Source organism: Streptomyces sp. NPDC052079 (assembly GCF_040680275.1).
GTDB lineage: Bacteria > Actinomycetota > Actinomycetes > Streptomycetales > Streptomycetaceae > Streptomyces.
Genome location: NZ_JBFAWL010000005.1, coordinates 115344 through 225208, shown reverse-complemented (window position 1 = coordinate 225208; position 109865 = coordinate 115344). Strand labels below are relative to the sequence as shown.

At 71.9% G+C, this 109865-nt stretch carries 113 protein-coding genes and 4 pseudogenes (1 of these 117 only partly in view); 61 read left to right on the top strand and 56 right to left on the bottom strand.

Annotated features, from left to right (window positions below; genetic code table 11):
- The 7 genes from AB0L56_RS11905 to AB0L56_RS11875 form a co-directional block, all read right to left on the bottom strand.
- A protein-coding gene (locus tag AB0L56_RS11905) for an EamA family transporter (protein ID WP_365421885.1) crosses the window boundary here: on the bottom strand, positions 1-23 show its start. 778 nt of this gene lie to the left of the window's left edge; only the first 23 of its 801 coding nucleotides appear in the window; the start codon lies at positions 21-23; its stop codon lies off the left edge, out of view.
- Between the two features lie 70 nt (positions 24-93).
- Positions 94-279: a hypothetical protein gene (locus tag AB0L56_RS11900; RefSeq protein WP_189556421.1), complete on the bottom strand. Its 186-nt coding sequence runs from the start codon at positions 277-279 to the stop codon at positions 94-96.
- Between the two features lie 120 nt (positions 280-399).
- Positions 400-1095 carry a L,D-transpeptidase family protein gene (locus tag AB0L56_RS11895; protein ID WP_365421882.1) on the bottom strand — a complete coding sequence of 232 codons (696 nt, stop codon included), beginning with the start codon at positions 1093-1095 and terminating at the stop codon, positions 400-402.
- A gap of 115 nt (positions 1096-1210) precedes the next feature.
- Positions 1211-2008: an SDR family oxidoreductase gene (locus tag AB0L56_RS11890; protein ID WP_365421879.1), complete on the bottom strand. Its 798-nt coding sequence runs from the start codon at positions 2006-2008 to the stop codon at positions 1211-1213.
- A gap of 57 nt (positions 2009-2065) precedes the next feature.
- Complete coding sequence (locus tag AB0L56_RS11885; protein ID WP_365421877.1) at positions 2066-2986, bottom strand: SDR family oxidoreductase; 921 nt, start codon at positions 2984-2986, stop codon at positions 2066-2068.
- Positions 2987-3087: 101 nt separating this feature from the next.
- On the bottom strand, positions 3088-3717 hold the full coding sequence (locus AB0L56_RS11880) for an MBL fold metallo-hydrolase (protein ID WP_365421874.1): 630 nt from the start codon (positions 3715-3717) through the stop codon (positions 3088-3090).
- Complete coding sequence (locus AB0L56_RS11875) at positions 3717-4805, bottom strand: S-(hydroxymethyl)mycothiol dehydrogenase (protein ID WP_361025287.1); 1089 nt, start codon at positions 4803-4805, stop codon at positions 3717-3719. The genes AB0L56_RS11880 and AB0L56_RS11875 overlap by 1 nt, the downstream gene beginning before the upstream one ends.
- 135 nt (positions 4806-4940) lie before the next feature.
- On the opposite strand from AB0L56_RS11875, the gene AB0L56_RS11870 reads away from it, so the two are divergent.
- The gene (locus tag AB0L56_RS11870) at positions 4941-6695 is read left to right on the top strand and encodes an ABC transporter ATP-binding protein (protein ID WP_365421870.1); all 1755 of its coding nucleotides are present in this window, start codon (positions 4941-4943) and stop codon (positions 6693-6695) included.
- Between the two features lie 168 nt (positions 6696-6863).
- Positions 6864-7229: a nuclear transport factor 2 family protein gene (locus AB0L56_RS11865; RefSeq protein WP_361025281.1), complete on the top strand. Its 366-nt coding sequence runs from the start codon at positions 6864-6866 to the stop codon at positions 7227-7229.
- A 46-nt stretch (positions 7230-7275) separates the two neighbouring features.
- Here the strand turns inward: AB0L56_RS11865 and AB0L56_RS11860 are convergent, their stop codons facing one another.
- Positions 7276-7938: a TetR/AcrR family transcriptional regulator gene (locus AB0L56_RS11860; RefSeq protein WP_365421867.1), complete on the bottom strand. Its 663-nt coding sequence runs from the start codon at positions 7936-7938 to the stop codon at positions 7276-7278.
- A gap of 185 nt (positions 7939-8123) precedes the next feature.
- Between AB0L56_RS11860 and AB0L56_RS11855 the strand changes: the two genes are divergently transcribed.
- On the top strand, positions 8124-9383 hold the full coding sequence (locus tag AB0L56_RS11855; protein ID WP_365421864.1) for a YncE family protein: 1260 nt from the start codon (positions 8124-8126) through the stop codon (positions 9381-9383).
- A gap of 159 nt (positions 9384-9542) precedes the next feature.
- Here AB0L56_RS11855 and AB0L56_RS11850 read toward each other — a convergent pair whose 3' ends face one another.
- The 5 genes and pseudogenes from AB0L56_RS11850 to AB0L56_RS11830 all read right to left on the bottom strand — a co-directional run bounded on the left by AB0L56_RS11850 (position 9543) and on the right by AB0L56_RS11830 (position 14957).
- Positions 9543-10043 carry a metallophosphoesterase gene (locus AB0L56_RS11850; RefSeq protein ID WP_365421861.1) on the bottom strand — a complete coding sequence of 167 codons (501 nt, stop codon included), beginning with the start codon at positions 10041-10043 and terminating at the stop codon, positions 9543-9545.
- 61 nt (positions 10044-10104) lie between these two features.
- Positions 10105-10284, bottom strand: coding sequence for a hypothetical protein (locus AB0L56_RS11845; protein ID WP_361025270.1), 180 nt, complete (start codon positions 10282-10284; stop codon positions 10105-10107).
- A 144-nt stretch (positions 10285-10428) separates the two neighbouring features.
- Positions 10429-10650: pseudogene (locus AB0L56_RS11840) on the bottom strand (CBS domain-containing protein); the annotation flags it as partial.
- The gene (locus AB0L56_RS11835) at positions 10650-13094 is read right to left on the bottom strand and encodes a SpoIIE family protein phosphatase (protein ID WP_365421858.1); all 2445 of its coding nucleotides are present in this window, start codon (positions 13092-13094) and stop codon (positions 10650-10652) included. The pseudogene AB0L56_RS11840 and the gene AB0L56_RS11835, both read right to left, overlap by 1 nt.
- Before the next feature lie 561 nt (positions 13095-13655).
- On the bottom strand, positions 13656-14957 hold the full coding sequence (locus AB0L56_RS11830; protein WP_365421855.1) for a S1 family peptidase: 1302 nt from the start codon (positions 14955-14957) through the stop codon (positions 13656-13658).
- Between the two features lie 568 nt (positions 14958-15525).
- On the opposite strand from AB0L56_RS11830, the gene AB0L56_RS11825 reads away from it, so the two are divergent.
- From AB0L56_RS11825 to AB0L56_RS11800, 6 genes are all read left to right on the top strand, one after another.
- Positions 15526-15741, top strand: a complete 216-nt coding sequence (locus AB0L56_RS11825; protein ID WP_361025261.1) for a type A2 lantipeptide — start codon at positions 15526-15528, stop codon at positions 15739-15741.
- A 111-nt stretch (positions 15742-15852) separates the two neighbouring features.
- Complete coding sequence (locus tag AB0L56_RS11820) at positions 15853-16659, top strand: HlyD family efflux transporter periplasmic adaptor subunit (protein WP_365421852.1); 807 nt, start codon at positions 15853-15855, stop codon at positions 16657-16659.
- Positions 16656-18878 (top strand): NHLP family bacteriocin export ABC transporter peptidase/permease/ATPase subunit, encoded by a 2223-nt coding sequence (locus tag AB0L56_RS11815; protein ID WP_365421849.1) that lies wholly within the window; start codon positions 16656-16658, stop codon positions 18876-18878. Before AB0L56_RS11820 ends, AB0L56_RS11815 begins: the two co-directional genes overlap by 4 nt.
- Position 18879: 1 nt before the next feature.
- On the top strand, positions 18880-21705 hold the full coding sequence (locus AB0L56_RS11810; RefSeq protein WP_361025252.1) for an NHLP bacteriocin export ABC transporter permease/ATPase subunit: 2826 nt from the start codon (positions 18880-18882) through the stop codon (positions 21703-21705).
- Positions 21706-22059: 354 nt separating this feature from the next.
- Positions 22060-23070, top strand: coding sequence for a Ppx/GppA family phosphatase (locus AB0L56_RS11805; protein WP_365421846.1), 1011 nt, complete (start codon positions 22060-22062; stop codon positions 23068-23070).
- A 28-nt stretch (positions 23071-23098) separates the two neighbouring features.
- On the top strand, positions 23099-23332 hold the full coding sequence (locus AB0L56_RS11800) for a hypothetical protein (RefSeq protein WP_365421844.1): 234 nt from the start codon (positions 23099-23101) through the stop codon (positions 23330-23332).
- Positions 23333-23346: 14 nt separating this feature from the next.
- Here the strand turns inward: AB0L56_RS11800 and AB0L56_RS11795 are convergent, their stop codons facing one another.
- Positions 23347-23955: a flavodoxin family protein gene (locus AB0L56_RS11795; protein ID WP_365421841.1), complete on the bottom strand. Its 609-nt coding sequence runs from the start codon at positions 23953-23955 to the stop codon at positions 23347-23349.
- 79 nt (positions 23956-24034) lie between these two features.
- On the opposite strand from AB0L56_RS11795, the gene AB0L56_RS11790 reads away from it, so the two are divergent.
- Genes AB0L56_RS11790 through AB0L56_RS11780 form a run of 3 tightly spaced genes read left to right on the top strand, consistent with a single transcriptional unit; the run spans position 24035 to position 25902 of the window.
- Positions 24035-25048 (top strand): iron-containing redox enzyme family protein, encoded by a 1014-nt coding sequence (locus AB0L56_RS11790; protein WP_365421838.1) that lies wholly within the window; start codon positions 24035-24037, stop codon positions 25046-25048.
- Positions 25038-25724 carry a HemK2/MTQ2 family protein methyltransferase gene (locus tag AB0L56_RS11785; protein WP_365421835.1) on the top strand — a complete coding sequence of 229 codons (687 nt, stop codon included), beginning with the start codon at positions 25038-25040 and terminating at the stop codon, positions 25722-25724. Before AB0L56_RS11790 ends, AB0L56_RS11785 begins: the two co-directional genes overlap by 11 nt.
- Complete coding sequence (locus AB0L56_RS11780) at positions 25705-25902, top strand: CDGSH iron-sulfur domain-containing protein (protein ID WP_361025234.1); 198 nt, start codon at positions 25705-25707, stop codon at positions 25900-25902. Before AB0L56_RS11785 ends, AB0L56_RS11780 begins: the two co-directional genes overlap by 20 nt.
- Positions 25903-26339: 437 nt before the next feature.
- Here AB0L56_RS11780 and AB0L56_RS11775 read toward each other — a convergent pair whose 3' ends face one another.
- A complete protein-coding gene (locus AB0L56_RS11775; protein ID WP_361025231.1) occupies positions 26340-26774 on the bottom strand; it encodes a subtilase-type protease inhibitor in 435 nt (144 codons plus the stop codon).
- 323 nt (positions 26775-27097) lie between these two features.
- Here AB0L56_RS11775 and AB0L56_RS11770 point away from each other — a divergent pair, with 323 nt between their 5' ends.
- Entirely contained in the window at positions 27098-27655 is a 558-nt protein-coding gene (locus AB0L56_RS11770) for a hypothetical protein (protein WP_361025228.1), read from the top strand.
- Between the two features lie 96 nt (positions 27656-27751).
- The gene (locus tag AB0L56_RS11765; protein ID WP_361025225.1) at positions 27752-28912 is read left to right on the top strand and encodes a lactate 2-monooxygenase; all 1161 of its coding nucleotides are present in this window, start codon (positions 27752-27754) and stop codon (positions 28910-28912) included.
- A 99-nt stretch (positions 28913-29011) separates the two neighbouring features.
- On the opposite strand, the gene AB0L56_RS11760 is transcribed toward AB0L56_RS11765, so the two are convergent.
- The 4 genes and pseudogenes from AB0L56_RS11760 to AB0L56_RS11745 form a co-directional block, all read right to left on the bottom strand.
- A complete protein-coding gene (locus AB0L56_RS11760) occupies positions 29012-30652 on the bottom strand; it encodes an RICIN domain-containing protein (RefSeq protein WP_365421830.1) in 1641 nt (546 codons plus the stop codon).
- Between the two features lie 382 nt (positions 30653-31034).
- Positions 31035-31412, bottom strand: a complete 378-nt coding sequence (locus AB0L56_RS11755) for a toxin Doc (RefSeq protein ID WP_365421827.1) — start codon at positions 31410-31412, stop codon at positions 31035-31037.
- Between the two features lie 3 nt (positions 31413-31415).
- Entirely contained in the window at positions 31416-31661 is a 246-nt protein-coding gene (locus tag AB0L56_RS11750; RefSeq protein ID WP_361025217.1) for a hypothetical protein, read from the bottom strand.
- A 119-nt stretch (positions 31662-31780) separates the two neighbouring features.
- Positions 31781-32040: pseudogene (locus AB0L56_RS11745) on the bottom strand (glycoside hydrolase family 9 protein); the annotation flags it as partial.
- A 236-nt stretch (positions 32041-32276) separates the two neighbouring features.
- Between AB0L56_RS11745 and AB0L56_RS11740 the strand changes: the two are divergent.
- Together AB0L56_RS11740 and AB0L56_RS11735 are read left to right on the top strand one after the other, a co-directional pair.
- A complete protein-coding gene (locus AB0L56_RS11740; RefSeq protein WP_361025817.1) occupies positions 32277-34655 on the top strand; it encodes a SpoIIE family protein phosphatase in 2379 nt (792 codons plus the stop codon).
- Positions 34656-34668: 13 nt separating this feature from the next.
- A complete protein-coding gene (locus AB0L56_RS11735; protein WP_365421824.1) occupies positions 34669-35295 on the top strand; it encodes a DUF4232 domain-containing protein in 627 nt (208 codons plus the stop codon).
- Between the two features lie 25 nt (positions 35296-35320).
- On the opposite strand, the gene AB0L56_RS11730 is transcribed toward AB0L56_RS11735, so the two are convergent.
- The gene (locus AB0L56_RS11730; protein ID WP_365421821.1) at positions 35321-36289 is read right to left on the bottom strand and encodes an aldo/keto reductase; all 969 of its coding nucleotides are present in this window, start codon (positions 36287-36289) and stop codon (positions 35321-35323) included.
- A 109-nt stretch (positions 36290-36398) separates the two neighbouring features.
- On the bottom strand, positions 36399-36923 hold the full coding sequence (locus AB0L56_RS11725; RefSeq protein WP_365421818.1) for a flavoprotein: 525 nt from the start codon (positions 36921-36923) through the stop codon (positions 36399-36401).
- A 170-nt stretch (positions 36924-37093) separates the two neighbouring features.
- Here AB0L56_RS11725 and AB0L56_RS11720 point away from each other — a divergent pair, with 170 nt between their 5' ends.
- Together AB0L56_RS11720 and AB0L56_RS11715 are read left to right on the top strand one after the other, a co-directional pair.
- Complete coding sequence (locus AB0L56_RS11720; RefSeq protein ID WP_365422097.1) at positions 37094-37726, top strand: LysE family transporter; 633 nt, start codon at positions 37094-37096, stop codon at positions 37724-37726.
- 93 nt (positions 37727-37819) lie between these two features.
- The gene (locus AB0L56_RS11715; RefSeq protein WP_365421816.1) at positions 37820-38269 is read left to right on the top strand and encodes a nitroreductase family deazaflavin-dependent oxidoreductase; all 450 of its coding nucleotides are present in this window, start codon (positions 37820-37822) and stop codon (positions 38267-38269) included.
- Between the two features lie 81 nt (positions 38270-38350).
- Here the strand turns inward: AB0L56_RS11715 and AB0L56_RS11710 are convergent, their stop codons facing one another.
- Positions 38351-39280, bottom strand: a complete 930-nt coding sequence (locus AB0L56_RS11710; protein WP_365422094.1) for a cation diffusion facilitator family transporter — start codon at positions 39278-39280, stop codon at positions 38351-38353.
- Between the two features lie 136 nt (positions 39281-39416).
- Here AB0L56_RS11710 and AB0L56_RS11705 point away from each other — a divergent pair, with 136 nt between their 5' ends.
- The gene (locus tag AB0L56_RS11705) at positions 39417-40442 is read left to right on the top strand and encodes a glutathione S-transferase C-terminal domain-containing protein (RefSeq protein WP_365421813.1); all 1026 of its coding nucleotides are present in this window, start codon (positions 39417-39419) and stop codon (positions 40440-40442) included.
- 97 nt (positions 40443-40539) lie between these two features.
- Complete coding sequence (locus AB0L56_RS11700; protein WP_361025808.1) at positions 40540-40815, top strand: DUF4235 domain-containing protein; 276 nt, start codon at positions 40540-40542, stop codon at positions 40813-40815.
- Positions 40816-40822: 7 nt separating this feature from the next.
- Here the strand turns inward: AB0L56_RS11700 and AB0L56_RS11695 are convergent, their stop codons facing one another.
- Positions 40823-41224: a VOC family protein gene (locus AB0L56_RS11695; protein WP_365421810.1), complete on the bottom strand. Its 402-nt coding sequence runs from the start codon at positions 41222-41224 to the stop codon at positions 40823-40825.
- A gap of 262 nt (positions 41225-41486) precedes the next feature.
- Here AB0L56_RS11695 and AB0L56_RS11690 point away from each other — a divergent pair, with 262 nt between their 5' ends.
- The 3 genes from AB0L56_RS11690 (at position 41487) to AB0L56_RS11680 (ending at position 43215) form a co-directional block, all read left to right on the top strand.
- The gene (locus AB0L56_RS11690; protein WP_365421807.1) at positions 41487-41867 is read left to right on the top strand and encodes an anti-sigma factor antagonist; all 381 of its coding nucleotides are present in this window, start codon (positions 41487-41489) and stop codon (positions 41865-41867) included.
- A 147-nt stretch (positions 41868-42014) separates the two neighbouring features.
- On the top strand, positions 42015-42677 hold the full coding sequence (locus AB0L56_RS11685) for a DUF4230 domain-containing protein (RefSeq protein ID WP_365421804.1): 663 nt from the start codon (positions 42015-42017) through the stop codon (positions 42675-42677).
- Between the two features lie 61 nt (positions 42678-42738).
- The gene (locus AB0L56_RS11680) at positions 42739-43215 is read left to right on the top strand and encodes a VanZ family protein (RefSeq protein ID WP_365421801.1); all 477 of its coding nucleotides are present in this window, start codon (positions 42739-42741) and stop codon (positions 43213-43215) included.
- Positions 43216-43329: 114 nt separating this feature from the next.
- On the opposite strand, the gene AB0L56_RS11675 is transcribed toward AB0L56_RS11680, so the two are convergent.
- Entirely contained in the window at positions 43330-44127 is a 798-nt protein-coding gene (locus tag AB0L56_RS11675) for a hypothetical protein (protein WP_365421798.1), read from the bottom strand.
- A complete protein-coding gene (locus AB0L56_RS11670; RefSeq protein WP_365421795.1) occupies positions 44120-44914 on the bottom strand; it encodes a GntR family transcriptional regulator in 795 nt (264 codons plus the stop codon). Before AB0L56_RS11670 ends, AB0L56_RS11675 begins: the two co-directional genes overlap by 8 nt.
- Positions 44915-45015: 101 nt before the next feature.
- On the opposite strand from AB0L56_RS11670, the gene AB0L56_RS11665 reads away from it, so the two are divergent.
- The 4 genes from AB0L56_RS11665 to AB0L56_RS11650 all read left to right on the top strand — a co-directional run bounded on the left by AB0L56_RS11665 (position 45016) and on the right by AB0L56_RS11650 (position 49051).
- Positions 45016-46053: an ABC transporter ATP-binding protein gene (locus AB0L56_RS11665; protein WP_365421792.1), complete on the top strand. Its 1038-nt coding sequence runs from the start codon at positions 45016-45018 to the stop codon at positions 46051-46053.
- Positions 46054-46114: 61 nt separating this feature from the next.
- On the top strand, positions 46115-47308 hold the full coding sequence (locus tag AB0L56_RS11660) for an ABC transporter substrate-binding protein (RefSeq protein WP_365421789.1): 1194 nt from the start codon (positions 46115-46117) through the stop codon (positions 47306-47308).
- Positions 47309-47315: 7 nt separating this feature from the next.
- Positions 47316-48200 carry an ABC transporter permease gene (locus AB0L56_RS11655; protein WP_361025177.1) on the top strand — a complete coding sequence of 295 codons (885 nt, stop codon included), beginning with the start codon at positions 47316-47318 and terminating at the stop codon, positions 48198-48200.
- 35 nt (positions 48201-48235) lie between these two features.
- Positions 48236-49051 carry an ABC transporter permease gene (locus tag AB0L56_RS11650; RefSeq protein WP_361025174.1) on the top strand — a complete coding sequence of 272 codons (816 nt, stop codon included), beginning with the start codon at positions 48236-48238 and terminating at the stop codon, positions 49049-49051.
- Between the two features lie 580 nt (positions 49052-49631).
- On the opposite strand, the gene AB0L56_RS11645 is transcribed toward AB0L56_RS11650, so the two are convergent.
- Together AB0L56_RS11645 and AB0L56_RS11640 are read right to left on the bottom strand one after the other, a co-directional pair.
- Positions 49632-49907 (bottom strand): hypothetical protein, encoded by a 276-nt coding sequence (locus tag AB0L56_RS11645; RefSeq protein ID WP_365421785.1) that lies wholly within the window; start codon positions 49905-49907, stop codon positions 49632-49634.
- A 54-nt stretch (positions 49908-49961) separates the two neighbouring features.
- On the bottom strand, positions 49962-50771 hold the full coding sequence (locus AB0L56_RS11640) for an SDR family oxidoreductase (protein ID WP_361025169.1): 810 nt from the start codon (positions 50769-50771) through the stop codon (positions 49962-49964).
- A 123-nt stretch (positions 50772-50894) separates the two neighbouring features.
- Here AB0L56_RS11640 and AB0L56_RS11635 point away from each other — a divergent pair, with 123 nt between their 5' ends.
- The 5 genes from AB0L56_RS11635 to AB0L56_RS11615 all read left to right on the top strand — a co-directional run bounded on the left by AB0L56_RS11635 (position 50895) and on the right by AB0L56_RS11615 (position 55631).
- Positions 50895-51944: a PHP domain-containing protein gene (locus AB0L56_RS11635; RefSeq protein WP_365421782.1), complete on the top strand. Its 1050-nt coding sequence runs from the start codon at positions 50895-50897 to the stop codon at positions 51942-51944.
- 42 nt (positions 51945-51986) lie between these two features.
- Positions 51987-52643 (top strand): HAD family hydrolase, encoded by a 657-nt coding sequence (locus AB0L56_RS11630; protein ID WP_361025163.1) that lies wholly within the window; start codon positions 51987-51989, stop codon positions 52641-52643.
- A 46-nt stretch (positions 52644-52689) separates the two neighbouring features.
- Positions 52690-53904, top strand: a complete 1215-nt coding sequence (locus tag AB0L56_RS11625) for an aromatic acid exporter family protein (RefSeq protein ID WP_365421779.1) — start codon at positions 52690-52692, stop codon at positions 53902-53904.
- Between the two features lie 336 nt (positions 53905-54240).
- Positions 54241-55272 (top strand): SDR family oxidoreductase, encoded by a 1032-nt coding sequence (locus tag AB0L56_RS11620; protein WP_365421776.1) that lies wholly within the window; start codon positions 54241-54243, stop codon positions 55270-55272.
- A 68-nt stretch (positions 55273-55340) separates the two neighbouring features.
- Entirely contained in the window at positions 55341-55631 is a 291-nt protein-coding gene (locus AB0L56_RS11615; protein WP_365421774.1) for a hypothetical protein, read from the top strand.
- Positions 55632-55930: 299 nt separating this feature from the next.
- Here AB0L56_RS11615 and AB0L56_RS11610 read toward each other — a convergent pair.
- Positions 55931-56614, bottom strand: a pseudogene (locus AB0L56_RS11610) (ROK family transcriptional regulator); the annotation flags it as partial.
- Between the two features lie 186 nt (positions 56615-56800).
- Here AB0L56_RS11610 and AB0L56_RS11605 point away from each other — a divergent pair.
- On the top strand, positions 56801-57289 hold the full coding sequence (locus AB0L56_RS11605; protein ID WP_365421771.1) for an FBP domain-containing protein: 489 nt from the start codon (positions 56801-56803) through the stop codon (positions 57287-57289).
- An 81-nt stretch (positions 57290-57370) separates the two neighbouring features.
- Complete coding sequence (locus AB0L56_RS11600; RefSeq protein ID WP_365421768.1) at positions 57371-58624, top strand: aromatic acid exporter family protein; 1254 nt, start codon at positions 57371-57373, stop codon at positions 58622-58624.
- A gap of 27 nt (positions 58625-58651) precedes the next feature.
- Here the strand turns inward: AB0L56_RS11600 and AB0L56_RS11595 are convergent, their stop codons facing one another.
- Entirely contained in the window at positions 58652-59377 is a 726-nt protein-coding gene (locus AB0L56_RS11595) for a DUF2470 domain-containing protein (RefSeq protein WP_361025145.1), read from the bottom strand.
- A gap of 92 nt (positions 59378-59469) precedes the next feature.
- On the bottom strand, positions 59470-60090 hold the full coding sequence (locus AB0L56_RS11590; RefSeq protein ID WP_365421764.1) for a TetR/AcrR family transcriptional regulator: 621 nt from the start codon (positions 60088-60090) through the stop codon (positions 59470-59472).
- Between the two features lie 126 nt (positions 60091-60216).
- On the opposite strand from AB0L56_RS11590, the gene AB0L56_RS11585 reads away from it, so the two are divergent.
- Positions 60217-61665 carry a cytochrome P450 gene (locus tag AB0L56_RS11585; RefSeq protein ID WP_365421761.1) on the top strand — a complete coding sequence of 483 codons (1449 nt, stop codon included), beginning with the start codon at positions 60217-60219 and terminating at the stop codon, positions 61663-61665.
- 255 nt (positions 61666-61920) lie between these two features.
- Here AB0L56_RS11585 and AB0L56_RS11580 read toward each other — a convergent pair whose 3' ends face one another.
- Together AB0L56_RS11580 and AB0L56_RS11575 are read right to left on the bottom strand one after the other, a co-directional pair.
- Positions 61921-62664, bottom strand: coding sequence for a PIG-L deacetylase family protein (locus AB0L56_RS11580; protein WP_365421758.1), 744 nt, complete (start codon positions 62662-62664; stop codon positions 61921-61923).
- A 44-nt stretch (positions 62665-62708) separates the two neighbouring features.
- Positions 62709-64010 carry an alpha/beta fold hydrolase gene (locus tag AB0L56_RS11575; protein ID WP_365421755.1) on the bottom strand — a complete coding sequence of 434 codons (1302 nt, stop codon included), beginning with the start codon at positions 64008-64010 and terminating at the stop codon, positions 62709-62711.
- Between the two features lie 215 nt (positions 64011-64225).
- On the opposite strand from AB0L56_RS11575, the pseudogene AB0L56_RS11570 reads away from it, so the two are divergent.
- The 5 genes and pseudogenes from AB0L56_RS11570 to AB0L56_RS11550 all read left to right on the top strand — a co-directional run.
- Positions 64226-64972 (top strand): annotated as a pseudogene (locus AB0L56_RS11570) ((Fe-S)-binding protein); the annotation flags it as partial.
- 4 nt (positions 64973-64976) lie between these two features.
- The gene (locus AB0L56_RS11565) at positions 64977-66455 is read left to right on the top strand and encodes a LutB/LldF family L-lactate oxidation iron-sulfur protein (protein WP_365421752.1); all 1479 of its coding nucleotides are present in this window, start codon (positions 64977-64979) and stop codon (positions 66453-66455) included.
- Positions 66452-67093, top strand: a complete 642-nt coding sequence (locus AB0L56_RS11560; RefSeq protein ID WP_365421749.1) for an LUD domain-containing protein — start codon at positions 66452-66454, stop codon at positions 67091-67093. Before AB0L56_RS11565 ends, AB0L56_RS11560 begins: the two co-directional genes overlap by 4 nt.
- 113 nt (positions 67094-67206) lie before the next feature.
- Positions 67207-68064: a MoxR family ATPase gene (locus AB0L56_RS11555; protein WP_365421747.1), complete on the top strand. Its 858-nt coding sequence runs from the start codon at positions 67207-67209 to the stop codon at positions 68062-68064.
- Positions 68061-69425 (top strand): VWA domain-containing protein, encoded by a 1365-nt coding sequence (locus tag AB0L56_RS11550; protein ID WP_365421744.1) that lies wholly within the window; start codon positions 68061-68063, stop codon positions 69423-69425. Before AB0L56_RS11555 ends, AB0L56_RS11550 begins: the two co-directional genes overlap by 4 nt.
- Before the next feature lie 28 nt (positions 69426-69453).
- Here AB0L56_RS11550 and AB0L56_RS11545 read toward each other — a convergent pair whose 3' ends face one another.
- Positions 69454-70293, bottom strand: coding sequence for a patatin-like phospholipase family protein (locus AB0L56_RS11545; protein ID WP_361025114.1), 840 nt, complete (start codon positions 70291-70293; stop codon positions 69454-69456).
- Between the two features lie 172 nt (positions 70294-70465).
- Here AB0L56_RS11545 and AB0L56_RS11540 point away from each other — a divergent pair, with 172 nt between their 5' ends.
- Positions 70466-71839 (top strand): hypothetical protein, encoded by a 1374-nt coding sequence (locus AB0L56_RS11540; protein ID WP_365421740.1) that lies wholly within the window; start codon positions 70466-70468, stop codon positions 71837-71839.
- A gap of 19 nt (positions 71840-71858) precedes the next feature.
- Here the strand turns inward: AB0L56_RS11540 and AB0L56_RS11535 are convergent, their stop codons facing one another.
- The 3 genes from AB0L56_RS11535 to AB0L56_RS11525 all read right to left on the bottom strand — a co-directional run bounded on the left by AB0L56_RS11535 (position 71859) and on the right by AB0L56_RS11525 (position 74030).
- On the bottom strand, positions 71859-72218 hold the full coding sequence (locus tag AB0L56_RS11535) for a cupin domain-containing protein (protein ID WP_365421738.1): 360 nt from the start codon (positions 72216-72218) through the stop codon (positions 71859-71861).
- Positions 72219-72366: 148 nt separating this feature from the next.
- A complete protein-coding gene (locus AB0L56_RS11530; RefSeq protein WP_365421735.1) occupies positions 72367-73344 on the bottom strand; it encodes a pyridoxal-phosphate dependent enzyme in 978 nt (325 codons plus the stop codon).
- A complete protein-coding gene (locus tag AB0L56_RS11525; RefSeq protein ID WP_365421733.1) occupies positions 73341-74030 on the bottom strand; it encodes a PAS domain-containing protein in 690 nt (229 codons plus the stop codon). The genes AB0L56_RS11530 and AB0L56_RS11525 overlap by 4 nt, the downstream gene beginning before the upstream one ends.
- A 105-nt stretch (positions 74031-74135) precedes the next feature.
- On the opposite strand from AB0L56_RS11525, the gene AB0L56_RS11520 reads away from it, so the two are divergent.
- The 3 genes from AB0L56_RS11520 to AB0L56_RS11510 all read left to right on the top strand — a co-directional run bounded on the left by AB0L56_RS11520 (position 74136) and on the right by AB0L56_RS11510 (position 75491).
- A complete protein-coding gene (locus tag AB0L56_RS11520) occupies positions 74136-74258 on the top strand; it encodes a hypothetical protein (protein ID WP_365421730.1) in 123 nt (40 codons plus the stop codon).
- A gap of 171 nt (positions 74259-74429) precedes the next feature.
- Positions 74430-74765, top strand: a complete 336-nt coding sequence (locus AB0L56_RS11515) for a tetratricopeptide repeat protein (protein WP_365421727.1) — start codon at positions 74430-74432, stop codon at positions 74763-74765.
- 81 nt (positions 74766-74846) lie between these two features.
- Positions 74847-75491 carry a peptide deformylase gene (locus AB0L56_RS11510; RefSeq protein ID WP_365421724.1) on the top strand — a complete coding sequence of 215 codons (645 nt, stop codon included), beginning with the start codon at positions 74847-74849 and terminating at the stop codon, positions 75489-75491.
- 20 nt (positions 75492-75511) lie between these two features.
- Here AB0L56_RS11510 and AB0L56_RS11505 read toward each other — a convergent pair whose 3' ends face one another.
- Positions 75512-76957 (bottom strand): NAD(P)/FAD-dependent oxidoreductase, encoded by a 1446-nt coding sequence (locus tag AB0L56_RS11505; protein WP_365421721.1) that lies wholly within the window; start codon positions 76955-76957, stop codon positions 75512-75514.
- A gap of 118 nt (positions 76958-77075) precedes the next feature.
- Between AB0L56_RS11505 and trxA the strand changes: the two genes are divergently transcribed.
- Positions 77076-77501: a thioredoxin gene (gene trxA, locus AB0L56_RS11500; protein ID WP_365421718.1), complete on the top strand. Its 426-nt coding sequence runs from the start codon at positions 77076-77078 to the stop codon at positions 77499-77501.
- Positions 77502-77553: 52 nt separating this feature from the next.
- Here trxA and AB0L56_RS11495 read toward each other — a convergent pair whose 3' ends face one another.
- Both AB0L56_RS11495 and AB0L56_RS11490 read right to left on the bottom strand, forming a co-directional pair.
- Entirely contained in the window at positions 77554-78591 is a 1038-nt protein-coding gene (locus tag AB0L56_RS11495; protein WP_361025087.1) for a LacI family DNA-binding transcriptional regulator, read from the bottom strand.
- A 59-nt stretch (positions 78592-78650) separates the two neighbouring features.
- Positions 78651-79313 (bottom strand): helix-turn-helix domain-containing protein, encoded by a 663-nt coding sequence (locus AB0L56_RS11490; protein ID WP_365421715.1) that lies wholly within the window; start codon positions 79311-79313, stop codon positions 78651-78653.
- Positions 79314-79438: 125 nt separating this feature from the next.
- Between AB0L56_RS11490 and AB0L56_RS11485 the strand changes: the two genes are divergently transcribed.
- Complete coding sequence (locus tag AB0L56_RS11485; RefSeq protein WP_361025081.1) at positions 79439-80002, top strand: NADPH-dependent FMN reductase; 564 nt, start codon at positions 79439-79441, stop codon at positions 80000-80002.
- A 321-nt stretch (positions 80003-80323) separates the two neighbouring features.
- Here the strand turns inward: AB0L56_RS11485 and AB0L56_RS11480 are convergent, their stop codons facing one another.
- Positions 80324-81229, bottom strand: a complete 906-nt coding sequence (locus AB0L56_RS11480) for a LysR family transcriptional regulator (protein ID WP_365421711.1) — start codon at positions 81227-81229, stop codon at positions 80324-80326.
- Positions 81230-81362: 133 nt separating this feature from the next.
- Here AB0L56_RS11480 and AB0L56_RS11475 point away from each other — a divergent pair, with 133 nt between their 5' ends.
- Together AB0L56_RS11475 and AB0L56_RS11470 are read left to right on the top strand one after the other, a co-directional pair.
- Positions 81363-81602, top strand: coding sequence for a hypothetical protein (locus tag AB0L56_RS11475; protein WP_365421708.1), 240 nt, complete (start codon positions 81363-81365; stop codon positions 81600-81602).
- Positions 81603-81680: 78 nt separating this feature from the next.
- On the top strand, positions 81681-82871 hold the full coding sequence (locus AB0L56_RS11470) for a CaiB/BaiF CoA-transferase family protein (protein WP_365421705.1): 1191 nt from the start codon (positions 81681-81683) through the stop codon (positions 82869-82871).
- Between the two features lie 41 nt (positions 82872-82912).
- Here AB0L56_RS11470 and AB0L56_RS11465 read toward each other — a convergent pair whose 3' ends face one another.
- Positions 82913-83560 (bottom strand): phosphoribosyltransferase family protein, encoded by a 648-nt coding sequence (locus AB0L56_RS11465; protein ID WP_361025069.1) that lies wholly within the window; start codon positions 83558-83560, stop codon positions 82913-82915.
- A gap of 125 nt (positions 83561-83685) precedes the next feature.
- On the opposite strand from AB0L56_RS11465, the gene AB0L56_RS11460 reads away from it, so the two are divergent.
- Positions 83686-84141, top strand: coding sequence for an archease (locus tag AB0L56_RS11460; protein ID WP_365421701.1), 456 nt, complete (start codon positions 83686-83688; stop codon positions 84139-84141).
- A 64-nt stretch (positions 84142-84205) separates the two neighbouring features.
- Positions 84206-84658 carry a YbhB/YbcL family Raf kinase inhibitor-like protein gene (locus AB0L56_RS11455; protein WP_361025063.1) on the top strand — a complete coding sequence of 151 codons (453 nt, stop codon included), beginning with the start codon at positions 84206-84208 and terminating at the stop codon, positions 84656-84658.
- Positions 84659-84670: 12 nt separating this feature from the next.
- Here the strand turns inward: AB0L56_RS11455 and AB0L56_RS11450 are convergent, their stop codons facing one another.
- Positions 84671-85096 carry a CBS domain-containing protein gene (locus AB0L56_RS11450; RefSeq protein ID WP_361025060.1) on the bottom strand — a complete coding sequence of 142 codons (426 nt, stop codon included), beginning with the start codon at positions 85094-85096 and terminating at the stop codon, positions 84671-84673.
- 155 nt (positions 85097-85251) lie between these two features.
- Between AB0L56_RS11450 and AB0L56_RS11445 the strand changes: the two genes are divergently transcribed.
- Positions 85252-86514 carry an MFS transporter gene (locus AB0L56_RS11445; protein ID WP_365421697.1) on the top strand — a complete coding sequence of 421 codons (1263 nt, stop codon included), beginning with the start codon at positions 85252-85254 and terminating at the stop codon, positions 86512-86514.
- Between the two features lie 150 nt (positions 86515-86664).
- Here the strand turns inward: AB0L56_RS11445 and AB0L56_RS11440 are convergent, their stop codons facing one another.
- From AB0L56_RS11440 to AB0L56_RS11430, 3 genes are all read right to left on the bottom strand, one after another.
- Positions 86665-87093: a VOC family protein gene (locus AB0L56_RS11440; protein ID WP_365421694.1), complete on the bottom strand. Its 429-nt coding sequence runs from the start codon at positions 87091-87093 to the stop codon at positions 86665-86667.
- A 255-nt stretch (positions 87094-87348) separates the two neighbouring features.
- Positions 87349-88173: an aminoglycoside adenylyltransferase domain-containing protein gene (locus AB0L56_RS11435; protein ID WP_365421691.1), complete on the bottom strand. Its 825-nt coding sequence runs from the start codon at positions 88171-88173 to the stop codon at positions 87349-87351.
- Entirely contained in the window at positions 88164-88700 is a 537-nt protein-coding gene (locus tag AB0L56_RS11430) for an isochorismatase family cysteine hydrolase (RefSeq protein WP_365421688.1), read from the bottom strand. Before AB0L56_RS11430 ends, AB0L56_RS11435 begins: the two co-directional genes overlap by 10 nt.
- Before the next feature lie 117 nt (positions 88701-88817).
- Between AB0L56_RS11430 and AB0L56_RS11425 the strand changes: the two genes are divergently transcribed.
- Complete coding sequence (locus tag AB0L56_RS11425) at positions 88818-89234, top strand: pyridoxamine 5'-phosphate oxidase family protein (protein ID WP_361025045.1); 417 nt, start codon at positions 88818-88820, stop codon at positions 89232-89234.
- A 57-nt stretch (positions 89235-89291) separates the two neighbouring features.
- Positions 89292-89762, top strand: coding sequence for a type II toxin-antitoxin system PemK/MazF family toxin (locus AB0L56_RS11420; RefSeq protein ID WP_361025042.1), 471 nt, complete (start codon positions 89292-89294; stop codon positions 89760-89762).
- Here the strand turns inward: AB0L56_RS11420 and AB0L56_RS11415 are convergent.
- Positions 89716-90591 (bottom strand): TIGR02452 family protein, encoded by an 876-nt coding sequence (locus AB0L56_RS11415; protein WP_365422090.1) that lies wholly within the window; start codon positions 90589-90591, stop codon positions 89716-89718. The genes AB0L56_RS11420 and AB0L56_RS11415 overlap by 47 nt on opposite strands.
- Before the next feature lie 300 nt (positions 90592-90891).
- Here AB0L56_RS11415 and egtA point away from each other — a divergent pair, with 300 nt between their 5' ends.
- The 4 genes from egtA to egtD are packed head-to-tail and all read left to right on the top strand — an operon-like array spanning position 90892 to position 95289.
- On the top strand, positions 90892-92214 hold the full coding sequence (egtA, locus tag AB0L56_RS11410) for an ergothioneine biosynthesis glutamate--cysteine ligase EgtA (RefSeq protein ID WP_365421685.1): 1323 nt from the start codon (positions 90892-90894) through the stop codon (positions 92212-92214).
- A complete protein-coding gene (gene egtB / locus AB0L56_RS11405; RefSeq protein ID WP_365421682.1) occupies positions 92211-93527 on the top strand; it encodes an ergothioneine biosynthesis protein EgtB in 1317 nt (438 codons plus the stop codon). Before egtA ends, egtB begins: the two co-directional genes overlap by 4 nt.
- Positions 93527-94330 carry an ergothioneine biosynthesis protein EgtC gene (egtC, locus tag AB0L56_RS11400; protein WP_365421679.1) on the top strand — a complete coding sequence of 268 codons (804 nt, stop codon included), beginning with the start codon at positions 93527-93529 and terminating at the stop codon, positions 94328-94330. The genes egtB and egtC overlap by 1 nt, the downstream gene beginning before the upstream one ends.
- Entirely contained in the window at positions 94327-95289 is a 963-nt protein-coding gene (gene egtD, locus AB0L56_RS11395) for an L-histidine N(alpha)-methyltransferase (RefSeq protein WP_365421676.1), read from the top strand. Before egtC ends, egtD begins: the two co-directional genes overlap by 4 nt.
- Before the next feature lie 25 nt (positions 95290-95314).
- On the opposite strand, the gene AB0L56_RS11390 is transcribed toward egtD, so the two are convergent.
- Complete coding sequence (locus AB0L56_RS11390) at positions 95315-96568, bottom strand: extracellular solute-binding protein (protein WP_365421673.1); 1254 nt, start codon at positions 96566-96568, stop codon at positions 95315-95317.
- A 228-nt stretch (positions 96569-96796) separates the two neighbouring features.
- Between AB0L56_RS11390 and AB0L56_RS11385 the strand changes: the two genes are divergently transcribed.
- Positions 96797-97012 (top strand): dodecin, encoded by a 216-nt coding sequence (locus AB0L56_RS11385; RefSeq protein WP_361028551.1) that lies wholly within the window; start codon positions 96797-96799, stop codon positions 97010-97012.
- 10 nt (positions 97013-97022) lie between these two features.
- On the opposite strand, the gene AB0L56_RS11380 is transcribed toward AB0L56_RS11385, so the two are convergent.
- The 5 genes from AB0L56_RS11380 to AB0L56_RS11360 form a co-directional block, all read right to left on the bottom strand.
- Positions 97023-97514, bottom strand: a complete 492-nt coding sequence (locus tag AB0L56_RS11380) for an HAD family acid phosphatase (RefSeq protein WP_365421669.1) — start codon at positions 97512-97514, stop codon at positions 97023-97025.
- Positions 97515-97549: 35 nt separating this feature from the next.
- The gene (locus AB0L56_RS11375; protein WP_365421667.1) at positions 97550-98542 is read right to left on the bottom strand and encodes a PRC and DUF2382 domain-containing protein; all 993 of its coding nucleotides are present in this window, start codon (positions 98540-98542) and stop codon (positions 97550-97552) included.
- Between the two features lie 131 nt (positions 98543-98673).
- On the bottom strand, positions 98674-99423 hold the full coding sequence (locus tag AB0L56_RS11370; protein WP_365421664.1) for a succinate dehydrogenase/fumarate reductase iron-sulfur subunit: 750 nt from the start codon (positions 99421-99423) through the stop codon (positions 98674-98676).
- A complete protein-coding gene (locus tag AB0L56_RS11365) occupies positions 99420-101369 on the bottom strand; it encodes a fumarate reductase/succinate dehydrogenase flavoprotein subunit (RefSeq protein ID WP_365421661.1) in 1950 nt (649 codons plus the stop codon). Before AB0L56_RS11365 ends, AB0L56_RS11370 begins: the two co-directional genes overlap by 4 nt.
- Before the next feature lie 2 nt (positions 101370-101371).
- Positions 101372-102043 carry a succinate dehydrogenase gene (locus AB0L56_RS11360; protein WP_365422087.1) on the bottom strand — a complete coding sequence of 224 codons (672 nt, stop codon included), beginning with the start codon at positions 102041-102043 and terminating at the stop codon, positions 101372-101374.
- A gap of 120 nt (positions 102044-102163) precedes the next feature.
- Here AB0L56_RS11360 and AB0L56_RS11355 point away from each other — a divergent pair, with 120 nt between their 5' ends.
- Positions 102164-103048 carry a LysR substrate-binding domain-containing protein gene (locus AB0L56_RS11355; RefSeq protein ID WP_361028536.1) on the top strand — a complete coding sequence of 295 codons (885 nt, stop codon included), beginning with the start codon at positions 102164-102166 and terminating at the stop codon, positions 103046-103048.
- Between the two features lie 395 nt (positions 103049-103443).
- Here the strand turns inward: AB0L56_RS11355 and AB0L56_RS11350 are convergent, their stop codons facing one another.
- The 3 genes from AB0L56_RS11350 to AB0L56_RS11340 form a co-directional block, all read right to left on the bottom strand.
- Positions 103444-105585 (bottom strand): EAL domain-containing protein, encoded by a 2142-nt coding sequence (locus AB0L56_RS11350; RefSeq protein WP_365421658.1) that lies wholly within the window; start codon positions 105583-105585, stop codon positions 103444-103446.
- Positions 105582-106394 carry an SAM-dependent methyltransferase gene (locus AB0L56_RS11345; protein WP_361028530.1) on the bottom strand — a complete coding sequence of 271 codons (813 nt, stop codon included), beginning with the start codon at positions 106392-106394 and terminating at the stop codon, positions 105582-105584. Before AB0L56_RS11345 ends, AB0L56_RS11350 begins: the two co-directional genes overlap by 4 nt.
- A 273-nt stretch (positions 106395-106667) precedes the next feature.
- Complete coding sequence (locus tag AB0L56_RS11340) at positions 106668-107603, bottom strand: SCO0930 family lipoprotein (RefSeq protein ID WP_361028527.1); 936 nt, start codon at positions 107601-107603, stop codon at positions 106668-106670.
- A gap of 651 nt (positions 107604-108254) precedes the next feature.
- On the opposite strand from AB0L56_RS11340, the gene AB0L56_RS11335 reads away from it, so the two are divergent.
- A complete protein-coding gene (locus tag AB0L56_RS11335; protein ID WP_365421653.1) occupies positions 108255-108392 on the top strand; it encodes a hypothetical protein in 138 nt (45 codons plus the stop codon).
- A 40-nt stretch (positions 108393-108432) separates the two neighbouring features.
- A complete protein-coding gene (locus tag AB0L56_RS11330; protein WP_365421650.1) occupies positions 108433-109197 on the top strand; it encodes a hypothetical protein in 765 nt (254 codons plus the stop codon).
- An 82-nt stretch (positions 109198-109279) separates the two neighbouring features.
- Here the strand turns inward: AB0L56_RS11330 and AB0L56_RS11325 are convergent, their stop codons facing one another.
- A complete protein-coding gene (locus AB0L56_RS11325) occupies positions 109280-109777 on the bottom strand; it encodes a hypothetical protein (protein WP_361028519.1) in 498 nt (165 codons plus the stop codon).
- Between the last annotated feature and the right edge of the window lie 88 nt (positions 109778-109865).

Genomic DNA, 109865 nt, shown 5'->3' with positions numbered 1-109865 from the left:
GTCAGTGCGAGAAGGGCACCCATTCACTGACGGGTGCCCTGCGGACGGGGTTACGATGCCGAGGCCGCCCCCGGGACGGGCCGCAGGGGCCGGTCAGGCCGCCCTGGCCGGCTGCGGAAGGGCCGAGGCCCACTCCCGGACCAGGCGCTGGTACTGCTCGCGCTGTTCGACGCTGAGTGTCCCGCCCGACCGGAGCCACAGGGCCCGGATCTCCTCGTTGACCTCGGCAGCCGATCGCTCGGAGGAGGGTTCAACAGTGGTGGACATGCCGTGAAGCATACGGCTCCCGACGTGAAGACGCTGTGAGTATTCGCACGCGCATCGGACATTTCCGACAGTGTTGCTGATCACGTCCATCTGCCGTGGAACGTGGGTGAGTTCACCTCTCGGCGCGCGGTATCAGGTGCCCGGCTTGCGGCCGTACACGTAGACGTCGTCGCCCTTCTTCAGCAGCGACCAGTACTTCTTGGCGACCGTCTTGGTCATGTTGACGCAGCCGTGGGAGCCGGGCGGGTTCCACATGCTGACGCCGGCCGAGTGGAAGGCCTGGCCGCCGTCGAAGAACTGGCTGTAGGGCATGGGCACGTCGTAGATGGTCGAGACGTGGTCGATGTTGCGCCAGTAGATCTTCTTCAGGCCGGTGCGGGTCTCGTACCCGTTGCGTCCGGTGCGGACCGGGACGGGCCCGTAGACCAGCTTCTTGCCGTCCTGGATCCAGCTGAGCTGGAGCGTCAGGTTCACACAGGCGATCCGGCCCTTGTTCGTGGGGCATTTGCCGGACTTGTTCGGGTTCTTCCCGACCGCCTTCTGCTTGTTCATCAGGTCCATCACCCCCCAGGTGATGGGTCCGGCGTACCCGATGTTCGGCTTGATGCCGTGCTTGGTCTGGAAGGAGCGGATGGCCTTGCAGTCGGCGGAGGACTGCTTGCCGTCGACCGGACGGCCGAGGAACTTCTCCACCTTCTTCTGGTACGGGCCCGCCGAGGTGGTGCAGCTCGCGGCCTGCGCGGGCGCCGCACCGAGCGCGAGTGTGAGCGGAGCCACCAGCGAGGTGACTCCGAGGACGACGGCACTCCGTCTGTGAATGTCCCCCATGGTCCGTTCTGCCTTTCCGCGGAAGTTTGCGGCCTGCGCACTTAGCCAGGTAGACGTTCCAGGGGGAGGTTCGGTTGTACGGCCCGCCCGGGTTCCCTGCGGAGCGGCGCGGCGGCTACGGGGAGACCTCGTCCAGCGCATGCCGGAAGCCTGAGTTGACCGCCGTGATCCCGCCGTCGACCACGAGGGTGGTCCCGGTGATCCATGACGCGTCCCGGGAGGCGAGGAAGGCGATGGCGGCCGCGATGTCCTCGGGTTCGCCGACCCGCCCCAGGGGGTAGAGGCGCCGGAGCGCTTCGAGTTCCTTGTCCTGGCCGGCCCAGGCGCGGGTGCGGACCGTTCCCGGTGCGACGAGGTTGACCCGCACCCCGCGCGGCCCGGCGTGTCCGGCGAGGGTGCGGGTGAGGGAGAGCAGGGCCGCCTTGGCCGCGCTGTAGGCGTGGTTGCCGAAGTCCTGGAGGCCGTTGACGGAGCCGACGCTCACGATGGCGCCCCGGCCGGAGGCGGCGAGGTGCGGGAGTGCGGCGCGGCTGCAGCGGTAAGCGCCGGTGAGGGTGACATCGAGGTCCGCCGCCCACTCCTCGTCCGGCTCGTCCTCGAAGCGGGCGGCGTCGGGGGTGCAGTGGGCGGCATTGTTGACCAGGACGTCGAGTGAGCCGAAGGCGCTCACGGCGTGCGCCACGGCACGCTCGACCGACGCCCGGTCGGTGACGTCGCAGGCGAAGGCCTCGGCGCCGGGCCCCCGTTCCCGCAGCGCCGCTGCCGTCGTCTCCGCGGCGTCCCGGTCCGCGTCGGCCACCAGGACCCGCGCGCCCTCCTCGGCGAATCGCAGGGCGGCGGCCGCGCCGATGCCGCGTGCCGCCCCGGTGATCATGACTCCGTACCCCTCGAAACGCCGTGTGTCACTCGTCATGGGGGTGACGGTAGCCGCCGGGACGTGCGCGGCGGCAGGGGTCGGAGCGGTCAGCGGTCAGCGGTAGCCGGTCACGTCCGCCGGTTTGCCCGCGTCCTGGACTTCGACGAGGTAGCGCCAGGCGTCGGGGCGGCTGCCGTCGAGGTCGGTGAAGCCGTACTCCTGGGCGAGGCCGCCGCTGGAGAGGGAGGTGCCGTTGAAGCGGGCCACGTCCGGGTCGGCGGCGAGTGCGGCGACGGCCCGGCCGATGTAGCGCGTTGTCTCGGAGATGGCGAAGTGGGGGACGTTCTCGAGGGCGTCGCGCCAGTTGTCCTCCCGCACCCCGAAGTGGTCCAGCATGATCTCCGAGCGCAGCCAGCCCGGGGTGAGGGCGACCGCCGTGGCGCCGCGCGGGCCGAGTTCATGGCCGAGGGCGAAGGCCATGCGCAGGACGGAGGACTTGGCGAGGTCGTAGAAGAAGGAGACGCGGTAGGTGTCGCGGTTGTAGTCGGCGGTGCCGTCGGTGACCTCGACGACCAGCCCGCCCGGGTGGCGCAGCAGCAGCGGCAGGGCGTGGTGACTGGTGATGGCGTGGGTCTCGACGGCGAGACGGAGCAGGCGCAGGCCCTTGTCCAGGTCGTGCCCCCAGACGGGCGCGTCCCACGCGAAGAGGTTCTCGCCGCCCCAGATGTCGTTGACGAGGACGTCCAGCCGGCCCTGTTCGTCGGCGATGCGGTCCACGAGCGTACGGACCTGTGCGGGGTCCAAGTGGTCGGTCGGCACCGCGATGCCCCGACCGCCCGCCTCGGTGACCAGGTCGGCGGTGTCCTCGATGGTCTCGGGGCGGTCGTACTCGGAGCGGCGGGCGCGGGTGGAGCGGCCGGTGACGTAGACGGTCGCGCCCGCCGCCCCCAGCTCGACGGCGATGCCGCGTCCGGCTCCCCGGGTGGCCCCGGCCACCAGCGCGACCCTGCCCTGCAACTGCTCCGACTCCGACATGTACGGCCTCCCGTCACCGGTCTGTTCGCTGTCCCTTCGAGGGTGACGGGTAAGCCGGACATCTTCTGTCGCCTTTTCGCGCCGGTCACCCGGCCGGCCGCTCAGTGGCCGCGTGCGATCCATTCCTCCAGGTGCGGGGCCTCCGCGCCGATGGTGGTCGGGTCGCCGTGGCCGGTGAGGACCTTGGTCTCGGGCGGGAGGGTCAGCAGCCGGTTCCGGATCGAGTCGATGATCGTCGGGAAGTGGGAGTAGGAGCGGCCGGTGGCGCCGGGACCGCCCTGGAAGAGGGTGTCGCCGGTGAACACGGTGGCCAGCCCGGGGTCGTAGAGGCAGACGGCGCCCGGCGCGTGCCCCGGGGTGTGCAGCACGGTGAGGTCGGCGCCGACGGCCTCGATCACCTGGCCGTCGATGAGCCAGGAGTCGGGGTCGCGGTCGGGGTGGGTCTGCTTCCACAGCGGCAGGTCGTCGGGGTGCAGCCAGATGGTGGCGCCGGTGCGGTCGGCGAGGGCGGGTGCGGCGTCGATGTGGTCGTTGTGGGCGTGGGTGCACACGATGGCCGTCAGCCGGCGGTCCCCCACCGCCTCGGCGATGGCGTCGGCGTCGTGGGCGGCGTCGATGACGATCGCCTCGTGGTCGTCGCCGACGATCCACACATTGTTGTCGACGTCCCAGGTGCCGCCGTCGAGGCTGAACTGTCCGGAGGTGACGAGACGTTCGATACGGGCGGTCATCACAGCACCACCACCGAACGCAGCACGTCGCCGCGGTGCATGCGGTCGAAGGCCTTCTCCACCTCGTCGAGCCCGATGGTCTCGGTGACGAACGCGGCCAGGTCCAGCCGGCCCTGGAGATGCAGGTCGATGAGCATCGGGAAGTCCCGGGAGGGCAGACAGTCGCCGTACCAGGAGGACTTGAGGGAGCCGCCGCGGCCGAAGACGTCGAGGAGCGGCAGTTCGATCTTCATCTCCGGTGTGGGCACCCCGACCAGGACCACCGTGCCGGCCAGGTCACGTGCGTAGAAGGCCTGTTTGTACGTCTCGGGGCGGCCGACGGCGTCGATGACGACGTCGGCTCCGAAGCCGCCGGTGAGTTCGCGGATCGCCTCCACCGGGTCGGTCTCGCGCGAATTGACCGTGTGGGTGGCGCCCATGGAGCGTGCGGTCTCCAGCTTGCGGGCGTCGATGTCCACGCCGATGATCTTCGCCGCGCCGGCCAGCCGGGAGCCGGCGATCGCCGCGTCCCCGACGCCGCCGCAGCCGATGACGGCGACCGAGTCGCCGCGGCCGACGTTGCCGGTGTTGATCGCGGCGCCGATGCCGGCCATCACTCCGCAGCCGAGCAGTCCGGCGACCTCCGGGGACACCGCGGGGTCGACCTTGGTGCACTGTCCGGCGGCCACCAGGGTCTTCTCGGCGAAGGCTCCGATACCCAGGGCCGGGGAGAGCTCCTGGCCGGTGGCGGCGAGGGTCATCTTCTGCTGCGCGTTGTGCGTGTCGAAGCAGTACCAGGGGCGGCCGCGCCGACAGGCGCGGCACTTCCCGCACACCGCACGCCAGTTGAGGATCACGAAGTCGCCGGGTTCGACGTCGGTGACACCGTCGCCGACCGACTCGACGACGCCCGCGGCCTCGTGGCCGAGCAGGAAGGGGAAGTCGTCGCTGATGCCGCCCTGCTTGTAGTGGAGGTCGGTGTGGCAGACCCCGCAGGCCTGGACCCGCACGACCGCCTCGCCGGGTCCAGGGTCGGGTACGACGATCGTCTCGATCCGCACCGGCTCGTCCTTGCCGGGTGCGATCACGCCGCGTACTTCCTGGGCCATGGTGCTGACTCCTTCGTCGGCCGGGTGTCCGTCCCCTTGACCCTACGCGGGAACGATCGCCGATGCCGACCGCGGTGCGGCGGGTCCACGCCCCCGACGTAGCCTGAACCTCCATACGACACCCAGGGGGGCCATGTGAGCGTCGTAACCGAGGAACCCGACCCGCCGGCCTGGCGGCTGCTGCTCGGGTATGTGCGGCCGCACCGGTGGGCGCTGCTGGGCGGTGCCCTGCTCTCGCTGCTGACCGGCGCGACGGGGCTGATGCTGCCGCTGGTGGCCCGGGACCTGATCGACGACCTCTCCGACGACCGCGCCATCACCGGCGCGCTGCTGCTGATGTCGGCCCTGGTCGTCGCCAACGCGGTGCTGGGGGCGCTGGGTTCGTATGTGCTGCGGCGCACCGCGGAGTCGGTGGTGCTGGGAGCGCGGCGCTCATTGTCGTCGTATCTGCTGCGGCTGCGGATCACGGCCGTGGACCGCAGTGAGCCGGGCGATCTCATGGCCCGCATCACCTCCGACACCACGCTGCTGCGCGAGGTCACCACCGATTCGCTGGTCGGTCTCGGCACCGGCGGTCTGACCCTCGCCGCGACCGTGGTGCTGATGGGTTTGGTGGACGCGGTGCTGCTGGCCGTCACGCTGGGCGTGATCGCGGTCGCCGGGACGGTGCTGGGCGTGATCGTGCCGCGCATCAACCGGGCCGCCCGGCGGGCGCAGGTCGCGGTCGGCGTGATGGGTGCCTCGCTGGAGCGGGTGTTGGGCGCGCTGCGCACGGTGAAGGCGTCGGGTGCCGAGCCGCGGGAGGAGCGCACGCTGCACGAGGCCGCGCAGGAGTCGTGGCGGCAGAGTGTGCGGGCCGCCAAGTGGTCCGCCGCGGCGGGGAACACGGCCGGGCTGGCGATGCAGATCGCGTTCATCACGGTGCTGGCGGTGGGCGGCGCGCGGGTGGCGACGGGCGCGATCGACATCGGGACGCTGGTGGCGTTCCTGCTGTTCGTGTTCTATCTGATGGCGCCGATCCAGGAGGTCGTCGGCGCGATCACGCAGTACCAGACGGGCAGCGCCGCCCTGGCCCGGATCCAGGAGGCGCTGCGGCTGCCCGCCGAACCGGCGGCCGGCCCCGTGGAGCTGCCCGGCCCCGGGACGCGGCCCGCCGCGCTCGCCTTCGAGGACGTCCGCTTCCGTTACGCCGACGACCTGCCGTACGTCCATCACGGGGTGACGTTCACGGTGCCCGCGCAGGGCATGACCGCGTTCGTCGGCCCCTCCGGCGCGGGAAAGACCACGGTGTTCTCCCTCATCGAGCGGTTCTACGAGCCCGACTCGGGTGTGATCACGCTCGACGGCCGTGATCTGGCCGACTGGGAGCCGGCGCGGCTGCGGGCCGCGATCGGCTATGTGGAACAGGACGCGCCGGTCCTGTCCGGCTCCCTGCGGGACAACCTGCTGCTCGGGAACCCCGAGGCGGACGACGGCACGGTGACGCGGGTGCTGAAGACGACCCGGCTCGACGGTCTGGTGTCCCGGCTGCCGGACGGTCTCGACACCCTCGTCGGGCATCGCGGCACCAAGCTGTCCGGCGGCGAGCGCCAGCGGGTCGCCATCGCCCGGGCGCTGCTGCGCCGGCCCCGGCTGCTGCTGCTCGACGAGGCCACCTCGCAGCTCGACGCGGTGAACGAGGCGGCGCTGCGCGACACCGTCGCCGATGTGGCGCGCACGACGACGGTGCTGGTGGTCGCGCACCGGCTGTCCACGGTGACGATGGCCGACCGGATCGTGGTGATGGACGCGGGCCGGGTCCGCGCCGTCGGCACGCACCGGGAGCTGGTGACCGGCGATCCGCTGTACGCGGAGCTGGCGGCGACGCAGTTCCTGGCGACGGGTGAGTGACCGCGGCGGGGGCCGTCGTGCGGCTTGCCGTGGCGGGGGCCGTATGGCTTGCCGCGGCGGGGGCCGTCGTATGGCTTGCCGCGGCCCTCGGGCCGGAGGACGCTCGTAGGAGAGGCCGTCTCGGCCCGCCGGAGGTCCGGGCTGCGGCCTCGGAGGAGGTGGGTCATCATGACAACCGCGGCACAACCCGTCTTCGGCACCGACACACTGCGCCGGGGCATCGAGGCGGACACCTCGGAGGCACTGGTGTCGCTCTACGCGGACGACGCGGAACTGCGCATCGTGGACCGCAACACCCAGCCCAGCAACCCCAGCGTCCTGCACGGCCGGGACGAGATCGCCGCCATGCTCGACGACGTCTACAGCCGCGACATGACGCACTCGCTGGAGGCGTGCGTCGTCCAGGGCGACCATGCCGCCTACTGCGAGAGCTGCCGGTACCCGGACGGAGTGCGGGTGCTTTCGGAGTCCATGCTCACCCTGCGGGACGGCAGGATCACCGGGCAGACAATGATCCAGGCCTGGGACGAGTGACGGGAGCCGGCCGGTCCGCGCCGCCCGGGCCGGCGGCTGACGGCGCTCATCCGGCCGGCGGGGTCCAGCCGGGCGGGCGCAGGATGCTCAGGAGCTGACGGACCAGTTCCTCCACGACCTCGTCGAGGGTGGCCTCCACCCACCCGGCGCTCCAGTCGTGGAGCAGGCCGTTGACGCTGCCGATGAAGCCGGTCGCGGCGAGGCGGTGGTCGCGGGGCGCCGCCTCTCCCCGTGCGGCGGCGGCCCGTGCCTCGGCGCAGATCAGCTCAACCCACTGGGCGCGCCGGGCCAGACGCTGACGCTGCAGGCGCGGACTGACGCCGATGATCTCCACGAACGCGATGCGGATCCGGCGCGGGTCGCCGGTGATGTCGGCGGCGTAGGCGCGGAAGATCGCATCGGCCCGCTCGGGGATCGGGGTGTCCGCCGTCCGGGCGGCCGCGGCCATGACGGCCGCCTCGGCCCGGTCGTTGACCTGGAGATGGAGGGCCGCCAGTACGTCCTCCAGATTGCGGAACTCCTCGTAGAACTGACGGGTCGACAGCCCCGCGGCCTCGCTGAGGGCGGCGACCGTGGTGGACCGGTAGCCGGGGCCGGCGCCGAACAGCTCGAGGGCCGCGCCGAGGAAGCGGCGTCGCCGCTCGGCCTTCCGCTCCTCCGCGGACTTTCCCCCGTAACGGCCGCTCGGTGCCCGAGGTCTGTCCGGCACCGGGCCTCCCCTCCTTGTGCGCACGGCCAATTTTGTCGTGTACGCAGTCTTGTGGAGAAGGGGGCCTCGTCCTTACTTTTCAGTAAGTTGATTGTGAAAGTACGCCTGTTCAGATTCCCGTTCCCGTCCGCCTTGTTGGCATGTCCCACTCCTAGCGCCCCCCACTCGCAGAGAAGAGAGCCGTCATGCCGCTCCGCAGAACCAGGCACCTGTGCGTCCTGGCCGCCGCCCTCGCCCTCACCGTCACCGCCCCGGCGGGCGTCGCGAGCGCCGGTCCCGCCTCCGGCTCCCCCGCCGCCCTGCGCGAGGTGCTGTTCGTGGGCAACAACTGGGACGGCACCGCCGATGTCATCGAGTCCGGCGGCGACTTCGCCAAGCTCGGGCGGATCAATGTGATCCCGGACAAGGACCGGCGGATGGCGGAAATCAACGCCGACCCGATCCGCTGGATGTACTTCATGGGCATCCGGAACAGCGTCGGCGAGGGACACGACCAGTTCGTGGACGACATGTACTCCACCCCCGACGGCACCTCGGTGGTGGTCTCCCGGCCGAGCTTCGCCGACGTGGTCTCCCTCGATCTCACCACCGGCGAGGTCAACTGGCGCTTCCCGGTGTCCGGTTACCGCTCCGACCACATGGCCGTCTCCCCCGACGGAAAGCGCGTCGCCGTCTCGGCCTCGACCTCCAACACCGTGCATGTCCTGGACATCGGCACCGGCGAGGAACTCGGATCATTCCGCACCGGCGACAAGCCGCACGAGAACATCTTCAGCGCGGACGGCAAGCACATCTGGAACATGTCCATCGGCGAGGTGAACACCGCCCTCGACGCGCCCTGGCTGGACTGGACGAAGGGCGACCGCCGCATCACCGTCGTCGACGCCACCACCTTCGAACAGGTCAGGGTCATCGACATGCGCGAGCGGCTCGACGCCATCGGCCTCGGCGACCACTCCGACGCGGTCCGCCCGGCCGCGTTCTCCCCGGACGAGTCGAAGCTGTACTTCCAGGTGTCCTTCTTCAACGGCTTCTTCGAGTACGACGTCGCCACCGACCGGATCACCCGCACCAAGACCCTGCCGAAGAACCCGGCCACCAGCAACGACCGCACCACCTGGGTCAACGACTCCCGCCACCACGGCATCACCATGAAGCCCGACGGCACCAAGCTGTGCGTCGCGGGCACCATGGACGACTACGCGACCGTCGTCGACCGCGCGACCCTGGAGGAAGGGCCACTCGTCACCGCATCCAAGCCGTACTGGGCCACGGTCAGCGGTGACGGGAAGTCCTGCGTGGTCTCCGAGAGCGGCGCCGACCGGGTCACCGCCATCGACTTCGCGACCGGCGAGAAGACCGTCTCCGTCGCCGTGGGCGACCATCCACAGCGGGTTCGCCTGGGACAGGTGGCGGAAGGTTGGTCCGGCCCCTCGGCCGGCTGAGCGAGCGGCTGCGCTCCCCGATGGTGCGACGGGGTGTGTGAGTACGCCGGGGGCGGGTAGTCGCCCGGTATCACCTCCGATCGTGGGAAGGGGGTCCGTGAAAGCGCAACTACTCGCAGCGCCCGGGCCGCTTCCTTGGAGACGAAGCGGCCCGGCCCGTCAGCGTCTGGGCAGACGGTGGAGGTCCACCTCGTCGATCCTGCCCCCGGTGAGCTTGACGGTCATATAGGTGCAGTGGGGTTGCCGGCGGCGGTCCGTCGGAGAGCCCGGGTTGAACAGACGAAGTCCCGTGGGCGCGGTGGTGTCCCACGGGATGTGGCTGTGTCCGAACACCAGCACGTCGAGGTCCGGGAAGCGCTGGGCGCAGCGGGCCTCCCGGCCCTGCGCGGGTCCGGTCTCGTGGATGACGCCGAACCGCAGCCCGCCCAGATCCGCGTACGCGACCTCGGGCAGCCGGGCGCGCAGTGCGGGCCCGTCGTTGTTCCCGTACACGGCGACCAGCCTGCGGCTGCGGCTCTCCAGCAGATCAAGGGTGTCGGCGTCGACCCAGTCCCCCGCGTGGAACACCACGTCCGCACGGGAGACTTCGTCCAGCAGCGGCTGGGGCAGCCGCTTGGCGCGTTTCGGCAGGTGGGTGTCGGACATCAGGAGCAGTCGCACGGTTCCACCGTAGGCGGCGGCCAGGTGCTCGTGACGGCTCAACCGGTCCGTCCCCGCCCTGCTAGTCCTCGCCCCTGACTATGTTCGCCTCCGCCTCCGGCGCCGGGGTGGCGAAGGGGCCGCCGCGGTCCACGGCGGGCTGGCAGGTCCGCAGGGGGTCCTTGCCGCGCAGCCGCTGCGCTCGCGCCCAGCCGGTCTCCGGCCGTCGGGGACGGGGTTTTTCACTGATCTCTGAGGTCACGGCACATCATCTTCCTTCCCGTTTCCGCTGGGCCTCCGAGTCCCCAGCGGCGCGCAAGACCAAACGCCCGGGCCGCCGCGCCCGGCCGCACGGCCCGCTACTCCCGGCCCGTCGCGGGGCGTTCACGTCGTAGGGCCACGGGGCTCAGGCGTGGGGCCAGGCGACGCCGATGTCGCCGAGGGCAGACTTCGGATCGCGCTCCATGGCGGCGTCGCCCGCCGACACGACGCCGACGGGGTGTCCGCCGCCCTAGACGACCGGGATGCGGTACGGCGTACTCGCGCATCAGCCGCACCGCGTGGTCGAGGTCGCGTCGTCCGGTCCCACGGTCACCAGGTCGTCGCTGCACGCGCCAGCCACTGCGGTCAGCGCAGGACGAACTCCGCCCACACCTGCTTGCCCCCGCTCACGGGGACCGTGCCCCAGGCCGCCGATACCGCCTCGACGAGCAGGATGCCCCGGCCGCCGGTGGCCTCCCAGCCGATGTTGGTGGGCTTCACCGGCGTACGGGGCGAGGCGTCGGCCACGGCGATGCGCAGCCGCCCGTTGACCAGGGTGAGGTCGAGTCGGACCTGGCCGTCGGTGTGCACCAGGGCATTGGTCACCAGTTCGGAGACGGCGAGCAGGGGGGCGTCGATGTCCTCGGTGACGCCCCAGGAGCGCAGGGTGCGCCGGGTGAAGCGGCGGGCGTGCCCCACCGCCTGGGGCACCCGCCACACCGTCCAGCTCTCCCGCAGCGGGCGCGAGGTCATGCCGTCGTAGCGCATCAGCAGCAGCGCGACGTCGTCGCTGCGCGGGGCCTTGCCGAGCAGGGCGTCCGCGACCGCCCCGAGGCGGGCGGGGTCGGCATCGGACAGCTGCCGGGCGAAGCGGTCCATGCCCTCGTCGAGGTCGGCCTCGTGCGACTCGACGAGGCCGTCCGTGGTGAGCGCGATCATCGTGCCGGGCTGCAGCCGGAGCGGGCTCATGGGGAAGTCGCTCTGCCGCACCACCCCGAGCGGCGGGCCGCCCTCGGCCTCCGCGATCTCGGTACGGCCGTCCGGGTGACGCAGGACCGGCGGCAGATGGCCCGCGCGGACGCACCAGGCGAAGCCCTCCTCCATGTCGACGTCGACATAGCAGCACGTGGCGAAGAGATCGGTCTCCATGTCCATGAGCAGCCGGTTGGCATGGGAGACCACCACGTCCGGCGGGTGCCCCTCGACGGCGTAGGCGCGCAGTGCGGTGCGCATCTGGCCCATGAGGGTGGCGGCGCCGGCGTTGTGGCCCTGGACGTCGCCGATGACCAGCGCGACGTGGTTGTCGGGCAGGGGGATCACGTCGTACCAGTCGCCACCGAGCTCCAGCCCGGCGGTACTGGGCAGATAGCGGGCCACGGCGACCCCGCCGGGCAGCCGGGGCAGGCGGCGCGGCAGCAGCTGGCGTTGCAGCATGCCGACCAGTTCGTGCTCGGCGTCGAAGGCGCGGGCCCGCATCAGAGCCTGCCCGGCGAGGCCCGCGGCGGCGGTCAGCAGGGCGCGTTCGTCGGCGCCGAAGTCGTGCGGGGTGTCCCAGCCGATCAGGCAGGCGCCGGCCATGCGGTTGCCGGCGGGCAGCGGAAGCACGGCCAGGCCGCCCGGACCCACCTCGGCGAGGGCGGGCTCCAGCGGGGACCCGGCGGGCCAGATGCCCGCGCGCCCCTCGCGTAGCGCGGCGGCGAGGGTCGGCATGGTGCGCACGGGGGCGTCGGGCCATTCGGTACGCCACTCCGCGCGCCACAGCTCCGGCCAGGCCTCGGGCTCGGGCGGGTCGAGGACGGTGACGACGAGCCGGTCGCTCTCCAGTTCGGCGAGGGCTATCCGGTCGGCCCGCAGCGGCCTGCGCAATGCGGCGACCACGGCCTTGCCGACGTCGCCGACGGTGACGGCGGTGGCCAGCGCGGCGGCGAGGCGCTGGACGCGGGCCACGTCCGTGATGTCGGAGCGCAGCGTCGAGGCGTCGGCGACGGAGCCCACGAGGCGCGCCGGGCGCCCCTCGCCGCCGGGCACCAGCCGGCCGCGCAGCCGGAGCCACTTGGGCGGGCCGGTGGGCTGGAGCACCCGGAACTCCAGTTCGCGCTCGCCGATCGTCATGTGGTCGGCCTCGACGACGGACATCAGCGAGGGCAGGTCCTCCGGCACCGTCAGGCCCAGCAGGGTCTCCACCCGCCCGTCGAACTCGCCCGGGTCCATGCCGAACAGTTCCAGGACGGCCCCGTCGACCCGGACCCGGCCGGTGTCCATGGCGAGGCTGAAGCCGCCCGGCGGCAGTTCCGAGCCGTTCGCTGCCGCGGGGGGCGCGGGGAAAGCGACGGCGTCGGCGACCAGGCCGAGGCAGAGGCGGTCGTCGGCGTCGAATCCGCCGGCGCGGTCGCTCACCGCGAGCAGACAGCCGCCGCCGTCGTGACGCACGGGCAGGGCACCCAGATGGAAGTCGCGACTGGGTACGCGCCGCGACTGGGCCTGTGCGGCGAGGTCCTCCGGGCCCAGCCACACCGGCTGCCCGCGGTGCGCCTCCGCCACCGGGGAGTGGCCTGCGACGGGGTAGCTGTCGCGCACCCCGCACAGTGTCCTCGGGACTCCGGCGGACTCCACCAGACAGAGCTGTTCTCCGTCCGCGCCGGGCGTGTACAGGGCGGCGAACGCGGCGCCGGCGAAGACGAGGGCCTGCTCCAGGATCCTGCGCACCCGGTCGGGTGAGTCCGGGTCGGCTGCGATCGCCCTCAGGGCGCCTTCCGCACGCAGCGTTCTCCTGCTGCGTCCCGCAGCGCCCTCACCGACCACGTTGGCCATTACAGCGCGTACCGGTCACCTGCGCAGCCCCTGTGCGCGTTCGGCGGCTCGGATTTGGGCTGCGGGCCTTGCCGGGTGGGCGTCCATGCCTGCGGCGCAACTGCGGGTGGGGTGGGGGTGCGCGTAGCGCCTTCTGTGGGTGGGTGGGCCGGGGGCGGGTCGGGGGTGTACGTCCTCGGTCTGGCGCGAAACTGTCACTTTGGCAGGCACCCGGCACGTTTCCGCGCCATCCACTGCGGGCGCACACCCCCCGCCCCACCCCCTCCCGCCGCAGGCGCCTGCCGCGCAGCTGCGAGCAGCCGCCCGCATAGCTGCGGGCAGTCGTGCCGCTGGGGCGATGGGGGTCCCCCCGCTCGAGCGAAGCCGAGAGTGGGGGAGGGTGGGCGCAGCGGCACCCTGCACGCGCCGGCAAGCGAAACCCACCCCCGGCGACGCACCCGCACCGGGTGACCAGCAACGCGACGCAGTCACCCGCGCCGGTGACCGAAAACCATCCCGGCCCGGTCCCCTCACGTGTCGTGCGGGACCGGGCCTGGGATCGCGCTTGCCCGGGCGGCCGGGTCAGTGGGTCTCGGTCAGCTCCGAGCCGGTGCCGGCCTCCTGACCGTTGCCAGCGTCCTGGCCGCCGGCCTCCTGACCGTCGCCGGCGTCCTGGCCGTCGCCGGCGGCCTGGCCATCGCCCGCTCCTTGGTCGCCGGCCCCCGCCTGCTCGCCGCCCGCCTGGTCACCGGCCCCCGCGCCATCTCCCGCGCCGAGGGTCGCGCCGACGGCCTCCAGCGCCGTAGTCACCGGCTGGAAGAACGTCTCCCCGCCAGACGTGCAGTCACCGCTGCCACCCGACGTCAGGCCAATGGCGAGCCCGTCCTGGGTGAACATCGAGCCCCCGCTGTCACCGGGCTCCGCGCAGACGTTCGTCTGGATCAGACCGGTGACCGTGCCCTCCGGGTAGTTCACCGTGGCGTTCAGACCAAGCACCTGACCGTCCGCAAGCCCCGTCGTGCTGCCCATCCGGAACACCTGCTGCCCGACGGTGGCCTCCGCGGCCTGGGAGATCTGCACCGTCTGGTCGCCGACGTTGACGTCACTCGGCGCCTGCGTCGCGGGGTCGTCGTACTTGACGAGTGCGAAGTCGCCGTTGCCCGGGAAGACCGCCTGGTCGACCGTCGCGATCGGCTGCCCGCCCTGCGCGTCGGACCACTGGTCGCCCCCGGCGGCACAGTGACCGGCCGTCAGGAACGCCGGACTGCCGTCGCTCGCGGTGACGTTGAAGCCGAGCGAGCAGCGCGCTCCGCCGGCGAAGATGGCGTCACCGCCGGACACGAACGTCTTGAACGTGCCCGCGGACTTCTTGATGGTCGCCATGCCGGAGCCGAGGCTCTGCACGGTGGACTCCAACTGGTCCCACTTCTCACCGGTCACCGTGCTGTCCGCGGTGACGAGGATCTTGTTGGTGCGCGGGTCCACGGCCCACGACGTGCCCGGGATGGTCGCCTTCGCCTTCAGCGTCTGCGCCCCGGCCTCCAGTTCGGTCATGCTGTTGTCGACCTCACGGACGGCCGCGCCCGCCTTCTTGGCCTGGACGATCACGTTGTTGTTGTCGCCCGGTACGACGTTGACGACGAGCTGCTTGTTCTCGCCGTCGTAGTAGGAGCCGGCGAACGAGTCGCCGAGGAGCCCGGCGAGCTGCGAGGCGAGATCCGAGGCGTCGCCCGCCTTCAGGGTCTTCGGCGCCACCGCCGCGTCTGACGAGCCGCCGTCTTGCGACGCGTTGGCGTTCGGGAGCAGGATCGCGGCGGCTCCGAGCGCCACCACACCGCCCACGGCTATCGCGGCCTTGCGCTTCGGAATTCGCTTGTGACTCAAACTACTCGACCTCCTGGGGGGAACGGAGTCGTGCCGCCGTTCGGCAGCTGTCGGGGGCGCCTGGATGGCTGTTGGTACGCATGGGGCGGCGGGCGTGTTCAACGGCGCCTCAGCCTCACGCGGTGTGACCGGACGTGAGCGCTGTGTCGCGGAGGTGGAGAGGAATCCCGGCTTCAGCGAATCTGCACAGCGAATACCCAACCCGCTCACCGGAGGCGGGGTTTGTCCACACGCCGGCCGACCGGGTCACGCCTTTGGGGCCGGTGTGCCGGATTCCGGCCCCGGGGGCGCAACCCGCCGGATGGGGTGATGCGGTGGGGCATGTGAAGAACTCGCCGCCGACTGGTGACCTCGTCTGCACGCTTGGGCACCCGTGATGCGCAAGTTGCCTGGTGAGACGTTTGGTTGATTGGAAGCCCGTACCAGCGGCGTGCTTTGATCCATCGCACCGCAACGGCCGTTCGGACTCCCGGCGACGGGGGTCCGGCGCCCGCGGTCGCGGCCTTCATCTGTCACCAGGGAGGGCCGCTCCCCCCTTGTGAAATTCCATACGAAGGGAAGTTCCCACATGAACTCCACCCCCCAGGTTGAGACCGTCGAGATCTCCGACGCCGACCTCGACAACGTCTCCGGCGGCCTGTCCGTGAACGCCGTGAACACCCTGACGGGCGCGGTGGACAGCATCGCCCCGGTTTCCGGCGTGGTCGACACGGCCGTCGGCACCGTCGAGGGTGTCACCGGCCTGAACACCGCCCCGGTCACGAACCTGGTCGCCGGTCTCTGATCGCGCCTTTGCGTCGCCGAGTCCCGGAGCCGCCCCCCGGCTCCGGGACTCCGTGGTGCCCGCACGTCACATTGCACAGTTCGCACAGTTCGTTCAGGTGAGGGAAGACCCTTGCAGTTCCGCCAACAGGCCCTCGCCAAGCTCCAGTCACCGGAGGAGCTCGATCTCCCGGTGCGCTTCGCCCGCCCGCAGGGCTGGCTGGTGCTGTCCGTGACCGTGATCGCGATGGCGGCCGCCTCGGTATGGGCGCTGACCGGATCGGTGTCCTCCACGGTCGGCGCGCCCGCCGTCCTGACGTACGGGCAGGGCAGTTACGTCCTGCAGAGCCCCGTGGCCGGCCAGGTCACCGCCGTTCTCGCGAAGGAGGGCGAGCGGCTGCCCGCCGGCTCCCCCGTCCTGAAGGTGCTCACCGAGGGCGGCGACACCGTCGTCCGCACCCTCGACGCGGGCCGGATCAGCGCGCTCGCCGCCAGCACCGGACAGATCATCGGTACCGGGGCGAACGTCGCCGCCGTGGAGAGGGTCACCGGCGGCAAGGCCCCCCTGTACGCCACGGTGTACGTCCCCGCCGAGAGCGCCGCCGGCATCCCCGCGCATGCCTCCGTCGACCTGACCGTGCAGTCCGTGCCGAGCCAGGAGTACGGCGTGCTGCACGGCGAGGTGAAGTCGGTCGACCGTTCGGCCCAGTCCGCCCAGCAGATCGCCGCGTTCCTGGGGGACGCCCAGCTGGGCGAGCAGTTCACGAAGAGGGGCAGACCGGTGGCCGTCACGGTCGCGTTGAAGAAGTCGTCCGCCACCAAGAGCGGTTACGCCTGGTCCTCCGCGGAGGGCCCGCCGTTCGAACTGACGTCGATGACCCTGGCCTCGGCTTCCATCCGGCTGGCCGACCGGCGCCCCGTCGACTGGCTGCTGCCGTGAGCACCGCGCAGGAGACCCGCGGCAGACGCCGTGCCGGCCCGCCCCGCCGCAAGGTGCCCAAGTCCCGTGCCAGGACGGTCCGTACGCCCACCGTGCTCCAGATGGAGGCCGTGGAGTGCGGCGCCGCCTCGCTGGCCATGGTGCTGGGCCACTACGGCCGGCATGTCCCGCTGGAGGAACTGCGCATTGCCTGCGGTGTCTCGCGGGACGGCTCGCGTGCCAGCAATCTGCTGAAGGCGGCCCGCAGTTACGGGCTGACCGCCAAGGGCATGCAGATGGACCTGGCCGCCCTCGCCGAGGTGACGGCTCCGGCCATCCTGTTCTGGGAGTTCAATCACTACGTCGTCTACGACGGCATGGGCCGCCGGTTCGGCCGGCGCGGCGTGTACATCAACGACCCCGGCAAGGGGCGGCGGTTCGTCCCCCTGGAGGAGTTCGACGGCAGCTTCACCGGTGTCGTGCTGGTGATGGAGCCCGGCGAGGACTTCACCCGGGGCGGCCGCAAGCCGGGCGTGCTCGGTGCGATGCCCGCCCGGCTGCGTGGCACGGCGGGCACCCTGCCCGCCGTGGTGCTGTCCAGCCTGCTGCTGGTGGCCGTCGGCGCGGCGGTGCCCGGGCTCAGCCGCACCTTCATCGACGACTTCCTGATCGGCGGGCGGACCTCGACGCTGGACGTGCTGTTCACGTCGATGGGCGCGTGTGTGCTGCTGACCCTGGTGCTGACCTGGCTCCAGCAGGGCAATCTGCTGCGCGGCCGGCTGATCTCGTCGACCCTGTCCAGCGCCCGCTTCCTGCGCCATCTGCTGCGTCTGCCGGTGACGTTCTTCGCCCAGCGCAGCCCGGCCGACCTGGTGCAGCGCCTGCAGTCCAACGACGCGGTGGCCGAGACGCTGGCCCGCGACCTGTCGTCGGCGGGCGTGGACGCGATCGTGGTCATGCTGTACGCCGTGCTGCTGTACACGTATGACCCGCAGCTGACCTTCGTGGGCATCGGGGTGGCGCTGCTGAACATCGTGGCGATGCGGGTCGTCATCCGGCTGCGCGCGACCCGTACGGCGAAACTGCGGGCGGACACGGCGCGGCTCACGAACACGGCGTACACGGGTCTGCAGCTGATCGAGACGCTGAAGGCGACCGGCGGGGAGGACGGCTACTTCCGCAAGTGGGCGGGGCAGCACGCCACCACCCTGGAGGAACAGCAGCGGCTCGGGGTGCCGAGTGCGTGGCTCGGCATCGTCGCGCCGACGCTCGCCACGCTCAACAGCGCGCTCATTCTGTGGATCGGCGGTATGCGGGCGGTCGAGGGGCATATCTCGGTCGGTCTGCTGGTGGCCTTCCAGGCGCTGGTCACCCGGTTCACCGCCCCGCTGACCCGGCTCAACGGCGTCGCGGGCCGGATCCAGGACTTCGCCGCGGACGTGGCCCGGCTGAAGGACGTCGAGAACTTCCGGGCGGACCCGCTGTACGGCCGTCCCGGCGCCGGTGAGTCGACCCGGCGGCTGCACGGCCATGTGGAGCTGCAGAACCTCACCTTCGGCTACAACCCGCTGGACAAGCCGCTGCTGACCGGCTTCGACCTGACGGTCGGTCCGGGTCAGCAGGTGGCGCTGGTGGGCGGCTCGGGCAGCGGCAAGTCGACCGTGTCGCGGCTGATCTCGGGGCTCTACACCCCGTGGGAGGGCGTGATCCGGATCGACGGGCAGCGCATCGAGGACATTCCGCGTGGGGCGCTGGCCGCGTCCGTGTCGTTCGTCGACCAGGACGTGTTCCTGTTCGAGGGGACCGTGCGGGACAACGTGGCGCTGTGGGATCCGTCGATCCCGGACGAGGCGGTGGTCGAGGCGCTGAAGGACGCGGCGCTGTACGACGTGATCGTGCGCCGGCCGGGCGGCATCCACAGTCCGGTCGAGCAGGACGGCCGTAACTTCTCCGGTGGCCAGCGCCAGCGCCTGGAGATCGCGCGGGCGCTGGTGCGCCGGCCGAGCATCCTGGTGCTGGACGAGGTGACCAGCGCGCTGGACGCCGAGACCGAGCTGACCGTGATGGACAACCTGCGCCGGCGCGGCTGCGCGTGCGTGGTGATCGCGCACCGGCTGAGCACGGTGCGCGACAGCGACGAGATCGTCGTCCTGGACCAGGGCACGGTGGTGGAGCGCGGGCGGCACGAGGAACTGGTGGCGCGCGGCGGCGCGTACGCGGCGCTGGTCAGGGAGCGATGAGATGACAGCCGTGCACGAGGGTCAGGGCGGCGACCTCGTCCTGGGCGCGCTCGGGTCGCTGGGCACGCCGATGGACTGCTCCGGGTTCGGCCGGCTGGACCTGGAGGGGCCCCAGGCGCTGTGGCTGATCGCGTCCGGCGCCGTGGACCTGTTCGCGGTGGACGCCCGGCAGCAGGGCCACTGGCACCATCTGGGCCGGCTGGAGGCGGGTTCGCTGGTGCTGGGCCCGGTGGCCGGTCCGGCGCACACGCTGGTGGCGCGTCCGCTGCGGGACTGCGTGGTGCACCGCATCAGCCTGCGTGAGCTGTACCAGCCGGCGAGCACCCAGACCTGGTCGTACGACGAGTACGGCAACCCGCAGTACGTGCCGCCAACGACGAGCCCGCTGGAGTACGCCCTGGCGCTGGGTGTCGGACGGAGCCTGTCGGTGCTGTTCCAGGCGCCGATGGCGACGGAACGGGCCGCGGCCCCCACCGACGACGACGTGTTCTGGATGCAGGTCCCGCCGGGCAGTGTGCAGTACGGCTCGCTGTACGGGGCGGAGGCGGCGGCCGATCTGCTGATGGATCCCGCGCTGTGGCAGAGCATGGTCGACCAGCAGTACCGGCTGATGACCACGCTCGACCGGTGGATCGAGCAGCTGGAGCAGACCCACGAGACCCGGACCGCCGAGGGCATCAGGGCCGGTGAGGCGGTGCGCGCCCAGGCCGACCGGACGCTGCTGGCGGCGATCGGCAAGCGGTCCGGGCAGCCCACGACGGCGGCCGACGCGGACGCCACGTACGCGGCCTGCAAGCTGGTGGCGCGGGCCGCGGGCATCCCGCTCGCCTCGCCCGCGCAGTCCGGCACCGGAGGGGACCGGCTCGATCCGGTCGAGCAGATCGCCCTGGCGTCCCGGGTGCGCACCCGTGTCGTACGGCTGGACGGCCGCTGGTGGCGGGACGACGTCGGTCCGCTCGTGGGTCACCGCGCGCTGTCGGGCGCTCCCGTCGCGCTGCTGTGGCGGCGCGGCGGCTATGTGGCGGTGCATCCGGCGACCGGCAGGGAGACGCCGGTCGAGAAGGCGAACGCCGAGGAGTTCGAGCCCCGCGCGGTGATGTTCTACCGTCCGCTCCCCGAGCGGCGGCTCAGCCCGCTGCGGCTGATGCGGTTCTGTATGACGGGTACGCGGGGCGATCTGACCGGTCTGCTGCTGAGCGGTCTGGTGACGGTGGTGATCGGGGCCCTGGTGCCGCTCGCGACCGGCAAGGTGCTCGGCGAGTTCGTGCCGACGGCGCAGACCGAACTGATCGTGCAGCTGTGTCTCGCGGTGATCATCGGTAGTGTCGTGGCCGCCGCCTTCATGCTGCTGCAGAACCTCACCCTGCTGCGGCTGGAGGGCCGGGTGGAGGCCACGCTCCAGCCGGCCGTGTGGGACAGACTGCTGCGGCTGCCGACCAAGTTCTTCACCGAACGCTCCACCGGTGAGCTGGCGAGCGCGGCGATGGGCATCAGCGCGATCCGCCGGCTGCTGGCCGGGGTGGGTCCCACGGTGACCCAGTCGGTCACCGTGGGCGCGGTGAACCTGGGGCTGCTGCTGTGGTTCAGCGTGCCGATGGCGCTGGCCGCGATCGGGATGCTGGTCGTCATCGCGGGCGTGTTCCTGGGGCTCGGGCTGTGGCAGGTGCGCTGGCAGCGGCGGCTGGTGGTGCTCACCAACAAGCTGAACAACCAGGCGTTCCAGACGCTGCGCGGTCTGCCGAAGCTGCGGGTGGCGGCGGCGGAGAACTACGCGTACGCCGCGTGGGCGTCCCAGTTCGCCCGCAGCCGTGAACTCCAGCAGAAGGCCGGGCGGATCAAGAACCTGACGGCGGTGCTGGGCGCGGTCTATCTGCCGCTGGTCACGCTGGCGATGTTCATGCTGCTGGCGGGACCGGCGCGCGGCTCGATGACGGCGGCGGAGTTCCTCACGTTCAACACATCGGTGACGATGGTGCTGACCTCGGTCACCCAGCTGACCGGCGCGTTCGTGTCGGCGGTTGCGGCGCTGCCGCTGTTCGAGCAGATCAAGCCGGTGCTCGACGCCACGCCGGAGGTACGGGCGGCCAGTACCCGGCCGGGTCCGCTGTCCGGCGCGATCGAGGCCCGGCGGCTGTCCTTCCGCTACTCCGACGACGGGCCGCTGGTCCTGGACGACGTGTCGTTCGAGGCGCGGCCGGGCGAGTTCGTGGCGGTGGTCGGCCCGAGCGGCTGCGGCAAGTCCACGCTGCTGCGGCTGCTGATCGGCTTCGACCGGCCGCTGTCCGGCAGTGTGCTCTACGACGGCCAGGACCTGGCCGCGCTCGACCAGTCGGCGGTGCGCCGGCAGTGCGGTGTGGTGCTCCAGCACGCCCAGCCGTTCACCGGGTCCATCCTGGACGTCATCTGCGGGACCGAGCCGTACACCCCGGAGGAGGCGATGGCGGCGGCGGAGATGGCCGGGCTGGCCGAGGACATCCGGCGGATGCCGATGGGGCTGCACACCCTGGTGTCCGGCAGCGGTGCGGTCTCCGGCGGTCAGCGGCAGCGACTGATGATCGCGCAGGCACTGATCCGCCGGCCGCGGATTCTCTTCTTCGACGAGGCGACCAGCGCTCTGGACAACGAGACGCAGCGTACGGTGATCGAGAGCACGAAGGCGCTGAAGGCGACGCGGATCGTGATCGCGCATCGGCTGTCGACGGTGCTGGACGCGGATCGGGTGGTGGTGATGGAAGGTGGCAAGGTGGTCCAGCAGGGCCCGCCCGGCCAGCTGCTGGCCGACACCGGGGGGCGCCTGCACGAGCTGGTGCGACGGCAGATGGCGTGAGCACGCTAGCGGGTGCGTTCGGTGCGCGGCGGCCGTGTGCGCCGGGGGTGGGTTGCGCAGCCCGGCGCTTGCGGGGTGCCGCTGCGCCCACCCCTGCCGCCCTGGGGGTACCTCCCAGGCCTTTAAGGCACTGGGGGAGGCACGATTGCCCGCAGCTCGCCTGGCTGTGGGCAGTCGTTCCGCAGGGCGGAACGGGTGGGCACAGCCACCGGCGCCGGGCGCCCGTCGTCCAGGGTGAGGAAGGTTGCCGGTGGGCTCGGCTGTGCATCGCGGTTCGGTCGTGTTGGGGGCGGGTCTTCGCCGTTCGCGGTGGCCGGGCCGTTGGTCGGCTCGGTAAGTGGGTACCCACGGGCCATGCGAACCAGCGTGGTGGATGTCGGATCGAAGACCGTCCGACTCGTCGTGTCGGACACCGAGGGCGGTGCACCCCTTCCCGTGCACACCTCCAAGTGGCGACTGCGACTGTCCGAGCAGGTCACGCCCGGCGGGCCGGTGCCGGAGCAGGCCGTGGAGGACCTGGTGAACGCCGTGGCCGCGGCGAACAGGACCGCCGCGCGCTGGGGCGCGGCGGGCCCCCTGGCCTTCGCGACGGCCGTGGTGCGCGGCGCCCCGAACCGGCAGGCGGTGCTGCGCACGGTCCGGGAGCGGACGGGTGTCGACCTGTGCACGCTGCCGGGTGAGGTCGAGGCCGAGCTCACATTCCTCGCGGCGCGCCGCTGGATGGGCTGGCGGTGCGGACCGCTGGCGCTGCTGGACATCGGCGGAGGGTCGCTGGAGGTCGCCTTCGGGCGCGGCAGGCTGCCCGACTTCGCCGCCTCGCTGCCGCTGGGCGCGGCGCGGCTGACACACGAGTACTTCGAGGAGGAGGATCCGCCCTCCCCCGACCGGGTACGGGCGCTGCGCCGCCGGGTGCGCCACCAACTGCGGGACGCGGCGGCCCGGATCCGCTGGGAGGGCCCCCGCACGGCGGTCGCCACCTCCCGCACCTTCCAGCAGTTGGGGCGGCTGTGCGGGGCGGCGCCCGGACGGCACGGACCCTTCGTGGAGCGGGAGCTGTCCAGCGAGGACCTGCGGCTGGCGATCGACCAGCTGGCCGCCCTGCCCGCCGCCGAGCGCGCCAGGCTGCCCGGCATCTCCGCGCCGCGCTCCGTGCAGAGCCTGGCGGGCGCGGTGGTGGCGCATACGGCGATGAAGCTGACCGGCCTGCCCACGGTGACGATCTGCCCCTGGGCGCTGCGCGAGGGGGTGTTGTTGCGCCACATCGAGGACGGACCGTCCTGGTGGGCGGAGATCACCCGCCTCAACGAGAAGGAGGCGGCCGCCACCAACCCTGTGCCCCTGCACATCGCCACCGCGCGCGGCTGACCGAGACGTACGACGAGAGGAGGCCCCCGTGTCCGAGCAGGACGACCGCAAGCGGCAGGACGACCACTCCGAGCAGGACGACCGCTCCGAGGAGGAGGCCCGCAAGGAGCGTGAGTCGACTGTCGAGGAGGTGCTGCGCGAGGTCGAGGAGGCCGAGCGCCGCGACCGGGAGGAATCCGCCGAGGACCGCGGCCACCGCGGGGAGGCCGGCGACGCCATCACCCCCAACACCGAGGCCCAGGAGGAGTCCCGGGGCGACTAGCTCTACTGACCTTCCTACTGCGGCGGCGGGCCGAGTGGACGGGCCTCGAGGGCCCGGGCCACGCCCAGCAGGTTGGCGGCCATGGCACGGCCCGTCTTGCGGGACCAGTCGTGGCCGCTCCCGCCCTCGAGGAAGCTCGGTCCGGGGCCGGGGCCCTGGTTCCAGTAGGTCCAGGCCTGGCCCGGGATGGTGTAGCCGATGTCCTGCAGACCGCCGGTGATCTCGCTGATCACGTGGTGCGCGCCGTCCTCGTTTCCGGTGACGACCACCCCGGCGACCCGGTTGTAGGCGACCGGGCGGCCCTCCTCGTCCGTCTCGGACAGCATCGCGTCCATCCGCTCCAGGACCCGTTTGCTGACCGACGACGGCTGGCCGAGCCAGGTCGGTGTCGCGATGACGAGGATGCGCGACTCCAGGATCTTCGCGTGCACGTCCGGCCAGTCGTCGCCCTCGTGCACGGCCTCGCTCACCACGCCCGGAGCGATGTCGAGGTCGACCGCGCGGACGACGTCGACTTCGACGCCCTCCTTCTCGAGTTCTTCGGTGACGGTCCGGAAGAGTGCCTCGGTGTTGGAGATTTCCGGTGACTTCTTGAGGGTGCAGTTGATCACCAATGCCTTCATGTCGACATGGGGTACCCCGTGCGGCGGCCGGCACCACACGGAGGCGGGTGTCCGTGCGCCGTCCGGGTACCCGGGACGCATGGAACACCCCCGATCGGAACCGCTGCTGCCCGAACCGCGCGGCCCCCTCAGCCGGGCCGTGGAGAACCATCTGCGGGGCACCGGCCCGCTGCCTGACGAGGAGGACATCGCGGCCGCCCCCGTGTACGGCGACGACCTCCAGCTCGCCCTGTACGTCTGCTACGAGCTGCACTACCGAGGGTTCGCGGGCGTCTCCCCCGACCTGGAGTGGGACCCTGAACTGCTGCGCACCCGTGCCGCCCTGGAGCGGCGCTTCCTCGCCGCGCTCCGCGCGGACGCCCGGCGCCACGACGATGTCGACGACGCGCTCGCCGGGATCCTGGTGGAGCCGGTGGACGGCACGGGCGTCAGTCACTTCCTGCGCGACAAGGGCGAGCTGTGGCACCTGCGCGAGTACGCCGCCCTGCGCTCCCTCTACCACCTCAAGGAGGCCGACCCGCACGCCTGGGTACTGCCCCGGCTGCGGGGGCGGGCCAAGGCGGCGATGGCGGCGGTGGAGTTCGACGAGTACGGCGGCGGCCGGGCCGACCGTGTGCATGCGCACCTGTTCGCCGAGCTGATGACCGACCTGGGCCTGGACACCACGTACGGCCGCTACCTGGACGCCGCCCGCGCGGAACTCCTCGTCACGGTGAACCTCATGTCGCTCTTCGGTCTCCACCGCTCCCTCAGGGGCGCTCTGGTGGGGCATTTCGCGACGGTCGAGATCACGTCCTCGCCCGGTTCCCGGCGGCTCGCGGAGGCGATGCGCCGGACGGGCGCGGGTCCCGCCGCCGAGCACTTCTACGACGAGCACGTGGAGGCGGACGCGGTGCACGAGCAGGTGGTGCGGCATGACGTCATCGGCGGTCTGCTGGAGGACGAACCGCACCTCGCGCCGGACATCGCCTTCGGTGTGGACGCCACGGTGTTCACCGAGGACCTGCTCGGTGACCGGCTGCTCGCCGACTGGCGGGCGGGCCGTTCGAGCCTGCGCACCCCCCTGGCCCAGGAGTTCACCCATGACTCCTGAGCACGCGGGTACACGGCCGCCTGTGAGATCACTCGTCATACCGGGCGTGTACGCCCCCCAGGAGGACACCGAGCTGCTGGCCGGCGCCCTGCTCGAGGAACCCGTTCCACCGGGAGCCGACGTGCTCGACGTGGGCACCGGCTCCGGGGCGCTGGCGGTGGCCGCCGCACGGCGCGGCTGCCGTGTGACCGCGGTCGACGTGTCGTGGCGGGCGGTGTGCGCGACCCGGCTGAACGCGCTGCGGGCCGGTGTGCCGGTCCGGGTCCGGCAGGGGAATCTGTTCGCTCCGGTGCGGGGCCGGACGTTCGATCTGATCCTCGCCAATCCCCCCTACGTTCCGTCCCCCGCCGGGCGCGGGCTGCCGCGCGGTCCGGCGCGGGCCTGGGACGCGGGCGACGACGGGCGGCTCGTCCTGGACCGGATCTGCCGGAAGGCTCCGGAGTTGCTGCGGCCCGGCGGTGTGCTGCTGCTGGTGCAGTCCGCGCTCAGCGATCCCGAGCTGACGCTCGGCGGGCTGCGGACGGCCGGGATGAAGGCCGCGGTGACCCGGCGCCGGCGTATCGCGTTCGGTCCGGTGCTGCGGAAACGGGAGCAGTGGCTGCGGCGGCGGGGGATGCTGCCCGCGGCTCAGAACGAGGAAGAGCTGGTGGTGGTCCGTGCCGAACTCCCCGTCTGACGTCCCGCGACGCGTCACCGTGCAGCGCAAGGGGCCGCTGCTGCTGGAGGGGCCGGTGGAGGTGGAACTGGAGGACGGCACGGTGGTGTCGTCCGACCGTTTCCGGGTGGCGCTGTGCACGTGTCGCCGGAGCCGGCGATATCCGTGGTGCGACACCAGTCACCGGGATCGGGCGTAAGGCCGCCCCGGTGCCGCCCCCGCGGGCAGTCGTGCCTTCCCCAGTGCCTTAACGCGGCGTTCGTGCGGGCCGGGGGCGGTTGCGCAGCCCGGCGCTTGCGGGGTGCCGTCGCGCCCACCCGTGCCGCCCTGGGGGTACCTCCCAGGCCCTTAAGGCACTGGGGGAGGCACGACTGCCCGCGGAGCGCGGCAGCGGCAGCGGCAGCCCGGCGCGTGCGGGGTGGGAATTGAAAAGCCCGGAGGCCGGCGGGCGGCACGACTGCCCGCGGAGCGCGGCAGCGGCGCGCACGGACGCCGAGTGGAAGAGCCCGGAGGCCGGCGGGCGGCCCCACTCCGCCCGTCGGCCTCCTTGCGCGAGATCGCACGTTCCGCGAGGAGGCTCGCACTCCCCAAGTCTGCGGGCCGCCGCGCGGTCACGGGAACCGTGCGATCCCGGTCTCAGAACGCGAAGACGCTCGAACCGTGAGCGTTCATCACGCACATGTTGGAGAAGATCCGTTCGTAGGAGACGCGCTGTCCCTGCCACACCCCGTCCACGGTGACGAGCACCGGGTCGTACTCCTTGGTACAGAAGACGCCTTCCCGCATCGTCAGGGCGTTGAGGTCGCCTCCGACGCCGTTCAGGTCCGCGCAGGCCGATGCCGCGGCCGGGTGGGTGCCCGAGGGGCCGGGGGCACAGGTCAGGGTGACCGCGCGTTCCGGCGTGACGGTGGCCGCGCTGTCGCCGTGGCCCACGGTGAGTACCAGGGCCGAGGGGGCGTAGAGCGCGGACGGGGCATCTCCCGGAGCAGCCAGCGCGGCCCCGGACAGGGGTGCGCAGACGGCTGCGGCCGTAAGGCTGAGGGTGGTGGCCCAGCGCGCGGTTTTCCGCATTGTGTGCATCCTTCCGCTTCGTTTCGTCGGGTCGCCGGCCCGTGCTCGGTGGTGCCGAACCGGCGTGCCGGAGTCTGCCGAGAACCGGGCGGAAACTCACGTCGAGCATGCGCATTTCAGTAACCTTGCGTATTCAATCAGTGGCGCGAAGTGACAGAGCGAAGGACCCTCGACCCGGTAACCGGGCGGTCGTCGCATATGCGAAGTGGCCAGATGGCCGAATACAGCTGTCAGTTAATCGGCCTGAAACATTCCGATTCTGCTGTCGGCAGACCACTCCGCGACCCCTTGTGTTCACCAGACGTCCGAGTAATGGTTATTACATGATTACGAACGAGCAACGAGAACGACTACGGGGCTGGTTCGCGGGCCGGCTTCCCGACGGCCTCTTCGACGCACCGGCCGAGATCTCGGTCGACCGCGAGGAGATTCTGGTGATCGGCCGTATTCCTGGCCCCGAGCCGGCGGAGGACGCCTCGCCGGCCGAACGGGAGGCGGCAATCGAGGGCAGGATCCAGGAGTTCCGGGAACGCACCCGGGAGGACCGGATCGCGGTCGCACGGGACGCCGAACACCGCTTCGGCCGGAAGGTCTCCTGGGGCGTGGAGTGCGACGGCCGCCGGGTCCTGTTCACCCATGTCGCCGCACCCGTCATGACCCGGCTGCGCCAGCCGGAGCGTCAGGTCCTCGACACCCTCATCGCGGGCGGGGTGGCCCGGAGCCGCAGCGACGCGCTGGCCTGGTGCGTGCGTCTGGTCCAGCAGCACACCGACGACTGGCTCACCGAGCTGCGGGAGTCGCTGGAGCATGTCCAGCGGGTGCGGGCCCAGGGGCCGGACGGCGAGCCCCGGCAGGACGGGCCGTCCGCCGACGGCTGCTGAACATCGCCGGAGTCCCGGCCACCCGGCCCTGGAGCACCCGGCGCATACCGGCCAGTATGCGTCGGGACGACACGGCCGAGCAGACAGGCGGGACGGATGGCGAAGCACTGGTCCGACTTCCAGTACGAGATCTACCTCAACGGGATGACGGGTGCCGTGCCCCGGCTGCCCACCGACCTCACCCGGCTGGAGGAGATGGCCGAGCGGCGGTTCGGCCCCGGTCCGTTCGGCTACGTCGCCGGCAGCGCGGGGAACGGCAGCACCGCCCGGGCCAACCGGGCCGCCTTCGAGCGGCATCGCATCGTGCCGCGCATGCTGCGGGACGTCCACGAGCGTGATCTGTCCGTGGAGGTGCTGGGCCGCGCGCTGCCGGCGCCGCTGGCGCTGGCGCCGGTCGGAGTGCTGTCGATCATGCATCCGGACGCCGAGTCCGCTGCCGCCCGGGCGGCCGCCGCGCAGGGGGTGCCGTTCGTCCTGTCGTCCGCGTCCAGCACCCCGATGGAGCAGGTCGCGGAGGCGATGGGCGAGGCGGAACGCTGGTTCCAGCTGTACTGGCCGAAAGACGTCGAGGTGGCCCGGAGCTTCCTGAACCGGGCGAAGGCGGCCGGGTTCACGGCGCTGGTCGTCACCCTGGACACTCCCCTGCTGTCCTGGCGCCCGCGCGACCTGGACCAGGCGTATCTGCCGTTCCTGCACGGGGTGGGCACCGCCAACTACTTCTCGGACCCGGCGTTCGCGGCCGGGTTGGCGAAGCCGGTGCACGAGGATCCGAACGCGGCGGTGATGCACTTCGTCGGCATGTTCGCCGACCCCGCCAAGTCCTGGCCGGATCTGGCCTTCCTGCGGGAGAACTGGGACGGCCCGATCGTCCTCAAGGGCGTGCTCCACCCCGACGACGCCCGGCTCGCCGCCGACGCCGGGATGGATGGCGTGGTGGTGTCCAACCACGGCGGCCGTCAGGTGGCTGGAGCGGTCGCGGCACTGGACGCGCTGCCCGGCGTGGTGGACGCCGTGGGCGACCGGCTCACCGTGCTGTTCGACAGCGGCGTGCGCACCGGCGACGACATCTTCAAGGCACTCGCCCTCGGCGCCCGGGCGGTGCTGCTGGGACGCCCGTACGTCTACGGGCTGGGCCTGGACGGCCAGGCGGGCGTGGAGCACGTCATCCGCTGCCTGCTGGCCGAACTCGACCTCACGCTGGCCCTGTCGGGCCACACCACACCGGTGACGGTCGGCCCCGACGACCTCACCGCCTGACCGTCCGGCGGTTGAGGAGCGGGTGCGGGGCCCGGAGCACCGGGCCGGGACGGGAAGGGGCGGCCGGGGCATGAGCAGGCCCGCCCCGGCCGCGCGCACTCACGCCAGTGGCTCCCTCAGGTCCGCGTGACGGGCCGGCGGGGTCTCCGTCCCGGTGATGGAGAGGGACTCCGAGCCCGTGGTCGTCCGTATGGGCTCGGCCACCCAGCGCTGGTCCACCGTCCGGTCGCGCACCTTGACGACGATGTCGGCGTTCGCGTCGGGGTCCGCGGGGAGCAGGGCCAGCTGTTCGTCCCAGCGGGGCAGCAGTTCGCCCTGGAAGGTGAGGTCGTAGCGCACGTCGTCGCGGCGCCGGTCGCCGATGTCGGCACAGGTGCCGAGGACGACCACACCGGCGTCCTTGTGCGAGTCCAGGCACAGACCGGGGTCGGCCACGCTGCGCAGCAGCCCGCCGTCCTCGTACGTCCACTGCTGGGTCCACCCCGAGGAGCACTCCGCCAGCCGCGCCCCCGAACCGTCCTGGGGCTCACCCCGGGTGTCGAGACACAGTCCGGAGCCGACGTGGCGCAGTCGGGTGCGCCCGGGCGCGCTGGGGAGTCCGGCGGCGCCGGGCGGGGACGCGGACGGCACGGCCGCGCGGCCGCCGGCAGCCGTCGAGCCCGTCGGGTCGGCCGCGCCGCCCTCCGGGGTGGAGGATCCGGCGATGAGCACGCTCACCAGCACCCCGGCGGACACCGCGCCGAGGCCGGTGAGCAGCGTCCGAGTGGAACGCACCGGGTCGAGCGCGACGCCCGTGAGGCGGTCGGGCACAGGGATCCGGGACAACAGCCGGTGCCGGCTGCTGCCGGACGGCCCGTCCCCGCCCCGGCGACGGCGCCGGGCGACCCGTCCGGCCCGCGGTCCGGCCGTGGCGCGTCCCGGGCGCGAGTCGAGATAGCGCCGGGCCCCCCACCCGAGCACCGCCTCGGCGATCAGCGGGCCCAGCCCGCCCTCGAAGTGGCCCAGTTGTTCCGCCGCGTTCCGGCAGTAGCGGCACTCCCCCAGATGCTGCCGTACGTCCGGGAGCAGGGCTCCGCCACGGCGGATGGGAACGTCGAGGAGACGGTTGTAGAACCGGCAGTCCGTCGTCGGCGCCAGTTCCTGATGGGCATGGACACAAGCCTGACGGAATTTTGACCGAGCTTGCTCAAGTGCGCCCGACGCGAGGTCGGGATCCATACCCAGGAGACCGGCCGGTACGGAAATCGGTTCGGCCTCGACCTCGACATGCCAGAGCAAACAGCGCGCGAGTGCGGGCAGCGAGCGGAATGCCCGATGCGCGAGTGAGCGGTTTTCCGGAGTCATGGTCGTCGCCGCGCGCATGCCGCGCCCGCCTGCCGGTTTCTGCAGCGATGGCAGAACTCCGGCTATTCGATCGTCGGCGGCCCACTCCCGGACCGTGTCCCGCACTTCCACCAGCAGGACCGGCCGGAGGGCGACGGCCGATTCGCCGACGGCGACCCGGTCGAGGACACGGTGCAGGGCGGCCGCGGTGACCATCGCGGCGGTCTGCCCCGACGAGGCGAGGCAGATCGCGGCGTAGTCCTGCATCGCCCGCCAGTGCCGCGCCGTCAGCATCGCGACGGAGTGGGCGGCCTCGCCCTCCGGACGGCCGCGCAGCCGGGCCGCCAGGGCCTCATCGGATTCGCCGGGGTCGCCCGGCGGGGGGTAGGGAGGTCGAGGGGGGTGGGGGGTGTGCACTGAGATGGTTCCTTCCCACAGCGCATGTGGCACTCGAGCGTTTCCGACGCCGAAAAGGGAGCCCGATGGGTGCATACCTCTTTGGCGTGGTGCGGGGGGCTCGAATTCACCTGTGGCGAATCGGATCCGGTTCATCAACTCTGTGTGCGTCCCCGGCCTTTACCCCCTCGCGGGTGGCTCACTCTCGCACAACCCGCAGTCGGCCAACAAGGCGGTCGGGCAACATCTGCGCGTTGACAGAAAGTCAGAAAGGGAAGGCGGCCGGCGGCCCTCGCTCAGGCTTTCGTCCTGGGATTTCCCCGGCTCACAGCCAGTGCAACATATGGGATCCCCGGCGCTCACCCGCGCACCCGCACCAGGCATCGCCCGATGCGCTCCGGGCTCAGATCTGCCAGGAACGCAACCGGTCGGCCGCGGCGTAGACATCGGCCTCGCCGGAGATCAGATCCCGCGCGAGATCGACCAGGGCACCGTAGGGCGGGTCGATACCGGCCCCGCTGGCGAACATGTAGGCGACGGCCGTGGCGCAGGCGAAGCGGGCGTTGGCCGAGGGCAGCGGCCGGAGGACGGCGAGCGCGTGCAGCAGGGCGGCCGCCCGCCAGGCCGCGTCGGAGTTCACCCCCAGCCGGGGCGGATCCACACGGTGCCGGGCGACGGCCGCGACCAGCGCGGACAAGTCGTTGACGGTGGGCTGGTCCGGGAGGACCTCCTCGTGCCGCTGAAGCAGCCAGGGCACGTCGATGTGCAGCACGGGCGCCATCGGTCAGGCGGCCCGCCCCGTGCCCTTGGCGGGCGGTTCGTCGTCCGGGAAGGCCGCGGCGAACTCGTCCTGGTGGGAGGCGAAGAAACGGCGGAAGGCTTCCGCGCCCTCCTGGAGCGCGCGGTGCCGGGCTATGTCGGCCGCCGCCGCCTCCCGCACGAGCGCCTTCATGGACGTACCGCGCTCCTTGGCGATCTGCCGCAGGTCCTCGAGCTCGCGGTCGCTGAACTCCACGTTGAGAGCTGGCATGGCCTCACGGTACCGCCCGGGTACTTACTCGTAAATATCCCCAGGTCACCAGGCATCCGAAGGGGTACCGTGGAGCACGGCCCGGCGGCCGGGCGGCCGCCGGGACGTGGGGAGGAGCGTCAGCCCTGGTCGGCTACGAAGGAGGCCATTCGGGTCAGCGCGGCGTTCCAGTTGATCGTGTGTTCGTTGGTCGACCAGGACTGGATGTCGTCGATGAAGCAGAACTGGCCGACGCAGCCCCGCAGTTTGGACTGGGCGTAGGTTCCTGGATGCTGGAGTTGGGCCCGCCGGAGAGCGTGCCGGCGGGCGGGTTCGGCAGGTTCGGGTCGAGTTGGCGGGCGTACCAGCGGCTGTGCTGGTTGTGCGCGTTGACCTCGCCGTTCACGTGGGGGCTCCTCGGGGTATTGAAAGCGTCATGGGAGCGCTCCCATATCCGTCCGCGCACCATGGCTGTGGCAGGTGTGACGGTCCGTCAACGGTGGGGACAGGACTGGTGACGTTCCGCCCGCCGCGGGGCGGTCGCCGGCTTCGTGTTCGCGTCGGGCTCCGACGCACTAGGCTGGGACCCTGGCGATACACCGGTTCACGGTGAGTATGCGCGTGGGAGTGGCGACGATGAGGCCGGACGACCCGTTCGACGATGCCGAGACGGCCCGGGCCGTCATCGCCGCCGACGGCACGCTCACGCGGTGGAGCGAGGGTGCGCGACGACTGCTGGGCTACCCGGCCGAGGAGGTCGTCGGCCAGCCGGTCACCAAGCTGCTGGCCGACGGGGCGGTCCCGCACCGGCTTCCGGCCACCCGCTGGAGCGGCACCGTCGTACTGCGGCGCAGGGACGGCGGCACGGCCACCGTGTGGGTGCTCGCCCATCACAGACAACCGTCCGGCGACGGCCCCGGCGAATGGCTCGCCGTCACGCCCCTGGAGGGACCGGAGCACGAACTGCCCGACGATCCGCTGGTCAGGGCGGCCGTGTACCAGTCGCCCTGCGCGGCGATGGTCTTCGACGAAGGGCTGCGGCTGCGCGGGGTGAATGACGCCATGGCGCACCTCCTCGGGCTGCCGGCCGGGCATCTGCGCGGCCTCAGGCCCACCGACATCGGCGGCCGGTCACAGCACATCGAACTCGAACGGCATCTGGAGCAGGTGCTGCGCACGGGCCGGCCGCATGAGATGCAGACGTATATGAAGGCCACCAGCGAGACCCGCGCGCACGCCTGGCTGGCCCGGCTCGCGCCGCTCACCGACTCCTCCCGCCGGGTGCGGGGGGTGTGTGTGACCGCCCACGACTTCACCGAGCAGTACCGGGCGCGGGCGCGGTTGCAGCTGGTCAACGAGGCGAGCATCCGCATCGGAAGCACCCTGGACGTCACCCGTACGGCGCAAGAACTGACGGAGGTCTGCGTCCCCGCCCTCGCCGACTTCGTCAGCGTGGATCTGCTGGAGCCGGACGAGCCCGGAGGCGAGCCCGCCGAACCGCTGACCGCACCCGTCTCGCTGCGCCGCGTCGCCCATCTGTCCCGCACCCCGGGCGCCCCCGAAAGGGCGGCGGAGTTGGGTGAGATGGTGGTCTACCCGGCCGCCGCGCCCCATGCCGACTCGCTGATCGCGGGCCACAGCGTCATGGGCTCGGTGTCCTCGGGCGAGCTGGACCCGTGGATGGCCGTGGACGAGACCCGGGCCCGGCGGATCCGGGAACACGGCATCCACTCGATCCTGTCCGTCCCGCTCCAGGCCCGCGGCACCACGCTCGGCGTCGCCGCGTTCACCCGCTTCAGCCACCCCGAGGCGTTCAGCCACGACGACGTGCTGCTCGCCGAGGAGGTCACCGCGCGCGCCGCCGTCTGCATCGACAACGCCCGCCGCTACTCGCGCGAGCGGGAGACCACTCTCGCCCTTCAGCGCAGTCTGCTCCCCCGCACCCTGCCGCGGACGGCCGCCGTGGAGGCCGCCACCCGCTATCTGCCGGCCGCGCGCACCGGTGTGGGCGGCGACTGGTTCGACGTGATCCCGCTGTCCGGGATGCGGGTGGCCATGGTGGTCGGGGATGTGGTGGGGTACGGCATCCAGGCGTCCGCGACCATGGGCCGGCTGCGTACCGCGGTACGCACGCTGGCCGACATCGACCTGGCCCCCGACGAACTCCTCACCCATCTGGACGACCTCGTGCACCATCTGGCGCAGGAGTCGGGCGGCGACCCCGGTGAGGGCGAGGTCGGTGCGACCTGTCTGTACGCGGTGTACGACCCGGTGTCACGACGCTGCACCCTGGCCCGGGCGGGGCACCCCGCGCCGGTCCTGGTGCCGCCGGGCGAGGCGGCACGGCACCTGGAGTTGCCGTCCGGTCCGCCGCTGGGCGTGGGCGGGCTGCCGTTCGAGTCCGCCGAGCTGGAACTGCCGGACGAGGCGCTGCTGGCGCTGTACACCGACGGGCTGGTGGAGTCCAGCGGAGGGGACGCCGAGACCGGTCACGCGCTGCTGCGCGAGGCGCTCTCCCATGCCGCCGGCTCGCTCGACGAGACGTGCGACCGCGTGCTGCGGACGGTTCTGGCGCCGGGCGGCGCGACCGACGACGTGGCCCTGCTGCTGGCCCGCGCCCGTGGGCTGCCGGCCTCTCAGGTCGCCACCTGGGACATCCCCTCCGACCCGGCGCTGGTCGCCCCCATCCGCAAGCAGGTACTCGACCAGCTGGCAGCCTGGGAGCTGACCGAGGTGTCGTTCACCGCGGAGCTGGTGGTGAGCGAACTCGTCACCAATGCCATCCGGTACGGCTTGCCGCCCATCCGGCTGCGGCTGATCCACGACGACTCGACGCTGATCTGCGAGGTCTCCGACGCCAGCCACACGGCCCCGCATCTGCGCCGGGCCAAGACGTGGGACGAGGGCGGTCGCGGCCTGCTGCTGGTCGCCCAGCTCACCCAGCGCTGGGGCAGCCGGCACACGGCCGAGGGCAAGACCATCTGGGCGGAACTGGCCCTGGTGGACGACAGGTGAGACGAGGTGGCCCATGACGAACAGGCGGCGGCACCTGGCCACGTCGGCGGCGGGTGCGCTCGTGGTGTTCGGTGCCCTGGCCTCCTGCGGCACCGGCAGCGGCACGCCGGGGACCTCCGCCCGGGCCTCGGCATCCGCCGCCCCGGCGTCGAGCGCCGTCCCGAGCGAATCGGCGGCCTCCACCGTGGCCCGGACGGACACCGGGCACGCCGACCGTCCCGGAACCCGCTGTCGTACCGCCGAGCTGAGCGCCTCCGTCGGCCGGGTGGACCCGGGGGCGGGGCAGCGTAACTTCCCCGTCGTGCTGACGAACGTCTCGTCGCGCACCTGCACCGTGTACGGCCATCCGGGTGCCGCCTTCGTGGACGCGGCCGGCGAGCAGCTGGGCCCGGACCCGAAGCGCACCCCCGGCGGGGCGGCGACGGTGACGCTGGCACCCGGCGACAGCGCCTGGGCGGGCCTGCGCTACGCGAGCCCCGGGGTCAGCGGCGCACGTACGGCCAGCCCGGCGGCCCTGCTGGTCACACCACCGGATGAACGGGACCCGCTCGAGGTGCCGTGGCGGGCCGGTCCCGTCCCGGTGTCCGGCAATTCCTCCTCGGTGTTCATCACGGTGCTGCGGCCGGGCAGCGGGCCCTGACGCGCGCGGGCGACGGATTGCGCGGTCAGTGACCGGCGACCGGATGCGGTGTGTAGGGCCGCTCGAGTTCCTCGGTCTCCTCGTCGCTCAGTTCCAGTTCGACGGCGGCCACCGCGTCCTCGATGTGCCGGGCCGCGGACGCGCCGACGATGGGCGCGGTGACCGTGTCCCGCTGGAGCAGCCAGGCGAGGGCGATCTGGGCGCGCCGTACCCCGCGCCGCTCCGCGATACGGGCGACGGCCTCGACGATGGCGCGGTCCCCCTCCTGGTACAGGGCGCTGCCGAAGCGGTCGGTGGCGCTGCGCCGGGTGGTGGTGTCCCAGTCCCGGGTGAGCCGGCCCCGGGCGAGCGGGCTCCAGGGCAGTACGCCGACGCCCTGGTCGGCGCAGAGCGGCAGCATCTCTCGCTCCTCCTCGCGGTAGAGGAGGTTGTAGTGGTTCTGCATGGACACGAACCGGGTCCAGCCGCGCAGTTCCGCCGTGTACTGCGCCTTGGAGAACTGCCAGGCGTACATCGAACTGGCCCCGACGTAGCGCACCTTGCCGGCCTTGACGACGTCGTGCAGCGCCTCCATCGTCTCCTCGACCGGGGTGTCCGGGTCCCAGCGGTGGATCTGGTACAGGTCGATGTAGTCGGTGCCCAGACGGGTGAGGCTGTGGTCCAGCTCGGTCATGATCGCCTTGCGGGAGAGTCCGGCGCCGTTGGGTCCGGGCCGCATCCGGCCGTGCACCTTGGTGGCGAGCACGATCTCGTCCCGGCGGGCGAAGTCGCGCAGCGCCCGGCCGACGATCTCCTCGCTGGTGCCGTCGGAGTAGACGTTCGCCGTGTCGAAGAAGGTGATACCCGCCTCCAGCGCCTGCCGGATCAGCGGGCGGGAGGCGTCCTCGTCGAGGGTCCATTCGTGCGTGCCGCGGTCGGGGACGCCGTAGGTCATGCACCCGAGACAGATTCGCGAGACCTCCAGGCCCGTGGAACCGAGCTTCACGTACTGCATCGTTGCCGCTCCTGCCTTCGGGAAGGGTGCTTGCCGTCCTTGCCGTCCTTGCCGCCGGACCTGTCAGGTGGAGCGTACGTCGTCGCGCGCACTCGAGGCCGGGCAGGCGTCACTCCCGCTCCAGCAGCTCCAGCGCCCGCTCCCAGCCGAACTCCGGCCGGGCGCCGTCCGCTTCCGCCTCTCCCGCGTACGGATCGCCGAAGCGCACGCCCATGCCGCGCAGCCGGGTCAGGCTGTCCCGGTAGGCGGGGTGGGCGGCCAGCGCGCCGGCCACGCACGGCAGGACGGCGATCGGGACCCGGAGACCGACGGCCTCGCACAGGGTGCCGAGGGCGAGGGTGTCCGCGATACCGGCCGCCCATTTGTTCACGGTGTTGAAGGTGGCGGGCGCGACCACCACGGCGTCCGGGGCGGGGAAGGGGCGGGGGTCGCCGGGAGCGCGCCAGGCGGACCTGATCGGGCGGCCGGTCTGCGTCTCGACGGCGGCGGCGTCGAAGAAGCCGTGCATGGCGACCGGTGTGGCGATGACGCCGACCTCCCAGTCCCGCTCCTGCGCGCAGGTGATCAGCTTGCTGACGTCCGCGGCGACACCCGCGGCGCAGACCACGACGTAGAGGAAGGGCTTCTCGCTCATCCGGGCAACCCTAGTCACCCCAGGGAAATCCGGTTGCCCGTCCCCAGGGGGACGCCCCAGGATCCTGCCATGACGACCAGTTCACTCCCGATGCCGCTGTCCGCCACCACGTGTGCCGCGGGCCGACAGCAGCAGTCCGGTCCGTGGGAGGGGCCGACGCCGCCGCGGTCATGACGGCCGCGCTGCTCGCGGGGCTGCTCGCCGGTTACGGCATCGCCGTCCCCGTGGGTGCCGTCGGCGCGTACCTGGTCTCCCTCACCGCCCGCACCTCGCTGCGCACCGGGGTCTGCGCGGCTCTCGGCATCGCCACGGCCGACGGACTGTACGCCCTCGCCGCCACCCTGGGCGGCTCGGCCCTGGCTGCGGCCCTGCGGCCGGCCCTGGGTCCGCTGCGCTGGGTCTGTGTGCTGGTGCTGCTGGGGCTGGCGGCCTGGGGCGCGGCCACCGGCGTACGTCAGTACCGGGGCCAGCAGCTCGCCACCCGGCGCGGGGCAGCGCCCCCGAGTCCGGCCCGGGCCTATGGAACGCTGCTGGGGATCACCCTGCTCAATCCCACCACCGTGATCTACTTCGCGGCGCTCGTGCTCGGCTACCGGAGCGGGGAGGCGGCCGGAGTCCCGGAGCGGGCCCTGTTCGTGACGGCGGCCTTCGCCGCCTCCGCGAGCTGGCAGGTGCTGCTGGCCGGGGGCGGTGCCCTGCTGGGGCGGGCCCTTACCGGTCACCGGGGGCGGCTGGTGACCGCGCTGGTGGCGAGCGGCGTGATGACGGCGCTCGCCCTGCGGATGGCGGTGGCGGCCGCCTGAGCCGGGCCGTGTCCGGATGAAATCGGCGTGCGGGGGTGTTGCACGGGATGATCGGCTCGGCCGTGGTCCACGAGTGACGATGGGACGGATGTCATGCCTCTGCAAGGCGAGTACGAACCCAGCCCGACGCAATGGGTGCGCGAACAGGTGGAGCTCTACGAGAGCTCCGGCGGCACCAAGGGGACGACCCTGCAGAACACGGGGCTCCCCGTCATCCTGCTGACCAGCGTGGGCGCGAAGAGCGGCAAGCTGCGCAAGACCCCGCTGATGCGGGTCGAGCACGAGGGGCGTTATGCGGTGGTGGCCTCGCTCGGCGGCGCGCCCACACACCCGGTCTGGTACCACAATCTCAAGGCCGACCCCCGGGTCGAGCTGCAGGACGGCCAGTCGAAGTGGGACATGACGGCCCGTGAGGTCACCGGGGAGGAGAAGGCCGAGTGGTGGGCGCGCGCCGTCGAGGCCTATCCGCCGTACGCCGACTACCAGCGGAAGACGGACCGTGAGGTCCCCGTCTTCGTGCTGGAACGGTCCGAGCACGGCTGACGGACGCGGGGCCCGGCGGGCGGGGTGAACAAATTCTTCCGTTCCGGGCGCATGAAGCTCCGGCCGCCGGGCATCCGTGCCTCAGGCCCCGCCGCGCTCCCCCGTCGCGGCGGGGCTTTCTCTTGCCTCCCGCGCCTCCTTGGAGCCGCGGTCGGTGACATCGAGGAAGACCTGTTCCGCTTCGGGGAACGCGCTGGTGATGGAGCGCTTGATGCGTACGGCGACCTCCTCGACCCGCTCACTGTCCAGTCCGGGCGCCAGATCGACGCGGGCGGCCACCAGCAGGGTGTCCAGGCCGGTCTTCATGGTGAAGAGCGCTTCCACACTGTCGATCTCCGGCTGTGCGCGCAGCAGCTCCCGGATGCGCGCGCTCGCCTCCGGATCGGCGGCCTCGCCGATCAGCTGGTCCCGTGCGTCGCGTCCGAGCCGGTAGGCGACATAGACCAGCAGCACCCCGATGGCGAGCGACGCGGCCGCCTCCCACACCACCTGGCCGGTGACCATGTGCAGCACCATGCCGCCCATGGCCAGGGTCACGCCCACCACCGCCGTGCCGTCCTCGGCGACCACGGTGCGCAGCGCCGGATCCCGCAGCCCGCGGCCCCGGCCGCCCTGCTTGCGCACCTGGTACAGGGCCCGCAGCAGTGAGCCGCCCTCGGCCAGCAGGGCGACGCCGAGCACGATGAGTCCGGCGATGTAGCCGCTCAGATGCTCCTCGCTCCCCTTCCTGAGCGCATCGATGCCCTGGTAGAAGGAGAAACAGCCGCCCATGACGAAGATGCCGACGGCGGCGAGCAGCGACCAGAAGAACCGCTCCTTGCCGTAGCCGAACGGGTGACGGCGGTCCGGCGGGCGCCGGCTGCGCCGGAGCGCCGCCAGCAGGAACACCTCGTTCAGGCTGTCGGCGACCGAGTGCGCCGCCTCCGACAGCAGCGCCGGGGAGGAGGCGGCCAGTCCGCCGACGGCCTTGGCGGCGGCGATCACCAGGTTGGCGGCGAGGGCCACCAGCACGGTGATCCGGGTTCTGCGATCCGATCGAGTACTCACCTGGGCCGATTGCCCCGGTCGGCCCAGGCCATACCGTGCTGTCGGCGGAAAACGGGGAACGCGGTCACAGGGACATCCGAACGGCGACGAGGAGGGCACCATGGGCCGCGACGGCGGGGGCGCCGGCAACAGCGCGTACGGCAGGAAGGCTTTCAAGAGGTCGAGGGCCCATTTCACGGACCGGATCACCGCGGACGGCCGGGACGGCTGGCCGGTGGCGGCCGGGCGCTACCGGCTCGTGGTGAGCCGCGCCTGCCCGTGGGCGAGCCGGGCTCTGGTCTCCCGGCGGCTGCTGGGCCTCGAGGACGCGCTGTCCCTGGCGGTCGCGGACCCCGTTCAGGACGACCGCAGCTGGCGTTTCACCCTGGACCCGGAGGGTCGCGACCCGGTGCTCGGCATCCGGTATCTGAGCGAGGCCTACGACCGGCGGGAGACGGACTATCCGGGCGGGGTGAGTGTGCCGGCGATCGTGGACATACCCAGCGGCAGGCTGGTCACCAACGACTACCAGCAGATCACGCTCGACCTCGCCACCGAGTGGACGTCCCTGCACCGTGAGGGGGCGCCCGATCTGTATCCGCGGGCGCTGCGCGACGAGATCGACACGGTCATGGACGACGTCTTCAGGGACGTCAACAACGGTGTGTACCGGGCGGGTTTCGCCACCGGTCAGGACGAGTACGAGGAGGCGTACGCGGCCCTGTTCCGGCGGCTGGAGCTGCTCGCGCGTCGGCTGGAGGGGCAGCGGTATCTGGTGGGCGACACCATCACCGAGGCGGACATCCGGCTGTTCACCACTCTGGTGCGGTTCGACGCGGTGTACCACGGCCACTTCAAGTGCAACCGGTGGAAGCTGGCGGAGAACGGGGTGCTGTGGGCGTACGCCCGTGACCTGTACCAGACGCCCGGTTTCGGCGACACCGTGGACTTCGACCACATCAAGCGGCACTACTACCGGGTGCACACCGGCATCAACCCGTCGGGCATCGTGCCCGGCGGTCCCGACCTGTCCGGCTGGACCGCGCCCCATCATCGCGAGGAGCTGGGCGGCCGGCCCTTCGGGGACGGCACCCCGCCGAAGCCGGTGGCGGACGGCGAGGAGGTCCCGGCGCGGGGCCGCCCCTGACCGCCCCCGAGGGCCGCCCGGCCCGGCGAACTCCCATCCGACGACAACGACCAAGCCGAATCAGGAGATTCACGTGGCGAAGAAGAGCAAGAACAAGATGCCCCTCGCGTACAAGCCCATCGGTTTCGCGCTCGGCTGGACGAGCGGCACCGTGGCGGGGATGGCCTTCCAGAAGATCTGGAAGGTGATCCGGAACGAGGACGACGCGCCGGACGCGCTGGACAGGGACCGCCGGTGGGGCGAGATCCTGCTGGCCGCGGCCATCCAGGGCGCCATCTTCGCGGTGGTGCGCAGTGCCGTGGACCGGGCCGGCGCCAAGGCTATCGAACGTTCCACGGGCACCTGGCCGGTGCCGGACGGCGGTCGCGACTGACCGGCCGTCAGCCCTGCTTGGGCGCCGTGGGTGTGCCGCGGCGGACGGTGAAGGAGTGGCCCGCCGGGTCGGCGTAGCCGCGTTCCTCGGTGGGTCCCGAGGGGTCGCCCGTCTCCAGCCGGCGGCCCCCGAGGCTCACGATCCGGCGCTCCACCGCGTCGAGATCGTGCACATCGTCCACGACGAACTCCACGTGCGCCTGGAGGGAGTTCTCCGGGCGGGGCCAGCTGGGCACGGTGGCGTTGACGTCACGGCGCAGGGCCAGGCGGAAGCCGTCGGCGGCCCGGATCTCTACCCGGCCGGCGTGAGCGTCGACCTCCTCGGCTCCCAGCAACTCCTTGTAGAATTCGGCGAGTTTCTCGGGCTCGGCACAGTCGAGCACCACCACACCCGTCGTCACCAGTGTCATGTCTCCTCCGCAGGGGTTCGGACGCGGGGCGCTCCCGCACCGCCCTGTACGTGACACCTGTCCCCAGTCGCCGGTTTCAGTCGGCTCCGGCGGGACGGGGCTCAGCAGGGACACGAACGAACTCGGTCGCAATTCGAAGACATATGTCAATCGAACATGCTCAAATTCACTCGACCGAAGGTAACTTGCAGGGAAGGGAACGGTGTTGGGATCCGACCGCTCCCCTCCCTTGAGCACGGAGCAGGCTGGAGGCGATGGCGTCGTGCGGTACGAACCTGCACCGCTGACCCGGCATCTGCGCGTCCGCCAGGAGCGGGGCCATACGGTGCTGGAGTTCCGCGGCGAGATCGACATCGCCGCGGCGGCGGAGATCGTCCCCCATCTGGACATGGCGACCGCCGAGCCGGACGCGAGGGTCGTGATCGATCTGACCCATGTCGACTTCTTCGACTGCTCGGGCCTGCGCCTGCTGTACCGGGCCCGGCACCGGACCGCGGACGGATCCGGCACCCTGCACCTCGTCTGCGCCCACCCGCTCACCCTGCGGATGCTCCGCGTCACCGGCCTGTCCCGGCTGCTGCCCCCGTGGCCGACCCTGGACGCCGCCCTGGAACAGCCCGAGTCCGCCTCCGGCCCGGTCTGACCTCCCCGCCCGCCATCGGCGGTTCCCCCTCCGGGCGCGCCCGCCATGCGCCCCCTCGTGCCTCCGCTGCGGCCGTGCGCCGCCAACTTCCCTGTCTGTTCCGGGAACTGAGGGGCACCCGGACTGCAGGGAAGGAGGGCCGTCGCCATGACGACTCCGGTGAAGGGACGGGCCGGCCGTGTGCCCGGGTGGGTGAAGGTGGTCGGCTCGCTGGTGCTGCTGCTGGCCGTGCTGTTCGCCGGGATCCGGCTGAGCGTGCTGCCGGGCCTGAAGGACCTGTTCGGCACGGAGACCCGGGACCGCTCCGGGCCCGCACTCCTGGAGTCCATCCAGGACATCAGCCGCTACGACGCCGCCTCGGGCAACTTCCAGGTGGTGGTGGACCTGGAGAAGGACGCGAAGTTCCTCCCCGACGCGATCCGCGGCAGCCGCACGCTCTACGTGGGCGCCGGCACCGTGGACGCCTATGTCGACCTCGGCCGGCTGGGCAAGGACGACGTACGGGTCGACGACGACCGCACGTCCGCGACGCTGCGGCTGCCCCACGCGCGCCTGGGCACCCCGGCGCTGGATCCCGACCGCTCCTACGCCGTGTCGAAGCGGCGCGGGCTGCTCGACCGGCTCGGTGACCTGTTCGCCGACAACCCCAACAGCGAACAGGCCGTGCAGAAGCTCGCGGTGCGGCACATCGGCGACGCGGCCAAGGAGAGCGGTCTCGTCGCGCGGGCCGAGACCAACACCACCGAGATGCTCGAAGGCCTGCTGCGCTCGCTGGGGTTCGAGCGGGTGCGGGTCACCTACGGCGACTGATGTCCTTGTCCCGGGGTAACCGCGTCGTGCCGGACGGAAGTTGACGACTGGAGGAGATGAGATGGTCCGCGCCGCCCCGCGTCCGCTGCCTCTGCCCCTGCGGCTGCTGGTGCTGCTGTGCGCCTTCCTCTTCATGGTCGCCTTCGCGGTGATCCTCGCCCGGCTCACCCTGCAGCCCTCCCCCGCCTCGGAGGCGCTGACCCATACGAATCTGCGTCCCGGCCGCTCCCTGAGGGCCTATCTGGACCAGCCCGCGCTGCGCGACGCCGTACGGCAGATCGGCGGCAACATCCTGCTCGGCCTGCCGTTCGGCGTTCTCGCCCCGGTCGTCGCACCGAGCACCCGCGGGTTCCTGCGGGTGCTGACGCTGACGGCCGTGGTGATGCTGCTCGTGGAGTTCGCCCAGGGCTCCCTGGTGACCGGACGCGCCTTCGACATCGACGACGTCATCCTGAACACTTCCGGTGCCCTGATCGGCTACCTACTCCTGGGCCGGCGCCTCAGCAGGGCCGTGCACACACGCAGGCCAAGGTCCTGACCGCCGCCCGCGGCGGGCGGCAGGGCCTGGGCGCGGGCAACGTGCCGGCGCAGTACAGCGGGTGACGCTCGTCCGGGCCGGGTCGGCAGTGCCGGTAGGGGGAGGCTCGGAGACCTACGCACGCCCTACCGGCGGAGTCGTGACCAGGATGAGGGGGATGTCACCGCAGGGTCGCAGCCGCAGCCCGCCGTGTTCGACGCCGTCCGCCGGTCCGGCCAGTACGGCCCCGAAGTCCGGGCCCTTGACGAGAGAACCGGCCAAATAGTCGGCACAGGCCGAGGCAGCGACACGGCCGCGCGCGTTGACGAGGAAGGCAGGGCCGGGCAGCTTCTGCATGACCGGCATCACCGCCGCCTCGAAATGCGAGAGGTACACGTCCGCCGCGGCCACTCCCGTGAAGCGGCCCCCGACCGCCACCGGCACGGACAGGGTGAGGCTGTACTCGTCGGAGCAGAGATAGTCCACGTACGGCCCCGCGACCGCGCGCCGCCCGGTGTCGCGGGCGAGTGTGAACCAGTCCCAGTGGGTGTAGTCGGAGTACGCCGAGTGCTCCGGGTCCAGGTCCAGCACCAGCGGGCGCACGGCACCGCCCGCGCCGATCTGCCACCATTCGAGCCATGCCGATACGTCGGCGAGCAGCCCCGGAGCGGCCACGAAACCGGCGCCGGAGACCAGATCGAGTCGCGTGAGCCGGGTGTGCAGGCCGGGGCGGAGCGCGGCGAGGTCGCCGGTGAGGGGCCGCCGGCCGCTCTCGGTGGCCGAGGCGAGGAGTGCCGCCGCGTCCGTACCGGTCTCGGAGACGGCGTCGAAGACGCCCTCCAGGGTGTCGCGGACGCAGGCTGCCACGTCGGCGGCCGTCACCTCGTCAAGGATGTCGGGTCCGCCGCCTGTGGGACGGGGACTGCTACCCATAGGTGTTCTCCTGGGGATGGGGACCACCAGCGGAGCTGGAGGAGCCGAGGCGGAGTTCGACCAAGCGCGCCATGCACAACTGGACACACCCCTCGGTCTGGGCTCTCGCCTGCTCGTCCGCACCATCTTGCAGTGCGGAGATCACGGTGCGGTGACGATCGCACACGTCCTTGAGATACCCCTCCTGTCCGAGCACGAGAGACAGCAGCGCCCCCACCTCTGTCTGGATGCCGATCTGCTCCCGGGTCAGCCGCGCGGACTGGGCCGCGGCGGCCAGTTCCACGTGAAAGCGCCCGTGCACCCGGCTGCGTGCCGCGCCGTCGGCCGCCTCCGTCAACTGCTCAACAGACCTGCGCAGTGGAAGCAGATCCCCGGGCTCGGTGCGCTGGGCCGCGAGCCGGGCGGCGGCCCCCGAGATGGCGGCCCAGTGGTCGCCGAGGTCACGGAGTTCCTCGGTGCTCCAGCCGACGAGGAGGCTCCGCAGCCGCTCCTCGGCGGGACCTTCGGGAACGGTGACGAAACTCCCTCCGCCCCGCCCCCTGCGGGTGGTGACCAACCCCTGCTGGCGCAGCGCCATCAGTGCTTCACGCAGGGTGACGGTCGAGACGCCGAGCTGTGTCGCGAGGTCGGACTCGCCGGGCAGCTGCTCCCCGTCCGCCAGCAGCCCGAGCTCGATGGCGTCGCCGAGCCGCCGCACCACCGCGTCCACCCGGGCCCGATTGTCGACGGGTGAGAAGACGGCCTGCCGGGCGCCGCCCGGTTCTCGCGTCACGGCAACCACCCCCATGTTCGTTGACTCAAGCTTTACCTTAGCGGGGTCTTGAAACTAGAACTATGACTTCATATGTTTAAGGTCAACGTCCGGCAGCGCCAGAAAGGTTCCCGCCCATGGAAGGGAAAGCCGTCCGACTGCAGAACCTGTGCAAGTCCTTCGGGCAGACGAAGGCGGTAGCCGGAGTCGATCTGGACATCGCGGACGGCGAGTTCTTCTCGATGCTGGGGCCGTCCGGATCAGGCAAGACCACCGTGCTTCGGATGATCGCCGGCTTTGAGCTGCCCACCAGCGGCACCATCGAACTCGCCGGGAGGGACGTGACCCGCCTCGCGCCCTTCGAGCGGGATGTGCACACCGTCTTCCAGGACTACGCGCTCTTCCCGCATATGACGCTCGAACAGAACGTCGCCTACGGTTTGAGGATCCGCAAGGTTCCCAAGGCCGAACGGCTGGCGCGGGCCCGCGAGGCCCTGGCGAGCGTGCGGCTCGAAGGCTTCGGCGACCGCCGGCCGTCCCAGCTCTCCGGAGGCCAGCGGCAGCGCGTGGCGCTGGCCCGGGCCCTGGTCAACACGCCCAGGGTGCTGCTGCTCGACGAGCCGCTGGGCGCCCTCGACCTCAAGCTGCGCGAGCAGATGCAGATCGAGCTCAAGGAGCTGCAGCGCGAGGTCGGCATCACCTTCGTCTTCGTCACCCACGACCAGGACGAGGCGCTGACCATGAGCGACCGCATCGCGGTCTTCAACCAGGGCCGCATCGAGCAGGTCGGCACCCCCGCCGAGATCTACGAACGTCCCGCCACGCCCTTCGTCGCCGGCTTCGTCGGCACCTCCAACCTGCTCACCGGCCAGGCCGCGGAGCGGGTGGTGGGCACGGTCGGCACCTTCAGCATCCGTCCGGAGAAGATCCGCGTGCTGAGGGAGGACCGGGACAGCAGCGAGCCGGGGTGCTCCAGCGCCGTCGGCACCGTCGCTGAGGTCGTCTACCTCGGGGACGCGACTCGTTTCCTCGTGGACCTCGACGCCGGGGGGCGGCTCACCGCCCTCCAGCAGAACCTGGAGACCTCGTCCGAGGACGTCGCGGCCTACCGCGGCTCGCGGGTCAGGCTCCAGTGGCAGCCACGCCACAACGTCCGTGTTCCCGAATCGCAGTGATCGCACCACCCCGCACGTCCTGTCGCCGCCACCTTTCCCCCTATCCCCTGTGGAGCTCTCCGTGCGCATGTCCCGTTCGCTGAAGGCCGCCACCGCGGTCGGCGCCCTCCTCCTCGCCACCGCCTGCGGCTCGTCCGACACGCCCTCGTCAGCCGGCGGCTTCAACCCGCCCGACCTCAACGCGCAGAAGAAGCTCGGCAAGACCGAGGGCAAGGTGAACCTCATAGCCTGGGCCGGCTACGTCGAGGACGGCTCCAACGACCCGAAGGTCGACTGGGTCAGCGACTTCGAGAAGCAGACCGGCTGCCAGGTCAGCACCAAGACCGCGGCCACCTCCGATGAGATGGTCAGCCTGATGAAGTCCGGTCAGTACGACGCGGTCTCGGCCTCCGGCGACGCCTCGTTGCGCCTGATCGCCTCCGGCGACGCCGCGCCCGTCAACACCAAGCTCGTCCCCAACTACAAGGACGTCTTCGCCGGTCTCAAGAACCAGGACTGGAACTCCGTCGACGGTGTCCCGTACGGCATCCCGCACGGCCGCGGCGCCAACCTCCTCATGTACAACACGAAGGAGGTCTCCCCGGCCCCCGACTCCTGGTCCGCCGTCTTCGACAAGGCCTCGGCCCACAAGGGCAAGGTCACCGCGTACGACTCACCGATCTACATCGCGGACGCCGCCCTGTACCTGATGAAGAGCAAGCCGTCGCTGGGCATCAAGAACCCCTACGCCCTGGACGAGAAGCAGTTCGACGCCGCCGTCCAGCTGCTCAAGGAGCAGAACGCCAACATCGGGGAATACTGGGGCGATTACCTCAAGGAGATCTCCGCCTTCAAGAGCGGCAACTCGGTCGTCGGTACTGCCTGGCAGGTGATCGTCAACGCCGCACAGGCGGAGAAGGCCCCGGTCAAGGCGGTGCTGCCGAAGGAGGGCGCGACCGGCTGGTCCGACACCTGGATGATCTCCGCCAAGGCCAAGCACCCCAACTGCGCCTACAAGTGGATGGACTGGATCATCTCTCCCAAGGCGAACGCCCAGGTCGCCGAGTACTTCGGCGAGGCCCCGTCCAACGCCAAGTCCTGTGCCCTGACCTCGGTGAAGGACCACTGCGCCACGTACCACGCGGCCGACGAGCCGTACTGGAAGAAGGTCCACTTCTGGACCACGCCCGTCGCGCAGTGCCTCGACGGCCGCAAGGACACCAAGTGCGTGCCCTACAGCAAGTGGGTCCAGGCATGGACCGAGATCAAGGGCTGAGCATCACATGACGAACACCGTGCCGACCGCCGGATTCGTCCGGCGGTTCGCCGGGACCCTGCACCGCCGTCCCCGGCTGCAACTGTCCCTGCTGCTCTCCGCGCCGCTGGCCTGGCTCGTCCTCGCCTACCTCGGCTCGCTCGCCGCGCTGTTCACATCCGCGTTCTGGACCACGGACAGCTTCACCTCAAGCGTGGTGAAGGTCTGGAACACGGACAACTTCACCGCCCTGTTCACCACCGACGTCTACCGCCAGGTCGCCCTGCGCAGCATCGGCGTCGCCCTCGTGGTCACCGTCCTGTGCGCCGTGATCGCCTTCCCGGTCGCCTTCTACACGGCCCGGATCGCGCGGCCCAGGTGGCGGCCCCTGCTGGTGGTCGCCATCCTCACCCCGCTGTGGGCCGGCTATCTGGTCAAGGCGTACGCCTGGCGGCTCATGCTCGCCGAGGGCGGTCTGCTGGACTGGCTGCTCGCGCCCCTCGGCCTCCACGGACCCGGCTACGGACTGACGGCCACCGTTCTGGTGCTGACCTACCTGTGGCTGCCGTACATGATCCTGCCGATCCACGCCGGGCTCGAACAGCTCCCGGCCAGCCTGCTGGACGCCTCCGCCGACCTCGGCGCCCGCACCGGCCGGACCTTCTGCCTGGTGGTGCTGCCGATGATTCTGCCGTCCATCGCGGCCGGCTCGATCTTCACCTTCTCGCTCAGCCTGGGCGACTACATCGCCGTGCAGATCGTCGGCGGCAAGACCCAGCTGATCGGGAACCTCATCTACTCCAACATCACCCTCGACCTGCCGCTCGCCGCGGCGCTCGGCACCGTACCCGTGGTGATCATCGTGTTCTATCTGCTCGCGGTGCGCCGCACCGGAGCCCTCAGCAGCCTCTGACAGCCTCTGACGGTACGCAAACCGAAGGCCCCTCGATGAATCTCTCCCGCCCCGCGCGTATCACCGTGCGCATCGCCGCCGTGCTCGGCTTCGCGGTCATCTACATCCCGCTGCTGCTGGTCCTGGTCAACTCCCTGAACCCGGACCGCAGCTCGGGCTGGCCGCCGCCCGGACTCACCTTTCACTGGTGGGGCGACGCATGGCGAAGCACCGGTGCCCGCGCCGCACTGTGGACCTCGGTCAAGGCCGGGCTCGGCGCTACCGCGATCGCCTTGGTCCTCGGCACGCTCATCGCCTTCGCCGTCCAGCGCTTCAGGTTCTTCGGCCGGGAGACCATCTCCTTCGTGATCGTCCTGCCGATCGCGCTGCCGGGCATCGTCACCGGCGTCGCGCTCAACACCGCCTTCCGTACGGTCCTCGAACCGCTCGGCGTCGGCCTCGGCATGTTCACGGTCGTCGTCGGTCACGCCACCTTCTGCGTCGTGGTCGTCTTCAACAATGTGGTCGCCCGGCTGCGCCGAACGGCCGGCTCGTACGAGGAAGCCGCCATGGACCTGGGCGCACACACCTTCCGCGCCTTCGTCGACATCACCTTCCCCCTGGTGCGTTCCGCGCTCGTGGCAGGCGGGCTGCTCGCCTTCGCCCTGTCCTTCGACGAGATCGTGGTGACGACCTTCACGGCCGGGCCCGGCGTCCAGACCCTCCCCATCTGGATCTTCTCCAACATGGCCCGGCCCCAGCAGGCGCCCGTGGTCAACGTTGTCGCCGCGGTCCTCGTCCTGCTGTCGGTCATACCGATCTACCTCGCCCAGCGGCTGTCGTCCGACACCGCCTCGGGCAGCAGGACCTGAGGAACCCCCATGGCCCGTGGCTCCCGTGACGCTCCGGACCCGTGGGGTCCCGAGCTGATGCCGCATCCCTACGAGCAGGTTCCGGAGGAGGGACGTCCCGTCAGGGAACCCTCGAGTTCGGCAGGCACCAGCCGGCCGGCCGCGCTGCGAAGCCCAGCCGTGACCTGAGGTTTCCGCTCCGGGCGCTTGGCAAAGTGCCGCCGGAGCTCGGGCTCGGGCGCGAACCCGTAACGGTCGAGGTAGTACGCGATCTGATCAGACCGGACCCGCGTTCCGTCGGTACGAAAGACGGCGGGCACCACTCTGCCGCGTTCGGGTCGACACCATCCGGCTCAGGTGGCACGAGCACGGCGGCGGGCGCATCGCGCTATAGCTCGGCATCCGCCTCGCGGTGGCCGGGACCGCTCACGCTGCGACGCACCGCGCCAGCCGCGTTCATCCTCGACAACCGCCTCCACCGGCTCGGCAGTGCTGCCGGAAAGATGGCACTCGCTCGCGCTGGTCCATCTGCGCAGACACCACCAGGCGACAGCCCGACGCAACGAGCCCACCGGGTAGATCACGAAACCAGACTGGAGTACTAAGACCGCTTCTCCTGTTCCTGGCTGGCCGGAGTGACTTGGTGCGGGGTCCAGGTGTACTTGTCACCGCCCACCCAGCGGACCTCGTCCGGGTCGTCCAGGTCGTGGATCGTGATCCCGAACGCGGCGGCGGCTTCCAGCACGTCGGTGACGGACCTGGCCGCACCGACCACCTGTCCGTCGATCTCCACGATCCGGAACGGCGGATTTCCGGGCTGTACCCCGAGCACCTGGATCCGCGGGTGCGACATGTACGGGCTCGCGCTTTCGGTCATGCATCGAGGGTAGGCCGCAAACGGTGCGAACGCGGGGTCCAGGAGCGCCCTTGTTCAGGGCCGCCGCCAGTCGTCGCTCGTCAGATGCGACCCGGCCTGGGGGCCCATGCGCAGCATGCCGCCGTCCACGACCCAGGAGGCGCCGGTGACGTACGAGGCGTCGGGTCCGGCGAGGAAGGCGATGACCGCGGCGACCTCCCGGGCGTCGCCGGGCCGTCCGAGAGGCACGCCGGGACGGCGCTCGGTGTGCGGGTCGGTGTCCTCCTGACCGGTCATGGGGGTGGCGATCTCGCCGGGGGCGACCGCGTTGACGGTGATGCCGTGCTCGGCGAGTTCCAGCGCCATCACCTGGGTGAGCAGTCCGAGACCGCCCTTGGCGGCACAGTACGGCGCGGCACCCACCCGGGGCTGGTGCTCGTGCACGGACGTCACGTTGACGATGCGGCCCCCGTCGCCCTGGCGGATCATGTGCCGGGCCGCCTTCTGCCCGCACAGGAACGGGCCGATCAGATCGACGTCGAGCACGTCGCGCACCGTCGCCAGGTCCAGCTCGAGGAAGGGCGTCATGGTGCCGGTGCCGGCGTTGTTGACCAGCACGTCGACGCGGCCGAGCCGCTCGTGCAGCTCGTCGACGGCGTCGGCGGCGGCGGGCAGCCGGGTGAGGTCCATGGGCACCGTCTCGGCCCGCCGTCCGTGCGCCCTGATCTCCTCGGCGGTCTCCTCGGCGCCGTCCCGGTCGCCGTGCCAGGTGATGCCCACGTCGAGGCCCGCGGCGGCCAGGCGTACGGCGGTGGCCCGGCCGATGCCGGAGTCGGCGCCGGTGATCACGGCGGCCCTGGTGCCGGGGACGGTGGGGAGCGACATGGAGACCTCCTGGCCGGAACGGGGGTGCGCCACGTCGCAGTACCCCGCGCGCCCGGAGCCAACCTCGCACGTCCGCCGTGCGGTGGTACCCGCCCTGGGGAACCCTGGCGCGAGGAGGTGGCGATGGATCCCGTCGAGGCACTGGACAGGATCGCCTTTCTGCTGGAGCGGTCCCTGGCACCGACGTACCGCGTCCGTGCCTTCCGCGCGGCGGCGCGGACGCTGTCGGGGCTCAGCCCGGAGGAGGTGCGTGAGCGGGCGGCGGCCGGGTCGCTCGAGCGGCTCAACGGGGTCGGGCCGAAGACCGCGCAGGTGGTGCTGGAGGCGCTGGCCGGAGAGGTGCCCGGCTATCTGCGGAAACTGGAGGACGAGGCCGCCGGCGAGCCCGCGGAGCAGGCGGAGCAGGCGGGGCGGGAGCTGCGGGCGCTGCTGCGCGGGGACTGCCATCTGCACTCCGACTGGTCGGACGGCGGCAGCCCGATCGAGGAGATGGGGCGCACCGCCGCACAGCTCGGCCACGAGTGGGCCGCCCTCACGGATCACTCGCCGCGGCTGACCGTGGCACGCGGTCTGTCCGCCGACCGGCTGCGCGAGCAGCTGGACGTGGTCGCGGAGCTCAACGAGACCTGGGCGCCGTTCCGGCTGCTGACCGGCATCGAATGCGACATCCTCGAGGACGGGTCCCTCGATCAGGACCCGGAACTTCTCGGGATGCTGGACGTCGTGGTGGTGTCCGTGCACTCCAAGCTGCGGATGGACGCCCGGTCGATGACGCGTCGCATGGTCGCCGCCGTACGCGACCCGCACTCCGATGTGCTCGGGCACTGCACCGGGCGGCTGCTGACCGGGCGGGGGCGGCCGGAGTCGCAGTTCGACGCGGACGAGGTGTTCGCGGCGTGCCGGGAGACCGGCACCGCCCTGGAGGTCAACAGCCGGCCCGAGCGGCAGGACCCGCCGCGTCGCCTGCTGCGCCGGGCGGTGGAGGCGGGCGTGCTGTTCTCGATCGACACCGACGCGCATGCGCCGGGCCAGCTGGACTGGCAGATCCTCGGGTGTGCCCGGGCGCAGGAGTGCGGAGTGCCGCCCGAGCGGGTGGTCACCACCTGGTCCATGGACGAGCTGCTGGCGTGGACCCGGGAGCGGAAGGTGCCCTCCGGAGTGCCGGGCGGCTGACGTGGTACCCGTACCGCCCGCGAGGAGAGGAAGGGACCGCGCATGGAACGGGCGGCCGTGTTCGATGTCGACGGCACGCTGGTCGACACCAACCATCTGCATGTGACGGCCTGGTGGGAGGCCTTCCGGCAGGCGGGTCACCGGGTGCCGATGCACGCCGTCCACCGGGCCCTGGGGCTGCCGTCCTCCGATCTGGTCGCGCATCTGCTGGGTGAGGACCGGGACACCGGCCGCGACGAGGAGCTGAGCGCCGCCCACAAGGCGCTCTACGGGCAGTACTTCGGCCGGCTGTCCGCGCTGCCGGACGCCGGGCGGCTGCTGAAGCGGCTGAACCGGGACGGCTGGACGGTGGTGCTGGCCACCTCCGCGGGCGCTGCCGAGCTGAGCGCGTTGCGCCGGGCGCTCGACGCCGATGAGGCGATCGGCGCCATGTCGAGCGCCGAGGACGTGACGGAGGGCAAGCCCGCGCCGGAGCCCGTCGAGCACGCTCTGGAGCTGGCCGGGGTGCCGGCGGAGCGGGCCGTCTTCGTCGGGGACACGGTGTGGGACATGCGGGCGGGCAGCCGCGCGGGGGTGCGGTGCGTGGGCGTGCTGTGCGGCGGCATTCCGCGCGCCGATCTGGAGGAGGCCGGCGCGGAAGCGGTGTACGACGACCCGGCCCATCTGCTGGCGTCCCTGTCGGACGGGCCGTTCGCATGACGAACCGGTGGCATGATCCCCGGCCCGACCGGGATACTCGCGGCTGATGGCATCACTGGGACAGGAGACATGGCAGGGGAAGACCGTCGGACGGGGGTCCGCGGTCACACGGGCGGCGGCCGCGGTGCGGCGCGACCTGGAGTCCGTCGCCGAGGCGGCACGCGCCGCGTGGCGGGGACCGGGCCGGGAGCGGGACCTGCTCGTCCAGTCGCTCAAGGCGGCCGCCGCGGCGCTGCTGGCCTGGGTGGTGGCGCGGGTGTGGATCGGCGACCCGATGGCCCTGATGGCGCCGTGGGTGGCGCTGGTGCTGGTGCAGGCCACCGTCTACAGCTCGCTGGTCCAGGCCGCCCGGCAGTTCGCCGCGATCTGCATCGGGGCCCTGGTGGCGTCGGGCGCGCAGGCGGTCACCGATGACACGACGGGGGCCCTCGCGCTGTCGGTGCCGGTGCTGATACTGCTGTCGAACTGGCCGCGCTTCGGCGACCAGGGCATCTACGCGGCCACCACGGCGGTGTTCGTCATCGCCACGGGAACGGTGAGCGCGACCGCCGTCGGACACCGGCTGGCACAGGCGGCGCTGGGCGCGGTCATCGGTGTCGCCGTCAACGCGCTCGTGCTGCCGCCGGTCCATCTGCGGGACGTACGGGAGAACCTGGCGGCCCTCGCCCGGGAGGCGGGTGACGTGCTGCACATGGTCGCCGGGGATCTGCGCAAGGGGGAGTGGGACGGGCAGACGGCCCTCGGCTGGGTCAGGGCCTCCTCGCGGCTCCATGGCCGTCTGGACGCGTTGCGCTCGGCGCGCGGGTGGAGCAGGGAGAGCCTGCGGCTGACCTCGGGCATCCTGCGTACCGTGAGCCGGGTGCCGACCAAGGCCCTGCCGCCGGAGGAGGAGGACGAACGGTTCAGCCGTGTCACCGGCCATGTGACGACGCTGACCCGCACGCTGGCGGTGGCCGCGGACGAGGGGCGGACGCCCGCCGCGCCGGACGCTGCGGCGCTGGGCCGCTACGGGGAGCTGCTGGAGCTGATCGGTGCCAGCTGCCGGGCGCAGGCCGACCGGCTGGTGTCCCCCGGTGCGCAGGAGGACCCGCTGCTGGACGAGCGGACCGAGGCGGTGATGCGGGAGCTGCACGAGCGGCTCCAGGAAGGGCTGCGGGAGCACGCCGGGCACGGCGCCGGGCGGACGGCCGTGCTCGGCGCGCTGCTGCTCCAGGCAGAGAACATCTGGGCCGAGCTGGACGGCAGGGAGCGGGGCCGGTGACGTACCTCACGCCCGCGGGTGGCCGGAAGCGGAACATCCGGATGTGGTTGGCCGTTGAACAGACCGTGGGTGCGGACGGGACAGTGTCCCCGGGCCTCACCATTTGCCCACAGGGACGATCGTTCGGCTGAAGCCCTGTGGAGCCTTTCGCCGAGAGGCGACCGCCGTTCGCGCCCACCCTTTGTCCGCCCCGACCGTGATTCCCCCGTCACGGTCGGGGCTCTTTTTTGTGCGTTCTTTGTGCGGCCCCGGCGTCCCCGGCCGTGCGGGCGTGACGCATTCACGCGAGGGGTACTCGGCCGGCTCCGCGGAGCGTACGGCCGAGAGGAGCGCGTGGTGAGCAGCGGAACGGGCAGGAAGGTCGTCGTCACCGGCGCGACCGGCAATGTCGGAACCAGCCTGGTGCGGATCCTCTCGGAGGAGCCGGAGATCGCGTCCGTACGGGGTCTGGCCCGGCGGATGCCCGAGTGGTCGCCGCCGAAGACGGAATGGTCGGCCGTGGATGTGGCCTCGGACCAGTTCGATCTCGTCGAGGAGTTCGCCGGTGCCGACGCGGTCGTCCATCTGGCCTGGGCGTTCCAGCCGACCCATGATCCGGTGGCCACCTGGCGCACCAATGTGCTCGGCAGCCTGCGGGTGTTCGACGCGGTGGCCGAGGCGGGGGTGCCGGCCCTGGTGCACGCCTCGTCGGTCGGGGCGTACTCGCCGGGGCCGAAGGACCGGGCGGTGGACGAGTCGTGGCCGACGCACGGCTGGCCGGACGCCGCCTACTGCCGGGAGAAGTCCTATCTGGAACGGGTCCTGGACACGTTCGAGCGGGATCACCCGGGCACCCGGGTGGTCCGTATGCGGCCCGCGTTCCTCTTCAAGCGGGAGTCGGCGAGCGAGCAGCGCCGCATCTTCGGCGGGCGTTTCCTGCCGGGACCGCTGGCGCGGCCCGATCTGCTGCCCTTCCTTCCCGACATCCCGGGTCTGCGGGTGCAGGCGCTGCACACCGATGACGCGGCCCAGGCGTACCGGCTGGCCGTGCTGTCCGCCGAGGCGCGGGGTGCGTTCAACCTCGCGGCCGAACCGGCGGTCGACGCTGATCTGCTCGGGGAGATGCTGGGCACCCGCCGGGTGCGGCTGCCGCGCACCGCGGCCCGCTCGGCGATCGCCGCCGCCTGGGGGCTGCGGCTGCTGCCCGCCTCCCCGCATCTTTTTGACGCCGTGCTGCGGCTGCCGCTGATGGACTGCACGCGGGCGCGCGTGGAACTCGGCTGGCGGCCGGTGCACACGGCGACGCAGGCGGTGGAGGAGTTTCTGCTGGGTGTGCGGCAGGGCGCCGGGGAGGAGACGGAGCCGATGCGGGGGCGGAAGGTGGGCTGAGCAGCGGGTTTCGGCGGTCCGCGCGGAGGTACCCGCGAGGGCTCGCACACGGATGAAGGGAGAGGGCCGTGACCGACCGTCGTCTTGAAGGCCCCGGTGAGAACGGCGCCGGCGTCCCCCGCGACCTGCCCGATCAGCAGGCCGGTCCCGGTGAGGACCCCTGGGAGGTCGCGCCCGCCGCCGCGGAACGGGAGAGCCAGGAGAGCGAGAAGAGCGAGAAGACGGACGGGGAGCCGGAGTCCGGCGAGTCCGGGCCCGACGTGCCGGACACCGACGAGGCCGGCACCGGACGTCAGGGCGCCCCGCACTCGGCATCCCCCAACCCCGACCACCCCGTCCCGGACGAACCCTCCGCTTAGGGCCTGTCCGGCGGATCGAGTCGGGGGAAAGGGGCGGCGCCGTGCAACGCAGGTGAGCGAGGTCTGGTGCGTCCAGCTGCAGGGCGGAGGAGGGAGTCGACGCGATGGGGAGTCGACGACCGACGACAACCCCGCAGATGGGCATGCCAGACCCCGCGTCCCCGCCATGATCCGGCGGACAGGCCCTAAAGCTCCGCGCTCCCAGGTCAACGCGGGGCGCGGGCGCGCAGAGCCGTGTGCCAGGCCGGGGGTGGGGATCCGGGGTGCGGGTCGGGGCGGCGGCCGCCGCGGGTGAAGAAGCCGGAGCCGAAGAGCACCACGAGGGCGTTGCGGGCGCCGCGTCCGGCGCCGAACCACATCTCGGCCTGGCCCAGGGTCTTGGCACCGTTGTCGATGAAGTACGGCACGGTGCCGGGCAGCGGGGAGCCGGTGTGCAGCAGCGTCTCCAGGGGGACCGTGTCCCAGCCGATGGTCTGCCCGTGTACGACGGCACCCCGGTCGGGGGTGCGCTCGACGATGCCGGGGACGCCGATGCCGACGCCCAGGAGCCGCTCGGGGGCGGGTCCCGCGGCGCCGAGCACCTCGTCGATGCCGGAGCGGATGTGGTCGACGATGACCTCGACTTCGTAGCGCTGCTGCTCCAGCGGACGTTCCGCGCGGGCGAGCTCGGTGAGGGTCAGGTCGAACAGTTCGATGCGTACCCGGGTCTCGCCCACGTCGACGCCGATCATGTGGCCGCTGAGCGGCGCCACCCGCAGCAAGGTGCGCGGCCGGCCACCGTCGGAGTCGACACTGCCGGCCTCCTCGACGAGCCCGTCGGCGACCAGGTCGGCGACGACATTGCTCACGGATCCGGAGCTGAGCCCGGTCGCGGGCCCGAGCTCGAAGCGGCTCAGCGGGCCGTCGAAGTACAGCCGGTGCAGCACGGCCGTGCGGTTGGCCCGTCTGAGGTCGCGCACCGTGCGCCCGTTCCGCCCCGCCATGTGGGCTCCTTCCAAGACCTTCCACGACCCTGCCCGACCTGCAACATACCGCCGGGGAAATTCGGTGGCTTCCCGGACCGCCCGGTACTTACGCTGGGAAAACAGGAACCTACACCGTTTAGGTTTCGGAGGAGCACGCGTACGCGTGCACGGCACACGCACAGAGACCGCCAGGAGACGGCCCCCATGAGAGCGCTCACCGAGCAGGACATCCGCACCTCGTTCATCAACTGTTCCAAGGGGGAGGCCAAGCGGCTCGCCGTGCCCCGGGACCTGGACGAACGGCCCTGGGGCGACCTCGATTTCCTGGGCTGGCGGGATCCCGGCGCACCCGACCGCAGCTATCTCGTCACCGAGCGCCAGGACCGTCTCGTCGGTGTGGCCATGCGGTTCCAGCCCGCCCGGCGCGGCTTCCTGCACCGCAGCATGTGCTCCCTGTGCCTGACAACCCATCCGCGCGGCGGTGTCTCCCTGATGACGGCGCGCAAGGCGGGTGCCGCCGGCCGGGAGGGCAACTCGGTCGGCGCCTACATCTGCATTGACCTCGCCTGTTCCCTGTATCTGCGCGGTCTGAAGGAAACGGAGACCGGACCCCGCTTCGAGGAGAGCCTCACCCTGGAGGAGCAGATCGACCGCACGCGCGGGAACCTGTTCGCCTTTCTCGACAAGCTGTAGGCCCTGCCCGCTTGTCCCCCGAGGGGCTCCCGTCGCGCCTGAACACGTTCGATGCGTCCGGGGACGGGGAACCGTCCGAGGATGCAAGTGGTACGTGAGATGACCGCCCCGGCCGTTCGCTTCGTCAAGCGGCACCGGGACCCGGTGACCGTGCAGACCGTCCGGTCGGCGGCCGCCGCGACGGTCGCCTACGTCATCGCGGTGCGTCTGAGTCCGGAGGCCGCGCCGCTCACTGCCCCGCTGACCGCGCTGCTCGTCGTCCAGGTCACCCTGTACTCCACCCTGACCACCGGGATACGCCGGGTGAACTCCGTGGTGACCGGGGTGGTCCTGGCCATTCTCTTCAGCCTGCTGGTGGGTCTGACCTGGTGGAGTCTGGGTCTGCTCATCCTGGCGTCGCTGATCGTCGGCCATTTCGTGCGGGTGGACGAGTTCGTCCCCGAAGTGGCGATCAGCGCGATGCTGGTGCTGGGCGTGACCACCCCCGGGGACACCGCCTGGGCCCGGATCGTGGAAACGCTCATCGGAGCGGTCGTCGGCATGGCGTTCAACCTGCTGCTGGCGCCGCCGGTGTGGGTGGAGGAGGCCGGCGAGTCGATCGAGGGGCTGGCGCGGCGGGTGCGGCAGCTGATGCTGCGGATCGGTGAGGAGGCGGCGGAGGGCCCGCCCTCCGAGCGCGCGGTGGCCCGGCTGTACGAGGCGCGCCGGCTGGACCACGACATCTACCAGGTGGACGCGGACCTCCGGCAGGCCGAGGACAGTCTGCGGCTCAACCCCCGGGTGCGTGAGGGGCTGCTGCACCGCATCGTGCTGCGCACCGGCCTGGACACGCTGGAGATCTGCACGGTGGTGCTGCGGGTGCTGGCACGCACCCTGACCGACCTGGCCAAGGAGCGCGGGCCCGGCCGGCTGTTCGAGCCCGAGACGGCGGCGGTGTTCCAGCGGTTGCTGTCCGAGATCGCGGACGCCGTGGTCAGCTTCGCGGTGCTGGTGACCACGAGCGTCAGCGCGAACGCCGAGTCGGCGGAGGAGCGGCTCTCCTCCGAGTTGCGGCAGGCGGCGGCCACCCGCGACAAGCTGGCCGAGCTGCTCTACCAGGAGATCCAGCGCGACCCCCGCCAGTGGCAGCTGCTGGGGGCGGTGCTGACCGAGGTCAACCGCATCCTCGACGAGTTGGACACCGAGCACCGCACACGCCGGCTGTTCGAGGAACTGGACCGGCACACGCGGGAGCAGCGCGAGCGGCTGCCGCGTCTCACCCGGATGCGGGAGCGGCTGGCCGTGCCGGAGCGCCTGCGCCGGAAACGTCCCGATGCCTCCCAGCGCTCGCAGTGACACGGGCACCGGTTCGCCGTGAACGCCTCACCGGTCGCCGTCCGTGCGCTGCCGCTGCAGGGCTCGGGGGCAGGCGGCGGCGGCCTGGGAGAGCAGCACATGCATGCGTTCGGTGAGTTCGGCGACGTCGTCCGCCGGCGCGTGGAACGGCAGGCGTACGTCACCGCCCGTGCGGACCCGCTCGATACGCAGGGTCAGTCCGTGCCGGTCCACGGCGAGCGGCTGGACCCGGACCGCGCCGTGCAGACTGCCCCGGTCGACCAGGCGCGTCAGCCGTTCGACGGCGTCGGCGTGGCAGTCGGCGAGGTGGGTCAGCAGTCGGGCCTCGGCGGTGGCGAGCGGGTCGGGCGCGGCGGCGGCGAAGTCGTCGGCGTCCACGAGTACGGCACCGGACGGCCGGCGGAGCACCACCCGCGTGGCCTGGAAGGCGAGTCGCCCGTCCTCGACGCGGAACCAGCCGGCCAGCCACAGCCGGGCGCGGATACGGCTGCGCACGGGGACGGGTGCCACGTCGGCGAGTTCCAGCACGGCGGACGGCTCGCCGCGCGGCGCGCAGATCGCGGCGGCGAGCAGGACGCTGTCCTCGGGCACCTCCAGCAGCACCCGGCCGTCGTCGGTCACGGTGTGCGCGCCGACGAACTCCTCCCGGGCGCCGCCCGCGGTCACCGTGCAGGACCAGGCGGTGGCGAGCACCGAGCGGGCCCGCTCCGCCGCGCCGGGCTCGGCCGTCCAGCCGTGCGTGTCGTCACCCATCGAACCTCCTCTTAGGTAAGCCTTGCCTAAGCTATCGAAGATCGGGGTGCGCGCCAACCAGGTGGCGTGATCTTTACGAGACCTTTCAGCCTTTACGAGACCTTTGACGGCGTGAGCACACCGAGCAGGGCACGGGCGCAGAGGTCCCGTACCTGCTCGCGCCCCAACTCCGAGCCGCGCAGCCACTCCAGACAGACGGCGGTGGTGAAGGCCAGCCAGCCGCGCACCGCGATCCGGGTGTCCGGCCGGGTCCCGAGCACCGGCCCGAACTCGGGGTCCGCCGCGAGCGCGGCCAGGATCTGCCGCTCCTGCGCGGCCAGCGCCCGCCGGTAGACCCGGCGCACCGCCTGGTCCCCCGCCGCGTCGGCACGGTGGAAGGCGCGGTAACCGTGGGCATGGGCCTCGACGTACTCCAGATAGGTGTCGAGACCCGCGGTGAGCTGTTCACGCACCGGGACACCGGGCACCGCCGCCGTCATCCGGAGCATCCGCTCGCTCTCGCGCTCCACCACGGCCGCGAAGAAGTCCCGTTTCGTCGGGAAGTAGTGGTAGAGCAGCCCTCGTGAGACCCCGGCGATCTCGGCGACCTGCTCGATCCACACATCGTCGTAAGGGCTCTCGGAGAACAGCCGCGCCCCGACCGACAGAAGCTGCTCCCGGCGCTCCTCGGTGCTGAGCCGGCGGCGCGTCCGCCCGCCCTGGTTCCCGGCCATTCCCGCACTGTACTTGACGGCGGTTCAACAACCGGACCAGACTGAGGCCGCTTTATTGAACTCGCGTACAACACGTCGCACTCGCTCGCCGGGTCGAAGGAGATCGCGTTCGGAGGGGATCGCGTCATGGCGGAGACGACGACACGGACCGGGCTGCCGAAGGGGTTCCGCAGCGCGGAACAGGGCTGGCCCGCGCTGCACCGCATCCCCCACCCGCCGTACCGCGTGCCGCTGGCCGGCGACATCATCGGCGCCGGCGGACGCACCCCGATCCAGGACTCCGTGAAGTACGCCCGCCGGCTGGGGCCGATCTTCCGGCGGAACGCGTTCGGCAGGGAGTTCGTGTTCACCTGGGGCGCGGAGCTGGTGGCGGACCTGGCGGACGAGTCGCGGTTCGCCAAGCATGTCGGGCTGGGGGTCGCCAATCTGCGGCCGGTCGCGGGCGACGGGCTGTTCACCGCGTACAACCACGAGCCCAACTGGCAGCTGGCGCACGATGTGCTGGCCCCCGGGTTCAGCCGTGAGGCCATGGCCGGTTACCACCCGATGATGCTGGCCGTGGCGGAGCGGCTGATGGACCACTGGGACCGTGCGGCGGCCGGGGGCCGGGCGGTGGATGTGCCCGGGGACATGACCAAGCTGACGCTGGAGACCATCGCGCGGACCGGGTTCGGGCACGACTTCGGGTCCTTCGAGCGGGCGCGACCGCACCCGTTCGTTACGGCGATGGTCGGCACGCTCACCTACGCGCAGCGGCTGAACATCGTTCCCGCGCCGCTGACCCCGCTGCTGCTGCGCCGGGCGAGTCGTCGCAATGCGGCGGACATCGGGCGGCTGAACGGGATCGTGGACGAGGTGATCCGGGTGCGGCGGGCGGGTGGCGGTGGGGGTGGGGATTTGCTGGACCGGATGCTGGATACCGCGCATCCGGAGACCGGGGAGCGGCTGTCGGCGGAGAACGTGCGTCGGCAGGTCATCACCTTCCTGGTGGCTGGTCATGAGACCACCTCGGGTGCGCTGTCGTTCGCCCTGCACTACCTGTCCCGGGAGCCCGAGGTCGCGGCTCGCGCCCGCGCGGAGGTGGACCGTGTGTGGGGCGACACGGCGGCTCCCGGGTATGAGCAGGTCGCCAAGCTGCGCTATGTGCGGCGGGTGCTGGACGAGTCGCTGCGGTTGTGGCCGACGGCGCCGGGGTTCGCGCGGGAGGCTCGTGCGGATACGGTGCTGGCGGGGGAGCATCCGATGCGGCGGGGCGCGTGGACGCTGGTGCTCACCCCGATGCTGCACCGGGACCCCTCGGTGTGGGGGGCGGATGCCGAGCGGTTCGATCCGGATCGGTTTGAGGCGCGGGCGGTGCGGGGGCGGGGGGCGCACGTGTACAAGCCGTTCGGGACGGGGGCGCGGGCGTGTATCGGGCGGCAGTTTGCGTTGCATGAGGCGACGTTGGTGTTGGGGTTGCTGTTGCGGCGGTATGAGTTGCGTCCGGATCCTGCGTATCGGCTGCGGGTCGCGGAGCGGCTGACGCTGATGCCGGAGGGGTTGCGGGTGTGGCCGGAGCGGCGCGGGTTGGTGTGACCCGGGGGGTGTTTGCGCGGCCCGGCGCATACGGGGTGCCGCCGGCTGGTGTGACCCGGGGGATGTGTGCGCAGCCCGGCGCATTCGGGGTGCCGTCGCGCCCACCCGTGCCGCCCTGGGGGTACCTCCCAGGCCTTTAAGGCACTGGGGGAGGCACGACTGCCCGCGGATTGCGGCAGCGGGGCGCGGATCGCGGCAGCGGGAGGCGGATCGCCGCAGCGGGGCGCGGATCGCGGCGGCAGGCCTTGTCGTCACCTAGCGGGGGAATAGTTCGAACGCTACCGCTAGGCGGTTTTCGAACCGTTTGCCCGTTTCTTCGGCGAAGCGGGTTAGCAGGTTGCGGGCGTAGGTTTCCGGGTTTTCGTTGGTTAGCGCCTTGATGTAGGTGCGGTGTTCGAGGAGGGAGTGGATCGCTCGTTCCAGGCCGGGGGTTGCGTCTACGGCGTGTGTTGGCGTGTGGGAACCGGCGACCGCCACCCAGCGGACGCCGTTCCAGGGGTCGAGGCCCTGTTCGATCAGTTCCGGGAAGATCCAGCGGTTGCCGGCGTCACCGGCCGCGTCGAGCGTTGCCCGGCCGACCGCGACGTGGTCGGGGGTGTTCCAGTACGTGCCGCCCCAGGTGTCCCGGTGGTTCAGGGTGATCACCAGCTCCGGCCGGTACCGGCGGATGGCGGCGGCGATGTCGCGGCGCAGCGCGGGGCCGTACTCGATGACGCCGTCCGCGTGGTCGAGGAAGGCGACCTCCGACACGCCGACTACGGCCGCGCTCGCCCGCTGCTCCCGCTCCCTGAGCGGGCCGCACTTCGCCGGCTCAACCGTCTCGATGCCCGCCTCGCCGCGGGTCGCCAGCACGTACGAGACCTCACGGCCGGCGTCGGTCCAGGAGGCGATCGCCGCGGCGCAGCCGTACTCGAGGTCGTCCGGGTGGGCGACCACGGCCAGGGCGCGCTGCCAGTCGTCGGGCATGGGCTGGAGTTGACTGGTCGTCGGCTCGGTCATGCCGGAAGACTAACCCGCCGCACCGAAGCGCGGCGGGGTCCGTGTCACGCCTCGTCGCGCGCCAGGGCGAGCAGCCGGTCCAGGACGCGGGGGCCGCCGGCGCGGACGCCGTCGTGCTCGAACTCGTCGGTGACCCAGGTGCGCAGACCGCGGATGGCCCGGGCGGTCTCCAGGCTGTGGGGCGTGTGGACGTACATGTCGTCGTGGTAGACCGCCGCCGCGGCCGGGACCTCGTTGACGGCGAGGCGAGCGGGGTCGTACAGGGGCGTCCAGTCGGTGCGTGCGGCGAGCAGCTCGGCGGTCTCGCGCAGGGGGCGCAGCGCGGGGTCGCAGTCGAACATCCAGGGGTGAATGGTCTCGCCGGTGAACAGCAGCGGCTCGTCGCCGGCGAGCGTCTTGGCCGCGTCGAACCGAGGGAACTCGGCCCGCACGCGTTCGGCCGACCAGGCGGTGGGCCGGGCGTCCTGGCCGTAGGCCGCCTCGTGGACGAGCGCGTACAGCGGGTGGCCGGCGAACGACAGCAGGCCCTGGACCTGCTCCTGGAAGGCGTCGGAGAGCTCGGGGCCGCCCGGGGTCGGCACGAAGGCGTCCTCCAGGAGGTGGTGCAGCCGGTGGCTGCCCTCGCTGCCGCCGAGCATGCTGCCGAGGGACTGGAACGCCTCGACGGTGAAGCGGTAGCCGTTCGGGAGGTCGACGTCGTGGGTGAGCAGGTGGTCGGCGATGCGGCGGGCGCGCTCGACGTCCTGCGGGTAGCGGGCGTAGTGCGCGGCGACCTTGCGTTCGATGCGCGGGTAGGCGGCCCGGTAGATGTCGTCGGCGTGGGCGTCCAGGGACGGCAGACCGCCGGTGATCAGCGCCGTGTCCAGTCCCTCGGGGGCCATGGACAGATACGCGACGGTGCAGAAGCCGCCGAAGCTCTGGCCGAGCACGGCCCAGGGGGCGCCGCCGGTCACCTGGGGACGAATGGCCTCGCAGTCCCGCACGATGGCGTCGGCGCGGAAGCGGGTGACGTAGTCGGCCTGTGCGGCGGGGCCGCCGCGCAGCGGGAGCGTCTGCCGGTTGGCGGGGGTGGAGTGGCCGGTGCCGCGCTGGTCGAGGAGCAGTACGCGGTAGTCCTCGAGGGCACGGCCGAGCCAGGCCTGCTTCCCGATGAAACGGTTAGCCCCGAATCCCGGGCCGCCCTGGAGGTAGAGCAGCCAGGGCAGGTCCCGGCCGGCCTTGTCGCTCGCGACGACCTCACGCGCGTACAGCTCGATCGTCTCCCCCGAGGGGTCGTCGTGGTCGAGGGGCACGGTGAAGCGGTGGTCGGTGAGGACCACGCCGGGCTGGCGGTAGCTGACGGTCAACGGGACTCCCGGGACGAACGGATTGTCGGACCGTGACCCAGTTCACCATATGTTCCTCCGGCCAAGGAGCCCGGGATCATGAAATTTTGCCGAAATGACCGTTACCCGGCGGGCGGGCAGGCCCGGCTCGCCCGGTGGTGACCCGGGTCTCCCCCGGCCTCCCGCTCCGGCACTACCCTGCAGTCACCCGATGATCCAACCGCTGAGGAGCCGCGATGCGTGTCGCTCTGTTCCTGACCTGCGTCAACGACACGCTCTTTCCGGACACCGGGCGCGCCGTGGTGAGACTCCTGACCCGGCTGGGCGTCGATGTCGACTTCCCGATGGCGCAGACCTGTTGCGGTCAGGCTCACTACAACACCGGGTACCGGCACGAGGCGGAGCCGCTGGCCCGGCACTTCTCCGAGGTCTTCCGGGACTACGAGGCGATCGTGACGCCGTCCGGGTCGTGCGGGGCGATGGTGCGGGAGCTGTACCCGAGGATGGGTGAGCGGGCCCGGGCGGAGGGGCGGGGGGACGCCCTCGCGGCGACCCTGGCGCCGGTCGTGCCGAAGACGTACGAGCTCACGGAGTTCCTGGTGGATGTACTCGGGGTGACCGACGTCGGGGCGTACTACCCGCACAAGGTGACCTACCACCCGACCTGTCACGGGCTGCGCGGACTGGGCCTGGGCGACCGGCCGCTGCAACTGCTGCGGGCGGTGAAGGGGCTGGAGCTGGCCGAACTGCCGGGCGCCGACGAGTGCTGCGGATTCGGCGGCACCTTCGCGCTGAAGAACTCCGACGTCTCGGCGGCGATGGGAACCGACAAGGTGCGCAACGCCGAGTCGACGGGCGCCGGGGTGCTGTGCGCGGCGGACAACTCCTGTCTGATGCACATCGGCGGAACGATGACGAGGCTGCGCACCGGCATGCGGCCGGTGCACATCGCGGAGATCCTGGCGAGCACGGAGGAGGAACCGCCGTATGAGCGGGACGTTCGTCGGGATGCCGGCGTTTCCGGAGGCCGCCCGGGACGCCGTGCGCGACACCACCCTGCGCGGCAATCTGCGGCATGCCACGCACACCATCCGGGCCAAGCGCGCGAAGGCCGTGGCGGAGGTGCCGGACTGGGCCGAGCTGCGGGAGGCGGGGAAGCGGATCAAGGACCACACGCTTCGTCATCTCGCCCGCTACCTCGTCCAGTTGGAGGAGTCGGTGACGGCCGCGGGCGGCACCGTGCACTGGGCCGCCGACGCCGGCGAGGCCAACCGGATCGTCGCCCGGCTGGTCAAGGAGACCGGTGAGTCGGAGGTGGTCAAGGTCAAGTCGATGGCCACCCAGGAGATCGGGCTCAACGAGGCCCTGGAGGCCGAGGGCATCCGCGCCTACGAGACCGATCTGGCCGAGCTGATCGTGCAGTTGGGCAAGGACCGGCCCTCGCACATCCTGGTGCCGGCGATCCACCGCAACCGCGGGGAGATCCGGGAGATCTTCGCCCGCGAGATGGGCGAGTGGGGCCGCCCCGCCCCGAACGGGCTCACGGACACGCCCGCCGAACTGGCGGAGGCGGCACGGCTGCATCTGCGGGAGAAGTTCCTGCGCGCCAAGGTGGGCATCTCCGGGGCCAACTTCATGGTCGCGGACACCGGCACGCTGGTGGTGGTGGAGTCCGAGGGCAACGGCCGGATGTGCCTGACCCTCCCCGAGACGCTGATCTCGGTCGTCGGCATCGAGAAGATCGTGCCGACCTGGCAGGACCTGGAGGTGTTCCTGCAGACCCTCCCCCGCTCCTCGACCGCCGAGCGGATGAACCCGTACACCAGCACCTGGACCGGCACCACACAGGAGGACGGCCCGCGCACCTTCCACCTGGTGCTCCTGGACAACGGCCGCACCGACACCCTCGCCGACGAGGTCGGCCGGCAGGCACTGCGCTGCATCCGCTGCTCGGCGTGCCTCAATGTGTGCCCCGTGTACGAGCGGGCGGGCGGGCACGCGTACGGCTCGGTCTACCCCGGGCCGATCGGCGCGATCCTCAGTCCCCAACTGCGGGGCACCGGCAGCGCGGTCGACGCGTCCCTGCCGTACGCCTCGTCGCTGTGCGGGGCCTGCTACGAGGTGTGCCCGGTGGCCATCGACATCCCCGAGGTGCTGGTGCATCTGAGGGAGCGGGTGGTGGAGGGCGGCCCGGTGACGCGGGCGGGAAACAAGGTGGTGCTGCGACCCGCGAAGGGGCACGCCGCCGAGCGTGCCGCGATGCGCGCCGCGCGATGGGCGTTCACCCGTCCCGGAGCCCTGCGGGCCGGCCAGCGCCTCGCCTCGCGCACCCGGCGTCTGCATCCGCGCACCCTGCCGGGCCCCGGCCGGGCGTGGAGCGGCACGCGGGACCTGCCGCCGGTGCCGGCGGAGCCGTTCCGGGACTGGTGGAAGCGTACGCAGGGCGGAAAGGGCGGTGCCGGGTGAGCAGCAGGGAACGGATCCTCGGCCGGGTGCGGCGGGCCCTCGCCGACGTGCCGAGGGACGACACGCCGTACGAGCGGGCGGTGGCCCGGGACTATCTGCGCGTGCACGGCCAGCGCACGCCCGAAGAGACGGTCGACCTGCTCGCCGAGAACCTGGCCGACTACCGGGCGGTCGTGCACCGTACCGACGCGGCCGGGCTGGCCGGTGTGGTCGCCGGGCTGCTCGCGGCGCGTGGCGCGTCGTCGGTGCTCGTGCCGTCCGGTCTCGACGCGGCGTGGCTCGCGTCGGCGGAGGTGACCCGGGTGGCCGACCGGGCGGAGAGCACCCCGCGGGAGCTGGACCGGGTGGACAGTGTGGTGACCGCCTGCGCGGTGGCCGTGGCCGAGACGGGCACGATCGTGCTGGACGGCTCCCCCGACCAGGGCCGGCGGCGCATCACTCTGGTCCCCGACCACCACATCTGTGTGGTGCGGGTCCCGGACCAGATCGTCTCCTCTGTCCCGCAGGCCCTCGCACGCCTCGATCCGGCCCGCCCGCTCACGTGGATCTCCGGTCCTTCGGCGACCAGCGACATCGAACTCGACCGGGTGGAGGGCGTGCACGGGCCGCGCGCGCTGGACGTCGTGCTGGTCGGGTGAACCGCCGGGGGCCGCGACCCCGTGACAGAGTGATGAGCAAGCGCTTAGATAGTGTCCGGGCACCCGAGGGGTGTCCGGACACCGTCGTTCCCCGTGCTCAGCCGGAGGCCCTGTTGTTCACTTCCGTCGACGACGTCTCCGCGCGCCTCGCCGAGACCGGCTATCTCGCGTCGCCCGCGGTCGCCACGACCGTCTTCCTCGCCGACCGGCTCGGCAAGCCACTGCTGGTGGAGGGCCCCGCCGGGGTCGGCAAGACCGAGCTCGCCAAGGCCGTCGCGAACGTCGCCGGGGCGCGGCTGGTGCGGCTCCAGTGCTACGAGGGAGTCGACGAGTCCCGGGCCCTGTACGAGTGGAACCACGCCAAGCAACTGCTGCGGATCAGCGCCGGCCGCGACGAGAGCTGGGACGAGACGCGCACGGACATCTTCAGCGAGGAGTTCCTGCTGCCCCGTCCGCTGCTGACGGCCATCCGCGGCGACGACCCCAAGGTGCTGCTGATCGACGAGACCGACAAGGCGGACGTGGAGGTCGAGGGTCTGCTCCTCGAGATCCTCAGCGACTTCCAGGTGACCGTTCCCGAACTGGGCACCGTCACCGCGACCCGGCGTCCGTTCGTGGTGCTCACCTCGAACGCCACCCGGGAGCTGTCCGAGGCGCTGCGCCGCCGCTGCCTGTTCCTGTATATCGGCTTTCCCGACGCGGAGCTGGAGCGGCGGATCGTGCGGCTGAAGGTGCCGGGCATCGACGCCGCGCTGGCCGACTCCGTCGTCCGGGTGGTGGGTGCCCTGCGTGCGATGGATCTGCGCAAGGTGCCCTCCGTGGCGGAGACCATCGACTGGGCCCGCACCCTGCTGGCGCTGGGCGCCGGCACCCTGGACGAGACGGTCGTACGCGACAGTCTCGGCGTGATTCTCAAGCACCGGGACGACATTCAGAAGGCGGCGGCCAAGCTCGACCTGGACGCCGTGTGAACGCCGTCGCCGACCAGGACCTCGCGGCCCGGCTGGCCGGGCTCGTGGACGCGCTCCGCTCCCACGGCCTGCGCATCGGCACGGGCGAGACCGTGGACGCCGCGCGGGCGGTGGAGGCGCTCGGACTCGCCGACCGGGAACTGCTCCGCGAGGGCCTGGCGGCCACCGTGCTGCACGGAAACGCCGAACGCCCGGTGTTCGACGCGGTCTTCGACCTGTACTTCCCCCGCCGGGTCGGCGCCCCCGAGGGCGGGTCCGGGGACCGGGACGAGCTGCGTGAGCGGCTGGCCGCCGCGCTCGCCGACAACGACACGGCACGGCTGGGCCGGCTGGCGGTGGAGGCGGTCGACGGCTTCGGCGGATACGGCAGTTCACCGGGCTCGGACGGCTGGTCGTCGTACCAGGCCCTGGACCGGATCCGTCCGCAGACGCTGCTGGCGCGGGTGCGGGACGAGGTGCGCGGGAGGGACGGCGGCGGGAGCTTCGGCGACCGGCTCCTCGAGGACGAGATCCGGCGGCGCATCGAGGAGTTCCGCCGGATGGTGGCCGTGGAGGCACGGCGCCGGGTGGCGGAACGGCGGGGCCGTGACGAGGTCGCCCGGCGTGCGGTGGCGCCGACGGCCGACCGGGTCGACTTCCTGTTCGCCGGGAAGGACCGGCTGGCTGAACTGCGGCGGACGGTGGAGCCGTTGGCCCGGAAGCTGGCGACCCGGCTGGCCGCCCGCCGCCGCAGGGCCGCGCGGGGCACCATCGATCTGCGCCGCACCCTGCGCGGCTCGCTGTCGACCGGCGGGGTGCCGATGCGGCCCGTGCTGCGCCGGCGCCGGCCCGCACGGCCCGAACTGGTGCTGCTGTGCGACGTGTCGGGCTCGGTGTCCGGGTTCTCCGACTTCACGATGCTGCTGGTGCAGGCGCTGCACGACCAGTTCAGCAAGGTACGGGTGTTCGCCTTCGTCAACCGGATCGATGAGGTGACCGGGCTGCTCGTGCACGGCGCGGCCGACGCGGAGGGCCTCGGCGCCCGGATCCGCGCCGAGGCGACTCTCACCGGCTGGCACGGCAGCAGCGACTACGGCATGGCCTTGGGCGAGTTCACCGAGCGGTACGCCGACGCCGTGGGCCCGCGGACCACGGTGTTCGTTCTCGGCGACGCCCGCACCAACATGGGCGACCCCAATCTGCCGGCCGTGCGCGAGCTGGTCGGGCGCGCCCGGCGCGTGCACTGGCTGAACCCCGAGCAGCGCTCCCTCTGGGGCACGGGCGACTCCGCGGCACCCGAGTACGCGGAGCTGCTGGAGATGCACGAGTGCCGCACCGTACGGCAGTTGAACGCGCTGGTGGGGCGGCTGCTGCCGGTGTGACCCGGCCGCCGGACCGGGCGGCCGTGGGTCAGGCGTGCCAGACGGCCCGGACCTGATCGGCGTACTCGGCCCCCTGCCGCAGTCCCTCCCGGGCCGCGCCCGGAATGCGGGAGGCGTCCAGGGCGTTGCGGCCGAAGGCCCGGCGGGCCTCCCGGTCCGGCGTCAGCAGGGTGGCGTGGGCAGCGCCCGCCCTCAGCGCGGCCACCTGGTCGACGGTGCTGGGGCTCGCTCCCGGCCCCTTGGGAATCGGAGCCAGGACGACGACCCGCCGGCAGTCGTCCACCAGGTCCGCGTTGGTCGTGGACCGCACGCCTCCGTCCATCCAGCGCCCCTCCCCCACCGCGATCGGCGGAAACACCGGCGGCAGCGCGCAGGAGGCCGCCATGGCCCGCAGCAATTCGACGCCGCTGTCGGCGCCGAACCCCTCGGTCCGCCCGGTGCAGGCGTCGGTGGCGAAGAACCGCAGTGTCCGCTCCGGCCATTCCCGTACCGGCAGTTGAGGTCCGAGGGCGTCGAAGACATCGGTCTCCGACATTCCGCGCACCGACAGCGCGAGTCTGCCCAGCCTGCGGACCACCGTGTCCGGGTCGCGTGAACCGAGGGCCGCCCAGAGGTACTTGACCGTCATGCCGAGGGTGAAGTGCACGTCCGGCATGACCCGCTTGCCGCTCACCTGTTCCTCGTACAGGTCGGCCGGCGCGGCTCCCGTCGCCAGCTCCAGCGCGAGCAGCGAGCCCGCCGAGGTGCCGGCCAGCACCTCGGCGTCGCCGACCTCCACGCCCGCCTTCGCCAGCCCCGCCAGTACGCCGGTCTCCCAGGCGTACGCGGTCAGCCCGCCGCCGCCCAGCACCAGTGCCGTATCGAACACACCGACCCCTCCTCCCCATCGGGGACCTGTCCCCGCTTCTGCTGGCCGACACTACCACGCAAACGGGGAGCACTCCCCGATTACTCGTGTCAAGTCCATGCCGAGGAAGATCGACGATCGGCTAACATCCCGCTATGTCCGAGACCGACGGCCGCTCAGCACGAGGGAACCGATGCCCGATCCACTGACCCCAGACCCTCTTGCCGCCGTCATCGCCGCGGGTGAAACCGTCACCGTCCCCGAGAGTCACAGGAAGGCACTGCGGGCGGAACTCCGGTCCGGCGAGACCGTGCGGGCCGTCTACCACGACGGGTGGGGCGTCGCCGTGCTCACCGACGACGGACTCATCCTGCTCGGCAGCGTCCTCTCCCCCCGGGCCACCCGGGTCCCGCGACCCCTGCACATCCTCCGGCGGGCGTCGGGGGTGCTCGACTCCGTCGAGATCCTCGTCGACGGCAGGCCGCACAGGCTGCACGGATCGAAGATCGACCCGAAGGGCGCACTCCTGGAGGCGGCGGGGGAACTGCTGCACCCCGGTTCCCCGCTGCGTCCGGGACGGGGTACCCGGCTGTTCACATGGGTGCGGCGGCACCCGGTCGCGGTGACCGTGCTCGCGGCCGCGATGGTGGTGGGCGGGCTGGGTTCCGGATCCGGGTCCGGGTCCGACGGGCAGGAACCCCTGGCCCGGGACGACAGCAAGCGGTCCGCGGCCGTGGTCGCCGACTTCACCGGCTCCGCCTTGGATACGGCGGCGGCCCGCGCCCGTGACGACGGCTGGGCGACGGTCTCGGCGTCCTATGCCGCCTCCGGCCCGCGGTCGGTGCGGCCCGACGAACCGGGCTGGCGGGTGTGCTTCCAGGCACCCTCCCCCGACCTGACGGTGCGTCCGTCCGGCGGGACGCTCACGCTGTACGCGGTCCCCGTGCAGGAGGAGTGCCCGACCCGGCTGCTCGGCCCGCGTCGGCTGACGATGCCGGACCTCGTCGGCTCGCAGTTCGACGAGGCCTCGGAGACGCTCGAAGTCCTCCGTCTGGACCCGGTGTTCCCCTTCCACGCCCATACGGGCAAGCTCCTGCGCGAAGAGGACGCGGAGGACTGGGCCGTCTGCCGCCAGCACCCCGAGCCCGGTGTCCGGATCTTGGGGTCGGAGTCGGTCCGCCTGTGGCTCATCGGCTCCGGCGAGCCGTGCACCGAGCCCAGCCCGGAGCCCAAGCCGAAGCCGAAGCCGAAACCCGAGCCCAAGCCCGATCCGAAACCCTCGTACAACAGCACCACGGGCGGCGGCTCGACGGGCGGAGGCACCGGCGGCAGCACCGGTGGCGGCTCCACAGGAGGGAGCACCGGCGGGGGCTCATCCAACGGGGGAGGCTCCACCAGCGGTGGCTCCACCGGCGGTTCGGGCTCCGGCGGGGGCGGTCAGGCCGGTGTCGGGTTCGGGCAGTTCTGCTCACCCGTGGGCGCGACCGCGACCACGGCCGACGGCCGTCCCGCCAAGTGCTTCACGGGCAAGGACGGCCGTGCCCGCTGGGGGTACAACTCCGGGTGACCGGGCAGGCCTTGGCCGGCTACTCCGCCTTCGCGTAGTCCTGGGCCATGGCGCCGGCGAAGTCGTACACCACGACCTGGTCGTCGCCGACGACCCACGCGTCGTGCCCCGGTGGGCAGACGTAGACGTCACCGGGGCCGAGCTCGCCCTCGCCGCCGTCGTCCATGCGGATGTGCATGCGTCCCTGGACCACGTAGCCGTTGTGGTGGATCTGGCAGGTCTCCGTCCCCGCGATGGGGCCGACGGACTCGGACCAGCGCCACCCCGGCTCGAAGGTGGCGACGGCGAAGTCCAGTCCGGTCAGGTGGACGGCTTCCAGGTGCCCCCTGGGGTAGTCGCGTCGCTCGTCGGGCTTGTCCAGCGTCTTCACCTCGAACATGCCCCTGCTCCCTTCCGGTCGTCACCCTTTACGACCGGGTCCGGTCTCCGTCCGGCCCGAACGGCACCGGCGGGCCCGGGCCCCATTTCTTCATCGTCCGTCCGTCCACTCGGGGCCGCCATTCGGGTGACGACGGCCGGGCGGTCCGTCAGTCGCCCGCCCCGCAGAGCTGGGCGAACCGCGCGGCGTCGACGTTGCCGCCGGACAGGATGACGCCGACCCGGCCCCGGAGCGGGGCCACTCGGCCGGTGAGCAGCGCGGCGAGCGGGGTGGCGCCGCTCGGTTCGAGGACGATCTTCAGCCGTTCGAAGGCGAACCGCATCGCGTCCCGGATCTCGTCGTCGCCGACGAGCGCGATTCCGTCGAGGAGCCGCCGGTTGACCGAGAAGGTCAGCTCACCCGGGGTGGGCAGGGCCTGGCCGTCGGCGATGGTGCGCGGCACCGGGATGCTGACGCGCCGTCCCGCCTCCAGCGACCTCTTGGTGTCGTCCCCGGTCTCCGGTTCGACTCCGATCACCCGCGTGGCGGGGTGCAGACCCTTGACCGCGGTGGCGCTCCCGGCGATCAGTCCGCCGCCGCCGACCGGTGCCAGCAGGACGCCCAGCTCACCCGCCTCCTCCACCAGCTCCAGCGCCGCGGTGCCCTGCCCGGCCATGATGTGCGGATGCTCGTACGGCGGTACGACGGTCAGGCCCCGCTCGGCGGCGAGGGCCTCGGCGACGGCGACCCGGTCGCCGGTGTACCGGTCGTAGGTGACGATCTCGGCGCAGTACCCTTCGGTGGCCGCCCGCTTCGACGGCGGGGCGTCCTCGGGCATGACGATGACGGCGGTGGTGCCCAGCTCCCGTGCGGCCAGGGCGACCGCCTGGGCGTGGTTGCCGGAGGAGTAGGCGGCGATGCCCCGGGCCAGCTGTCCGGGAGTGAGCCGGGAGGCCGCGTTGTAGGCGCCGCGGAACTTGAACGCGCCCACGCGCTGGAAGTTCTCGCACTTGAGGTGGACCTCGGCGCCGACGAGCGCGTCCAGTGTGCGGGAGCGCAGGACCGGCGTGCGGTGGGCTACGCCCTTGAGGCGCTCGGCGGCGGAGCGGACGTCGTCGAGGGTGATCGGCGGGGTGGTGGTCGTCACGCGGTGCCTCCGGAGGGCGTCGGGTCGGTCGTCGTCCTGGACTGGGAGAGGTAGTTGTAGGCGGTGGCGCGGGAGATCCCGAGCCGGCCGGCGACCTGCTCGACGGCGCGCCGTACGGCGAACACCCCGCGGGCGTCCAGGTCACGGAACAGCCGCAGGCGTTCCGCGCGGTCGAGTTGTGCCCAGCCGCGGTGCTGCCGCAACTGGTGGGCGTCGACGATCGCCTCGACCACGGAGTCGATGTCGTTGCCGAAGGTCGTCGTCGGCGGTTCGGCCGGTCCCGCGCCGAGGCCGGCGAGCGCGCCGAGCAGGGTGTGCACCTGGCCGACGGCGGTGACGTCGACGTTGACGCACAGGGCGCCGAACACCGCTCCCGTGGAGTCCCGGAGCACCATGGTGGAGGACTTCACGAGCGTGCCGTTCCCGGTCCGGGTGACGTAGTTCAGCTCGTCGGCCGCCTCGTCGCCGCGGGCCAGCACCCGCATGCCGATCTCGCTCATCGCCCCGCCCACCGCGCGCCCGGTCACCGACCCGGCCACGGCGACCACCGACTGCTCGGGGCGCCGGTAGTCGTGCAACACCGCTTCGCACACCGGTCCGAACGTCGCCGCGATCCCGTCGACGACCGGCGCCAGCGCGGCGAGAATCGCGTCCCGCTCGGCGTCCCTGGCCGGTACGGCTGTCATGGGCAGACCTCCCGCCTTCTCCTCCCCTCACCTTAGACGACACGTCCAGCGCCTGGACAGATCGTCCATGCGCTGATTCGTGTGGCCGCACGGTTGTATCGCGGTATGGCCGCCGTCAGAGGCTCGTCTCCCCGGCGGCTGGTCCAGCCGCCCCCGTGGTCGACGCGCATGCGCACCACCTGGTCCGCCGTCGCGGCCGACCTCACCGGGGCTGGTTCGATCACCTGATCCCTCGAGGTTTACGCAGTTCACAGCCGTGATCCAGACCCAGCACCGCCGGGACGCGTAGGGAGGTCGGCGATCAGCCGACCGCCCGTCGAGCGGGGAGAGAAATCCATTTCACCGTCATGGGAATAGACCACTGACGCGACCCGTTGTCGGCGCCGAAGGAGGTCACGAGTGGACACCATCTACTACGACCACGGAACGCCGACCGAGCGCTGGGAACGCGCCGGGATGTTCTTCGACGCCAAGGACTACGCCGCTGCCGCGCGCGTCCTGGGCACGCTGGTCGAGGAGGTGCCGGAGCAGACCGGACCGCGGCTGCTGCTGGCGCGGGCCTACTACCACTCGGCCCAGCTGCGCCGGGCGGAGGCGGAGTTGAGGGTCATCGTGGTGGAGCACTACGCCCGGCTGATGCTGGGGCGCACCCTCCAGCGGCAGGGACGCGACGACGAGGCCCGGCCGCATCTGCGCATCGCCGCGGCGCTGGGCGGCGAGTTCGACGACGCGTAGCCGTGCGGCCCGGGTCATGACACCGTGGCGCCGTCTCCGTACGTCCGCCGCCCTCGCCGCTGGGCGTGCGATCCTGACAGGATGGAAATTCCGGACGCTCGCGCACCCTTGGCCGAGCAAGTCGAGCAACTGCTGGACACAGGGGGGCCGTTGCCCATTGTCGCGGCCGGTGATCCGGTGCTGCGCGCGGCCACCGAGCCGTACGACGGCCAGCTGGGGCCCGCTCTGCTGGCCCGGTTCGTCGCGGCCCTGCGGGGCACCATGCACGCGGCGCCGGGTGTCGGGTTGGCCGCACCGCAGGTCGGAGTGGGGTTGCGGATCGCGGTGATCGAGGATCCGGCGCTTGTTCCGCAGGAGGTGCGCGTGGCGCGCGGGCGGGTGCCGCAGCCGTTCCGGGTACTGGTCAATCCCGTCTACGAACCGGTCGGCACCGGGCGGGCCGCGTTCTTCGAGGGGTGTCTGAGCGTGCCGGGATACCAGGCGGTGGTGGCGCGCGCCGCCGAGGTGCGGCTGACCGGGCAGGACGAGCACGGGCGGGCACTGGACGAGGTGTTCACCGGCTGGCCCGCCCGCATCGTGCAGCACGAGACGGACCATCTCGACGGCACGCTGTACCTGGACCGCGCCGAGCCGCGCTCACTGTCGTCCGACGCAGCCGTGGCGGAGCGCTGGTCGCAGCCGACGCCGGACGAGGCGGCACGGCACCTGGGCTTCGAGCTGCCATGAGAAGGGAGGGCCGGCGCGGCTCAGGTGTCCCGGTACGCCTCCAGCAGGCGCAGCCACACCTCGCTGATCGTCGGGAACGACGGGACCGCGTGCCACAGCCGGCCGATGGGGACCTGGCCGGTCACCGCGATGGTCGCCGCGTGGATGACCTCCCCCACGCCGGGGCCGACGAGGGTGAGGCCCCGCAGGATCTCCTCCTCGAGGTCGACGACCATGCGGGCGCGGCCCTTGTAGCCGTCGCGGTGGAGAAGGGCGCCGGAGACCGAGGTCAGGTCGACGTCGACGGCGCGGACGCGATGGCCCGCCTGCTCCGCCTCGGCCAGGGAGAGGCCGACGGCGGCCGCCTCCGGGTCGGTGAAGATGACCTGGGGAACGGCGGCGTGGTCGGCGGTGGCGGCGTGGGCGCCCCAGTCCTCGGCGCGTACGGACTCGCCGGCGGCCCGGGTGACGATGGCGGCGCCCGCGATCCGGGCCTGGTACTTGCCCTGGTGGGTGAGGAGCGCCCGGTGGTTGACGTCACCGACGCCGTACAGCCAGTCGTGGCCCGTGACCCGGAGGCTGTCGTCGACGGAGAGCCATGAACCGGGCTCCAGGCCGATCGTCTCCAGGCCGATGTCGTGGGTCCGCGGTTCGCGGCCGGTGGCGAAGAGGATCTCGTCGGCCTCGATCCGGTCGCCGCCGTCGGTGACGACCAGGACCGTGCCGTTCTCCCTGGTCACCGACTTCACCGAGGTGCCGGTGCGGATGTCCGCGCCGGCCTCGGCGAGGCCCTCGGCGACCATCTCGCCGGCGAACGGCTCCATGCGGTCCAGCAGGCTTCTGCCGCGCACGAGGACGGTGACCCGCGAGCCGAGCGCCTGCCAGGCGCAGGCCATCTCGCTGGCGACGACGCCCCCGCCGACCACGACCAGCCGACCGGGCACGGACTGCGCGCTGGTGGCCTCCCGGCTGGTCCACGGCGCCACCTCGGCCAGTCCCGGCAGGTCGGGCAGTTTGGCGCGGCTGCCGGTGCAGACGGCGACGGCGTGCCGGGCGGTGAGGACCTGACGGCCGCCGTCCCGGCCGATGATGGTGACGGTGCGCGGGCCGGTGATCCGTCCGTATCCCCGGTAGAGGTCGGCGCCGGCTCTCTCCAGCCACTGGACCTGGCTGCCGTCCTTCCAGTCGGAGGTGAAGGAGTTGCGGCGGGCGAGCACGGCATCGGTGTCCAGGGGGCCCTGGACCGACTGGCTCAGTCCGGGCAGGCGACGGGCGTCGGCCTGGGCGAGCACCGGCCGCAGCAGGGCCTTGCTGGGCATGCACGCCCAGTAGGAGCACTCGCCGCCGACCAGTTCGCTCTCCACGACCGCGGTGCTGAGCCCGGCGGCGCGGGTGCGGTCGGCGACGTTCTGGCCCACCGGCCCGGCTCCGAGCACCACGACGTCGTACGCCTTTGATTCCATGTGCGTCGATTGCGTTTCCGTCATGGCGTCAGTCTGGTGGGTGGTGTGCCCCCTGGCCACATGGGTAGGGGCGCGGAATACGTGACCGGCCGGCCGTGTTGTGCGGACGGGTCGCCCCGATACCAGGAAGAGGGAATCACCCATGAGCAGCACCGTTGAGCTCACCAAAGAGAACTTCGATGAGATGGTCACGAACAACGAGTTCGTGCTGATCGACTTCTGGGCGGAATGGTGCGGTCCCTGCCGTCAGTTCGCACCGGTGTACGAGAAGGCGGCGGAGGAGAACCCGGACCTGGTGTTCGGAAAGGTGGACACCGAGGCGCAGCCGGAACTGGCCGCGGCCTTCGGGATCCAGTCGATTCCCACGCTGATGATCGTGCGCGATCAGGTCGCCGTGTTCGCCCAGCCGGGTGCCCTGCCCGAGGCCGCGCTGACGGATGTCATCGGGCAGGCCCGAAAGCTGGACATGGACGAGGTCCGCAAGCAGGTCGCCGAGCAGCAGGCACAGCAGGGGCAGGCACAGCAGGGGCAGGCACAGCAGGGGCAGGCACCGGCCGCGGGCGAGTGACCGCGGCCGGCGCGGGTGCGGTCCCGGCGCCCGTCGGCCGCCTCCGACGGTGTCAGCTGGACTCGCGTCGCACCACCGACGCCCCGAGCACCTTGTGGGCCTCGGGTGCGGCCGCCGGGTCGCGCACCGCGCGGTCGACCAGTTCGGCCAGTTCCCGGCCGGAGGGCAGTTCGAGGTGGACGGTGCTCAGCCGGGGCCGCAGCAGCCGCCCCAGCATCAGGTTGTCCGCGCCCACGACGGCGACCTCCTCGGGGATGCGGAGGCCCGCGTCCTTCAGCGCGCGCATGAGCAGCATCGCGTACTCGTCGTTGTACGTGAACACGGCGTCGAGGCCTAAATCGCGCCAGCGGGCGGCGAGCCGGGCGGCGGCGCCCTCGTCGTGGGCCAGCGGCAGTTCGGTGACCGTGGCGTCGGTGCCGTCCACGGCGGCGCGCACGCCGGCCAGCCGGGGCGCGGAGAAGGCCTCCAGGCCGGGCTCGCGCGGGACGACCACGCCGATCCGGCGGCGGCCGCGGTCGAAGAGATGGGCGCCGGCGCTGTGGCCGACGACGTCGTGGTCCATGAGCAGGGCGTGCGCGCCCTCGACGGATTCGGGGCCGAGGGTGATGACGGCCCGCGCCCCGGAGCGTTTGAGCACCTCGACTCCGCGCGGGCCGAGTCCGGAGCCGGGGACCAGGACGGCGACGGGCCGCAGCTCCGCCCAGGAGCGGGCGGCCTCGTCGTCGTGCAGACCGACCGTGCCGTACTGCACGACCGTGTAGTCGAGGCGGCCGAGGGCGCTCTGGAGGTCGTTGATGAACTGGCTGTAGAGCGGGCCGACGGGGAAGGCCGGCGCGGGCATCAGGACCATACGGCTGTGCCCGGCGCGCAGGCTGCGGGCCGCGGCGTGCGGAACGTACCCGAGTTCCCTCGCGGCTTCGCGGACCCGGCGCCGGGTGGGTTCGCTGATCCGGACGGCGCCGGCGTTGTTCAGGACGTAGGAGACGGTCGCGCGCGAGACGCCGGCCAGGCGGGCCACATCGGCGCTCGTGGGTACGGAGCGCGTCGGTGCGGGGGGCGCGGGCGCGGGCGGGTTCGGTATCTGCACCATCACGTACCGCATCCTTGCAGAAGCCGTAACGGGCCCGGCGGGCGGGTGAGTTGAGACCGTCAGCTGGGGCTAGCGGAGCACGTCACCCGGTCGACGAGGTCCACCCACGCGGCTTCCAGCCGCTCCAGGGGCATGCCGCACTGCCGGGTCAGATGGTGGATGAGGGCGGGGTCGAGCTGCGCCATCAGCGTGTGCGCGAGCAGGTCGCAGTCCGCGTCCGGGACCGCCTCGCGCAGCAGCAGGCTGACGTGGTGGCGGCGCACCTGGCGGGGTGCGTTGGTGAAGCGGCGCCCCGGTTCCGGCTCGGCGGCCAGTTGCAGCTCCAGCTCCTCGGCGGTCCGGCGGAGCATGGCGAGGCCGAACGCCCGCAGCCGCTCGACGGGAGGCGCGCCCGGGCCGAGCGGGGGCGGCCCGGTGAGGAAGGCCGCCTGGAACTTCTTCTCGGAGTGGTCGAGGAGTGCCGTGAGCAGTCCGGTGCGGTCGCCGAAGCGGCGGAAGACCGTCCCCTTGCCCACGCGGGCGGCTGCCGCCACCTCCTCCATGGTGATGCCCTCGGCCCCCCGCTCGGCGACCAGCCGGGCGGCCGCCTCCAGCAGCCTGGCGCGGTTGCGGGCGGCGTCGGCGCGCAGGCAGGGCTCGTCGGCGTCGGTGCCGAGCTGAAGCAACTCCAGCGGCTCGACGGGCTCCTGCGGCGTCGAGGCGGGCGGGGGCGCGGCGGACATGAAGTCAGCGTAAAGCATCGGGATGAAACTGGACCGCGGTCCGGTTAAAGTGCTACAACAAACAAACGGACCCCGGTCCGGATTCTGTTCGAGGCCATCTTTCACCCCCCCACTGGAGTTACGTCATGTCTGTACGCATCCTCGCCCTCGTCGGCAGCCTTCGCGCGGGTTCGCACAACCGTCAGCTCGCCGAGGCCGCGGTCAAGCTCGCTCCCTCGGGCGCCGACGTGGCGCTCTACGAAGGGCTGGCCGAGATCCCGTTCTACAACGAGGACATCGACGTCGAGGGCGGCGTCCCGGCCGCCGCCGCCAAGCTGCGCGAGGCCGCCGCGAGCGCCGACGCGCTGCTGCTCTTCACGCCCGAGTACAACGGCACGATCCCGGCCGTCCTGAAGAACGCCATCGACTGGCTGTCCCGTCCGTTCGGCGCCGGCGCCATCAGCGGCAAGCCGGTCGTCGTCGTCGGCACCGCCTTCGGCCAGTACGGCGGTGTCTGGGCGCAGGACGAGACGCGCAAGGCCGTGGGCATCGCCGGCGGCAAGGTGATCGAGGACATCAAGCTGTCCATCCCCGGCTCCGTGACCCGCTTCGCCGAGACCCACCCGGCGGACGACAGCGAGGTCGCCGAGCAGCTGACGGAGGTGGTCACCCGCCTCCACACCCTCGCCGCAGAACAGACGGCCGCCTGACCTCCCCTTTTCGGCCCTGAACGGGCCTCGTCCTCAAACGCCGGACGGGCTGAAAAATCCAGCCTGTCTGGCCCAATCCAGCCCCTCCGGCGTCTGAGGAGCCGGGGGCCCGGGAGCAGCGCCCCCTGCATGCCAGCCCCTCCGGCTGCATGCCAGCCCCTCCGGCGCTTGAGGAGCGGGGGCCCGGGAGCAGCGCCCCTGCATGCCAGCCCCTCCGGCTGCATGCCAGCCCCTCCGGCGTTTGAGGAGCGGGGGTCCGGGGGCAGCGCCCCCGGGGACGGGACGGGAAGGGGCGGCGGGGGCGAAAAACCTGTCCCGCGGTCAGGCGACCGCCGTAGGGGCCAGTGCCCGTAGCTCACGCAGCGCCGCAGCCACCGCCGGCCGGGCATGGCCGCCACCCCGCGTGCAGGTCAGCAACTTCCGATGCGGCTCACCCGCACAGCGCACGCGCGTGATCGGCAGATGCGGCGTCAGATGGGCAAGGCGCGGAATCAGCGCGACGCCAAGTCCGTGGGCAACGAGATGCGCGGTGACGTTCCAGTCCAGGGCATGGTGGACGACGTCCGGCGAGAACCCCGCCGCACCACACGCGGCCATCACATGCGGCCGACAGGGACTCTCCGGCACTGGAGCAATCCACGGCTCACGCGCCGCCTCGGCGAGGTCAACCCGCTCCACACCGGCCAGCGCATGCCCCGCCGGCACCACCAGGTCGAACGGATCGTCCAGCAGCGCCTGCTGATCGAACCGCCCGTCGCTCAGCGGCGGACTGTGCGGCGTGGACTCCACCACAGCCAGATCGGCCGCCCCTTCGAACAGCAGGTCGAAGCTCTCCGGCACCCCCGCCTCCGCGATCCGCACCGACAGCCGCGGATGGCGCGCACCCATCCGGGCGGCCATCGGCGCCAGCAGCACCGAGATCGCCACGGGGAACCCGACGACACGCAACGGCCCGGCCGGAGCATCGTGATCGGCCCGCAGATCCCGTTCCGCCTCTTCCCAGCGCGCCTCGATGGCGTCGGCGTGCGCCAGCAGACTCTCGGCGGCCGGGGTCAGCCGCACCCCTCGCCCCTGCGGCTCCAGCAGTACGACGTCCAGGTCGCGGGCGAGCTGGCGGATCTGCTGGGACGCGGCGGACGGGGTGAAGTGCAGCGCGCGGGCCGCCGCGGTGACCGTGCCGTAGTGGGCCACCGCCCGCAGGACGTGCAGCCTGCGCAGATCAATCATGAAGGCAACGCTTCACGGTCCAGTCCACAAAGTCAACCTGGACGTGTACGGATGTGACGACGCACCCTGTCTGTGCCACGACAATGGATATACATCGAGGCCGTTGAGCCAGTTGAGCAACGAGGGAGTCACCATGACCAGCACGACCGGCGCCACGGGGACGACCGGCACCTTCTGCCCGTACTGCGGGTGGCCGGACGACGCCGAGCCGTTCCAGGTGGTCTCCCGGCACGGCACCGCGACGGGCAGCACGGTGTGGACCCGCTGCGGCTGCGGCTCGCTCCAGGTCCGCTCCGTCGACGAGCGCGGCGCCCGCATCGTCTCCCGCAGCCGCCCCGCCGACGACGCTCCGTGGAGCAGGGTCGGCCAGTAAGCGGACGGGGCGGCCGTTGACAGACCGTCCGCCCCGGCGGTACTGATCGAGACCGGTGCTCCGGAAGCAGGAGGAGGCGTGGACGTGCGGAAACTCCCCTTGTCCGGGGTGACGGTGGTCAGCGTGGAGCAGGCGGTGGCCGCCCCCTACGCCACCCGGCAGCTGGCCGATCTGGGCGCACGCGTGATCAAGGTGGAGCGGCCGGGAGAGGGTGACTTCGCCCGGCGCTACGACACCACCGTGCACGGCCACTCCAGCTACTTCGTCTGGATCAACCGCTCCAAGGAGTCCCTCACCCTGGACCTGAAGGACCCGCGGGGCCGGGACATCCTGCACCGGCTCCTGCGGGACGCCGACGTCTTCGTGCAGAACCTGGCACCGGGCGCCGCCGGCCGGCTCGGCCTCGGGACCGCCGAACTCACCCGCCGCTACCCGAGACTGATCCCCTGCACCATCTCCGGCTACGGCACGAGCGGGCCCTGGGCCGACCGCAAGGCGTACGACCTGCTGATGCAGTGTCAGACGGGCCTGGTGTCACTGACCGGGACGGCACAGGAGAGCGCCCGTACCGGCATCTCCGTCGCCGACATCGCCGCCGGGATGTACGCGTACAGCGGTGTGCTCACCGCCCTCTACACCCGGGCGACCACCGGCGCGGCCCACCCCGTGGAGGTGTCCTTGTTCGAGGCGCTGGCCGAGTGGATGGGCCAGCCCGCCTACTACACCCGCTACGGCGGCAGCCAGCCGCCGCGTCTGGGCACCCAGCACGCCACCATCGCCCCGTACGGGACCTACCGGGCCGCCGACGGCCGCGAGGTGCTGTTCTCCATACAGAACGAGCGCGAGTGGGCGGCCCTGTGCGCGGAGTTCCTCGGCCGGCCGGAGCTCACCGACGATCCACGGTTCGCGACCGGCTCCGACCGCGTGGCGCACCGCGAGGAACTCAACGTGATCATCGCGGAGCGTTTCGCCCGCAACGACGCCGAGGAACTGCTGAAGGACCTGGAGGCGATCGGCATCGCCTGCGCCGGTGTCAACGACGTCGCCGCCTTCCTCGACCACCCGGTGCTCGCCGCGCGCGACCGCTGGCGTGAGGTGGAGGTGCCGGGCGCGACGGTGTCGGCGCTGCTCCCGCCCGCCGACCTCGCGGGCCTGCCCGCGCGCATGGATCCGGTACCGGCCGTGGGCGAGCACACCGAGGCGATCCTGACGGAACTCGGCCACGGCCCAGAGGAGATCGAGGCCCTGCGCGCGGGCTCCGTCATCTGAAGTCAGCTGAAGTCATCCGAACCGCCCGGTATCCAGGGCGGTCAAGGCTGCCGCTGGTGCAGGGCCTCCATGACGTCCTCGTCCGTCAGCTGGTCGAACTCCTCGTACCACTGGCCGACGGCCATGAACGCGGCGGGCACGTGCAGGCACACCACCTCGTCGGCCTCGGAGCGCATCAGCGCCACGGCCTCGCGCGCGCCGACGGGTACGGCCATCACGAGCCGGGCGGGGCCCTGCCGGCGCAGGGCGCGCAGGGCGGCGCGGGCGGTGGAGCCGGTCGCCAGTCCGTCGTCGACGACGATCACGGACCGTCCGCGCAGTTCCGGAGCGGGCCGACCCTGGCGGTACAGCTCTTCGCGGCGGCGCAGTTCGGCGCGCTCGCGCTCGATGACGGGCGCGAGGTCGGACTCGCTCAGGCCCAGCCGCCGCAGGGTGTCCTCGTCCAGCACCGGCACCCCGTCGCCGGCCATCGCGCCGACGCCGAACTCCTCGTGGAAGGGCGCGCCGATCTTCCGTACGACAAGGACGTCGAGCGGAGCGTCCAAGGCCTGCGCGACCTCGGCGGCCACGGCGACACCGCCGCGGGGCAGCGCCAGCACGACCGGGTCCGGCAGCTCTCCCTCGTCCTGCATCTGCCGCAGTCGTGCGGCCAGTTCACGGCCGGCCTCCCGGCGATCACGGAACCGCATGGCACATGCCTCCCTCCGCGCGGAGACGGCACCCGAAGCACCTGGTCACACCCGCGTACCCGCTCCCCGGCACCCGAAGCACCACCGGTCGGCATGGGTCCGCGAGCGTCGGGCAGTCGAGGGTCATGGTCGGTGACACGGGCGACTACGGGCAGGCGCGGCGACCGGACGAGAGCGGGCACCGGGCGGTGGCGCAGGAGGACGAAGTCCGGATCGAGGCATGGGCGGCGAGCCGGGAGCACTGTCTCGCGGAGGCCGTGTCGGCGATGGTGGAGTGCTTCGCCGACGTCTCCGGGGTACGGCCGACCGGCGTGGACCGCATCCGTCTCGACGAGGCCAGCGACGACGATCTGCTGGCCGCGCTGCTGGACGAGGTTCTGTACCGGCTGGATGTGTACGGCGAGGTACCGGTGGACGTGGAGGCGAACGAGGCGGAGGGCGGCCTGGACGTGCGCATGGCAGTCGCCGACCTGTCGGACGTCCGCCTCACCGGACCCGCGCCGACGGCCGTGACCTGGGAGGACCTGCATGTCGCCCCGGGCCCGTGGGGGTGGTCGTGCGCGGTCACCGTTGACGCCTGACCCCACGTTCGGGCAACTGGCGTCCCGCCGCATGTCCGAAATGCGTCAGGGGTACCCCGCCCGTATGAACGGCATCGACATCGGCAGTGACGCCTTCGACGACAACACGTTCATCGCCCGCCGGCACGCGTACGAGGGCTCCAATCTCTCCCCTCCCCTCACCTGGCACGGCGTACCGGATGACGCGGAGGAGCTCGTCCTCCTCTGTGAGGACCCGGACGCCCCTTCGGGCAGCTTCGTGCACTGGATCGTGGTCGGCATCGACCCTGAGAGCGAGGGAGTCGGCGCGGGCCAGAGCCCACCGCGGGGCACCGAGCTCGTCAACGGCTACGGAAACCGCGGCTGGGGCGGCCCGCACCCGCCGCCGGGCGACGACGCGCACCACTACCTGTTCCGGCTCTATGCCCTCGCCGAACCGTGTGTGCTCCCGGACAAGCCCCGTGCGGACCAGGTGCACGAAGCGGTCGAGGAACGGCAGCTGGCGAGCGGCACCCTGGTGGGTCTCTACCAGCGCTGACCACCCCACGCCTCAGTGGGTGGGTGCCGCCGTGCTGATGTCCGCGAGGGCGGAGCGCGGGTCCTCGGTGGCGGCCAGGTCACCGAGGCTGACCATGCCCACCGGACAGCCTCCGTGTTCCACCACGGGGAGCCGGCGGACGGCGTGCCGCCGCATCAGCTCCACGGCGTGGTCGGTGGTGTCCTCGGGGTCGAGGGTCACCAGGGGCGGGCGTGTGCACAGCGCACCGACCGGCGTGACCTCGGGGTCGTGCCCTTCGGCGACGCCCCTGAGCACGATGTCGCGGTCGGTGAGCACACCGAACAGATCACAGTCGTACGCGACCAGGACGTCGCCGATGTCGTGCTCGCGCATCAGGCGCGCCGCATGCGCCACCGTGGTCATGGGCTCGACGGACGCGGTGTCCCCGGACATCACGTCCCGTATCCGCAGGGTCATGGCACCTCCCCGGTCGAGTGACCGGCCTGGACTTCCGTGTGCGCCGCGTAGCCCGCGTCGCCGGACATAAACCGGCGTTTGCCCGGGCGGGCCCCGACTCGCTTTGATGTGCCCGTCGTCGGCGGCCGTCGGCGGGAGCGGGGGACGGGCGGGGCATGGGGGACGGGCGGACGCCGCGGTGGCGGTTCGGGTGGCTGTGGGCGGCGTACGGGATCAGCACGTTCGGCACGCGGTTCGCCTTCGACGCGTTCGCGCTGATCGCGGTGCTGGTGCTGGACGCCCCTCCGGCCCAGGTGTCGCTGCTGGCGGCGGTGGGGCCCGCGGTCGGCGCGGTCCTGGCGGTGCCGCTCGGGCCCTGGGTGGAGTTCCGCCGCAAGCGTCCCGTGATGATCGTGACGGATCTCGTCCGGTGCGCGGTGCTGTTCAGCGTTCCCGTCGCGTATGTGCTCGACGCCCTCACCGTGGGCCAGCTGCTGGCCGTGTCGGTCACGGTCGCCGCGGCCGACATCACCTTCCACGCGGCGGTCGGGGCGTATCTGAAGGAGATCGTGCCGAAGGAGGATCTGCTCCGGGCGAACGGGCGGTTCGAGTCGACGAACTGGACCGCGACCATGCTCGGGCCTCCGCTCGGCGGGGCGGCGATCGGATGGTTCGGGCCGATGACGACGGTGGTGGCCGACGCCGTGAGCTATCTGCTCTCCGCCGGTGCGCTCGGCGCGGTCGGCGGCCAGGACCGGCGCCCGGTGCGCCCTGCCGCACAGACGCGCCTGCGGGCGGGCGACCTGCTCGACGGCTGGCGGTACATCCTGGCGAGTCCGGCACTTCGGCCGCTGTTCCTCAACACCGTCCTGGTCAACGGGCTGATCATGGCGTCCTCTCCCCTGCTGATCGTGCTGATGGTGGGTCCGCTCGGGTTCGCGCCCTGGCAGTACGGGCTCGCCTTCGCGGTGCCCTGTCTCGGCGGGCTGATCGGCGCGCGGCTGTCCCGGCGGCTGGTCGCCCGGTTCGGGTCGCAGCGGGTGCTGCGGGTCGCGGGGACTCTGCGGGCCTGCTGGCCGCTGGGGCTGGTGTTCGTGGGACCCGGCACGGCGGGGCTGGCGCTGGTCATGGTGATCGAGTTCGGGCTGATCACGAGTGTGGGCGTGTTCAATCCGGTGCTCGCCACCCGGCGGCTGGAGCGGACCCCGGCGGACCGTGTCGTCCGGACGCTGTCCGCGTGGTCGGCGACGAGCAAGGCGGCCATCGCCGCGCTGACCGCGCTGTGGGGGCTGCTGGCCGCCTTCACCGGCCCGCGCGCCGCGATCGGTGGCGCCGGCCTCCTGCTGCTGGTCACCCCGCTGCTGCTCCCCCGCCACGACCATGACGCGCCGCGACGGGACGAGCCGGCGCCCGCGCCGCTGCCCGCGGACGGAGCCTGACCGGCCTGGGTGGGGTGGTCCCCGCCCCGGCCCGCCATAACCGGCCCGCCGGTCTCGACGGCCTGCGTCGACGGCGTCGCAGCCGGTGGTCAGTCCGGTGGTCGGCGTGACGGCCGCCAGGGTGGCGGCGAGGGCGGTCGGACCGGGCGGTCAGACAGCCCCGGGGATCTCCTCGGTGACGCCGTTCAGCGGTGAGTCCGGGTCGGTGCCGTAGGGACGGGTGATGGCCTCGAGACCGTGACCGGCCGGTTCGAGGAAGTACACGCCGCGCCCGCCGTCGTTGCGGTTGATGCGGCGGGGGTGCTTGCCGTGCGGGTCGGCCTGGAAGGGGACGCCGGCGTCCACGAGCCGGGCGAGGATCGCGTCGAACTCCTCCTCGGAGACGAGGAACGCGTAGTGCTGTGCAGGGATGTCGATGTCGACGGTCGCGAAGTCCAGGGTGACGCCGTTGTCGGTCGTCACCGGGAGGAACATCCCGGCCGGTTCCCCGACCTCGAGGCCCAGGATCCGGGCGAGGAAACGGGCGGACTTCTCCCGGTCGCGGGTGAGAACGATGGTGTGGTTGAACTCGACTGACACGGTGCAATGCCTCCACGGGCATCCGCGGCGCCTCCATGCCTCACCCAGCCGGTGACCGACACGCGATGCCGCGCGGAAGAGCCTAGACACGGCGGCGGACGCCTGTCGAGCGGCCGAACGGCCGCGGAACGAGCCGGGACAACCGGCCGCCCGGCCCGTTCCGCGCCAAGGGCGCTGTGCGCTCGCGAAGGCCCGGGTCGGCGCACACCTGATCGCGAACGGCGCCTCACAGGGCCAAGTGCCGCTCGCCGCCCCTCAGAGCGATGTGCCGTGGCCGCCCTCGGCCTCGAGGGCCTGGTCCACCCGGCCCGCCACCCAGGCCAGGAACTCCCGCACCGCCGCCCCCGGCAGCGCGAGCGCCGACTCCCTGGGGAGTTCGAAGCTGCGCAGCGCCTCCGTGAGCAGCGGTCGGAAGTCCGCCTCGGAGGCGGCGACGATCAAGGCCGCCCTGCGCTTGGCGAACCAGTGCCCCGTGCGGCAGTACACGACGGAGCGGCAGCCGTTGAGGACCCGGTTGTCGGCCGCGTGTCCCTCGCCCTGGGCGTGCTCGCGCACGGAGGCGCGGAGCGCGGTGAGGACGGCGGCCCGCCGGGGCGCCGCGATCACGTCGCGGACCGGCCTTCCATACAGCGGGAGGCCGGTCTGGTGGGCGATGGAGCGGTCGAGGACGTACCAGAAGGCGGGGGACTCCCGGGCGTCGTAGCTGACGCGCTCGGGCAGGGACGGTCCGGTGTTGAGGTCCATGAGGTACCCGGCCGCGTCGGACGGGCGGACGGCGAATGCGCGGGGGTAGACCACCAGTTCGAGTCCGGCGGCGGGGCAGTGCAGGGCGGGGTGGGCGAGCTTGCGGGCCAGTTCGGGCAGCGACCGGCGCGGGAGCGCGTCGTCCACCACCACCGTCACGTCCACGTCGCTGCGTCCGTGGCGGTAGTCGCCGAGGGCCAGGGATCCGACGGCCAGGACGCTCACCAGGTGCGGGCCGCACACAGCCCGGGTGCGGTGGACCAGTTCGTCCAGGTAGGAGCGGAGCACGAGCGGGACGGGCGTACGGCTCACGCAGTCCGCGGGTGTCAGTTCCACAGTTCGTCGCTGTCGCAGACCCGCGCCCCCATGTTGCGTTCCATCATCCGCAGTGCGGCGTCCGCCAGATCGGCGTGGATATGAGCGACCGCGTCACGCGGAACGATCACGTCGAGGTGCCGGATGTGCGCGTCCAGCGAGGAGTACAGGACGCACTGCTCCGTCACCTGGCCGCACAGCACCAGCCGGTCGATGCCCTGCTGGGCGAGCAGATAGCTCAGCGGGGTCTCGAAGAAGATCGAGTGCCGGACCTTGACGACGAAGAGGGAGGAGTCGTCCGGCCGCAACGGCTCCACGAGATGCGCGTACGGCCCCGCCAGGGCCTTGTCGAGCAGCTCCCCATGATGGGAGCGCCACTCACCGAAGTTGTCGTTGACGTAGATGACCGGCACGTCGCTGCGCCGCGTGCGTTCCAGCAGGGTGGAGACGACCGGTACGACCGACTCGGCGGACGGCAGCAGCAGCTCGGCGTCCGGATGGTCGTAGGTGTTGATCATGTCGATGACGATCAGCGCGGTCTTGCCCATGCCCTCAGGGTTCCACCTGCACAGGCGAGTCAGACATGGCACTGCAGCACCACCGGGGACAGCCATCAGGGCCGTCCGGCCCTACCACCGCCGGGTACGGTCGCCCACCATGGACGAATGATCCACAGCGATGGCTTCCGTGCGCTCGACCGGCAGGAGTGCCTGCGCCTGCTGGTCAAGGCGCCGGTCGGTCGCGTCGTCTACACCCGGCAGGCGCTGCCCGCGGTGCTGCCCGTCAATTTCTCCCTGGACACCGACTCCGCCGTGGTGCTGTGCACCTCCGCCGCGTCCGATCTGGTGCGGGCGATCGACGGGGTGGTGGTCGCCTTCGAGGCCGACGACTTCCACGCCGAGCGCCGGGCCGGCTGGAGCGTGGTCGTCACGGGCCGCGCGGCGGTGGTCACCGACCCGGCGGAGCACGAGCGTCTACTGCGGACCGGCCCCCGCTCTTGGATGCCGATGCAGGACGGTGTGTTCGTCCGGATCGACGCCGAGATGGTGACGGGCCGTGAACTCACGGGCGTGCCCGGCTGAACCACCGCTCGCAGGGCCCGGGGCCGTCGTGTCACTCGTGTGCCGTACGGTACGCCTGTGACCGCCTACAGCCCTGAGAACACCCCGGGCCGCCATGGCCCCACCGCCACCGTGGAGGCCACGCCCGGTGAGGTGGGCCGGGTGCGCACCGAGTACTCGCCCGCGCACGACGGCGACCCCGACCCCGGGGAGATCGTCTGGACCTGGGTGCCCTACGAGGAGAACGACGGCCGGGGCAAGGACCGTCCGGTGCTGGTCGTCGCCCGGGAGGCGGGCGGGACGTTCCTCGCGGTGCGGCTGTCCAGCAAGCGGCCCTCCGCCGGGCCGGCGGGCGGGGGAAGAGAAGCCCGGGAGTGGGTGCCGATCGGCAGCGGGCCCTGGGACCGGGCCGGCCGCGACTCATGGGTGGATGTGACCCGGGTGCTGCGGCTGCACGAGGAGGGCATGCGCCGGGAGGCGTGCGCCCTGGACCGTATGCGGTTCAATCTCGTACGTCAGCGGCTGCGGGAGCGGTACGGCTGGAGCTGATCGCCGCCGGCCCGGACAGCAGGTCCGCGAACCCCCGCTCGAAGGCGGCGCGGACCGCGCGGTCGCGGGTGCGGTCCAGGATGCCGAAGACGACGTGCTCGAAGGCCCCCGCGAAACGCCCGCCGGGCTCCAGATGGGTCCGGAACGCCGCTGCCACCTCGGCGGGGTCGTTGCGGAACACCCCGCAGCCCCAGGCGCCCAGCACCAGCCGCCGGTAGCCGTGGGCGGCCGCGGTCTCCAGCACCCGCTCGGCCCGTGCCCGCAGGGCCCCCGGCAGCTCCGGCGCGCGGTCCGGCGCCGATCGGTGGATGACGCCGGCGTTGGGCGCGGGCGAGGTCAGGAAACCGGCCGTGAACGGCTCGTCCAGGAGGCGGCCGCGGTCGTCGCGGAAGACGGGCACGGCCGGTGAGTGGATCACCCGGTCGGAGTAGAACGGGTCGCGGTGGGCGCGGTGGTGGTCGTAGAAGCCGGGGGCCCGCAGCAGGCAGGTGTAGAGCGCGGAGGACCGGCACAGAGCCTCTTCCTGGGCCTGCGCGCCGTTGAGGTAGCCGCCGCCGGGATTGCGTGCGGAGGCGAAGTTGAGGACGGCCACGGGGCCGCCGAGCCGCCGGGCGGCCTGAAGGCTGCTCTCCCCGGTGACCTCGAACCGGGTCTTGGCCGGACGGAAGGGCGGGACCGGGACCGGGGCGGGACCGAACATCCGCGTTCCGTCGGCCGCGGCCCCGATGGCCGCCGCGAGGGACACCTCGTGCCCACCGGGCGCCCGGTAGACCCCGGCCGCGACGACCTGCTCGGTCTCGCGGGCAATCCCCCGCAGGCGCGCGCTCACGGCGCCACCCCCGTAGCCGCCGTGAGCGCGCACCGCGCGTTCCCCCTCGTCGTGCTCATGCACGCATCGTGGGTGATGCTGGTGAGGCGGCGCAACGGAGTTTCCGCCCCTCGGCGGGCCCGCGCGGCAGGCGGGAAACCCCGGAAAACAGGGCTGAGGAAGGGATGACTGGACCGGGACGCCCCGCCAGGCGCCCTTGTGCGGGGCGGCGTCAAGGTTTTGGGTGGACAGGTTGCTGCCGGCCGGGAGGGTGGAACCTCCGGGCCGGTGACATGGTTGGAACCCCAGGAGGATCCCGACATGTCCGATTCGGCAGGTGGCTGTACGCAGCCGCACCCCGCCGTCACAGAAGCCGAGGTGGACGCCCTGGTGCGGGGCATCTGCTTCAAGACCGGACCGCCGCGCCGCCTCGGTGTCGAGGTGGAATGGCTCGTCCACGAGCTGCGGGACCCGCGGCTCCCCGTGTCACCCGAACGGCTCAAGGCGGCGTACGCCGCCGTGCGGACCGTGCCTCTGAGGTCGACGCTCACCTTCGAGCCCGGCGGCCAGCTGGAGCTGAGCTCGCCGCCCGCCGCCTCGCTGATGGAGTGCGTCGGTACCGTCTCCGCCGACCTCGACGCCGTCCGCGCGGTACTGCGCCGGGACGGACTGGCCCTCGTGGGCCTCGGTCACGACCCCTGGCACATGCCCCGCCGCTTCCTGCGCGAACCGCGCTACGACGCCATGGAAGCCTGTCTCGACCGCACCGGCCCCGCCGGCCGGGCCATGATGTGCACCTCCGCCTCCGTGCAGGTGTGCGTGGACGCCGGGTACGAGGAGCCCGGCTCCCTGGGCCATGTGCGGCGCTGGTGGCTGGCGCACCAGCTGGGCGCGGTCCTGGTCGCCGTTTTCGCCAACTCCCCCCTTGCGGGCGGCCGGCCGACCGGCTGGCTGTCCACGCGCCAGCTGCGCTGGGCGCAGATCGGCACGGCCCGGGCGGGCGGCCCCGTGCTGGACGCCGACCCGCGCGCCGCCTGGGCCCGGCATGTGCTGGACGCGCCCGTGATGTGCGTGCGGGACGGGGACGGTCCCTGGCAGGTGCCCCAGGGGCTGACCTTCCGGGAGTGGACCAGGTCCGGGATGCCGCGGCCGCCGACCTGGGAGGACCTCGACTACCACGCGACCACGCTGTTCCCGCCGGTCCGGCCGCGTGGCCATCTGGAGCTGCGCATGATCGACGCGCAGCCCGGCGACGACGGCTGGATCGTGCCGCTGGCCGTGACGGCGGCGCTGTTCGACGACCCGGAGGCCGCCGAGACCGCGTATCGGACGGTGAAGCCGCTGGCCGAGCGGACGCACGGCATACCGGCACCGCACAATCCGCTCTGGTGGGACGCGGCCCGCGTCGGACTCGCCGACCCGGAGCTGCGCGAGGTGGCCGCCGCCTGCTTCGAAGCGGCCCTGCGCGCGCTTCCCCGGCTCGGCGCGGTTGGCGAGATCGTCGACGCCGTCGAGGCGTACCGGGACCGCTATGTCGCCCGGGGCCGCTGCCCGGCCGACGACACGCTCGACGAGCTGCGGACGACGGCCCGCGCCGGGCACGCCCGCACCACGCCCACGCACGGGAAGGAGGCCCCCTCATGACCGACCCGGCCCTCGACGCCGAAGCCCTGCGCGAGCGCGCGGTCGCCTCGCTGGTCACCGCCCGGGACCGCACGACGCGGCTCACGAGCTGTGTGGAGGATCCCGATCTGACCGCGCAGCACTCGCCGTTGATGTCGCCGCTGGTGTGGGACCTCGCCCACATCGGCAACCAGGAGGAGCAGTGGCTGCTGCGGGCCGTCGCCGGCCAGGAGGCGCTGCGGCCGGAGATCGACGACCTGTACGACGCCTTCGAGCACCCGCGCGCGGAACGTCCGAGTCTGCCGCTGCTGTCGCCGCAGGAGGCCCGCGGGTACGCCGCCGACGTCCGCGGCCGGGCGCTGGACGTGCTGGAGGCCACCGCGTTCGACGGGACGCGGCTGACGGAGGCGGGCTTCGCCTTCGGAATGATCGCGCAGCACGAACAGCAGCATGACGAGACCATGCTGATCACCCATCAGCTCCGCCGGGGTCCGCAGGCGCTGACCGCGCCGGACCCGGAGCCGGCGCCGCTGTTCACGGGCCCGTCGGAGGTCCTTGTGCCGGGCGGCCCGTTCACCATGGGCACCTCGGACGAGCCCTGGGCGCTGGACAACGAACGGCCGGCGCACCGGCGGGAGGTGGCACCGTTCCACATCGACACCACTCCGGTGACGAACGGCGCGTACCAGGCGTTCATCGAGGACGGCGGCTACAACGAGCCCCGCTGGTGGACCGCCGAGGGCTGGGCCCATGTCCGCCGCACCTCCCTCACCGCACCCCTGTTCTGGCGCCGGGACGGCGGGCAGTGGCTGCGGCGCCGGTTCGGGGTCACCGAGGCGGTGCCGCCCGACGAGCCGGTGCTGCACGTGTGCTGGTACGAGGCCGACGCCTACGCCCGCTGGGCCGGGCGCCGGCTGCCCACCGAGGCGGAGTGGGAGAAGGCCGCCCGGTACGACCCGGCCGGTGACCGGTCGATGCGCTACCCGTGGGGCGACGCCGACCCCGGCCCCGAGCACGCCAACCTCGGCCAGCGGCACCTGCGTCCGGCGCCCGCCGGAAGCTATCCGGCCGGGGAGTCGCCGCTGGGGGTGCGGCAGCTGATCGGTGACGTGTGGGAGTGGACGTCGAGCGACTTCGCCCCGTACCCCGGCTTCCGGGCGTTTCCGTACAAGGAGTACTCGGAGGTGTTCTTCGGGCCGCGGTACAAGGTGCTGCGCGGCGGTTCGTTCGCCGTGGACCCGGTGGCCTGCCGGGGCACCTTCCGCAACTGGGACCACCCGATCCGGCGGCAGATCTTCGCCGGGTTCCGCACCGCACGCTCGGAGACCGTCTGATGTGCCGTCATGTGGCGTATGTGGGGCCCGAGGAGCCGCTGGGCGAGCTGCTCGTGCGGCCCCCGCACGGCCTGTACCGGCAGTCCTGGGCACCCCGGCGACAGCGGTACGGCACGGTCAACGCCGACGGCTTCGGTGTGGGCTGGTACACGCAGGGCGATCCGGTGCCGGCCCGGTACCGGCGGGCCGGGCCCGTCTGGGCGGATCTGTCGTTCGCGGATCTGGCCCGTGTGGTCCGCACCCGGGCGCTGCTCGCCGCCGTACGGGACGCGACGCTGTCCGGTGCCGACGCCGAGGCGGCGGCGGCCCCGTTCGCGGCCGGGACCTGGCTGTTCAGCCACAACGGGGCGGTGCCGGGCTGGCCGGGCTCGCTCGCGCCGCTGGTGTCGGCCCTGTCCGCCGAGGACGTGCTGTCGCTGGAGGCCCGTAACGACTCCGCGTTCGTGTGGGCCCTGGTGCTGGCCCGGCTGCGGGCCGGCGACGACGAGGGACAGGCACTCGCCGAGACCGTCCTGGAGGTCGCCGAGGCGGCCCCGGGGGCCCGGCTCAACCTGCTGCTCACAGGCGGCGACACCGTCACCGCGACCGCCTGGGGCGACACGCTGTGGTACCTCTCCCGGGCCGGCGGCGGCACCGTCGTGGCCTCCGAGCCCTACGACGACGATCCGCACTGGTGCGAGGTCCCCGACCGCACCCTGCTCGCGGCGAGCGGTACGGACGTCCTGCTGACCCCGCTCAAGGAGCCCGGCGACCGCCTGACGTCCGCCGACCCACCCGTACCTTCGAGGGAGCCCCTTACGTGAGTCCGTTCCGTCTGACCCGCACCCTGCCCGAGGACACCGCCGGCGCCGCCCTGCGCGCCGATGTCCTCGAGGGCCTGACGAGCAGCCCCAAGACGCTGCCGCCGAAGTGGTTCTACGACGCCCGCGGCAGCGAGCTGTTCGAGGAGATCACCAGGCTGCCCGAGTACTACCCGACCCGCGCCGAGCGTGAGATCCTGCGCGCCCGCGCCGGGGAGATCGCCGAGGCGTCCGGTGCCCGCACCCTGGTCGAACTGGGCTCGGGGTCCTCGGAGAAGACCCGGTATCTGATCGACGCGCTCACCGGCCTGCACACGTATGTTCCCGTGGACGTCAGCGAGAGCGCCCTGACGGGGGCCGGGCAGGCGCTGGCCGCGGAGCGGCCGGGGCTGGAGGTGCATGCGCTCATCGCCGACTTCACCGCCGGGCTGACGCTGCCCGGGACCCCGGGTCCGCGGCTGGTGGCGTTCCTCGGCGGCACCGTCGGCAATCTGCTGCCCGCCGAGCGTGCCGCCTTCCTCGCCTCCGTCCGCGCCCTGCTGGCCCCGGGCGACACCCTGCTGCCGGGCACGGATCTGGTGAAGGACGAGCGGGTGCTAATCCGGGCGTACGACGACGCGGCCGGGGTGACGGCCGCGTTCAACAAGAACGTCCTGCACGTCATCAACCGGGAGCTGGGCGCCGACTTCGATCCGGACGCCTTCGCGCATGTCGCGCTGTGGGACGCCCGGAACGAGTGGATCGAGATGCGGCTGCGCTCCCGTACCGCGCAGACGGTGAAGATCCCCGCCCTGGAACTCGCCGTGGATTTCGCGGCGGACGAGGATCTGCGCACCGAGGTGTCCGCGAAGTTCCGGCAGGAAGGAGTGCGCGAGGAGCTGTCGTCCGCCGGGCTGGAGCTCACCCGGTGGTGGACGGACGGGGAGGGGCGGTTCGCCCTGTCGCTGAGCATCGCCCGCTGAGCCGGGGGACGCTGAGCGGCAAGCTTCAGTCGAAGGCCAGGGCCTCGGTGATACGACGGGCGGCGCGCTCGGCCTCCGTGGCCGGGTCGGCGCCCGTGAGCACCTTCGTCATGTACTCCTTGATCGGGTTGTCCGCCTCGACCGCGCTCCACTGGGGTGTGATGGGGGTCGCCCGGCCCTGTGCGGCCCCGGCCGCCATGGCCGCGACCCCCTCCTCCCCCGCCACCGATCCGGCGAGGCCCGCCTTGTTGGGAACGTAGTCCATCGTGCGGGCCAAGTCGGTGTTCCAGCGGGCACTCGTGAGCGCGGCGACGACCTCCACCGCGTCGTCCCTGGCATCGGTGTTCGCCGGGACGACGAGGTCGGAACCACCGGTGAAGACGGCACCGGGCCTCTCGGCGGTCCTGCCGGGGACGGGGAAGTAGCCCAGCTTGCCCTTCAGGTCCGGATTCTGCTTGAGGATCGCCCGTGCCAGTCCCGGGACGGCCACGATCTGGGCGACGTCGCCTTCGGCGAACACGCCTGCCTGCGGCGGGTGTTCCTCGTCGGAGTCGACCGGTCCGTCGCCGAGTGCCTGGAGCCGGCGGTAGAAGTCCATGCCGCGCAGCGCCGCCGGGCTGTCGAGCGTGCCGCGCCATACGCCGCTGCGCTCGGTGGCGAGCTCTCCGCCCTCCTCCCAGATGAACCCGGCGAGCGTGTACCAGTCCTGCCCGGCCAGGTAAATGCCCTGGTCGCCGCCGGTGTTGAGCTTCTCGGTGACGGTGAGCCACTCGTCCCGGGTCGTCGGCGGGGCGGTGATGCCGGCCTCGCGGAAGAGGTCCTTGCGGTAGATGACGACGCGGTTGGCCGCGTACCAGGGGATGCCGTACTGCTGTGATCCCCACTTGCCGGGTTCGGCGAGGCCGGGGAGCCAGTCGTCGCGGCCCCAGTCGCGCAGGGACTCCAGGGTGAGGTCGAGCAGTCCGTCGCCCTCCGCGTACGTGGCGACCTGGGTGTTGCCGACCTCGATGACATCGGGTCCGTCCGGCGCCGCGGTCTCCAGTACCCTCTGCACCTTCTCGCCGATGCCGGTCCAGTCCTGGATGCGAATGTCGAGGTCGAGCCCCGAGTGCTCGCGCTCGAACTCCGCGGTGAAGCGGTTCAGATAGTCCTGCGAGGCGCTGTTCTGCATCACCCACAGCGTGACGGTGCGCCGTTCCGTTGTGCCGTCGGACAGCACTCCACAGCCGCTGAGCAGGGAGGCGCACACGCAGACGAGGGTTAACAGACGGCGTCTCACGAGGGACCTCTTTCTGTCTCGCGGACAGGGCGGGGCCCGACGTGGGGGGCGAGCCGAAGCTCGGGCGGGTGCCCAGCATCTTGGTACGGACCAACAAGTGAGTCAAGGCCGTCAGGCGGACGGTGCCGACGCCTCGCGCCCGGCCGCAGGGTAGGGCACGGTGGAGTGACGTGTGACACAGGCGGTGCGCCGTGCGGCCGGGCGGCCGCCCGGGAGAGGAGCAGCAGCATGTCGGACCACATCTACCGGGTCACGGAGATCGTCGGCACCTCGCCCGAAGGCGTCGACAAGGCCGTACGCAACGGCATCGAGCGCGCGTCGCGGACGCTGCGCCATCTGGACTGGTTCGAGGTGACCCAGGTGCGCGGCCAGATCGAGGACGGGCGGATCGCGCACTGGCAGGTGGGGCTGAAGGTCGGCTTCCGGCTGGAGGAGACGGGCTGAGCCCCCGGGTTCAGGTCCGTCCTTCGCGCTCCTGAGCGTCCTTCAAGTCCTCGGAGGGGGCCGTCCAGCGGGCCTGGACGACGGTGAAACCGGCCCGCCGGGCGTCCAGACAGACCAGTTCGTCGTCGTCCACGAGCATGCGGATCTCCCGGGTGCGGGCGAGGCGGCGCAGGATCGCCAGCTTGGTGTGCCGGGCGGGCCGCCGGTCGGCGTTGCCCCGCATGTACACCTCGCCCTCGGGCAGTCCCTGGGCGGTCAGCCAGTCCACCGTGTCGCGCCGGCAGCGCTCCGGCCGCCCGGTCAGATACACGATCTCGCACTCCCGCGCACTCTGCCGCACCAGCGCGACACCCTCGTCGAGCGGTGGATCCTGCGGAGCGGCGGCGAAGAAGGCGTCCCAGTCACGCGGCCTGCGCTCCAGGAACCTCTGCCGGTGCGTCGTGTCGGCGAGGGTGTTGTCGAGATCGAACACGGCCAGCGGCCGCTCGTCGCGGTCGGTCACACCCTCACCATAGACACTCCACCGGGCGGAGGAGCTTACTGCCTGCCCTTCCCCTGGTCACGGCCCCGGCGGCCGGTGTCCTCGTCCATCTCCGTCTCGGCCTCGATGCGCTCCTTGCGGACCTGCCCGCGCACCGTCTCGTCGGTCGACTTCTCCTCCGTGGTCATCCTGACCCGCTCCACCGGGACCGTCTCCGTCGTCACGACGGGCCGCTCCTCGTGCAGGGTGACCTCGTGCTCGGCCTCCGAGATGTCCGGGCCCGCCATGGCCTCGTCCCGGTTGGCGTCCGTGATCGGCTCGCGCTCCACGCGTACTTTCTCGTGGCGCACGGGCACGGTCTGCTGGACCTGTTCGGTGACCACGTACTTGCGCAGCCTGGCCCGGCCGCTCTCGCGCCGCTCGACGCCGACGTGCATCTGCTCCTCGGAGCGGGTCATCGCGTCGTCACGCGGTCCGGTGCGGGCTTCGCCGCGGCGACCTTCGGCGCCCGCGATCCCGGCCGCGCCCGCGGTCCCGGCCGTTTCCGTCTGGCCGGTGGTGCCCGGCTCTCCGGCTCCCCGGGAGGTGTCGCCCCGGCGCTCGGCCGTACCGGCCGCTCCCGCCGCTCCCGCCGCTCCTGCCGTGCCCGCGGCACCGGCGGTACTGGGCGTGCCCGGGCCTGCGGTCCGGTCACCCTGTGCGCCCTCTGCCGGCTCGGCCAGGACCGATTCCCAGTTGATGCCGTAGTACGCGTACAGGCGCTGCTCCTCGTCCACCGAGAGGTGGCCGCCCGCGTCGATGTCCACGTTGGGGGCATTCTTGATCTGGTCCTTGGGATAGGGGACCTCGAGGTGATCCCGCACCAGAGCGGCGTCACGGATGGGTACGAACGACTCGTTGGAACCGAACATGCCCGTTTTGACGGTCACCCACTCGGGGCGTCCGCTCGCGTCGTCGAGGAAGACGTGCTTCGCGTCGCCGATCTTGTTGCCGTCCCCGTCGTACACGGGGTGATCCAGAAGGATCGAGATCTCTTCGCGGGTGATCATCTTCCATCACCCTCCCTTCGGGGCTCGCTCCTCTCCGGTTCTCCTGATCAGCGCGCGGAAAACGGTACAGAAGCCACAAAAGGTGCTTAATTCTCCACCGTGCTCACGGATGCCCCGTCCGTGTCCACGGGCTACCGCTTGCCCGCCTTGCGCGCGGCGCGCAGCCACTCCTTGTTCATGCCGGTGATGGAGGTGAGCGGAATGCCCTTGGGACAGGCGGTCGCGCACTCGCCGGCCAGCGTGCAGCCCCCGAAGCCCTCCTCGTCCATCTGCGCCACCATGTCCAGCACCCGGGTCTCCCGCTCCGGCGCTCCCTGCGGCAGCACATTGAGGTGGTTGATCTTCGCGGAGGTGAACAGCATCGCCGCGCCGTTGGGGCAGGCCGCGACGCACGCGCCGCAACCAATGCACTCCGCGTGCTCGAAGGCGAGATCGGCGTCCGGCTTCGGCACGGGCGTGGCATGCGCCTCCGGCGCGGATCCGGTGGGCGCCGTGATGTATCCGCCGGCCTGGATGATGCGGTCGAAGGCCGACCGGTCGACCACCAGGTCCTTCACGACCGGGAAGGCGGACGCCCGCCACGGTTCGACGTCGATGGTGTCGCCGTCCTTGAAGGACCGCATGTGCAGCTGGCAGGTGGTGGTGCGCTCGGGTCCATGGGCGTCGCCGTTGATGACGAGCGAGCAGGCTCCGCAGATGCCCTCGCGGCAGTCGTGGTCGAAGGCGACCGGGTCCTCGCCCTTGAGGATGAGCTCCTCGTTGAGGGTGTCCAGCATCTCCAGGAAGGACATGTCGGGTGAGATGCCGTCCACCTCGTAGGTGGACATGGCGCCGTCGGCGTCGGCGTTCTTCTGCCGCCAGACGCGCAGGTTGAGCTTCATGCGTAGCTCCGCTGGGTGGGGTGGACGTACTCGAAGACCAGGTCTTCCTTGTGCAGGACGGGCGCCTCGCCGGTGCCGGTGAACTCCCAGGCGGCGGCGTAGGAGAACGCGTCGTCCTTACGGGCGGCCTCGCCGTCCGGGGTCTGGGACTCCTCGCGGAAGTGGCCGCCGCAGGACTCGGCGCGGTGCAGCGCGTCGAGGCACATCAGCTCGGCGAGCTCCAGGTAGTCGACGATGCGGTTGGCCTTCTCCAGCGACTGGTTGAACTCCTCGCCGGTGCCGGGGACCTTGATCCGCCGCCAGAACTCCTCGCGGATCTGCGGGATGCGCTCCAGGGCCTTGCGCAGCCCGGAGTCGGTGCGGGCCATGCCGCAGAACTCCCACATGAGTTCGCCGAGTTCGCGGTGGAAGGAATCCGGGGTGCGGTCGCCGTCGACGGACAGCAGCCGGTCGATCCGGGCCTCGGTCTCGGCCAGCACCTCCCGCACCACCGGGTGGCCGGTGGTCACCTCGTCCTGGTGCGGGTTGCGGGCCAGGTAGTCGTTGATGGTGGCCGGCAGGACGAAGTAGCCGTCGGCCAGGCCCTGCATCAGCGCGGAGGCGCCGAGCCGGTTGGCGCCGTGGTCGGAGAAGTTGGCCTCGCCGATCGCGAACAGGCCCGGGACGGTGGTCTGGAGGTCGTAGTCGACCCACAGGCCGCCCATCGTGTAGTGCACGGCCGGGTAGATCCGCATCGGCACCTCGTACGGATCCTCGTCGGTGATCCGCTGGTACATGTCGAAGAGGTTGCCGTACTTGGCCTCGACCGCCTTGCGGCCCATGCGCTTGATGGCGTCGGCGAAGTCCAGGTAGACGCCCTGGCCGCCGGGGCCCACTCCCCTGCCCTCGTCGCAGACGTTCTTCGCGGCGCGGGAGGCGATGTCCCGGGGCACCAGGTTGCCGAAGGACGGGTAGATGCGCTCCAGGTAGTAGTCGCGCTCGTCCTCGGGGATCCGGCTCGGCGGGCGGGTGTCGCCCTTGGCCTTGGGCACCCAGATCCGGCCGTCGTTGCGCAGCGACTCGCTCATCAGGGTCAGCTTGGACTGGTGGTCGCCGGTGCGCGGGATGCAGGTGGGGTGGATCTGGGTGAAGCAGGGGTTGGCGAAGTACGCGCCGCGCCGGTGCGCCCGCCAGACGGCGGTGGCGTTGGAGTTCATGGCGTTCGTCGACAGGTAGAAGACGTTGCCGTAGCCGCCGCTGGCCAGGACCACCGCGTCCGCGAAGTACGTGTCGATCTTCCCGGTGATCAGGTCCCGGGCGACGATGCCGCGCGCCCGCCCGTCGACGACGATCAGGTCGAGCATCTCGGTGCGCGGGTGCATCTCGACGTTGCCGGCGGCGATCTGCCGGCTGAGCGCCTGGTAGGCGCCGAGGAGGAGCTGCTGGCCCGTCTGGCCGCGGGCGTAGAAGGTGCGGGAGACCTGGACGCCGCCGAAGGAGCGGGTGTCGAGCAGTCCGCCGTACTCGCGGGCGAAGGGCACGCCCTGGGCCACGCACTGGTCGATGATCTCGACGGAGATCTGCGCGAGGCGGTGGACATTTGACTCGCGGGAGCGGAAGTCGCCGCCCTTGACCGTGTCGTAGAACAGGCGGTGGATCGAGTCGCCGTCGTTGCGGTAGTTCTTCGCCGCGTTGATACCGCCCTGCGCGGCGATGGAGTGGGCACGGCGCGGGGAGTCCTGGTAGCAGAACTGGACGACGCGGTAGCCCTGTTCGGCGAGCGTGGCGCCGGCCGAGCCGCCCGCGAGGCCGGTGCCGACGACGATGACGGTCTTGCCGCGCCGGTTGGCGGGGTTGACCAGCTTGGCCTCGAAGCGGCGCTTGTCCCAGCGCTCGTGGATCGGTCCGGCCGGGGCCTTGGTGTCGGCGACCGGCGCGCCGGTCGTGTAGTCGGTGTACGAGGTCATGGTCAGCTCACCACTCCGGTCATGACGCCCACGGGTACGGCGATGAAGCCGGCCGTGAGCAGCAGCGCGAGGGCATTGGCGGTGGTCCTGAGGGCGCGGTCGCGGGTGCGGCTGCCGGCGCCGAGGGTCTGGGCGGCGCTCCAGAAGCCGTGGCGGATGTGCAGGCCGACGGCGAGCATCGCGACGATGTAGACGACGTTGCCGTACCAGGTGGAGAAGGTGTCCACGACGTTCTGGTACGGCTTGCCGGTCTCGAAGCCGCCGGAGTGCACGGTGCCGGTGGTCAGGTCGAGAAGGTGCCAGACGATGAACAGCGCGAGGATGATGCCGCCCCAGCGCATGGTGCGCGTGGCGTAACTGGCGCGCGGCTTCTTGTGCACGTACTTGGTGGGGCGCGCCTTGATGTCGCGGCGGCTGAGCTGGTACGCGGAGACGGCGTGCGCGACCACGGCGACGACGAGGACGACGCGGACCAGCCACAGTGTCCACTCGTAGTGCATGAACGGTTCGCCGACCGTACGCAGCCAGTGGCCGTAGTGGTTGAACTCGCCGGCCCCGAAGAAGATCTTGAGGTTTCCGATCATGTGGGCGATCAGGTACAGCAGCATGATCAGGCCGCTGACCGCCATCACTGTCTTCTTGCCGACGGTCGAGTCCCACACGGTGCGTGCCATGGACGGCCGTCGGTCCGTCCGCGTTGCCAGAGCCATGGCACGAGACGCTAAGGCCGGAAGGCCCCATCGGTCCAAGACATGGTGCGGCTCAATTCGATAGGGGTTGCCTATGATGAGTCCATGCAGTTCCAGCAGCTCCAGTACTTCGTGGCCGTCGCCGAGACCCGGCACTTCACCCGGGCCGCCGAGCTGATGCACGTCGCGCAGCCGTCGCTGTCGCAGCAGATCAAGGTGCTGGAGCGGGAGCTGGGCGCCGATCTGTTCCAACGGGCGCGCGGGAACATCACGCTGACCGACGCGGGCGAGGCGCTGCTGCCGCTGGCCCGGCGGATCCTGGCCGACGCGGACACCGCACGGCACGAGGTGCAGGAGGTCGCGCAGTTGCGGAGCGGGCGGGTGCGGCTGGGGGCCACGCCGAGCCTGTGCACCGGTCTGTTGCCGGATGTGCTGCGCGCGTTCCACGACCGGTATCCGGGGGTCAGGCTGCTGATCGAGGAGGGCGGCTCGCACGACCTGGTGCGGGAGCTGGCCCGCGGCGCTCTGGACCTGGCCCTGGTCGTCCTGCCCCTGCCGACACCCTCCCCCGCGCTCACCACGGTGGAGCTGCTGCGGGAGGACCTGGTGGTGGTGTCCTCCCCGGACGTCCCCCGGCCGGGACGGGGTCGGCGCACCGTGCGTGTCGCCGATCTCGAGGGCGAACGGCTGGTGATGTTCCGGCACGGCTACGACCTGCGGGAACTCACTGTGGCCGCGTGCCGGGCGGAGGGATTCGAGCCGGAGTTCGCGGTGGAGGGCGGGGAGATGGACGCGGTGCTGGGGTTTGTGCGGGCGGGGCTGGGCGTCGCCGTCGTCCCCCGCATGGTGGCCGCGCGTTCCGGGCACGGGCTGCGGGTGACCCCCCTCGCCCGTCCCGGCCTGCACCGTGCCATCGCCCTGGCCCACCGCAGCGACGTGGCTCCGCCGCGGGCGGCCCGGGAACTGCAGCGGATGCTGCGGGAACGCTGAGGCGGGTGTGCGGGGGGTCTTCTTCGCCCCCGCCGCCCCTTCCCGTCCCGTCCCTGGGGGCTCCGCCCCCAGACCCCCTTCGCGCCCACGCGGCGGAGCCGCATAGCGGGCCACGACCGGCCCGCAGCGGCCGGACACCCGAGCCGCGAGTCAGGTCCCGTCCCAGGGGGCTTCGCCCCCAGACCCCCGCCCTCCCTTCGCGCCCACGTGACCGAGCCGCGAGTCAGGTCCCGTCCCTGGGAGCTTCGCCCCAGACCCCCGCCCTCCCTTCGCGCCCACGTGACCGAGCCGCGAGTCAGGTCCCGTCCCTGGGAGCTTCGCCCCAGACCCCCACCCTCCCTTCACGCCCACACGGCGAAGCCGCACAGCGCACCGCGAGCCGCGGGGCAGTACAGCTAGCCCGACGCGTCGACGAGGGTGAGTTCGTGGAGGCGGTCCGGGGGGCCTGGGCGGGCGTAGTACCAGCCCTGGGCGGTGTCGCAGCCGAGGATGCGGAGCTGTTCGGCCTGGGCGCCCGTTTCCACGCCCTCCACCGTGACCGCGAGGTCGAGGCTGTGGGCCAGCGAGACGATGCCCTCGACGATCTTCAGGTCGACGGGGTCGGCCGGGAAGCGCTGCATGCTCTGGGTGAAGGAACGGTCCAGCTTCAGGACGCTCACCGGGAGGCGGCGCAGGTTGGCCAGGTTGGAGTAGCCGGTGCCGAAGTCGTCGAGGGCGATGTCGACGCCCATCTCGGCGAGTCGGCGCAACGGCTTCAGCAGGTCGTCGTCGGCTCCGATCAGCGCCGACTCGGTCACTTCCAGGCACAGCGCGTCGGGGGCCACGCCGGTGCGCTCCAGGATCTCCACCGTGTCCTGGACAAGACCGGGATGGTTGAGCTGGCAGGGCGAGAGGTTCACGTTGATGCGCAGCGGGCCGAGCGATGCGCCGCCGTGGCGGTCGCGCCACTCGCGGGCCTGGCGCACGGACTGCTCCAGCACCCAGCGGCCCAGCGGCACGATGAGTCCCGTGTGCTCGGCGAGCGGGATGAAACGGTCCGGCGACAGCACGCCGTGCTGCGGGTGCAGCCAGCGCACCAGCGCCTCGGCGCCCCGGACGCTCCCGTCGCCGAGGTGCACCAGCGGCTGGTACTCGATGAAGAACTCACCCCGGTCCAGGGCCGTGGGGAGCGCCGTGGTGAGGCCGTGCCGGGTGATGGCGCGGGCGTCGGCCTCGGGGTCGGCGAGCTCGAACCGGTTGCCGCCCGCCGACTTGGCCCGGTACATCGTGATGTCGGCGCTGCGCAGCACCTCGGCCGCGCTGCGCTCCCCGGCCGGTCCCTCGACGATGCCGATGCTGCCGCGCACGGTCAGTTCCCGGCCGTCGACGCTGATCGGGGCGAGCAGCGCGTTCATGATGCGGGCGGCGAGCTCATCGACCGTGCGCTGGGTGTCCGGGCCGGTGGTCAGGGCCACGAACTCGTCGCCCCCGAGCCGGGCCACCATTTCGCCGGGCGCGGTGGCGCAGGCCTGGAGCCGGTCGGCGACCTCGACGAGCAGCCGGTCGCCGGCGGCGTGCCCGAGGCTGTCGTTGACGGTCTTGAAGCCGTCCAGGTCCAGGTAGCACAGGCCGAAGCGCCGGCCCTCGCCGGCGCCCAGCGCCTTCTCCAGGCGTTCGAAGAAGAACGTGCGGTTGGGCAGTCCGGTGAGTGCGTCGTGCGTGGCCTCGTAGCGCAGCCGGAGGTTGAGCAGCCGCCGCTCGGTGGTGTCCTCCATCAGGGCGAGCTGGTACTGCGGTGCGCCGTCGGTGTCGCGGAGCAGGGACACCGTCAGATTGGTCCACAGGACCGTTCCGTCAGGGCGGTGGAACGCCTTTTCCAGTTGGTAGTGCTCGCGCTGACCGCTGACCAGCTCCTCATAGAGCCGCCAGGTCTGCGGGGCGTCCTCGGGGTGGACCCAGTCCTTGACGTTACGGCAGCGCAGCCCCTGCTCGGACAGGCCGAACATGCGCCGCAGCGCGCCGTTGACCTGCAGGACGTTACCCTCGAGGTCGGCGATGCCGATGCCTATGGCGGCGCCCTCGAAGACGGCGCGGAAGCGGGCCTCGGTGGCGTGCAGCGCCTGCGCCACCACGCCCTGGGCCTCCAGCGCGGCCTGCGCGATGGCCTCCTGCTCGGCCAGCGTCCGCTCGCGCAGCGCCTGCGCGTACCCCGCGGCCATCGCGTGCTGGAGCCTGGCGCTGCGCGCCCTGAGGTCCTCGCGGTCGCCGTCCTCCCCGCAGTACAGGACGAGATAGGCGTCCACGCAGTCCAGGGTCCGGCTGAGCGCCTCCGGGTCGGTGCAGTGCGCCGCTACCAGGGCCGCGCCGGTCTCCTTGCCCGCATCCGCGTCGAAGGCCCTGGCCCGCAGCGCCTCGCTCAGCCGGCGGGCCAGCGGCAGCAGACGGGCCTCGAACTCCGGGCGGGTCGACGAAGTGGAGGTCACCGGGAAGACCGCCCGGCTCCAGATCGTCGCGAAGCGGCGCAGTCTGTCCTCCGGCCCGTCCGGCTCCGCGCTCACGCCGTACGCCCCACGCCCGCGAAGCCGGAGAAGGCGTAGGGATCCTCGTCCTCCGGTGCGGTGTCCGGCCGCCACTGCGGCATCGGCACCAGTCCGGGTTCCACCATGTCGTACCCCTCGAAGAACCGCGCGATCTCGTCGCGCGTGCGCATGATCAGCGGGTTGCGAATGTTCTGGTACACGTCCACCGCCCCCTCGGCCCGCTCCGGCGGCAGCGGGATTCCGTCGTACGAGGCATGGCTGAGCACGAGCATGCTGCCGGGCGCGAGTGCCTGGCGCAGTTCGGTCACCGCACCGTACGGGTCGTCCGCGTCTTCCACGAAGTGAAGTATGGCAACGAGAAGCAGCGCCACTGGCCGATTCAGGTCGATCTGTCGCCGCACTTCGGGGCTGTTCAGGATTTCCTGCGGTTTCCGGAGGTCGGCGGCGAGGATGTCCGCCTGGTCATTGCCCTCAAGAACTGCCTGGCTGTGCGCCACGGCCACCGGGTCGTGGTCGACGTACATCACGCGTGCGTCCGGGTTGGCCGCCTGGGCCACTTCGTGGACGTTGCCGAACGTCGGAATGCCGGAGCCGATGTCCAGGAACTGGTTGATGCCCTCGGCCGCGGCGAAACGCACCGCTCGCCGCATGAATGCACGGTTCGCCTGCATGATCTTGGGCAGCCCCGGCATGAACTCCATGGCCTTGCGGGCCGCTTCCCGGTCGACCTCGAAATTGTGCGAACCGCCCAGGTAGTAGTCGTACATCCGGGAGACGCTGGGCACCGTGATGTCGATGCTCCGGGGGGCCCAGGCGGGACGCTCCATTATCTCTCCAAGGCGTAGGCGATCCGGTGTTCGAACCGAGGCTACTGATCGCCCGCCAAGGGAGCGACCTGAAACGGAAATTGACCATCCGTTCCCGGTCACTGCCAGTGGCACGTGCCGCATATGCATACCCGCGTCCGTGACAAGAAGTGTCCGCAAAAATCCGGAGAGTGCGACAGGGAAGACGGCACAACGGTCCGCCCCTCCGCGGGCTGCGGAGGGGCGGACACGGGGCCGGCGTCATCCGGAGTGGACGACACCCTGGGGAGGTTGCTACTTCTCCGAAGCGCCGACCGGCTTTCCGTCGGGGCGTACGGCGTACCAGGTGCCGCCGACCCCCTGACCGTTGGTGTCGCCGGGGGCCTTGTCACCGGCGAAGGTGTAAATCGGCCAGCAGTTGATCGTCTGCTGCTCCGCGCCGTCCGGGCGGGTGAAGGTCATGTAGCCCTTCTTCTCGATGCCCTTGGTGTTCTTGAAGTCGACCGGCGAGACCACCGGCCACTTCTCCAGGCAGGCGCCGGTGCAGGCCGACACGGGCTTCGGCCAGGCCTCGTCCTTCATGAAGCGGTAGACGGTCATGCCGTTCTTGTCGACGACGATCTCGCCCAGTTTGGCGTCCTTGCGGGTGGACAGCCCGGCCTGGTCGGCCGCCCCCGCCTTCTTGCCCTCGGGGTTCAGCGCGTACCATTTGCCGCCCACGCCCTGGCCCTTGACGTCACCGGCGTTGACGTCCTTGACGTAGCGGTAGGCAGGCCAGCCGGCGATGGTGAGCTGCTTGGTGCCGTCGGCCCGGGTGACCTCGCCGAGCAGCGACTTCTCGATGCCCTCTCCGGCCGAGGCGTCGTCGGCGGGCACCGGCGGCCAGGTCTTGGCGCAGTCGCCGTCGCAGTTGGACTTGGGCGGTTCGGGGGTGTCCTGCTCGAAGCGGTACAGGGTCAGGCCGAGGTTGTCGGTCACGATCTTGCCCAGTTCGGCGTTGGTGGAGACATTCAGTTCGCCCGCGGTGTTGGAGGGGCTCGCGGCGGGCTGTCCGCCACCGCCCGCCTTGTCGCCGCCGCTGCCCGCGTTGCCGTAGCCCCCGGGCGCGGCCGTGGCACCCACGTTCTGGCTGGAGGCGGGCGGCGGGGCGTCCTGACCGCACGCCGTGGTCAGGGACAGCACCGCCGCGGCGCTCGCCACGAGTGAGGCGGTTCGCCAGGAGGTCTTCATCGTCAACTCCACATCATCGCCAGGGTCTTGCAGCGCCCAGTGTTCCGCCGCTCGACGATGGGTACGCACGGAAGCACGCGTTGTGTTCAATCGCGGCCCGGATTTCTTTCATTAACTCCTTCGGGGCAATCACCCCGATCCCGTGCGTGAGCGGGCGGCCGGCGACTCATGATCCTCGTCGTGCAACCACTCGTACCGACCCAATCCCGCTTCGCGGCACCCGCGTTGGCCGCCGTGGCGCTGGTCTGGGCGCTCGTCGGCGCACCCGGCGCGGCGGTGGCCGACGCCTGCGCGTACGCCTCGACGGGACCGGGCGGCACGGAGGCGGTGGCGGTCGCGGGAAGCCTCACCTGGACGGATCCCCCGCCCTGCGTACCGCTTCCCCCGTCCCCGACGCCCACCCCCACGCCCTCGCCGACGCCCCCGCCGCCTCCGCCGCCGCCTTCGCCCGAACCGACCCCACCTCCCCCGCCGAGCCCCAGCCCGACGCCGGAGCCACCCCCGCCACCCCCACCGGCGGCCCGTCCGGCACCGCCCCCGGCCCGCCCGTCACCGGCTCCCACGCCGCCGCCCGCGCCGCCCCCGCCGCCGCGCCCCGCGCCGCCGCCGGTCCCGGCGCCCCCCGAGCCCGAGCCGGAGCCGGAGCCGTCCATGACGCCCGTGCACTATCCGCCGTACCGCGCGGCCCCGGACCGGCGGCCCTCCGGCGGCGCCACGTCGCCGCTCACCTTCGTTCTGCTCATCACGATGCCCGCGGTGGTCGCCGTCGCCGCGCTCCGCCCGCGCTGACGCACGCACCACCCGGCCCAATCCCTTCTGGAGGCACCTCTTGCCGGAATGGCTTGTTCTCACTCTCGCGATGCTCGCCGCGTGCGTCGTCGTGGTGGTCATCACCCTTGTACGGCACCGCAGGGCGTCCGACGACGAGGACCCCAGCGAGACCCCGGACGTCATCGAGTACATGACCATGTGGATCGGTGTGGTGTACGCCATCGTCCTGGGTCTCGCCATCGCCGGCGTCTGGGAGGGACGCAGCGCCGCCCAGGAGCACGTACGGGCGGAGGCGGTGGCCCTGCACGAGATCGCCGAGCGGGTACGGGTCTACCCCGCCGAGGTGCGCGACCGCATCCGGGACGATGTCAACGCCTATGTCGGACACGTCGTCACCACCGAGTGGCGGACGATGGCGAAGGACGGCAAGGTCACCGAGCGCGGCACCGAACTGCTCGACCGGGTCCGCCGGGACGTCACCGACTACGGGCCGCGGACGGACTTCGAGGCGCAGGCCTACCAGCCGCTGGTGGACCAGGTGGCCGCCGCCGACGAGTCGCGCAGCGCGCGGGCCGAGTCGACCGGGGAGACCATGCCGGGCGTGGTGTGGTTCGGGCTGGTGGCCGGTGCCGTCGTCACCATCGGGATGATCTTCGCGCTGCAGATCCGGCGCACCCGCCGGGAGATGGTCCTCGCCGGGCTGTTCTCCGCGCTGATCGCCTTCCTGCTCTTCCTCATCTGGGACTTCGACGCCCCCTACAGCAGGGGCCTCGGCGCCTCGGCCGATCCGTTCCTGCGGCTGTTCCCGGGCATCGACGGCTGAGCACAGAGCTCCGCCCCGGATCCGGGGGGATCCGGGGCGCGGCCTTTCGAACACGGAAACGGGACCGAGGGGGGACAGCGGCTCAGATCCGCTTCTCGGTGCGGCGGCGCATCCAGAAGACACCGCTGCCGGCGAGCGCCGTGGCCACCAGCGCGCCGCCGATCGCCATGTCCGTCGGGGTGGCCCCGCTGGTGCTGCTGCCGCCGATTCCGCCGCGGACACCGCCGATGACGGTGAAGGCGGCCGGGCGGGTCAGGCTCCTGCCGGAGCAGTGGACCGTGATGTCGTAGGGACCGGGGCGCGCGTCCTGGTCGACGGTGGCGGTGCCCCTCGAGGTGTCGTTGCCGCCGTGGATGGGCGTCAGTTCGGTTCTGGGGAACGCGTTGGAGGTCGCTGTGCCGCCGTTGGGGCAGCCGTCTACCGTGATGGTCAGCTGGCCGCCGCGGGCGATGACGCTGGGCAGGGCGACGATGTTGGACGGATTGGCGGCCCGGCCGTCGTCCGCGACGGCCGCCGGGGCGGCGAGCCCGAGTACGGCGACCGCGGCGCCGGCGGCCGCCAGGGCACGTGAGTTACGCATGTGATCCTCCGCGGAAGACGCCCCGGGTCCCGTCCCCGGTCCGATCGGCGAGAAAGCGTCTCCCAGAAAGACCCTCAGATGCCGTGCG

Excerpts from the sequence above, each read along its gene's own strand:
- AB0L56_RS11900 (WP_189556421.1), bottom strand. The coding sequence starts at position 279 with ATGCTTCACGGCATGTCCACCACTGTTGAACCCTCCTCCGAGCGATCG.
- AB0L56_RS11895 (WP_365421882.1), bottom strand. The coding sequence starts at position 1,095 with ATGGGGGACATTCACAGACGGAGTGCCGTCGTCCTCGGAGTCACCTCG.
- AB0L56_RS11890 (WP_365421879.1), bottom strand. The coding sequence starts at position 2,008 with ATGACGAGTGACACACGGCGTTTCGAGGGGTACGGAGTCATGATCACC.
- AB0L56_RS11885 (WP_365421877.1), bottom strand. The coding sequence starts at position 2,986 with ATGTCGGAGTCGGAGCAGTTGCAGGGCAGGGTCGCGCTGGTGGCCGGG.
- AB0L56_RS11880 (WP_365421874.1), bottom strand. The coding sequence starts at position 3,717 with ATGACCGCCCGTATCGAACGTCTCGTCACCTCCGGACAGTTCAGCCTC.
- AB0L56_RS11875 (WP_361025287.1), bottom strand. The coding sequence starts at position 4,805 with ATGGCCCAGGAAGTACGCGGCGTGATCGCACCCGGCAAGGACGAGCCG.
- AB0L56_RS11865 (WP_361025281.1), top strand. The coding sequence starts at position 6,864 with ATGACAACCGCGGCACAACCCGTCTTCGGCACCGACACACTGCGCCGG.
- AB0L56_RS11855 (WP_365421864.1), top strand. The coding sequence starts at position 8,124 with ATGCCGCTCCGCAGAACCAGGCACCTGTGCGTCCTGGCCGCCGCCCTC.
- AB0L56_RS11835 (WP_365421858.1), bottom strand. The coding sequence starts at position 13,094 with ATGGCCAACGTGGTCGGTGAGGGCGCTGCGGGACGCAGCAGGAGAACG.
- AB0L56_RS11825 (WP_361025261.1), top strand. The coding sequence starts at position 15,526 with ATGAACTCCACCCCCCAGGTTGAGACCGTCGAGATCTCCGACGCCGAC.
- AB0L56_RS11810 (WP_361025252.1), top strand. The coding sequence starts at position 18,880 with ATGACAGCCGTGCACGAGGGTCAGGGCGGCGACCTCGTCCTGGGCGCG.
- AB0L56_RS11805 (WP_365421846.1), top strand. The coding sequence starts at position 22,060 with ATGCGAACCAGCGTGGTGGATGTCGGATCGAAGACCGTCCGACTCGTC.
- AB0L56_RS11795 (WP_365421841.1), bottom strand. The coding sequence starts at position 23,955 with ATGAAGGCATTGGTGATCAACTGCACCCTCAAGAAGTCACCGGAAATC.
- AB0L56_RS11790 (WP_365421838.1), top strand. The coding sequence starts at position 24,035 with ATGGAACACCCCCGATCGGAACCGCTGCTGCCCGAACCGCGCGGCCCC.
- AB0L56_RS11785 (WP_365421835.1), top strand. The coding sequence starts at position 25,038 with ATGACTCCTGAGCACGCGGGTACACGGCCGCCTGTGAGATCACTCGTC.
- AB0L56_RS11775 (WP_361025231.1), bottom strand. The coding sequence starts at position 26,774 with ATGCGGAAAACCGCGCGCTGGGCCACCACCCTCAGCCTTACGGCCGCA.
- AB0L56_RS11770 (WP_361025228.1), top strand. The coding sequence starts at position 27,098 with ATGATTACGAACGAGCAACGAGAACGACTACGGGGCTGGTTCGCGGGC.
- AB0L56_RS11765 (WP_361025225.1), top strand. The coding sequence starts at position 27,752 with ATGGCGAAGCACTGGTCCGACTTCCAGTACGAGATCTACCTCAACGGG.
- AB0L56_RS11755 (WP_365421827.1), bottom strand. The coding sequence starts at position 31,412 with ATGGCGCCCGTGCTGCACATCGACGTGCCCTGGCTGCTTCAGCGGCAC.
- AB0L56_RS11750 (WP_361025217.1), bottom strand. The coding sequence starts at position 31,661 with ATGCCAGCTCTCAACGTGGAGTTCAGCGACCGCGAGCTCGAGGACCTG.
- AB0L56_RS11740 (WP_361025817.1), top strand. The coding sequence starts at position 32,277 with ATGAGGCCGGACGACCCGTTCGACGATGCCGAGACGGCCCGGGCCGTC.
- AB0L56_RS11735 (WP_365421824.1), top strand. The coding sequence starts at position 34,669 with ATGACGAACAGGCGGCGGCACCTGGCCACGTCGGCGGCGGGTGCGCTC.
- AB0L56_RS11730 (WP_365421821.1), bottom strand. The coding sequence starts at position 36,289 with ATGCAGTACGTGAAGCTCGGTTCCACGGGCCTGGAGGTCTCGCGAATC.
- AB0L56_RS11725 (WP_365421818.1), bottom strand. The coding sequence starts at position 36,923 with ATGAGCGAGAAGCCCTTCCTCTACGTCGTGGTCTGCGCCGCGGGTGTC.
- AB0L56_RS11720 (WP_365422097.1), top strand. The coding sequence starts at position 37,094 with ATGACGGCCGCGCTGCTCGCGGGGCTGCTCGCCGGTTACGGCATCGCC.
- AB0L56_RS11715 (WP_365421816.1), top strand. The coding sequence starts at position 37,820 with ATGCCTCTGCAAGGCGAGTACGAACCCAGCCCGACGCAATGGGTGCGC.
- AB0L56_RS11705 (WP_365421813.1), top strand. The coding sequence starts at position 39,417 with ATGGGCCGCGACGGCGGGGGCGCCGGCAACAGCGCGTACGGCAGGAAG.
- AB0L56_RS11700 (WP_361025808.1), top strand. The coding sequence starts at position 40,540 with ATGCCCCTCGCGTACAAGCCCATCGGTTTCGCGCTCGGCTGGACGAGC.
- AB0L56_RS11695 (WP_365421810.1), bottom strand. The coding sequence starts at position 41,224 with ATGACACTGGTGACGACGGGTGTGGTGGTGCTCGACTGTGCCGAGCCC.
- AB0L56_RS11685 (WP_365421804.1), top strand. The coding sequence starts at position 42,015 with ATGACGACTCCGGTGAAGGGACGGGCCGGCCGTGTGCCCGGGTGGGTG.
- AB0L56_RS11680 (WP_365421801.1), top strand. The coding sequence starts at position 42,739 with ATGGTCCGCGCCGCCCCGCGTCCGCTGCCTCTGCCCCTGCGGCTGCTG.
- AB0L56_RS11675 (WP_365421798.1), bottom strand. The coding sequence starts at position 44,127 with ATGGGTAGCAGTCCCCGTCCCACAGGCGGCGGACCCGACATCCTTGAC.
- AB0L56_RS11670 (WP_365421795.1), bottom strand. The coding sequence starts at position 44,914 with ATGGGGGTGGTTGCCGTGACGCGAGAACCGGGCGGCGCCCGGCAGGCC.
- AB0L56_RS11665 (WP_365421792.1), top strand. The coding sequence starts at position 45,016 with ATGGAAGGGAAAGCCGTCCGACTGCAGAACCTGTGCAAGTCCTTCGGG.
- AB0L56_RS11655 (WP_361025177.1), top strand. The coding sequence starts at position 47,316 with ATGACGAACACCGTGCCGACCGCCGGATTCGTCCGGCGGTTCGCCGGG.
- AB0L56_RS11650 (WP_361025174.1), top strand. The coding sequence starts at position 48,236 with ATGAATCTCTCCCGCCCCGCGCGTATCACCGTGCGCATCGCCGCCGTG.
- AB0L56_RS11645 (WP_365421785.1), bottom strand. The coding sequence starts at position 49,907 with ATGACCGAAAGCGCGAGCCCGTACATGTCGCACCCGCGGATCCAGGTG.
- AB0L56_RS11640 (WP_361025169.1), bottom strand. The coding sequence starts at position 50,771 with ATGTCGCTCCCCACCGTCCCCGGCACCAGGGCCGCCGTGATCACCGGC.
- AB0L56_RS11635 (WP_365421782.1), top strand. The coding sequence starts at position 50,895 with ATGGATCCCGTCGAGGCACTGGACAGGATCGCCTTTCTGCTGGAGCGG.
- AB0L56_RS11630 (WP_361025163.1), top strand. The coding sequence starts at position 51,987 with ATGGAACGGGCGGCCGTGTTCGATGTCGACGGCACGCTGGTCGACACC.
- AB0L56_RS11625 (WP_365421779.1), top strand. The coding sequence starts at position 52,690 with ATGGCATCACTGGGACAGGAGACATGGCAGGGGAAGACCGTCGGACGG.
- AB0L56_RS11605 (WP_365421771.1), top strand. The coding sequence starts at position 56,801 with ATGAGAGCGCTCACCGAGCAGGACATCCGCACCTCGTTCATCAACTGT.
- AB0L56_RS11600 (WP_365421768.1), top strand. The coding sequence starts at position 57,371 with ATGCAAGTGGTACGTGAGATGACCGCCCCGGCCGTTCGCTTCGTCAAG.
- AB0L56_RS11595 (WP_361025145.1), bottom strand. The coding sequence starts at position 59,377 with ATGGGTGACGACACGCACGGCTGGACGGCCGAGCCCGGCGCGGCGGAG.
- AB0L56_RS11590 (WP_365421764.1), bottom strand. The coding sequence starts at position 60,090 with ATGGCCGGGAACCAGGGCGGGCGGACGCGCCGCCGGCTCAGCACCGAG.
- AB0L56_RS11585 (WP_365421761.1), top strand. The coding sequence starts at position 60,217 with ATGGCGGAGACGACGACACGGACCGGGCTGCCGAAGGGGTTCCGCAGC.
- AB0L56_RS11580 (WP_365421758.1), bottom strand. The coding sequence starts at position 62,664 with ATGACCGAGCCGACGACCAGTCAACTCCAGCCCATGCCCGACGACTGG.
- AB0L56_RS11565 (WP_365421752.1), top strand. The coding sequence starts at position 64,977 with ATGAGCGGGACGTTCGTCGGGATGCCGGCGTTTCCGGAGGCCGCCCGG.
- AB0L56_RS11540 (WP_365421740.1), top strand. The coding sequence starts at position 70,466 with ATGCCCGATCCACTGACCCCAGACCCTCTTGCCGCCGTCATCGCCGCG.
- AB0L56_RS11535 (WP_365421738.1), bottom strand. The coding sequence starts at position 72,218 with ATGTTCGAGGTGAAGACGCTGGACAAGCCCGACGAGCGACGCGACTAC.
- AB0L56_RS11525 (WP_365421733.1), bottom strand. The coding sequence starts at position 74,030 with ATGACAGCCGTACCGGCCAGGGACGCCGAGCGGGACGCGATTCTCGCC.
- AB0L56_RS11520 (WP_365421730.1), top strand. The coding sequence starts at position 74,136 with ATGGCCGCCGTCAGAGGCTCGTCTCCCCGGCGGCTGGTCCAGCCGCCC.
- AB0L56_RS11510 (WP_365421724.1), top strand. The coding sequence starts at position 74,847 with ATGGAAATTCCGGACGCTCGCGCACCCTTGGCCGAGCAAGTCGAGCAA.
- AB0L56_RS11505 (WP_365421721.1), bottom strand. The coding sequence starts at position 76,957 with ATGACGGAAACGCAATCGACGCACATGGAATCAAAGGCGTACGACGTC.
- trxA (WP_365421718.1), top strand. The coding sequence starts at position 77,076 with ATGAGCAGCACCGTTGAGCTCACCAAAGAGAACTTCGATGAGATGGTC.
- AB0L56_RS11495 (WP_361025087.1), bottom strand. The coding sequence starts at position 78,591 with ATGGTGCAGATACCGAACCCGCCCGCGCCCGCGCCCCCCGCACCGACG.
- AB0L56_RS11490 (WP_365421715.1), bottom strand. The coding sequence starts at position 79,313 with ATGTCCGCCGCGCCCCCGCCCGCCTCGACGCCGCAGGAGCCCGTCGAG.
- AB0L56_RS11485 (WP_361025081.1), top strand. The coding sequence starts at position 79,439 with ATGTCTGTACGCATCCTCGCCCTCGTCGGCAGCCTTCGCGCGGGTTCG.
- AB0L56_RS11480 (WP_365421711.1), bottom strand. The coding sequence starts at position 81,229 with ATGATTGATCTGCGCAGGCTGCACGTCCTGCGGGCGGTGGCCCACTAC.
- AB0L56_RS11475 (WP_365421708.1), top strand. The coding sequence starts at position 81,363 with ATGACCAGCACGACCGGCGCCACGGGGACGACCGGCACCTTCTGCCCG.
- AB0L56_RS11465 (WP_361025069.1), bottom strand. The coding sequence starts at position 83,560 with ATGCGGTTCCGTGATCGCCGGGAGGCCGGCCGTGAACTGGCCGCACGA.
- AB0L56_RS11460 (WP_365421701.1), top strand. The coding sequence starts at position 83,686 with ATGGTCGGTGACACGGGCGACTACGGGCAGGCGCGGCGACCGGACGAG.
- AB0L56_RS11455 (WP_361025063.1), top strand. The coding sequence starts at position 84,206 with ATGAACGGCATCGACATCGGCAGTGACGCCTTCGACGACAACACGTTC.
- AB0L56_RS11450 (WP_361025060.1), bottom strand. The coding sequence starts at position 85,096 with ATGACCCTGCGGATACGGGACGTGATGTCCGGGGACACCGCGTCCGTC.
- AB0L56_RS11445 (WP_365421697.1), top strand. The coding sequence starts at position 85,252 with ATGGGGGACGGGCGGACGCCGCGGTGGCGGTTCGGGTGGCTGTGGGCG.
- AB0L56_RS11430 (WP_365421688.1), bottom strand. The coding sequence starts at position 88,700 with ATGGGCAAGACCGCGCTGATCGTCATCGACATGATCAACACCTACGAC.
- AB0L56_RS11425 (WP_361025045.1), top strand. The coding sequence starts at position 88,818 with ATGATCCACAGCGATGGCTTCCGTGCGCTCGACCGGCAGGAGTGCCTG.
- egtA (WP_365421685.1), top strand. The coding sequence starts at position 90,892 with ATGTCCGATTCGGCAGGTGGCTGTACGCAGCCGCACCCCGCCGTCACA.
- egtB (WP_365421682.1), top strand. The coding sequence starts at position 92,211 with ATGACCGACCCGGCCCTCGACGCCGAAGCCCTGCGCGAGCGCGCGGTC.
- egtC (WP_365421679.1), top strand. The coding sequence starts at position 93,527 with ATGTGCCGTCATGTGGCGTATGTGGGGCCCGAGGAGCCGCTGGGCGAG.
- AB0L56_RS11385 (WP_361028551.1), top strand. The coding sequence starts at position 96,797 with ATGTCGGACCACATCTACCGGGTCACGGAGATCGTCGGCACCTCGCCC.
- AB0L56_RS11375 (WP_365421667.1), bottom strand. The coding sequence starts at position 98,542 with ATGATCACCCGCGAAGAGATCTCGATCCTTCTGGATCACCCCGTGTAC.
- AB0L56_RS11370 (WP_365421664.1), bottom strand. The coding sequence starts at position 99,423 with ATGAAGCTCAACCTGCGCGTCTGGCGGCAGAAGAACGCCGACGCCGAC.
- AB0L56_RS11365 (WP_365421661.1), bottom strand. The coding sequence starts at position 101,369 with ATGACCTCGTACACCGACTACACGACCGGCGCGCCGGTCGCCGACACC.
- AB0L56_RS11360 (WP_365422087.1), bottom strand. The coding sequence starts at position 102,043 with ATGGCACGCACCGTGTGGGACTCGACCGTCGGCAAGAAGACAGTGATG.
- AB0L56_RS11355 (WP_361028536.1), top strand. The coding sequence starts at position 102,164 with ATGCAGTTCCAGCAGCTCCAGTACTTCGTGGCCGTCGCCGAGACCCGG.
- AB0L56_RS11345 (WP_361028530.1), bottom strand. The coding sequence starts at position 106,394 with ATGGAGCGTCCCGCCTGGGCCCCCCGGAGCATCGACATCACGGTGCCC.
- AB0L56_RS11340 (WP_361028527.1), bottom strand. The coding sequence starts at position 107,603 with ATGAAGACCTCCTGGCGAACCGCCTCACTCGTGGCGAGCGCCGCGGCG.
- AB0L56_RS11335 (WP_365421653.1), top strand. The coding sequence starts at position 108,255 with ATGACGCCCGTGCACTATCCGCCGTACCGCGCGGCCCCGGACCGGCGG.
- AB0L56_RS11325 (WP_361028519.1), bottom strand. The coding sequence starts at position 109,777 with ATGCGTAACTCACGTGCCCTGGCGGCCGCCGGCGCCGCGGTCGCCGTA.